Genomic DNA, 110,551 nt, shown 5'->3' on the forward strand with positions numbered 1-110,551 from the left:
GCAACTTTAAATCGTGATAACTTACTGTTTTCAAACATGCTTCTAGCCTATCAGATGATTTCTGATGGTCTAGAGCCATACGAATTTGCCACTTTTCCCCATCTCCTCAATTCACTGTCTGTACAAATGGGAGTCCTTCACTGTGAAACCAAGGAACATATTCGTTCGGGTTGGTTGATATGGGCGTTATTCGATCTCGCCGGAGCAATTCAAAATCGTTCCTGTACTTTTTGAGTGTTGCATCGAATTTCTTCACCGCTTCCCTGCTCTCCCTGGTTTTACTGAAGGAAGGCATTTCTTTACCTGGTGCAATTTTGCCCCAGGCGTATCTATCTGCTCTGAGCTCGGTACACCATTTAAGATGTTCTCTCCAAGCCAACTGAAATCCTTTCTTCTTAAAATGTTCCCAAGCGTTCATGTCTCCAAATTTCACATGAGCGATTTCGTGCCATACAAGCCACTCATAGACCTTTTCCAGCGGGATTTCCCCGTTGTCAAGCCAAGGATGAGAGGACTTCTTAACAAACTGATCCATGTCTATCCTGTTGGCTATGTCAATCAGATACATCATTTCAGAACAATACCCGTCGGGAGTAGGAACATTCAGGACAAGAACCTTCTGTTGTTCTGCCCTACCCCAACACTGTATCCCCTTTTGCCAGGAAAAGACGTGCAACGGCATACCCGCTTCAGTCCTGGTCAAAATATCCAAACGCCGGAAAGTCCCAGGGTCGAGAATCAATTGATTCATGCCATCCCCCAAATCCTTTTATACAGGTCAGCATAAACGGGGGAGTTGCTTTCGTACCATGTAAGGCGCTCCGCCCGGGTGGCATCACCTTCCTCACAACCCATTCCTCCAAGTGCTTCGGGCAATACCATATAGTCACGAGCGCAGAGGGCAGGATTATCTGACCAACCAAAAATTCCAGACCTAGTGTCATAAATATCGTTTTTCCCTCGAGTAACAACCTGTACAGTGGGGATCCCGGAAGTGAAGAGGCTCTCGTCATATTCCAGCTTGAGATAGATATATGCACAGCCAAGGAGTTTGTGGTTTGCTGTCCAGCGGCCTGCTGATGCATCGATGAGCGATTGGCAAACCAAAGGCTGATTACCGGTGAACAGCTCGTAATATGCTTTGCTGCCAAATTCACCAATCAATTTACCGTCCAGATATACTTCATCGAAACCGGCAACAGGATGGCCGGAAAGTATAACTATCAGATGCAAAAACTGATTTTTATCCCCAGCTGATTCAACATAAGCAACTTGACCGGACACACGACATTTCCCGTAGATTAAGCAACCGTGGTCTCGTCATTGACGGTAAGGCTATCGATTATGACACCTTGATAAATATGCTGTGTTCGTATGAAGGATCTGATATCTCCATTCAGATTATTGACTCTTGCGACAGCAAATAAATGAGGGGCATAAATCGCCCCTCACCAGGTCAAACCCACCTCCTCGGCGGCCGCAAAAAATGAATCAAAATCGCCGCGCCGCCGCCATCAAAATCTTTTTGAAATTGCCCCAATTTTCCCATCATCGACAAGCAAATGTAAAGCACTGTAAATCTCATTATTTCAATTCCTAGCTACTTTTATATCACCCCCCCATACCGGTGTGGTTTGAAGGCAATTTGCTCCTTGATTCGTGGATAGGTTAGGGGTAAGATGCCGGACAGACGCGGTTCAAGCATTGAAACCGTGTGTACGTCGGCTTTGTGCTGAGGTCTTGTCTTGCAAAGGGTAGTGCCGTTCATGACCAGAGTTAAGGAGCGTCTCGATAAACTGTTGCTTGACCGGGGCCTGGCACCGTCGCGGGAGCGTGCCCGCGGCTTCATCATGGCCGGACAGGTGGTGGTGAATGACCATGTGGTGGACAAGGCGGGACAACAGGTGGCGGTGGATGCGGATATTCGACTCAAGGGTGACGTTCTTCCGTACGTCAGCAGGGGGGGCTTGAAACTGCAGAAGGCGCTCGACGAGTTCGGCATTGACGTTGCCGGTCTGGTCGTCATCGACGTCGGCGCTTCCACGGGAGGGTTTACCGACTGCCTGCTCCAGCGGGGTGCTGCAAAGGTTTATGCCGTGGATGTGGGATACGGCCAGCTTGCGTGGAAGTTGCGGCAGGACCACCGGGTGGTTAACATGGAGAAGACCAACATCCGCTACCTTACGATGGACAAACTGGCGGAACTGCCCGACTTCGCCGTGATCGATGCCTCTTTCATCTCCCTCGACAAGGTGCTGCCTGCAACCATTGGCCTGCTCAAGGAGGAGGGGGAGCTTGTTGCACTCATCAAACCGCAATTCGAGGTCGGGCGCGGCGAGGTGGGAAAGGGGGGGGTCGTGCGTGATCCGGCCAAACATCGGCACGTCATTTCCGGTGTCCAGACCCTGGCGGAAAGCCTTTCATTGGAAGTGCGAGGCGTGACGGAATCACCGATCCTGGGCCCGAAGGGGAACCGTGAATTTCTCATGTATCTCCGAAAAGCCGGCACATCCTTACGTGATAATGCCTAATCCTGAACTCTTTGCTTGAACAAGAGGGGGAAATGGCATAAGCTTCAACCATTTGATGAGGCGAGGAACTTTGATGGATAATTGTCTGTTCTGCAAGATATCGCGGGGGGAGATACCTGCCCGGAAGGTGTTCGAGGACGAACAGGTTGTGGTCATCGAGGATATCGCACCGGTGGCACCCCATCATCTCCTTATTATTCCCCACAAGCATGTGGTCAATGCCCTTGATCTCGATACTGGGGACAATGCCCTTATCGGGCATGTCTTCCAGGTTGCAGCGCGGATCGCCCGGGAGCGGGGCATTGCCGAACAAGGGTTCCGTATTGTCAATAACAACAACGCCGGAGCCGGCCAGTCCGTTTTTCATATCCATTTCCACCTGCTTGCCGGTCGCAATCTTGGCTGGCCGCCGGGGTAGCTCTTTAAACGGCGTGTCGCCACCATGCCACGAATATCCGGAGAGGAGATTACATGAAACGACTGTTAGCAATGCTCGTGATTATTTCTGCGGTACCCGCCCATGCCGTCACTTACAAGTGGGTGGACAAGAAGGGAACGGTCAGTTTTACCGAAGACCTTGGGAAAGTACCCCCCGAATACCGGAAAAAGGTAGTCATTCTCGATGCCGATGTCCCCACAGGGCCGGAAATAACCGAAATAGACGAGTCCAAGGGGAAACCGGACGCAACGGGAGCGGAGAGTGCCAAGGACCGGACAACGGCTGGAGACAAAAAGGCGATTCTTTTCGGCGGCAAGGATGAGAATGTCTGGCGCAAGGATTTCGGCCGGCTCAAGTCGGACCTGAGGGCAGCAGAGGACCAGGCAGAGCAATTGCGGGGAAGGCTGGCCGATACGAGCAAGATGTCCCGAACCGAATATCTGTCGATCCAGGCATCCTTAAAGAATGTGGAATTGCGGGTACAGGAACTTAAAACGAAGCTCAGCGCTCTCGAAGAAACTGCCAACAAGGCGGGAGTGCCGGCTGGGGCGAGGGAGTAGGGCCTCAATCAGAGTATTGCCGTTCAGCAAAAATCAAAAGCCCGGAACGAAACACGTTCCGGGCTTTTTTGTAGGTAATTGGTGCCGCCGGGGTTGCTTTGTGCATGTTCCGTGGCTGATACGTATCATATCCTGTCAAAGCCTAACTCATCAGGATAGTATTTGTGATGATTGATACATATCATGTTCGGGGTATACGCTCCCCGAAACCCGGTTGACGCAGTTGCGAGACGTCCGACGACACCAATATAGGGTATTGCTCCAGATCTGCCGTATGGCCGCGAGAGTTACTGACCTTTGTTGCATCATTGTCCGGCATGACGCTTCAGGCTTCCTTCAGGCGAGAAGGCGTGCACACTGCGTCAGAATCCGGCGCTAGTATGTTCGTAAATAGTCAGGTACCCCAACAAACTCTTACCTGCACTCCAGAGCAATTTTCAAAGACCATGTGGTACAGTGAAGTCTAGCACCGCATTAGATAATGTCAATGATGCCGGCAAATTTTTTTTGCCATGCTACGGGTGGGTACGACGGACTTCCGTGGGCCCGTCTTACCCGACTCGCTCACCCCGTTTTGAACCGATTTCTTACGGCACTCCGAGCAGTGTCCCGACGCTTCCCGGGAAGAGGAGATCGACGGTCATCATTACGGTCAGCACGATCATGATGACGACGGTAAGCCAGGAGATGCCGTTGAATACGGGGCCATTGGTATAGGTTCCCATGAGGCTGCGGTCATTGACGAGCTTGAGCATGAAGATCAGGACAAAAGGGAGAACCGCGCCGTTGACCACCTGGGAAATGAACATGATCATGATCAGGGGAGCGTTGGGGATGAGAATGGTAAGGGCGCTGAGGATGATGATAATGGTGAAAAGCCAGAAGAACTGGGGCGCCTGGCGAAAATTCTTGTCGATGCCCGATTCCCAGCCAAGCCCTTCGCATATGTAGTAAGCGGTTGAAAGGGGCAGAATGCAGGCGGCAAACAGCGAGGCGTTAAAAAGCCCGAAGGCGAAGAGTGTGGAAGCATGTCTGCCCACAAGCGGTTTCAAGGCGACTGCTGCATCGGCGGCGGTTTCGATCTTGAGCCCTTGTACGTGGATGGTCGAGGCACAGGCGACCACGATGAAGAATGCCACCACGATTGCCATGACGCAGCCGATTATGACATCCAGCCGGGAGAAGCCGTACTGGTCAATGGTTATGCCCTTCTCTACCACGGCCGACTGCTGGTAAAACTGCATCCAGGGAGCAATGGTCGTACCCACCAGACCGATCATGGTCATCAGGTAGGCGCTGTCGGATTTGAATGTCGGCACGAGCGTCGCAGTGAGGATGGTGTTCCACTTCGGACCGGCCATGAAGGCGGCGATGGGATAGGCGATGTAGACCATGCAGGCGACGAGGAATACCTTTTCAACGAATTTGTAGGAGCCCTTTACTACCAGCAGCCATACAAGGACCGCGCTGACCGGCACCGACAGATATTTGCTGATGCCGAAAATTTCCAGGCTGGCGGCTATGCCGGCGAATTCGGAGACCGAGTTTCCCATGTTGGTGATGAGCAGGGCAATCATTACGTAAAACGTCACCTTGACCCCGAAGGATTCACGTATGAGATCCGACAGTCCTTTGCCGGTCACTGCGCCCATTCGGGCGCACATCTCCTGGATTACCACGAGGGCAATGGTTGTCGGCACCATAACCCAGAGGAGGGTATAGCCGAAATGGGCTCCGGCCAGGGAATAGGTGGTTATCCCGCCGGCGTCGTTATCCACGTTGGCGGTGATGATGCCCGGACCGAGGATGGCCAGAAAGAGCAGAATATTCCTCGGATTGACCTTACGGAGCGGTTTGAACAGGCGAAACAGGCTGATTCCGGTAAACATGGCAGGTATCCAGGATTGAATTTGCGATCAGTGGTGACGATACCGTCGACGGCGCAGGGCGTAGGGGAGAAACAGTTCCAGGATGTCGTCCACGGTGACAATCCCCGCGATCTTTTCGCTCTCGTCCAGGACCGGGATGGCAATCAGGTTGTACTTGGCGATGAGCTCCAGGATTTCCTCCGGCTCCGCATCGACTTTCACCGTTTTCAGGTTGATGGTCATGATCTCGGTCACGGGGGTTTCCGGTGGTGTGATGAGCAATTCCTTGAGGCTCACCACGCCAAGCAGGTTCTCATCGCTGTCAACGACGTAGGCATAATAGACCGTTTCGACATCGGCGGCCAAGAGCTTGGTTTGACTCAGCGCATCGCCGACCACGAGATCGGGTGCGATGGTGAGAAATTCGCTGTTCATGAGGCCCCCGGCGGTGTCGTCCTCATGCTCCATCAGTTCCTGGATGTCTCCAGCTTCCTCTTCATCCATAAGACCGAGAAGTTCCTGCGCCTTTTCTTCGGGGAGGTCGCCGAGCACGTCCGCTGCCTCGTCCGGGTCCATTTCTTCCAGAATGTCCGAAGCCTGTTCGCTGTCCAGTTGGGTGATGACCCGGGATCGCAGTTCGGGGTCAAGTTCGTGAATCGCCTCACCAGCAGTCTCCGTGTCGAGGGACGTCAGCACCGTCTGAATCTGCTTCGGAGATATCTGGGATATAATGCCCGCGATATCGGCGGGGTGCATGTCCGCCATCTGTTCCTGTGCCATGGTAAGTGTCAGGCGGGACAGATTCGGCTCAAGGGGCTGGACATATTCCCAGCTGATTTCCTGATGGGACAGTTCCTTGTTGAGGCCGCGCGCAATTTTCTCACCCAGCTTTTCGTACCCCAGGCGGCGGAGCAAGCCCCTGAAGCCGATATCGACGGCAAAGATGCAGAGGAAATTTTTCTGATTTCCCAGTTTCAGGTCATTGACCCGGACGACCTTGGCACCGTTAATATCGACGATCTGTTTGTCGAGAATGTCGCGCCTTACCAGGATTTCACCTTCCCGTGGCTCATAGGGAAGGGGGCCTGATTCGCCCTGTATGGAGATTACGAAGGGGTTGAAGAGAGATATCTCTTTCCAGGGGATGGCCATGGTTGATGTCTGTGATTTGACGAGAAGATGGGATACCTCGGGGAAAACCTCACCCGCGGTCATGACGAGGTCCCACAGTTTGCCGATCTGCTGACCCTGATCACTGATGACGGTATTGTCGAGAACCGCGCTCAGATAGAGTTCGCTTACGACCTCGTTCATGATAACTCCTGAAAAATAAAAAGGTCCTTCCAGGAGGAAGGACCATACGCGATAGAAGGCCTGCTTCCCCCTGGTTGAGTTTCGGCAGTGCACAACGTAGGTTTTCACCAGCTACCTTAGGTAAAGCCTTAAGCCGACAATACCTGGTCTACCCGTTGGCGTCTTTCGACGTTTCCGTGCAGTAGCCTTTGTTTGTGCAAACGCCTCTTCCTAACGAGGAACATGTGCTTTTGGTATAGTCCCGACGTCAGTATTTGTCAACCCTTTGTTCGGTTAAAAAGTTTCAAAGTTTGGGCACTTGCAGCCGCACGCACCGGTCATTGACACCCTACTGTTTTACTGCTAGGTTACATACACTTTTATGGTACAGGGAGAATCCATGCAGTTTCCAGACATCGATCCGGTATTTTTCCATCTCGGTCCGCTGGCATTTCGCTGGTACGGACTCATGTATATCATCGGTTTTCTGTCGGCCTATTTCATCATACGGGCCGAAGCGAAACACGGAGGTGTGCCTCTCACGAAGGATGATGTTTCTGACCTCGTATTCATGGTGGCCCTGGGGATTATTGTTGGGGGGAGAACCGGATACGTGCTGTTTTACAACTTACCCGACTATCTTGCCCATCCCTTGAAAGTGTTTGCCGTCTGGGAAGGGGGAATGTCATTTCATGGCGGTCTGCTCGGAGCCATTCTGGGTGGAGCATTGTTTGTATGGAAGAAGAAACTCAATTTCCTGCAGATGCTCGATATCGGCTTCATGACGGCCCCGATCGGGCTGGGGCTCGGTCGCATCGGCAACTTTATCAACGGCGAACTGTACGGACGCGTGACAACCGTCCCGTGGGGGGTCATCTTTCCCGATCCCCGCGCCGGGGGAGTGCCGCGGCATCCGTCCCAATTGTACGAGGCCTTCCTCGAAGGGCCGGTGATGTACCTTTGCCTCTGGGGAATCGGTCGTCTCAGGCCCCCCGCAGGGACCGTTTTCTGGTCGTTCATAGGGTTGTACGGGCTGTTTCGTTTTACGGTGGAATTTTTCCGGGAACCGGATTATCAGCTGGGCTTTATCGTCGGGAGCCTTTCCATGGGACAACTGCTCAGCCTTCCCATGCTGCTTGCCGGGGGAGGGATGGTCTGGTGGACGGTCCGTCGGGGGTGAAAGCGGATTGGTCAGGAACGCTTACTGCAGGCGTTTCGACATCTCCAGCACATTCCCTCCGTCAATCTTCCGGTACCGGACAGAATCCATGATCGACTTTATGATGAAGACACCACGTCCCCGGTCTTCCAGTTTTTCGAAATCGGGTGGCGGTATGGAGTTGATGTCGAAGCCCTGGCCATTGTCGTAGACCCGTATGGTCAGCTCGCTGTCAGCAATGGTGATCATGATGTGCACCATTTTGTCCGGGTCTTCGGCATTTGCATACTTGATGGCATTTACCATCGCCTCGGTAAGGACGAGGTTTATGTGGTAGGCAAGGGTTTCCCTGTCTCCGCCAAACTTGTCCAGTTCCTTGGCGATGTCCTCGCCAATCCTGCCGATAAGGCTCAGGTACCGCGTCTGGTTCGGTACCTTGATGTCTACCTCGATCGCCCGCTTCTCCATTGCGACCTCGCTTGTCAGAAATTTTCCAGCGCTTCCGCGGTGGAAGGAAATATTTCGAATACCCGGTGCAGTCTGGTCAGCTCGAACATGGATTTAACCTGGGTCTGCAAGGTGGCGAGCTTGAGATTCCCTTGATGGGAAATGGCGTTCTTGAAGCCGGAAACCAGGGCGCCCAGACCGGAACTGTCGATGAACCGCACATCGTGCAGGTCGACGAGGATGTTTTTCTTCCCCTCTTCAAAGAGCCTTTGCATTTCGCTCTTCAGGTCTCCCGAATTGTGGGCGTCCAGCCGTTCTTCCTTGACGTAGATGACAATGACTTCGTTTCTCGTTTCGATGTTCAGATTCATGATGTGCTCCCTGTTGGCCCATGACTTCAGATGCCCGGATTGAATTTCTCATTGAAATCTGATTCTAACCCATAAAGCTGGTTTTCTCGACTTTTATTTGAAGGTTTGGCCCATTTTGCCGGAATCAAAGCACCTTGACGACGACGATAGATATGTCGTCCTGCAGCGTGGTGCTTTTGGCGTACCGCGCAACATCCCGCAAGACCCCTTCCAGGATCTTTTCCGCGGTTTCCCCCTCCATTTTACCGAGAAGATCGCACAGCCTCCCCATGCCATACAGCTCTCCGGCCTCGTTCTGGGCCTCGGTAATACCATCGGTATACATGAGGAGGATGTCGCCCGGCGAAAGCTGGACTTCCTTTTCCTCGAAGTCAACCACCCTGCGGATGCCGAGGATGAGCCCTTCAGCATCCAGTTCCAGGCAGGAGGGGCTGTTCCGGCGAAACAGAAGCGGTTGGTTATGTCCCGCATTGGCATAGGTAAGGCGACGGGTAGCGGTTTCGAATGTCACATAAAACATGGTGATGAAAAGTTCCGCACGACTCAGATCGTCGTGGAGCAGGTCATTCAGGGCAGTGAGGATTTCGCCGGGGCTGTTCTTGGACCGCACCTCGGCACGGAGGACCGTACGGGTCTCCGCCATGATGAGGGCTGCTCCTACGCTATGGCCGGAAACGTCGGCAATGACGATATCGACTGACGCGTTTTTCGGGAAGAAGTCGTAGTAGTCACCCCCCACATGGGCGGCAGGGATACAGCGGCAGGCAAACTGCATGCCTGCAATTTCGGGAGGATTGTCGGGGAGGAGCGACAACTGGATCTGCTTGGCAATCTCCATGTCGCGAAGCACCCGGGCGTTTTCCAGTTGTGCCAGTTCTTTTTCCAGCCGTTCCTTGTCCTTTGCCCGGATTTCCGCGTCGATCCTGATGGCCTGGGCCAGTTGCCCGGCGAGACTGGTGAGGAGCTTGAGAAAGGGTGGCGTGAACTGTCCCACGATGGAACGGGAGAATACGGAAAGAACCCCGAGAGGCGCTTCTCCCTCCCGGGCTATGGGGATATGGGCAAAGGACTTGATCCCATCGCGAGCCAGCAGTTCCCGGGATTCCGGTTTGGCGTTGTTTTCGGTATCGTTGAGAAAGCTTGGCCGGTTCCCCAGGAGGGCGTCACCGAGATAGGTGTTTATATCGGGCAAGGCACTCCGGTCGATGATAGCTGATATGTGCTCTCCCCGGTAACTCTTGACCACCAGCAGATTATGGTCGCTGATGAGCCGGATGATGACCAGGTCGAACTTGAACTCTTTCCGGACCAGATCCACCAGGTCATCCATGATTATCTGCAGGTCGAGGGTGCGGTTCATGATTTCAGATGCCCTCAGCCGGACGAAGAGGTTTTCGCTGCTCTCGTTGAGGTCTGCCCGGACCTTGCTATAGATGTCGTACACCGATTCCATCCTGGAGCCTATGTCTGAGAGGTAGCTCTCCACGATGGCTCCTGCGGCGGCGGCACCCACGGAACCGGCAAGGGTCTTTTCCACGAACCGTTTGAGGTTGGGGAGCTCGAATTCCGACACTCCCCCTTTTTCATCTATTTCCCGGTCCCCCAGATATTCGCTGATGGCGGTGTGGGCCTGATGCTCACCGATGAATTTGGTCATCAGGTTGACGAACTGGATGATGGTGACCGGTTTGGAAAAGCGCTTGGCTTCCCAGGGGGCGTCCTGACGGTGAAGGGTGAAAACATCGACGAACTTGCGGACCTGCTCCTTCTCCCGATCATTCTGCGGCAGGATGATGGAGCAGGCCAGGTAACCGCCTATGTTCAGCAGCAGGCTCCAGAACAGGGCATTTGTCCAGATGTCGAAACCGCTCAGGCCGAACAGCTCGGTCGGCTTGAGGATGCCGATGCCGAAAGGCCCCTCATCCAGAATGCTGCTCTGCCACCAGCCGGACTTTACCAGCGAAGGGAGCAGCAGCGTGTAAAACCAGACAAGAAAGCCGAGAAAGATGCCGGTTATGGCTCCCGCCTTGTTTCCCCTCCGCCAGTAGAGTCCGCCGATAAGGGCCGGTGCGAACTGTATGACGGCGGCAAAGGAAATCAGTCCTATGTTGACCAGCATGTAGGTCTCGCCGACGATCTGCTGGTAGATATAGCCAAGGAAGACCACAAGGAAGATCCCCAGGCGTTTGAGGTTTATGAGCATCATGGGAAACCAGGTTCTCGGCTTGAACCTGACCACGATCGGCATCAGCAGATGGTTGAGAAACATGGTGGAGATCGCCACCGATTCGACCATGACCATGCCGGCAGCTGCCGAAAAGCCGCCGAGGAATGCCATGAGTGCCAGCCACGAGTGGCCGCTTTTCAATGGCAGGGTGAGAACGAAGTAGTCGGCGCCAAGGATGTCGCCGGTATAGAGAATTCCCCCCAGTGCTATGGGCATCACGAACATGTTGATGAGGAACATATAGGCGGGGAACATCCACATTGCCTTCTTGATATGTTCTTCACTGGAGTTTTCGATAACCATGATGTGAAACTGGCGGGGCAGGAGGATGATGGCTCCCATGGAGAGGCAGATCATGGAAAACCAGTTGGAGTAGGATGTCTCCCCCGTATCCCCGAAAGTTACCAGGTGTCCGAGCATCTCTTCTTTGGCCGCCATCCGGGAAAAGATATCGCCAAAACCGTCAAAAAGTCCGTAGGTGACGTAGATTCCGACGCAGATGAACGCCACCAGTTTCAGTATGGACTCGGCAGCAATGGCGGCTACGAGGCCTTCGTGCCGTTCCGACGACACCAGGCGTCGGGCGCCGAAAATGACGCCGAAGATGCTGAAAAAGAGGGCGGCAAAGAAACTCGTGTGGATGGAGAACGGGTAGTTGCCGTGCATGAAGGGGAGCTGAATGTAGGGATAACCGCAGATTATGTCGAAGGTCGATGACACCGCCTTGAGCTGAAGGGCGATATAGGGCATGATGCCGACGATGGCGATGAAGGTGATCAGGGCGCCCAGCCACTGCGACTTTCCGTAGCGGGAACTGATGAAGTCGGCTATTGAGGTGATGTTGTTTTCTTTGCTGATCCTGACGATTTTGCGCAACAGAAACCACCAGGAAAAAGCGGTGAGCGTCGGTCCCAGATAGATGAGGCTGAAATCGAGGCCGGTGGTGGCAGCCCGTCCGACGCTACCGTAATAGGTCCAGGTGGTAAGATAGACAGCGATGGAGAGGACGTAGATATAGGGGTTGGAGATGATACTCCTCCCCAGCATTTTCCGCCTGTCTGCATAGTAGGCAATCGTGACGAGCAACAGCACATAGAGGAGTGCCGCTCCCACGACGAGTTCAATGCTGAGGATCAATGGCGCTCCCCTCTGTCGTCCTCGTCTTCAGGCAATTCAATAGCTTTGGTGTAGAGGTAGATGACAAATATGGAGACCAGCCAGCCGATCTGCAGATAGATGAAGAGCAGGGGGATATGGTATGCCTGATACGGCTTGTTGAAGATGGAAATAAAGGGATGGTTCATCATGATTATCCCGAGTATGAAGAAAATAACCCATGATTCCCGGAGCCGCAGGCGTTTCAGTATCAATAGTCTCAATTTGTGCCACATTCAGAGTAACCCCATACCTTTGAGAACCCCGTCGACTGCATCGATGACGGGGTGAGTGCAGTCAGCGACGATGAGCATTCCTTCGTCCTTCCCCGGTGATTCGAATTCATCCCGTTGCCGATGAAACAGTTCCCATCTCCCGTCCGAAATTTCCCCTTCGTTTCCAGCCCGTGCGTCGAGCCGCATCCGGATTGTCCTTTCGGGGCATTCGGTCCTGAGCATAACGAAGGGGACCTTGTACTGTTCTGCAAGTGCACGGAACGACGAGCGGTCGCTCTTTCTGCTGAAGGTGGCGTCGATGATGACGCTCCGGCCGTTCCGAAGGGACTCTTCGCCTCTGGTCAGCAATGCTGCATAGGTCGCTTCGTTGAACGACTGATTGTATATCCCCGCGCCGTAATCGTCTTTCTGGTGTTCCTGGGGTGGGATGGCGGCAATTTCCTTGCGGACCGCATCCGAACTGGCCGTTTCCACCCCCAGTTCAAAGGCGAACTCCCTGGCCAGGGTGCTTTTCCCGCTTCCCATCAGGCCACAGGTGATGAACAGGGTTGGAGACAGCTTCTGGCGGAGAATGTATCCCCTGGCCAGCCGGAAATAGCGGATCGCCTTTTTCCGTGCCTCCTGTTTTGCTGCGGTCGTGATCTGCTGGTCCAGAAGCCTGAAGCTCTCCACCTTCCCTCTGACGAAGGCGCGGTATACCTTGTAGAAGTCCAGTACCCGCATGGCGCCCTGGTCTCCGGTTGCGCCGGTGTACGCCTCCAGAAAGATGTCGGCGAGGGAGCGCCTCCCGTGGAAGTCCAGTTCCATCAGGAGGAAGGCGATATCCGCCGCGGTGTCGCCGTAACGAAAGCGGCTGTTGAATTCGATGCAGTCGAAGATGCAGACCTTGTCGGTCAGGCAGATGTTTTCCGGATGGATATCGCCGTCACCGTCCCTGATGAATCCTCCTGCGATCCTGTCGGCAAAAAGCTCTCCCTTCTCGATGAGAAACCTGTTAACCCATTCTCTTATCACCAGCAGGTCCTGTTTAGCCAGTGAAATAGTGATGAATTCCTCTGCCTGATGGAAATTTTCCTCCCAGTTGCGCCTTATCGCCTCGATGCTGCCGAAAGCGTCAATCTCTTCACCTCTTTCGGCGTTTTGATGAAATGCGGCAATGGTGAGAGCGATCCTGCGCATATCATCGGCACCGACCTTGTCTTCTCTCAGGAGCCGGTCCAGCATCCGTTCCGCAGGGAGTCGCTTCATTTTAACCGCGTAGTCTATGATTTTCCCTTCACCGTCGAATGTCGCTCCCTCCGCCGACTCGCGAACCTCCACCACTCCCAGGTAGATGTCCGGGCAGAGGCGGCGGTTGAGACGAACCTCCTCGTCACAGTAAAAGCGGCGGCGGTCCAGGGTGGTAAAGTCCAGAAAGCCGAAATCGACCGGTTTCTTTACCTTGTAGACATGGGTGTCGGTTATGAAGAGAAATGAAACATGGGTCTGGAGTAGCTGAACGGTATGTGTCGGTTCAGGATACGCCGAGGTCTTCAGTAGTGCACTGATAACCCATGGTTCCATGTGGACTTCCTTAACTTCATGATTTTACGTTAAAATGTATCACAAGAGACTGCGTGCGCAAGAAGCAACTAAATTGCACCTGATTTGTTTGACGGGTGTAGCGAAGTATGCTAGTTTTTTAAGGTATTGCGAGCAAGCCTGTTTCACTGGTGAAAGTGCCCTTCAACCTGTCTATTGCATCCCGCCTGATTGTTCTTGCCCCCCGTATCCGGGTTGGCATGACTGATAAGGATACTGCCTTGCAGTCTACTGCCGGGGGGAAATTGCGACATAGAAAAACGTAATAATTTCATTGCTTCAAAAGGAATTTATTATGTTTAAAAGTTTCGCCGCAAGAACCATCGGGACGATGGCATTGACCATTGCCGGAATTATTGTTGTCGGCACGGTTCTTTTCTACTCGGTCATCAAGACCGATGTGATAAACGAGACGATACACTATGCCACCAGGTTGGCTGACACTATCATAAAGTCCACCCGATATGCCATGCTCACGTCGGACAGGGTCACCCTGGGCAAGATAATCGACAATATCGGCGAGCAGGAAGGGGTGGAGCATGTGCAGATATTCAATAAAAAGGGGTTGGTCATGTTTTCTTCCCACCACGAAGAGATCAACCGCTTTGTGGACAAGAAGGCGGCTGGCTGCATAGGATGTCATGCCGGACCGATTGCCGCCACCATGATGGGGCGCATGGAGCAGGCCAGACGGTATGTGAATGCGCAGGGGAAAAATGTTCTTGCCATAACGGCGCCGATCTACAATGAGCCGGACTGCTCCAGCGCTCTCTGCCATGTCCATCCCGCCGAACAGAAAGTTCTCGGTACACTGGATATCGGTCTCTTCGAGGAGCCGTTGCAAAAGGGACTGGTGGTCATGCGGGGAAGGTTAATGGCCTTTAGCGCCATTCTCCTGGTTGTGGCTTGTGCTGCAGTTGTTTTAGTACTCAAACCCCTCCTGTCGGATCAGACGAGGGATTCCCGGCCCTTGTGAAGGAGACCGGGCCTGGCGTTTCAACCACGGTTCTTGCGACCCGTTACATACGAAGCTGCTGTTATCTTGTCAGGACGTCACATGAAAAATGCATTACTGGCGACACTCGTTCTTTCCTCGCTGCTGTCTGCCTGCACGGCAGGCCAGATCAGAAATGATGATGTTTCGGCTGTTTCTCCCCACACGACTCTGAATATCAGCGACTCGCGAGCGATGTACATCTTTTCGCTCGCCCGGATCCATGCCCTGGATGGCGATCTGGATGGTGCTCTGGCGCTTATGCTTGCCGCTGCGGAAGCCGACCCGAAGGGGGCTTATCTCCAGACAGCGATCGCAACCGTTTACGCCAAGATGAACCGGTACCAGGAAGCCCTGGATGCCTGCGAAAGAGCCATCACACTCGACCCGAAGAGCGCTGAGCCCCACATTCTGGCCGGCGGCATCCTTGTCGGGATGAAGCGGGACCGGGAGGCGAGTCTCCACTACAAGCAGGCGATCGAAATCGATCCGACCAAGGAGGATGTCTACCTTCAACTGGCTGTCGTGTATGTGAAACTGTTCGAATACGAGGAAGCGGTCAAGACCCTCAAGGACCTTCTCAAGGTGGTTCCCGATTCGCATCTCGGCAATTATTACCTCGGCAAGACCTACGACCAGATGAAGCTCTCGAAAGAGGCGATCGGGTATTACCGGAAGGCAGTCGAACTGAAACCGGATTTCGAGCAGGCCCTCCTCGACCTGGCAATCAGCCAGGAAACCCACGGCCTCTATGGCGACGCCATTGCAGCCTATAAACAGCTGCTTGAGGTAAATCCCCTCAACTACAATGTCATTCACCACCTGATCCAGCTCTATATCCAGCAGCAGCGCCTGGAAGATGCGCTTTCACTTCTCTCTGAAATCAAGCACTCGGGGGTGAGCACCCTCGATGTGCAGCGGAAGATCGGCCTGATCTATCTGGAGCTGGAGCGGTATGACGACGCCATAGCCGAATTCAACGACATTCTCGCTAAGGAGCCGGAGGCGCACCAGGCACGCTTCTACCTCGCTTCCGCCTACGAGGAGATCGAGGAGAATGAAAAGGCGATTGCCGAGTTCGGCAAAATTCCGCGGGATAGCGCCAGCTACGTCGATGCCCAGGTACACATCGCCTATCTCTATAAGGATAATGGTGAACCGGCACGTGGTCTGGAAATTCTTGAAGCACTCATCGCGGCCTATCCGGACAAGGTCGAAGTATACCTCAATCTGGCCGGCTACCATGATTCTCTCGGCAAACCGGAGAAAGGGCTCAAGACGCTTACCGATGTGGAGAGCCGCTTTCCGAGCGATCCCCGCCTGCAGTTTCGCCTCGGTGTTCTCTTCGACAAGGTGGGGAAGAAGGATGAGTCAATCGCCCGGATGAAAAAGGTGCTGACACTGGTGCCCGACGATGCCCAGGCCCTCAACTACCTGGGGTACACCTATGCCGAACTCGGGACCAACCTGGATCAGGCGCTCCAGTACCTGACACGAGCGGTGGCGCTGCGTCCCGATGACGGCTTCATCCTTGACAGCCTGGGATGGGTATACTTCAAGCTCAAGCGTTACGACGATGCCATCGAACAGCTGGAGAAGGCACTGACGCTTGTGGACGACGATGCCACCATCACCGCGCATCTCGCCGACGTCTATTATGCAAGGCATGACATCCGCAAGGCGCTTGCCCTCTACCGCAAGGCTCTCAGGCTGGACCCGGAGCGCCGGGACGTGGCGGACAGGATCAGGAAAATCAAGGCGGAGATCGGCGAAAAATGAACCGCTGCCGGCTCGTCTGCCTGGTACTGCTCGTTTTTTCTCTCGCTGCCTGTAATGAAGGGAAACAGGCAGTTCCCGCCGGTCCGCGGCTTCCAGGCATCCCTGCCTACGGAGATGCCCTGGTGGCGGGCTCCATCGGTGAACCCTCGACCCTTCTCCCTCTGCTGGCCTCCGACAGCGCGTCCCGGGATGTTGCGGGGCAAATCTACAACGGGCTGGTAAGGTACGACAAGAATCTGAAGCTTGAGGGTGATCTGGCCGAGAAATGGGAGATTTCCCGCGATGGTCTTACCATAACCTTTCACCTGCGCAAGGGTGTAACGTGGCATGATGGCCAACCGTTCACTTCCCGTGATGTTCTCTATACCTACCGGGTCACCATAGACCCCAAAACCCCCACAGCCTATGCCGAGAATTTCAAACAGGTGAAACGGGCTGAAGCGCCCGACCCTTATACTTTCAGGGTCACCTATGCAAAGCCTTTCGCTCCTGCCCTGGAGTCGTGGGGGGTCGAGATTCTCCCTGCCCATCTTCTGGAAGGCAAGGATGTCACCAGGAGCGAACTGGCTCGCCAGCCGGTAGGAACCGGCCCGTACCGCTTCAAGGAGTGGATTGCCGGCCAGAAGCTCGTGCTGGAATCCAACCATGACTATTACGAGGGAAGACCGTACATCGATCGCTACGTCTACCGGATCATCCCCGATACTGCCACCATGTACATGGAGCTCAAGGCGGGCGGGCTCGACATGATGGGGCTCACGCCGGTGCAGTACCAGCGGCAGACCACCACGAAGGAATTCCTTTCCCGTTTCAACAAATACCGCTATCCCGCTTCCGCCTATACCTACCTGGGGTACAATCTCCGCCATCCGCTGTTCAGCGACCGACGGGTCAGGCAGGCCATCACGTCGGCCATCAGCAAGGATGAGATCATCCAGGGGGTGCAGTTTGGCATGGGGCAGGTGGCCCACGGTCCCTATAAACCCGGCACGTGGGCCTATAATCCCAACGTGCGTGACTTCACCTACAATCCCGACCGGGCCCGAGCGCTTCTGGCAGAAGCGGGCTGGCGAGACAAGAACGACGACGGCATCCTGGTCAAGGACGGCAAGCCGTTTTCCTTCACCATCCTGACCAACCAGGGGAACGACCAACGTCTGAAAACCGCGCTCATTATCCAGCAGCGCCTGAAGGCGGTTGGCATCGAGGTCAAGATACGGACCATAGAATGGGCCTCCTTCCTCAAGAATTTCATCGACAAGGGTGATTTCCAGGCGATCATTCTCGGCTGGACCATCGGCCAGGACCCGGACCTGTTCGACGTCTGGCATTCCAGCAAGACGGGGCCCCGGGAGCTGAACTTCGTCGGTTACAAAAATGCGGAAGTTGACCGGCTCATCGAACAGGGACGGGGGACCTTCGATCAGGAGGAGCGCAGGCGCTGTTACTACCGTATCCAGGAGATACTGGCGGAGGACCAGCCCTATACGTTCCTCTATGTTCCCGATGCCCTGCCGGTGGTGAGCGCGCGGTTCCGGGGAATCGAACCGGCTCCGGCGGGGATCATGCACAATTTCATCAGGTGGTATGTGCCGAAAGGGGAGCAGGTGTACTGATGCTCTATTATCTCGCCAAACGTCTGCTGCTGATGATCCCGCTTCTCGTCGGCATAACCGTCATCACCTTTACGGTTATCCACCTCGCTCCCGGGGAGCCGGTGGAGATGCAGGTAGCCATGAACCCCAAGGTGTCGGCGGAGGCCCGGGAACGGCTGCGCAAGTTCTATGAACTGGACAAGCCGCTTCACGTGCAGTACGCCAAGTGGGTCTCCCGGTTGGTGCGGCTCGATTTCGGCCGGTCTTTCGCCCCCGACGGCCGTCCCGTCATCACCAAGATCCGGGAGCGGCTGCCGGTAACCATCTCTCTCAATCTTATCGTTCTCATCCTTGAATTCGCCCTCGCCATCCCCATCGGCATCATGGCCGCAACCCATCGCGACGGTCCCCTCGACCGCTGGACCACGGTATTCGTCTTTCTCGGCTTCGCAACGCCGCTCTTCTGGCTCAGTCTCATCCTCATGTATCTGTTCGGCGTCAAGCTCGACTGGCTCCCCATTTCCGGGCTTCACTCTCTCGGATACGAGGCCCACGGCTTCTGGTGGCGGGTTGGAGATATGGCAAAGCATCTCGTCATTCCCCTTGGGGTCGCGACCTTCGGCAGCCTGGCCGGTCTGTCCCGCTATATGCGGACCGGCATGATCGAGGTGCTTGGACAGGATTACATCATGACCGCCCGGGCCAAAGGCCTGCCGGAACGGGTCGTCATCTACCGTCATGCCCTGCGCAACGCGCTCCTGCCTGCCATCACCATTCTTGGCCTGTCGATACCGGCGCTCATCGGTGGCAGTGTCATTTTCGAAAGCATCTTCGCCATTCCCGGCATGGGGAAACTCTTCATGGACGGGGTCATGGCCCGCGATTATCCGCTGGTAATGGGGGTTCTTGTCATCGGTGCCGTGCTGACTCTGCTCGGCAACCTGCTGGCAGACCTGGCCTATGCCATAGCCGATCCCCGCATACGACACGGGCGGGAGCGTGCGTTATGACCCGGCGTGACAGTTACCTGCGGGACGTGGTCTGGCGGCGGTTCCGGGAAAACCGGTTTGCCCTGGCCGGAGGTATGGTGGTGCTTGCCCTGTTCGTACTGTCGATCCTGGCCCCGTTCATAACCCCCTACGAACCGAACTCACTCGATGCCTATCATGTCCTGCTTCCGCCATCATCAGCCCACTGGTTCGGTACCGACGAGGTGGGGCGTGACGTCTTCACCCGCATGCTCTACGGCGCCCAGATATCCCTCAAGGTCGGTTTTGTCGCCGTCGGCATCGCCACCCTCATTGGCACCGTCGTCGGCCTCGTGTCCGGTTATTATGGCGGCTGGCTGGACAGCCTGCTGATGCGGTTCGTCGACATCATGTTCTGCTTCCCGACCTTTTTCCTGATTCTGGCAGTGATAGCCCTTCTGGAGCCCTCCATCTGGTACATCATGCTGATCATCGGCCTTACGGGATGGATGGGGGTAGCCCGGCTGGTGCGGGCCGAGGTCCTTTCCATCAGGGAACGGGACTATGTCCTGGCGGCCCGGGTGATCGGCTGTTCCGATATGCGCATCATCTTTCGCCACATTCTCCCCAACGCCGTGGGGCCGGTTCTGGTGTACGCCACCCTCGGCATCGCCGGCGCCATCCTGACCGAGTCGTCCCTCTCCTTCCTCGGCATCGGCGTTCCGCCTCCTACGCCGAGCTGGGGGAACATTCTGGCATCCGGCAAGGAATTCCTCGAATTCGCCTGGTGGCTTTTCCTCTTTCCCGGTCTCGCCATCATGGTCACCGTTCTCTCCTACTACCTGGTGGGGGAGGGGATTCGGGACGCCATCGATCCCCGGTTCAGCTCTCGTCGGTGAATAATGTGGGTACCATTCGTCACGCACGGATATTTCACGCAAGCAGAGGTAACGCACCATGTCAGCCAGTTATGCGGAACTGAAGATCAATAAAAAGGATTTCGACCAGGAAACCCTGGATGATGCTCTTCGCGTCGATCGTCTCTGCCAGGATCTCCTGCGGGGGTTCTACGATGCACTCCTGGAAGGGGGGGAGTCTCCCGAAGCGGCGACCCGCCTAGCGAACGGAGCCGATTACTATGTCCGTGATTTCGTCGTGGACAACCGGTCGCGCAACGTATTCGACGAGCGTCCAGGCCTTGTTCGCCAGTTTGCCGGTAACTGGTACATCGTGAGCACCATCGAGCCTGATATTGCCCAGCTTGGCCGGTACCTGGAGGGAATTCTCTCCTTTTACCGCTATCTCCATGGCCGCAAGCTCGTTTCCGACCGTTTTCTCCGGCAGGTCGAGCAGGAATGTGGCGATCTGGCCTTCTACGAGCGCCGGATCGAGGAGTTCTGGGCTATCAAGGGGGACGGGTATGTCGCCTGGGAAAAGGGCTGCAGTCTGAAGGAGGATTGACGATGCCGGACCGGTGGGAAACAGTGATAGGGAGGCTTGAGAGTTTTCTGGCAAAGGCGGAAGTTCTCATGGACCGCTATGGGGTGTCCGAACCGCTGGACGAGACTGTTTTCACCCAGTGCCAGGCGTTCCGCTGGGAAGGGAAGGGGGGCGCCGGCCGCCTTGTACCGGTTCGGCACCCCCACCTGCCCGATCTGGACGACCTGGTCGGAGTCGATATTGCCAAAGCGGAACTGGTGCGCAACACCGCCCAGTTCGTCGCTGGCCGGCCTGCCAACAACGTTCTCCTCTGGGGGGAGCGAGGGACCGGCAAATCATCCTGCGTCAAAGGGCTCCTGCGGCTATTTGCCGACCATGGCCTGCGCCTGATCGAGGTGGAGCGGGGAGAACTCCTGAGCCTGCCACGGATATCGGCACTTGTCCGCTGTGTACCCTACCGGTTCATTGTTTTCTGTGACGACCTCTCCTTTGCCGCGGGGGACGCCACGTACCAGGAGTTGAAAACCCTTCTTGATGGCGGAATCGAAGCACGTCCCGGCAATATGCTCATCTATGCCACCTCCAATCGGCGCCACCTGATGCCCGAAACGATGGGGGACAACCTCCGGGAGGAGATCCATCCGGAGGAGGCGGTTTCCGACAAGCTTTCCCTGGCCGACCGGTTCGGCCTCACCCTCAGTTTCCATCCCTTCAGCCAGGATACCTATCTTGCCATCGTTGACCATTACGCCGACAGCCTGGGACTTGACACAAACCGGGATGACCTGCGACGGGAGGCACTCAGGTGGGCGCTCTACAAGGGGCAACGGTCGGGCAGGGCGGCACGCCAGTTCATCGACGACCTGGCGGGAAGGATTGACGCGTGACACAGAAACCGCTTTCAGCAGGGGGTATTCGTTCCGTGAAACCGGTGGAGCCGTGCTCGAGCGTTTCGCCTGAAGGGCCGGAGATTGACAAGCCTCCCTGTTGAGGCCCCAAGACACCCGCGGTCAGCGGGTCCATCGACGAGAATGTTCCCGGGTTCATCCGCTGGCTGGAGACCCTGGTTGGCAGGGTGCCGGTCATCTCCTCCACCCTCCGTTTCCGCGACCGTGCCGGTGCCTGGAAGGCGCGCTGGGGGATCGGCAGGATGTCCTACCTGGTGCCGCCGGGGCTCTACGCCATCGGAACCCCCGGCCCCGCCGATCCGGTGGCGGTTACCGCCAACTACAAGATGAGCTACGACCTGGTGCGGCAAGCCATGGCGGGACGTGATATCTGGCTTCTGGTGCTGGAGACGTATGGCATCAATGTCTGGTGTGCGGCGGGGAAGGGAACCTTCGGTACCGGCGAGCTGGTACGCCGGCTGGAGGCGAGCGGCCTGGCCCGGGTGGTGACGCATCGCACCATTCTCCTGCCGCTCCTTGGGGCGCCAGGTGTCAAGGCACAGGAAGTCAGGCAGCGGACCGGCTTCACCGCCAGGTTCACCACCATCCGGATCGAAGACCTCCCCCTCTACCTCGACAACGGTCAGAAGGCCACCCCGGCCATGGGGGAACTCACCTTTACCGCGGGGGAGCGGCTGGTGCTCGTTCCTGTCGAATTGGTTTCCGCACTCAAGGTTTCACTCCCTATCCTTGCGGTCCTTTACCTTCTGGCGGGTATGGCGTACGGTTTTACAGCTCCGGCTGCTTTTTTCCCTCTCGTGGTCTGGCTTGGGGGTGTGATCGCCGGGGCCGTGGTAACCCCCGTGCTGCTCCCGTGGCTGCCGACGCCAAGCTTTGCGGTTAAAGGGGCACTGGCCGGATTGCTCTTGGCACTGCTCTTTGCCGGCCTTTCCGCTACGGGGAGACGGCTGGAATCGGCGGCGCTTTTTCTTGTCCTGCCGGCGGTGAGCGCCTTTTTCTCCCTTAATTTCACCGGCAGCACCCCCTTTACTTCCCGCTCGGGCGTGAAGAAAGAGATGCGCATTTCCCTGCCGCTCATGGCCGTAGCCGTCCTCGCCGGTGTTGCGGCATGGGTTGCGGGAATGTTAGCTCCCCTCTACCACTAACAGGAGAGGCCCTTTGAAAGGTTTCAGCTATCTGAAAAACGTGGCAACCCTGGAACTTGACCAAGACACCTGTATCGGTTGCGGGATGTGCGCGGTAGTCTGTCCCCACCAGGTGTTTTCTCTCGAAGGAAGAAAGGCAGCTATTCGCGCCTTCGATGCCTGCATGGAGTGCGGTGCCTGTGCCCTCAACTGTCCGGTAAAGGCAATAAACGTGGATGCGGGGGTCGGCTGTGCGGCGGGAATGATCAACGAATGGTTCGACAGTCTTAACCTGCGGCGTCGCAGGGGGGATGGCTGCTGCTGAAACCGCCTCCACTCCAGCCCTTTATGCCGCTCCGGCTGGCAAGCGGCATCTGTCCCACTTTTAATATCCTGAATGAAATTGACTCGGAAGGGAAAAAGTGTTAACAGTGTCTAACTTTAACACCATGGAGGAATGGAAATGAAGAGAATGGGAAGAAACGTAATCAAGTATGGTGCCGTAGTGGTTCTGACAGCCTGGAGCGCTGCGGCAGCGGCATCCGGCGGGGGAGCGGGCATCTCTGCCGATGAAGCGTGGCAGAAGCTGATGGACGGGAATACGCGATATCTTGAAAGCAAAATGACCGGTGTGAAAAACTGTGACCTTGCGGCTCGCGATACGCTCGCCAAGGGGCAAAAACCCTATGCGATCATCGTCTCCTGTTCCGATTCCCGGGTGCCGCCTGAACTGATATTCGACGAGGGGCTCGGCGAAATCTTTGTGGTACGGGTGGCTGGTAACGTTGTGGATCCCATCGTTCTCGGCAGCATCGAATACGCCGCGGAACACCTCGGTTCGCCCCTGGTCGTGGTGCTCGGCCATGAGCGCTGCGGTGCCGTAACCGCGGCCGTCGATGCAAAAGGGAAACCGGAGGGGAATATCGGCGCCATTGTCAAGGAGATTGCGCCTGCGGTGAAAAAGGCGCGGAAGGAAGCCGCAGGCAAGGAGAAAGCGGAACTGGTGGAAACTGCCATCAACGACAACATACGGCTCGTGGCCGCCAATATCCAGAAAAAATCGCCGGTCATCAGGCATATGCTCAAGGAAGGAAAGGTCAAGGTCGTAACCGCCAAGTACGACCTGGATGACGGCAAGGTGACGAAGCTGGAAGCAAAATAGGTTGGTGCCATGTTCGCCACGTTCGACAGGACCTGCTCTTTCCGGAGCGGGTCCTGCTTTTTTCGTTGTATGACGCGGTGTTTCCGGTCAGTGACAGTTTGACTAATGGGGAAACGATGGTAAACAGTTAAGGCAGGTTGTTGCTATTCCATGTATGAGGTGATACCCATGAAAAATGTGACGATGGTGCTCGCTGGTATACTGGTGCTGGCAATGTCTTCAGTCTGTTTTGGTGCCGGCGGGTATGTTGGTGGTGCTGCCGGTGTTTTCATGCCCCAGGACAGCACGGTTACGAACTTCGATGGCACGCGGGGAAACCAGTCGTACGATACGGGGTATGTCCTTACCGCCTTCGGCGGTTATGCGTTCGACAGCGGTCTTCGCCTGGAAGGAGAGCTGGCCTACCGGGAGGCTGAGCTGGACAGGGCTGCCGGTACTTACAGTTATGGTTATTACGGGTATAACGATTCCCTCTGGGCATTCAGCGGCATGGCGAATCTGTTCTTCGACTTGCGTAACAATACGAATGTGACTCCGTACCTGGGAGGGGGGATCGGTTTCGCCACGGTCAGTTTTGATAATGGGTACTACAATCAGTACTACTATGATTCAGAAGAGGAAACCGTTTTCGCCTATCAGGCCGGGGGCGGGGTGTGCATCGATCTCAGCAGGAACGTGGCATTGGATATAGGGTACCGCTATTTCGGTACGGAAAACATCCATTTTGACTTCAGAGAGATTGAACTGGATAGCCACAACGTGACCGTTGGCGTAAAATTCAAATTCTGATATCAGCAGCATTCTTGCAGGCACGAAAAAGCCGGTGCGGTCGCACCGGCTTTTTTTTTGTGCGGGTCAGACCAGCCTCTTCAGTTCTTCGATCAGCTCCCGCAGCACATCATATCCGCTCTGCCAGAAATCCGGGGCCGTCAGGTCAACGCCGGCCGGTCGTACCGTGTCGGCCGGCGACAGGGAACCTCCGCTGGCGAGTATGGTGCGGTAGCAGGGGATGAATGACTCGCCCTGTACCAGGTAGTTGCGGTAGAGGGAGAGCACAAGCAGTTCGGCAAAGGTGTAGGAGTAGCAGTAGAAGCGGGCGTGGATGAAGTGGGAGATGTAGCTCCACCCCCAGCGGTACGGTTCGATCATGGTGACGGCGTCGCCATACAGTTTTCCGTTCTCTTCCCACCAGATATCACCGATGCGGCCGGCGGTCAGAAGGCCCGTGGCGCGCTCCCGGTGAAGCCGCTCCTCGAAGCGGGTCAGGACGTTCTGGCGGAAGGTGGTGGCGATGATGTCCTCGATCTTGGCGCAGAGAAGGGCGATCTTGACCGACGGGTCATTCTCCCGGGCCAGCAGGTAACGGGTCAGGAGCATCTCGCCGAACACCGACGCCGTTTCGGCAAGGGGGAGCGGTGCGTGGTAGTTGACCATGGTCTGCTGCTGGGCGAGGACGAAGTGAATGCCATGTCCCAGTTCGTGGGCCAGGGTCGCCACGTCCCGGAGGTTGCCGGTGAAGTTGAGGAGAACGTAGGGAGACAGGTGGGGGGTCATCCCCATGCAGAAGGCGCCACCCCCCTTGCCGGGGCGGGGGAGGACGTCGATGTGCCGCTCCCGGAAGAACGTGGCGGCGATGTCGCGGAACTCGGTGGAGAAATCGCCGTAGGCAGCCAGCACCAGCTCCTTCGCCTCATCGAAGGAGTAAGTCCTGCCGGTCTCTCCCACCGGCGCATAGATGTCGGTGTTTTTCAGCTGCGGCAGCCCGAGCAGGCGCGCTTTCAGCCGAAAGTATTCCTGGGCCAGCGGGTAGTTGGCCTCGCTGACCGACATGAGACGCTCCACCACCTCCGCCGACAGCTCGTTCCCCAGGTTGGTCGGCTCCATGGGGTAGCGGTAGCTGCGTAACTCCATGTCCTGACCGTGGTCGAGGGCGACATTGTTGAAGACCGCCGCATACACTATCCCGTGCTCGGCGTGACGCTCCAGAAATACGCCGAAGGCACGTTCCCGAACGTCGGGGGACGGATGGTGGAGGAGCCCCAGAAGCTCTTCGCCGGTGTAGTCCCGTTCCTCCCCATCCACCTGGAACCGGAAGGTGAACGATGCGGAAAGCTCGTCGAAGAGGCGGTTGAAGGCCTCGACTCCCGTGAGGTTCTTCTGTTTGAGGAGGCTTTCTTCCCTCTCCGCCAGGGTGTGGGGGCGGAACTTTCGCAGGCTGGCCAGGTAATGGCGGTAGCCGGCAAAGCGGGTGTCTGAGGTCAGGGCAGCGTACCGGTCATCGGGCAGATGGATGAGTTCCAGGTCAAAGAAGAGGAGTTCCCGGCTCATCCGGTTGCCGAATTCGGCCGCCCGTTGGGAGAGGCGCTTGACGGTATCGTCACCCGAGTCGGCGGCGAAAAGGAGATAGGCATAGAGCTGGGGCTTGACGAGGAACTCTTCCAGAGTCTCGTAGGCGGACAGCGCTTCCAGCAGCGCATCGTCGTCGAGGCCGGCTATTTTCCCCTGGTACTGGGTGCGGAAAGCCTCGGCCCGGGTTCTGCCCGTGGCAAAATCGGCGTCAAGTTCGGCTGCTGCGGGACCCGGGTAGAGGCGGGTGGTATCCCAGGTCATGCTGGTGATGTCGGTTGTCATGGGGTCCTTTCAAAAAAATGGGAGCGTCAGTGCGCTCCCGTCAGGTGCCAAGTAATGTATAAAAATCAGTAAAGTTTTTGAATGAAGTTGGCGATGTTTTCGCCGAGGCTTTTGGCCTGGTGGGGGAAGAGCCCGTCGAAGCTCTCAAGCGAAGCGACCCCTTTGTAACCGGTTTCCCGGTCCTCGAATGTCGCAAGCTGTTTGCCGGTCTCGGCGTCGATCAACTGTCCCTTTACCTTCAGATACGTTTTCCCTGCGCCGAAGCCAACCCAGAACCTTGCTGCACGGTTCCCACCGTTGAATTCGGTAAATGACCCCTCGAGTATAATGGCCTTTCCCTGCGGGGTACCATTTTTGAGTATGGTCTTGAAAAGCTTGCGCAGTTTGAGTTCCATTTCGAGACTGTCGGTCACGGTTCTGGCGAGCATCGGTTTCATTGCCTCGAATTTGGGCATCTCTTCGTCGTCGATGTTTGTGAGCTCTGCCCCCTCGAGTTTCAGGTCGCGGATGACGATGGTATCATAGCTGGAAAGTTTCTGCGAGGTGAACACCTCTTCTTCGGTCAGGACATCAGGCTTTGCAAGCGGTTTTTCCTCTGCCAAAACCGGCGCAGCCGCAACAAGAAATGCCATTCCCACCAACAGCCCCATTATCTGCCGTTTCATACGCTCCTCCTCAATAAAAATAGATGCTGGCAAGGATAATCCCATTGCCGGTGCGTGTCAAGGAGCGATGAGGGTGGAAGGCCCCTCAGCCCGATGTCCGAGAATACGGCTGCACAGGGTGTCATGCGGCGTGGAGTACGCCGACCACCGCCTCCCGGATAGTGGCGAGCTTGGCCGGCTTTTTCAGCTGTGATGCCCCGGTGCTTTTGATGAAGGAGAGGTCTTTTGACCGCGTGGTGCCGGTCAGGAAGAGGAAATGTCGGCGGATGGCAGGATCGATGGAGATGGCCTGCCGATAAAACTCGACGTCGTCCATTTCCGGCATCTCCACATCCGAATGATTGCGTCGAAATGCTTCTGGCGCAGACGTGCAAGGGCCTCACTGCCGCTATGGGTGACAACCAGCTTGCCATAGGGCGACATGATGATGGTGAGGAGCCGGGTCATGTCCGGGTCGTCCTCCAGTATCAGTATGCGTTTTTGCCAGAGGGGGGCGAGATTGCGGATGATCTGGAGGTAGTCGTCGTGTTCCGGCTGCTCCAGAAGATAGTCTTCGATTGTCCGGCGATGGTGTTCAATTTCGGCAACCATTCGCTGAAATTCACGGTCCTCACCCGCAGCCCACCCCATCACATAGAGGAACAGCGAATTCCACTCGGAAAATTCGAGGGCGGCGATGAGTTCTATCATCCCTTTCTTGGTAAGGTGCGGGTCGGCGATGCGATGTCGTGCCGTTCTCAGCATGCCCTCCATGTTTTCGCCGGTGACAGTGCCGAACTGCTGCTTGAGTTCTTCCAGGGGAGGACAGGTATCGCTCTCCGCAATGGTATGGAAAAAGTCGCCATGGTCGTTTTCCTGGGCGGCAAGGGTCTTCAGGAAACGGGCAAAATCGTGATCATCGGCGAAAAGCAGGGAGGCGGTGTGGTAGATTGCCGCGATGTCCAGTTCCCGCTCTTCCAGCCAGGTCATGAGTTGGTTCATGTTCCGCTCCTCGTATTCAGGCATAAAAATTAATAATTAAACCATACCAACAAATACGTTATTTGACAAGCATGTATTGCGGAGAAATTTCTGGCGCTGGCTGCAACCCAAACGGGCAGTGGACGGGATAAATGAAATATGATGCTTTCAAAAGAGGGGTTATACGAGGCAAGTGTCGCTTAAAGACCTACAGGTAGAGCATTAACGGTTGCAAATGGCGTAAAAGCTCACCGGTTACGACTTTTGACGAGAATGGGATAGGGATTTACAGGGAGGAGACTGCCGTTTTTGTACTTCAGCCAGGTGAGATGCAGATGGGTGGGAGAACGTTTTTTGGCGGCATTGTAGCCGCTTCTGCCGACGGTGGCGATTACGTCGCCCGGTTTGACAATCGTGCCGATGGTGGCGGCAAGTTGCCGGTTGTGGGCGTAGTAGAGGAGGGAGTCGGTTGACGGATCGTATATCCAGAGGTACTTGCCCCCCCGCAGCCTGCTGCCGGCCTGCCATTCGGCTGCCGTGGCCACGACGATGCCGCCGGTCATGGAGAGCACCGGGACATGGTCGCCGGTCCGGTCGTCCCGTTCATCCTGGTTCCGGTCGCGGATAAAGATATCGAGAGAAGGGTGGGCGGCATGGCGGTTACCGGCAAACCAGTCATAGCCGCGAGGTTCGTAGCCGTGCCGTTTGCCACCCGCGATTGCACGCGGTGTGTAGCCGGCAAGGGGGAAGACCCAGTCGTCAGGGGTGTACTCCTTGCCGCCATGGGCATAATAGTAGTCACGAATGAGGGGGAGGAGTCGCTGCAATTCAGCGGCTGCCGCCGCTTTTCCGGTAAGTCCGTCCCGGACCCGGGTGTTGAGACGGTCGAATTCCGTGCAGGCTACGCAGGATGAGTCGTTGTCGACAATCGCTGACGGGGTGTCGGCGCTGGAACAGAGATTGCCGTGGAGCACGATGAACAGCGCAAGAAGGCAGGCGGAAAACCGGCTGAACAAGGGGGTGTTGGCATGTGGCATGTTTGTATCACTCCGGCCGGTCGGTGGTGTGCACCTGGTAGGGGGAGGTGGTGTAGGCGTGGAATTTCACCGTTCCCCCAAAGTCGAGCAGTGCCAGGAGACGGTCACGGGTCACCGGGTGGGTGACACGAGCGAGCGCTTCGTCGGTGGGGAACCAGCCTGCTTCGGGTGTTTCCTCGCTCGGGCGCGGGACTCCTGCTCCATGACGGGCGATAAAGGTGCAGATGAGGGCGGCGGGTGGGGACAGTTTCGACCAGACGCAGGCAAGGATGGCGGATTCAATCGTGACGCCGGTCTCTTCATGCACCTCCCGGTGAAGGGCGGTAATCAGGTCCTCACCTTCCTCCATCCGTCCCTGGGGGAGCTCCCACCCCCGCTTGCGATGGCGTACGAGGAGCACCTCGCCACTGTCATTGCGCACCAGGCAGCCGACGACTACGATATGTCTCGGATTGTCCATGAATATCCCCGTTAGAGTGATGCATCAATGGTAGCATGGCCGCGACAGGTGTCCACGCGGTCATCGTCGTGATGATTTAGGCAGTCGCCATCCGCGGGCGATTGTGGTAAGGTTACCGGACGGGGAGCGATACAGGATAGAGTGCTCCCTGTCCACCGGGAGGAGATGGCATGAAACAATTGATTGTGAGATGGATCATCAACAGCACGGCGCTCCTTGTCGTAGCCCATCTTGTTTCGGGGGTATCCCTCGACAACTGGATGACCGTCTTTGCCGCCGCCGTCGTTCTCGGGCTTCTGAACGCGTTTCTCCGGCCGATCCTCATCTTTCTCACCCTGCCGGTAACGGTGGTTACCCTCGGTCTCTTCACCCTGGTCATCAACGCTTTTCTCTTCTACCTGGCGTCCCTGCTGGTCAGCGGATTCCATGTCGCCGGCTTCGGACAGGCCTTCATTGCCGCTTTTGTCTTCAGCATCGTCAGCTTCCTGTTAAGCCTCTTCATCGGTTCGAACGACAACAGGTAACGAGGTGTCGGTTCTGGCCAACCCATGGTCGGCTGGAGAGTATCGTGAATGGAAAAGCCTGCGTAAGCAGGCTTTTCCATTGTGAGGCAGGGAGAGATTTGTCTGGCTGTGGGGGACTTCATTTCCGGCAACAGTCGTCGAGGAACTGCTGCAATGCCCCCTCCGGCACGTTCGCCAGAGAGGCTATCCTCCCGAGTCGCGGGAATGCCCAGGTACTCTCACCTTCCGCCAGTAACGTACCGTCGGTTGAATGGATGGTGGAGCGGACGACGGCGCTCCGGTCGTCGCTGCTCATGATTGTCCCTTCCACCCGGATTTCCGTGTTGGTAGGCACCGGCTTCAGGTAGCGGGTCGTCATTTCCCTGGTTACGCCGAGCCGGCCGATGCGGGCAAACAGCGACCATCCCGCCGCCTCGTCCAGCAGCGTGGCGATTATGCCGCCGTGAACCAGTCCTTCGAAACCGCAGTAGGTGTCGGGAATCGTGCAGCTGGTTACACATCCTTCATCCGTGTGGGAAAAGCGGAGCTGAAGTCCCTTTGGATTTCCGCTTGAACAGCCGAAACAGGAGCCGGGCCAGTGTCCCTGGACTTCGTTATTTCCCATGGGAATTCCTCTCTAGAATCATTGGTACTGGATATAGACCGGCTTCGGGTGGAGTTTGAGCACGTCCTGGGGAGTAAGCAGCGGATCCCCCTTCTTCGTATCGTTGTGGTAGAAGAGCTTGAAGCCGGTGTACTGCACCGGTTCGGCAACCACGTAATCCTTGTATGAATCCCGCTTCAGCCAGGGGGCGCCCCAGCCGTCCATGTTCATGACGATCTGCACCTCGGGGCGCAGCACGATGTTACGGGAATTCGTCACGCCGTTGCGGGTAAAACGGTGCACGACGAACACCTTGGGGGGGAGATTGTATTTCTTTACCAAGTCTTTCAGGTAACCGGAGGCATAGTTTATGTCTGCCGCATCATACGTGCCGATCTTGGTCCCCGGTTTCTTCTTGCTCGCAATAAGGTTGAATTCCGGGTCGATCCCAAGGTGCACGTCCGGATTTTTCAGCAGCCATTCGAAGCGGGGGAGTATGGTCCGGATGTCGTCGTGCCCGGTCTGGATGTCGATGAACAGGATGGCGTTCGCCTCTTTGGCCCAACCGTACACCTGGTTTACGATGGCGTCGGGAATGATCATCCGATACTTGCCCGCCTTGCCCGGCTCACCCTGTGCCACGACTGCGATCAGGTGTAGCGCCGGCTGTACCGGGGTAGAGGGGTCCGCTTTCTCCCACCGGGCCGCTTCTTCCTTCAGGCGGCGCAGCATGTCGTCCTTGGGAAATTCTCCCAACGCTCCCATCTTCTTGGAAAGGGGATTGCCGTAGTAGGCAACGATTCGCTTCTGGGGCAGGATCGAGCCGGGGAGAGGCGTCGGGCACTTAACCGGCCAACCGCATTTGCTGGCAAAATCGGGGTCTTCTCCAGCATTGTACTTTATCTTGGGGGCCTTGTGCGCGGCAGAGGTTTGCGCGGCAAATGCTGTCGCTTTGCGGGATGCGGCGGTGTTTTGGGCCTGAACTGCCGAAGGTGTCGGGGTGCTTGCGGTACTTGTTGCCGGAGGCTGCGTGGTGTTTTGGGTTTCGCAGCCGGTCAGGGCAAGCGTAGCAAGTAACAGGGTGATACAGGTCCTGACGAAAGGGGGGGAAAGCTGGTGCTTCACGAAAGACTCCTTGGAGGGAAGGCGTAGCGTCGATAACGGCTCACGTTCCGGACAAAATAAAAACCACAGGAGGCGTCCCCTGTGGTTCACAGGCTTGATATATATACCATTTTCCGGTGGGGCGAGGCAAGGGGGAAAATGCGGCGGAAATCCCTTGCGGGTGGCGGACAACTGGGGCAGAATGTCAGCGCGCCGCCATGAATGGTGGCAATTTAATCCGGGAAGGGGAGTACCGATGAAAATTCTTGCTCTTATTGGCAGCCCGCGCGGCATGCAGGGGAACACGGGGCGACTGCTGGAAGAGGTGTTGGCTGGCGTTCACGCTGAGGGTGGCGAGGTGGAGGTTGTCTCTCTGGCCCAGGCCGGGATGCAACCCTGCGTTGCATGCGATGCCTGCCACAGGACTGGCATCTGTCCCCTGCCGGACGACTATGAATCGATAAAGGAGCAGCTCCTGGGGTGCGATGCCTTCATTCTCGCCAGCCCCAACTACATCTTCAGTGTCACCGCTCAGATGAAAGCGTTCTTCGACCGCTGCAACGGTCTCATTCACTGTATGGCTCTTGACGGCAAGTACACGGCGCTCGTGGAGACCTCGGGGAGTGGCGGTGACGATGAGGTGCTCGCCTACATGGCGCATGTTGCAGGGACCTTGGGAGCGCTGACGGTCGGCAGCGTTGGTTCTCCTCAGGCCGGAGTGCGCACCTTTCCCAACGAGGACGAACTGTATGGAAGGGCGCGGGAACTGGGCAGGGCACTTTGCGCTGCGGTCCGTGAAAAGCGGGAATTCCCCGAACAGGATGCGTTCCGGCAGGCGTTCAGAGCCAGGATGCAGGGGGTGGTAGGGTACATGCAGGAGTACTGGCCCTTTGAGCGGGAGTACTGGCGGAACAAAGGGTAGAATGGGAGTCAGATAGCGGAGTTGAAATCGTTGAGTTCATGGGGGTCGAGTTCCAGCCCACCCTCGGCAACGCCGACACTCTTTATCTCCTGCGTCAGGCGTCTGATCGCTTCCATAGCCGTCATGATCAGCGAACTGGTATGGGGGTCGGGACTCTCCGCATAGGCCTGCTCAAGCGCGTGCAGGGCTGCATCGGCATAGGACCGGGGGTCGGGATAGGAGCCGGGCATTTTTTCTCTCCATTTTTCGTGGCGTTAAAAATGGTTATAGTCAGGGTTAAGATTAATGTCAACCTGTTATTGGGGGGCGGCTGTGCATGGGGTTGCAGCTGCCGACGCTAAGGTGTGAATTATGTTCGAATCGCAGTACAATGACGAGATGGAGGCGGAGGTGCGGCGTCTGGAGGGTAAGCAGCGGGCCATTGCCGCCGGGCATCCCGAATGGGACAACGCCTGTGCGGAGTGCGGATGCGAGCTGCCGGTGAATGCCGTCGTGTGCGGGGAGTGCGGTGCAAAGTGGTAGCCTCTGCGCAGGTGCCCAGAGTTAACGGATAAAAAAAACCCCGCATCGCTTGCGGGGCTTTGTCGTTTATCCAAGTTACGTCCTAGGCGCACTCGCTGTAGCCGCAGACCCGGCAGACCGCGCAGCCCCCTTCGTGCTCCACCACCCCGCCGCATTCCGGGCAGGCGCCCCGCTCCGGTGCCGCCTGTTCCAGGTTGGTGTCGTACCCGCTGGCGACCATGTGGGCCTGGATCGCCTTGGCGACGGCGTCGGCACAGGAGAGGACCCGGTTGTCGCCGAACCCCGACGGGCAGTGGCAGGAGATGCCGAGGAGCTGCTTGACCACCTGACGCGCCTGGACGCCGCTCCGCCAGGCCAGGGAGACCATCCTGCCGATGGCCTCGCTCTGGGAAGCGGCGCACCCTCCTGCCTTCCCCATGGTGGTGAAGAGTTCGAAGAGACCGGTCTTGTCCTCGTTGATGGTGACGTAGAGCGGGCCGCAGCCGGTCTGCATCTGGTAGGTCCACCCCTTGAGGGCCTTGGGGCGGTCCCGCTTGACGGCCGACTTGTCCTCGTGCACGGGGGCTGCCTTCTCTTCCTTCTTGCCGGTGGAGAGAACCTGTTCGTCCCGGGAACCGTCACGGTAGATGGTTACCCCCTTGCAGTCCTTCTGGTAGGCGAGCCGGTAGACTTTTTCCACATCCTCGATGGTGGCGGTATTGGGGAAGTTGACGGTTTTGGAGACGGCGTTGTCGGTGTATTTCTGGAAGGCCGCCTGCATCTCGATGTGCTCTTCCGGGGTGATTTCGTGGGCGGTGACGAATACCCTGCGCACGTCCTCGGGGATTTCCATGATGTCGTGGACGGTGCCGTGTTCGGCGATCCGCTGCATGAGCGCTTCAGAATAGAAGCCCCGCTCTTTGGCCACCTGTTCGAACATCGGGTTGACCTCGACGAGGATGTTCTTGTCCAGCACCTGGCGTACGTAGGAGACCGCGAAGAGCGGTTCGACGCCGGAGGACGTGTTGCCGATGATGGAGATGGTCCCCGTGGGGGCTATGGTGGTGACGGTGGCGTTCCGGATAGGCGCTTCACCCGGCCGGTCATAGCTGGATCCCTTGAAGTTGGGGAAGGCGCCCCGTTTCCTGGCGAGCTCGCGGGAGGCGGCGTGCCCTTCGTCGTTGATGAACTTCATCACCTTCTCCCCGAGGGCGATGGACTGTGGGGAGCCGTAGGGGATGCCAAGGAGGATGAGCATGTCCGCCCACCCCATGACGCCGAGACCGATCTTCCGGTTGGCCCGGGTCATCTCGGAAATCTGGGGGAGGGGGTAATTGTTGACTTCGATGACGTTGTCGAGGAAGTTCACGGCGAGCCGGACGATCTCCCCCAGTCTGTCGTAGTCAACCGCGCCGTTTTTGACCATTTTCCCCAGGTTGATGGAGCCCAGGTTGCACGACTCGTAGGGGAGAAGCGGCTGTTCGCCGCAGGGGTTGGTGGATTCGATGACGCCGATGTGGGGCGTGGGGTTGTCCTTGTTGAGCCGGTCGAGGAAGATGATCCCCGGTTCGCCGTTCTCCCAGGCCTGCTTGACGATGCGGCTGAAGACCTTCCGGGCGTTGAGGCTGCCGGCAGGCTCGTTGCTGCGGGGGTTGAAGATGGTGTAATCGGCATCGTGTTCCACCGCTTCCATGAACGCTTCCGTTATGCCGACGGAGATGTTGAAGTTGTTGAGGTGACGCTGGTCCGCCTTGCACATGATGAAGTCCATGATGTCCGGGTGGTCCACCCGCAGGATTCCCATGTTGGCGCCGCGCCGGGTGCCACCCTGCTTGATGGTCTCGGTGGCGGCATCGAAGACGCGCATGAACGAGATAGGACCGCTGGAGATGCCCGAGGTGGAGCGGACCTGGTCGTTGGCGGGCCGCAGTCGCGAGAAAGAGAAGCCGGTACCGCCACCGGATTTGTGGATCAGGGCGGTATACTTGACCGCGTCGAATATCTCCTCCATGGAGTCCCCCACCGGAAGGACGAAGCAGGCGGAGAGCTGGCCCAGTTCCCGCCCTGCGTTCATGAGGGTGGGGGAGTTGGGAAGAAACTCGAAATTGGTCATCATGGCGTAGAACTTGTCGGCAAGCCCTGCTACGTCGGCTTTCTTGTCAAAGCTGCTGTCAGCCGAGGCAATGGTTTCAGCGACCCGGCGAAACATGTCCACCGGTGTCTCCAGGATTCGTCCTTCCTTGTCCCGTTTCAGATAGCGCTTCTCCAGAACGGTCAGTGCGTTTTTCGTCAATCCTGGAATCGCTCCCTTTGCCTTTGTTTTACCCATGGTTTACGTGTCTCCTTATGCGGGAAATTGGTGCATAGCAGTTGAATATTAAGAGGAACTTAACCCAACATTTTGTGGCACGGTGTGAAATTAACCACAACATATATGGCCTGTCAAGGGATTTAAGATTAATTTCGTAACCTCTTGATAAGATTTCGCAATATTTTGCAACACCGCTCCAGAGCGTGAGATTGCATTTACAATGTGGTTCAATTGTGTTAGAAACGTTGTGTCATTCAGCATGTGATGAGGACTTTCATGACCGATTGCACCAACTGCAAGGATTCGCTGGAGGCCCAGGTTAAGGCGCTCAAAGACCTGATTGAAGTGGCACGGGCTGTCGTTTCGACCCTTGATCTCGATACGGTGCTGCAGGCCATCCTGACGAGCGCCATGCGTTTTTCCGAGACACCCGCCGGTAGTGTGGCCCTTTATGATGATCGGAAGATGGAACTCTCCCTCCATGCCCATGCCGGCCTGTCGGCAAATTTCATCAAGACGGAGCGCTGGGACGTCAACCCGGGGGGGCTTACGCAAAAAGTGCTCTCGGCAGGCGAGATACTCTTCATCGAAGACACCCTCGAGACGCCGTTCTTCAATAATCCCATCGCCCTCAACGAGGGTATCCGATCCCTCATCTGTGTTCCGCTGGTGATCCAGAAACGAACCGTCGGGGTTCTCTATCTCGACGATTTTGTCCCCCGTCAGTTCGACCGGGAGAAGCTCAATCTCCTCTCGGTTCTCTCCTCCTTCGCGGCCATGGCCATCTACAACGCCAAGCTCCACAACCGTACCAAGCTGATGGCCATCACCGATGCGCTGACCGGCCTCCACAACCATCGTTATTTCCAGCAGCAGTTCCCCCAGGAACTGGGGCGGGCCAAGCGCTATCAGAAACCGCTATCCATGATCATGCTCGACGTGGACGATTTCAAGAAATTCAACGACACCTATGGCCATGCCTGCGGTGACCTGGTTCTGGCCGCCATCGGCGAGATCGTAACCATGACCCTGCGCAGGGTCGACTTCGCGTTTCGTTACGGTGGCGAGGAGTTCATCGTGCTGTTGCCGGAAACCAGGCTGGAGAGCGCCATCCAGGTGGCTGAGAGACTGCGTGAGCGTGTCGAACGGGAGACCGTTACGGCGCTCAAGGGGATTGCCAGCCATGGCGTCACCGTCAGTGTCGGCGTGGTCGCCTATCCCGAAAACGGCAGCGGCCGGGACAAGTTGTTCAACAAGGTCGATGCCTTGCTCTACCGGGCAAAGGGAGAAGGAAAGAACCGGGTATACTGTGAGCAGGTGAATGGGGAGGGTGCGAAGGACTGATTCCCCTTTGCGCTTATTGTTAATTTATGGTCTAGTCTAACGTGAGAAGCTATCCATGGAACAGAGTATGAAAGTAATCATCTGCCGGCTGCTGCCGGTTGTTTTCATTCTGGGGTTATTGAATGTAGTGGCAGTTGCCGCCACTCCACCGCGCACCGTCGCCACCCGGACCCCCACGGTCAGTTACCGGAATCAGGTGCTGACCGAAGACGTTACCTGGCGTGGCGAGGTGCTTGTCGAGGGGGGGGTAACCATCGCCCCCCAGTCGACCCTGACCATCGATCCGGGAACCGTCGTCCGGTTCCGCCCTGCTGAAGGCAGCGAGGGGGGAGGAGCTTCACTTCTCGTGCGCGGACGCATTCTGGCCAACGGCAGCATGGAGAGGCCGATACTTTTCACCTCGACGTTCGAGGGGGCATCTGCCGGTGACTGGGACGGTATCGTGCTTCTGGCCACCGAAAAGAAGAACCTGCTGGAGCACTGCCGGGTGGAAGGTGCGGTGACCGGCTGTCAGGTGCTGTTCTCCAGCCTGACCCTGAAGCATGTCCGGTTTACCGCCTGTCGCATCGGGGCCGAGGTCAAGGACAGTTCAGTAGTCATTATAGGCGGCGGAGCGAGCGAATGCACTACGGGGATGGTGCTGAAGGGAAGCGAGATCGACCTTCGGGAGGCCGCTTTTAACGGTAATCGCCGGGGAGTTGTCACGGCAGGAACTTCACTGTTTCTGTCCGGTTCCACGTTTGCCGGCAACGGGGAGGCGGGGCTTGTGGCCGATGATTGCCGTCTCAGGATAAGTGGCTGCAGCTTCGCCGGTAACGGCGTCGGTCTGCGGCTGACCTCCTGTGAAGGCGGGATTGCCGCCAGCAGGATAGAAAAGAACACCGGTGACGGTCTCAGCCTCGACAGGTCCAGGCTGAAAGTCAGCGGCAACGACATTTCCCGTAACGGCCGGGCCGGTCTTCGGGTGGCCGACGGCGGCAGCGTTGCCTGGGGAAACAGTTTCAGCGCCAACGGCGAGTACGATCTCTCCAATGACGGCAGCGACGATTTCACGGCTCTGGGGAACTGGTGGGGCGGAGTTCCGGCTACCGGCGTCGGCAAGCGTATTTTCGGTGGACACCAGGATGGGAGCCGCGGGAAGGTCAGGTACAGCCCCTACCTGTCTGAGAGTGCCACCACCGGTCTTTGACCACTGCGGCAACGGCGGGCACATCCCGAAAGCGGTTGCCAATTGACCCCTGACATGATAGTTTTGCCCTATGTCGGTCTACCTTGACAACGCTGCCACCTCCTTTCCCAAGCCGGATACGGTCTACCAGGCTGTCGATCATGCCCTCCGCGAAATAGGGGTCGGCCCCGGCAGGGGTGGATACCGCCGCGGCCTGGAGGCCGGCCGGCTGATCTTCCGTGCCCGGGAAGCGGTTGCCGCGCTGATCGGAGCCGGCGATTCGGAACGCATCGTCTTTACCCACAGCGCCACCGAATCCCTCAACCTGGCGGTGAGCGGCCTGCTCCGGCCGGGCGAGCACGTCATCACTACCACCATGGAGCACAACTCCCTGGCCAGGCCGCTGCACGTGGCGGAACAGCGGGGGGTAGACGTTACCTGGCTGGAGGCCGACGGGCGTGGCTGCATCGACAGCCGGCAAGTCGCCGATGCCTTGCGTCCCGCCACACGTCTGGTTGCGCTTTCCCACTGCTCCAACGTTACGGGGACCATCCAGCCGCTGGCCGAAATCGGCGCCGTTACAAGGGGGGCCGGCGTATTCCTTCTGGTGGATGCCGCCCAGAGTGCCGGTTCGCTTCCGATTGACGTGGGGGAGATGTCTGTCGATCTTCTGGCGGCACCGGGGCACAAGGGGTTGCTCGGCCCCCAGGGGACCGGATTTCTGTATGTTGCTGCGGGGATCGAGCTGACACCGCTCATGGTGGGGGGGACCGGCGGTCATTCCAGCGGGCTTGATCAGCCGACGGTTATGCCTGAACGACTGGAAAGCGGCACCCTCAACACCCCCGGGATTGCCGGACTGCTGGCAGGCATCGAATTCATCGAATCCATCGGGCGGGCTACCATCCGTTCGGCCGAGACGGCCCTGGTCGACCAGCTCGTCACAGGGCTTGGCACGACTCCCGGTGTCACCCTGTACGGCCCCGCCGAGCCGGAACGCCGGGGGAGTGTCGTCTCTTTTACGGTCGCCGGTCACGATCCATCCCAGATCGGATTCCACCTCGACCGGGATTTCGGCATCAGCGTCAGGGTCGGGCTTCACTGTGCTCCCCTGGCCCACCAGACCATCGGTACCTATCCGGCGGGGACGGTGCGGGTAAGTCCCGGCTGGTTCACCACCGCCCGGGATATCGACCTGTTCCTGCAGGCGCTTCATACCATCGTGAAACGATAAACAAGGGGGAAGTGATGAGAAAGGGAGTGTTGACACTGCTCTGTTTCCTTATGCTGTTAGCCGGGTGTTCGCTGCCGCCGGAACGGCCGGTCACGAAGGACGAACTTTACAAGACCGGCATCTACAATTATTACACCATCAAGGAGTCGCCGGAAAGCGTGCTTGCAGCCCTCAACCGGGAAGGGGAGGTTGTCCTCGAAGCCCAGTACCGGGACCGCCTGATCTATATCAAGATCCTGGCCACCAGCCAGGGGCTGCAGCTTCATTTTGCCGACCGCTGATTTCCTCTGAAGAAAGGTACCGATGAAAAATTTCGTGCTCGACACAAACGTTCTGCTCTACGATCCCCAGGCGCTCTTCAAATTCGAAGAAAACAACATCATCATCCCCATCACCGTCATCGAGGAGATCGACCGGTTCAAGAAAGACATGAACGAGACCGGCCGCAATGCCCGGCAGGTCTCCCGTTATCTCGACGATCTCCGGAAGAAGGGATCCCTCGCCGAAGGGCTTACCCTGGAGAGCGGCGGCACTCTGCGGGTTGAAATCTACGAAGAGCGGGTCATGAAGCGCCTCCCCCCGGAACTGCGGGAAGAGCGGGGGGACAACCGCATACTTGCAGTGGCGGTGGACGTCAAGGAACGCAACGCCGATCTGCCGGTCATCTTCGTCACCAAGGATACCAACCTGCGCATCAAGGCCGATGCGATCGGCCTGGTGGCGGAAGATTACGAATCGGACAAGGTGGCCATCGAGGAGCTCTACCCCGGTTTTGTGGAACTGGATGCGGAGCCCGACCTGATCGACCGTTTTCATGGGCAGGGGTGGGCGGAACTCAACGGCGAGTACCTCCCCAACCAGTTCGTTACCCTGCGGGATGCCTTGAATGCCTCCCATACCGCCATCGGCCGCTACGATGCCGGCCAGCGCCGGCTCGTGCCGCTGCGCAAGGTAGGGCGGGAAGGCATCTGGAGCATCCATCCCCGCAACCGGGAGCAGGCATTTGCCTTGGATGCGCTCCTAGACGACAATGTCAAGCTGGTAACCCTGGTGGGGAAGGCGGGAACCGGCAAGACCCTCCTGGCGATCGCCGCCGGTCTCCAGAAGACCGCGGAGGAAAATGTCTTCAACCGGCTGCTCGTTTCCCGCCCGGTATTCCCCATGGGAAGGGACCTTGGGTTTCTTCCGGGCGACATCGAGGAGAAACTGACCCCCTGGATGCAGCCGATCTTCGATAACGTGGAACTGCTTCTTACGGGACACGAGGGAGAAAAACGCCACAGCAAGGGTTACAAGGAGCTGATGGCCATGGGGCTCATGGAGATCGAGCCTTTGACCTATATCCGGGGGCGCTCCATTCCGAACCAGTTCATGATTGTCGACGAGGCACAGAACCTGACCCCCCACGAGATCAAGACCATCGTCACGCGGGCCGGCGAAGGGACCAAGATCGTCCTGACCGGCGATCCGTACCAGATAGACAACCCGTACGTCGATTCCTCCAGCAACGGCCTTACCTACGTGGTGGAGCGCTTCAAGGAGCAGGCCATTGCGGGGCATGTGACGATGATGAAAGGGGAGAGGTCGGATCTGGCCGAACTCGCCGCCAACCTTCTTTGAGAAACGCGCCTTTTGCCCAATCTCTGCGTTGGGCTGCGTATTTGGTTGTGCGGCGTACCTCCAGTACGCCTCCGCCCAAATTCTCGCCCGCCTTGACCTTGGCCAAAAATCGCGTTTCTTGGAGAGAACGTGTGTCAAATACTTCAAGAGCTGAATTCACAGGGGCGTGTTGAACGCCCCGCATTTTTTTTAACCTTGAACGTTGAACCTTGAACGGAATTTATGCTTCTGCTTGCCTTGGAATCTTCCTGCGATGAGACTGCTGCCGCGGTGGTGCGGGATGGACGGACGGTGCTCTCGTCCGTTGTCGCCTCCCAGATTGCCGTCCATGCCGAATACGGCGGGGTGGTGCCGGAGATCGCATCCCGCCGGCACCTGGAGGCGGTGGTCCCGGTGGTGGAGCAGGCGCTCCGCCAGGCGGGTGTCTGGTTTCCCGACCTGCAGGGGGTAGCAGCGACCCAAGGGCCAGGACTTGCAGGTGCTCTACTGGTAGGACTTTCCACCGCCAAGGCGCTGGCATTCGCCAACCGGCTCCCCCTGGTCGGTGTCAACCACATCGAAGGGCACCTGTTCGCCTCTTTTCTGGAACGGCCGGTTGAGTTTCCCTTTCTCGCGCTCGTGGTTTCCGGCGGTCATTCCCACCTCTATCGGGTGGACGGCTTCGGCCGCTACCTGACCCTCGGGCAGACCATCGACGATGCGGCCGGCGAGGCGTTCGACAAGGTGGCCAAGCTCCTCGGCTTCCCCTATCCTGGTGGCGCGCTCATCGACCGTCTGGCGGTTGATGGTAACCCGGCGGCCGTCAGGTTTCCCCGCCCCCTCCTCCATGACGGTAGCTGCAACTTCAGTTTCAGCGGACTCAAGACGGCGGTTCTGACCCATCTGCAGAAATATCCCCTGAGCGGACCTGAAGACCAGCGGCTTCCCGATATCTGTGCGTCCTTTCAGGCAGCCGTCTGTGATGTACTCGTTGCTAAAACTTCCGCGGCGCTGACGGACTCCGGTTGCAGCAGACTGGTGGTTGCCGGCGGGGTGGCGTGCAACAGCGCCCTGCGGCGGGAGATGGCGCGTCTGGCCGACGCGCGTGGCATAGAGCTGCATATCCCTTCGCCGCCACTCTGTGCGGATAATGCCGCGATGCTGGCCGTACCGGCTGATTACTACCTTGAGCAGGGCATGGAAAGTGAACTGGGGCTCGATGCCCTGGCGGTCTGGCCCCTCGACAGCATAACGGCCCGGCGGACGGCGGAATGACAATGGAGCGGATACGGCCGAAAAAAGCCCTTGGGCAGAATTTCCTTACGGACCGGAACGTTCTGGCCCGCATCGTAGATGCGGTAGAGCTTGCACCGGATGACCATGTGCTCGAAGTCGGTCCGGGGCAGGGAGCGCTGACACGACTCCTGGCCGCCCAAGCCGCCAGCGTGGTGGCCGTGGAGCTGGATCGCCAACTGGTGCCGCTCCTGCGCCGGGAATTTGCCGCCAACGGGACGGTTGAAATCGTGGAAGCGGATATCCTCCGGGCGGACCTTGCCGATCTGCTCCGTACCCGCTGGTCGGGGCACTGGAAGGTTGCCGCCAACCTTCCCTACAACATTTCCACCCCCGTTCTGTTCCAGTTCATGGAGCACCGCCACCTCTTCTCCCGTCTCGTGCTCATGCTCCAGAAAGAGGTGGGAGAGCGTCTTGCCGCTCCCCCTGACTGCAAGGAGTACGGGGTCTTGTCGGTCCTCTGCCAGCTCCATTTTGACATCCGCCGGGAATTTCTCGTCAAACCGGGCTCGTTTTTCCCGGCGCCCAAGGTCGATTCAGTCGTTCTGCGGCTCGTACCGCTTCCCGAACCCCGGGTTGCGGTCAGGGATGAAGCGCTGTTCCGGCGTGTCGTGAAGGCTGCCTTCAGCCAACGGCGCAAGACCCTCTGGAATTGCCTGAAGTCCGCACAGTTCATGGCGGAGGAGAAACAGTTGCGGGACGTTCTCGCCGGTTGCGGTATCGAACCGGGAAGGCGCGGTGAAACCCTTTCCCTGGAAGAGTTCGCCCGTCTTGCGAATGCCGTGGAAGCGGCTGTAGCGCCATGAAAAGGGTGGCATGCGGGCCCCTCTTTGTGATATAAAACTCGCTTGATTACATTCGGGAGGATTCCATGAAAATCTGTGTTTTCGGTGCCGGCTACGTTGGGCTGGTGGCTGCCGCCTGTTTTGCCGAGAGCGGCAATACCGTTGTCGCCGTCGATGTCGACCAGGCCAAGATCGAAGGGCTCAAGCAGGGAATCATCCCTATCTATGAGCCGGGGCTCAAGGAACTGGTGCTCCGCAACCAGGCAGAGGGACGGCTTTCCTTTACCACTGACGTCCCCCTGGCGGTGAAAAGCTCGCTCATCAACTTCATTGCCGTCGGCACTCCGCCGGGGGAGGACGGCTCGGCCGATCTCCAGTACGTCCTGGCCGTGGCCCGCGAGATCGGCCGCAATATGGAAAGCTTCAAGATTGTCGTCGACAAGTCGACGGTGCCGGTGGGGACCGCCGACAAGGTTCGCGCCGCCCTGCAGGAGGAGTTGGACAAGCGGGGGACCTCCCTGGAGTTCGACGTTGTCTCCAATCCCGAATTCCTCAAAGAAGGGGCGGCCATTGAGGACTTCATGAAGCCGGACCGGGTGGTGATCGGCACGGATAACGTCCGGACCGCAGAACTGATGAAGGAGCTCTACGAGCCTTTCATGCGCAAGCATAACCGGCTGATCGTCATGGACATCCGGAGCGCCGAGATGACCAAGTATGCTGCCAACGCCATGCTCGCCACCCGGATTTCCTTCATGAACCAGGTGGCGCTCCTCTGCGAGCGGATGGGTGCCGACGTTGCGGCCGTCCGCGAAGGGATCGGCTCCGATTCTCGTATCGGCTACGACTTTCTCTTTCCCGGTCCCGGCTATGGGGGTTCCTGCTTCCCCAAGGATGTGAAGGCGCTGATCCGGACCGCTGAAGAAAATGACTACGATTTTCTCCTGCTCAAGGCGGTGGAGGAGGTGAACGAGCGGCAGAAGCAGGTCCTTTCCCACAAGGTGCAGCAGACCCTCGGCGATACCTCGAAGGACCGGCCGCTGGCGGGTTGCACCGTGGCCTGCTGGGGGCTTTCGTTCAAGCCGCGGACCGACGACATGCGGGAAGCGCCGGCGATCACCATCATCGAAAACCTGCTTGCACAGGGGGCAACGGTGCGTGCCCACGATCCGGAAGCGCTTGCGGAGGCGAAGAAGCAGTTCGGCGACCGGATCACCTACAGCACCAATCAGTACGATATCCTTGCCGATGCCGATGTCCTGGTGATCATCACCGACTGGAACGAGTACCGCAACCCCGATTTCGACCGAATAAAGGCGGAACTCAAAGAGCCGTTCATTATCGACGGCCGTAATCTCTACAAGCTGAGCCGGATGCGTGATTACGGCTTCCGCTACCTCCCCCTGGGTCGCAACGGCATCGCCGCGGAGGGAAAATAAGCCATGCGTGTTCTCGTCACCGGCGGCGCCGGTTTTATCGGCTCCCATCTCTGCGAGCGGCTTGTGCGGGACGGTCATGACGTTCTCTGTCTCGACAATTTCTTCACCGGGACCAAGCGCAATGTCGCCCATCTCCTGGGGGAGCCGCGATTCGAGCTGATCCGCCATGATATTACCCAGCCGATACTGCTGGAGGTGGACCGGATCTACAACCTGGCCTGTCCGGCTTCGCCGATCCACTACCAGTACAATCCGGTGAAAACCATCAAGACGAGCGTCCTCGGCGCCATCCACATGCTCGGACTGGCAAAGCGGGTGCGGGCCAGGATACTCCAGGCATCCACGTCCGAAGTATACGGCGACCCCCAGGTCCATCCCCAGACCGAGGAGTACTGGGGGAACGTGAACCCCATCGGGCTCCGAAGCTGCTACGACGAGGGGAAGCGGGTGGCCGAGACCCTGATGATGGACTATCACCGCCAGAATGGCGTGGATGTCCGCATCATCCGCATCTTCAATACCTACGGACCGCGGATGGCCGTAAACGACGGACGGGTCGTCTCCAATTTCATCGTCCAGGCCCTCAAGGGTGAGGATTTGACGGTTTACGGCAGGGGGGGGCAGACCCGTTCCTTCTGTTTCGTTGACGACCTGGTGGAGGGGATGGTGCGGATGATGGAGTGCGAAGACTTCGTCGGTCCGGTCAACCTGGGGAACCCGGCCGAAACCACCATCCTGGAGTTCGCCGAACGAATCATCAGTCTAACCGGTTCCCGGTCGAAGATCGTCTTCAAACCCCTCCCTGCAGACGATCCCCAGCAGCGCCAGCCCGACATCAGTCTGGCCGGCAGCCGGCTCGGCTGGAGACCGGCGGTCGATGTGGAGGCGGGGCTTAAGCAGACCATCGACTATTTTGCCGCACTTCTGAAGGGAGCGAAGTCCTGAGCGGGGTCCCCATGCGCAAGCGGATGTATTTCATCCCGGCCGGTGTCATCCTGTTCATCCTTTTCTTCACCGTGTTCGGCGAGCGCGGCCTGCTGCGGATCTACCATCTCTCCAAGGACAAGCAGGAGATGGAAAAGCGGGTGACGGAGCTGAAGGCTGAGAATGACCGCCTCCGGCGGGAGATCGAAGCCTTGCAGTCGGACCGCCGCTATCTGGAAAGCATTGCCCGGCGTGACTTCGGGCTGGTCCGGCCGAACGAGGTCATCTACCAGTTCCCGAGCCAGGAAAAAGCCGATCCGAGCAAAGCGACACCTCCGCCGACTAACAGCGCCCCGGTGGCGATGCCACCATCGGCAACAACGAAGCGTTAACCACAGAGGACGCGGAGGAGACGGCTTTCGGTTTCCTCTGTGCCCCTTTGTGGCGAAAGCTTTGTGGTCATAACGTCTTCAATCACGTACGACAAAATGGTGAGCCTATGAATGACAAACGACAGTTCTGTGCCATATGTGCCTGGCGGGAGAACTGTGCCAAGAAATTCTGCGTTCCCGACGGCGGGGCACGTTGTCCCGACTTCACCCGTGACATATCCCTGCGGGGGGAAAGCGATACGGCAGAACAGACGAAGCAGGAGGAATGATGCGAAATGTAGTGCGTGAGCTGGTTGGAAAGGTGCTGGGGGAGTGCATGGCAGATGGTACGCTCCAGTCCGGACAGCTGCCGGCGATAGTCATAGAAACCCCTGCACACGCCGAGCATGGCGACTTTGCCACCAACGTGGCTATGCAGCTGGCAAAGGGGGAGAGGAAAGCTCCGCGTGCTGTGGCGGAAATTCTGGTGCCTCGTCTGGCTACGGCCGACATCTTCGGCCGGGTTGAGATTGCCGGGCCCGGTTTCATCAATTTTCATCTCAAGGACGATGCCTGGCGCCAGACTCTTTTGCCGCTTGCCGCGGCCGGTAGCGAGTACGGCAAGAGCAGAAGCGGCGTGGGCAAAAAGGTTCAGGTTGAGTTCGTCAGTGCCAATCCGACCGGTCCCCTTCATATTGGCCACGGTCGGGGTGCGGCCATCGGCGATACCCTCTGCCGGCTGCTTGCCGCCACCGGCTGGGATGTGACCCGCGAGTTCTATTACAACGACGCGGGACAGCAGATCAGCAACCTCGCGCTCTCGGTGCAGGCCCGCTGTCTCGGGATCGAGCCCGATGACCCGCGCTGGCCCGCCGACGGGTACCAGGGTGATTACATACGGGATGTGGCTCGCTCCTATCTCGCTCGGGAAACGGTGGATGCAGACGACCAGCACGTTACCGCGGTCGGCGACCCGCAAGACCTGGATGCCATCCGTCGCTTTGCCGTTGCCTGCCTGCGGCGTGAGCAGGATCAGGACTTGACGGCCTTCGACGTCCATTTCGACGTCTATTCGCTGGAGTCTGAACTCTATTCGACGGGGAAGGTCGAGGGGGTGGTCAAGCGGCTTGTCGCCAAAGGGCACACCTACGAACAGGACGGCGCACTCTGGCTCCGCACCACCGACTTCGGCGACGACAAGGACCGGGTGATGCGCAAGGCCGATGGCGGCTATACCTACTTCGTGCCCGACGTCGCCTACCACCTGGGGAAATGGGAACGGGGGTTTGGCCGGGTCATCAACGAGCAGGGGGCCGACCATCACAGCACCATCACCCGGGTCCGGGCCGGCCTTCAGGCGCTGGACGCGGGGATCCCCCAAGGGTGGCCGGAGTACGTGCTCCACCAGATGGTTACAGTCATGCGGGGTGGCGAGGAGGTCAAGATATCCAAGCGTGCGGGGAGTTATGTCACCCTGCGCGACCTCATCGACGAGGTGGGGCGTGACGCAACCCGTTATTTCTTCGTTATGCGCAAACCCGACTCCCAGCTGGTTTTCGATATCGACCTGGCTAAGCAGCAAACTCTCGACAACCCTGTATACTATGTACAGTACGCCCATGCCCGGATATGCAGCATTTTCGAGAATGCAGCCGAGAAGGGTTATCCTTCGCCCGAAGCGGAGAAGGTTGACCTGTCCCGTCTCTCCACTGCCGAAGAGATGGCGATTATCAAGCTTCTCGACCAATTTCCGGAAACGGTGGAGGGAAGTGCCCAGAATTTCGAACCCCACCGCATAACCTACTATCTCCAGGAACTGGCCGGCCAGTTCCATACGTTCTATAACAAGAACCGGGTGATTACCGAAGACCGTGAGTTGACCATCGCCCGTCTGTTCCTCCTCCACTGCATCCGGCAGACGCTTCGTAACGCACTTACCATCCTCGGCATATCTGCCCCGGAAAAAATGTAGACAGGCGGCTGTCGTATGGTTCTGGATTACAGGGAACGGAAGCCGGTCAGCAAAAACCGGCCGCGCAAGCAACCATTGAACGTTTTCGCCGTTCTTATCACCCTGGCGATCACGGTTTCCTTCGGTGCGGGACTGGCGACCGGATGGCTGGTGTTCCGTCCAAAACGGTCCCAGCTTGCAGTAGCTCAGCAACAAGCGGTTCCCGGCCAACCGGGGCAACCGGCGACCGATGCTCAGACCCAGCCTCCAGTTCCGGTTGCACAAAAGACGGGGGAGCCGCCCCTTACCTTTTACGAAACCCTTCCCAAGGGGAGCAGGGCCGTCATTGGAAGCGGACTCAATCCCCACACTCCGGGACCTTCATTGACCGCCAATCCGGTCATTCCGCCTCCGCCGGTGCCTGCCGCCCAATCACGGCCGGCAGCCGTGCTCCCGTCTGCGTCGCCTCCGGCCAAGGCGCCGTCTGCCGTCAAGCCCCAGGACACCAGGGATAAAGAAGAGCCTCCCAAGCCGGCCGCCGTGACAAAAACACCCTCTGCCCCTCCACCTGGCGGGAACAAGCCCGCCCAGTCCAGGGAGACCTTCTCGGTCCAGGTGGCGTCCCACAAGGATCGCAAGGAAGCTGAGGCGGTCCGGGACCGCCTGGTTGCGCGGGGGATGCCGGCATACATAGTCGAGTCGCACCTGCAGGACAAGGGGGTCTGGTACCGGGTCCGTGTCGGACGCGGTCTGGAGCAGTCCGCGGCCAATGAACTTGCAACAAAAGCCGGCAAAGGGGCCATGACCATCCCGGAATAACTCTGGCCGCTTCGCTCCGGGACAAGTCACACAAAAAAATGTCAACGGTGGAACTTTTCGGTTGACAGTGCGTGAATGGGTATGGTACAAATCTAACTTCAATTGACGCGGGGTGGAGCAGTCTGGTAGCTCGTCGGGCTCATAACCCGAAGGTCACAGGTTCAAATCCTGTCCCCGCAACCAATATTGCCAAGGGGTTACGCTGATTGCGTGACCCCTTTTTCATTATCCTGTCGTGACAAGTGTCGGGACTTGGTATCAATAAGCCATGTAACCATACGATTACACATAGCTATTGGTAATGTGTGATTTCATGTATTTTACTGCCACTGATTACACTCTTAGACATCCTGCCAATATCCAATCCTAATCCTATATAAAAGATACTTCTGAAGGTTCTTCCTAGCCTTGGGAGGTCCATATCTTCCAAGGCCCGCTAATCCGATCCCACCTGCTGAAACTTTCTTAGAACGTGACCATGATGGTTTGATATGGTATGTTTTTTTATGCGGCTACGTACTGATCGTAGAGTCATCAAGGCTTTGCCTTGTTCGGTCTCTCACGATCATTTTGAAAAGACTAAAATGATCATTCGAGATCCGAGTCATAGAAACCCGAAGGTAACACTGTCCCCCAACCAAATTTAGAGGGGTTAGCTGGCAAGCTAACCCCTTTTTACGTCCTTTTTTGTATTGTGAAGTCTTATATTGATGCAATTTAGGGTATGTTTTTTATGAGGTATGGTATTCTGTTTGTCAGAACAAGTCGATGTCCAACTTTATCGTGAAATGAATAGCCATGACTAAATTTTTGAACTTTCCGATACAAAAACAGATGATTATATTGGCCGTTCTGCTGACGCTCCCCGCGTTGGGTATAATCGTCTATTCGGGGTTCAAGCAACGAGCTGATGCTTACGATGATGCAACAGTTGAGTCGCAAAAGCTTGCCGACAGTTTGGCAACTCGGCAGGAAAGCCTTACAAATGAAGCTAAACTGTTGTGCATGTTATTAGCAGATCTTCCCGAAGTAAAAAACCGTAACATTGATAAAACACAATCTATTCTTGCTAATATCCACAAAGAAAATCCAAAATATATCAACATACTGCTTGCAGACGCTACGGGTTATGTCTGGGCATCTGCAGTTCCAGTAAATAAATCGGATGCAATAAATGATAGGCGCTATTTTATAAATGCTCAGAGAACACTACGGTTTTCGTCAGGTGAGTATGCTATTGGCAAGGCAACTAAAAAACCTACCATACATATGGCTTATCCTCTTGTGGAGAATAATGAATTCAAAGGGGTTGTTGTTGTCGGTTTTGATCTTGATGCTATGCGCTCCATCTTGGAACGTGCTCGATTGTCTCAAGATGCGAACTATGTTCTTGTTGACCATAAGGGGATTATCGTAAACAGAGGAAAAGACTCCGCCTTACTCATAGGAAAGCCCCTGCCTCTCGAAGCCTTGAAGAAAATGGAGGAAGGTCCTGATACGGAGAGCTTTGTGTTTGTGCGCCGTGACGGAGATAAACGGATCTCTACATATCGGAAATTGTGGTTGCCGGGAGAAGAGCGTCCGTATATGTATGTGAGAGCGGGAATATCACAGAAGGATGCTTTAGCTAAGGCAAACAGAACGTTAATCATCAATCTGTCAACATTGTTGTCTTTCGTCTTACTTGCATTCGGTTTGGCGTTCGTCATTGGCAAGCACTCGATCATTGATCGAATCACGTTATTGCAACGTGCCTCCCAACGGCTGGCTAGTGGTGATCTCGACTTCAAGGTCTCCGACCATATATCAGGAGGAGAACTGGGGAGCCTAGGTCAGGCATTTGATACAATGGCACACCAGGTTGCTTTGCGAGAAAAGGCACTGCAAGGAAGCCAAAAATTCTTGAGCACCATTATCGAAAATGAACCGGAATGCGTAAAGCTGATTGCGCCAGACGATACCATTCTCATGATGAACAGGGCAGGACTTGACATGTTTCAATTGGAGTCTATAGATCAGATTAAAGGCAAAACGCTCTATTCGTTTATCGACCCTGACTATCTGGAAGTTTATAAAACTGCGCACAAAGATGTTTTCAATGACAACAACAGACGTTTTGAATTTAAAATTACAGGAGCAAAAGGCCGTCAAATTTGGCTTGAAGCTCATGCTGTTCCACTTAAAAACGATAGCGGAGACGTCGTTTCTCTACTCGGTATTACACTTAACATCACCGAGCGCAAAGAGTTGGATCGCTGTAAAGATGAAATGATATCAGCTGTGAGTCATGATATGCGTACACCGTTGGCAGCAATGCTCGGTTATCTACAGTTTGTAATGGAAAACCCAGTAGATGAAGAGCAGATGAGAGATTATCTCGGTATTATGTATAAGGAAGGGAATCGTCTCAATGACTTGATCAGTGGTTTTCTCGACATGCAACGTTTTAAAGCCAAACGGAATACCTATAACTTTAAATCCATTGATATCAGACCAATAGTGGTTGAAACAGCCGCACTTTTTGCAAGCCCGTCTGCTAAACATCACATTGTTGCGGATTTGCCCTCTCACTTACCGCTGGTATTAGGCGACGAGCTATTGCTACACCAAGCATTCAACAACCTACTTTCAAATGCCATAAAATATTCACCTGACGGTGGTGAGGTCAACCTTGGTGCAAAATTGGAAGAGGATAGCGTTACTCTATGGGTAAAGGACGAAGGGATAGGAATTCAACCGGAATTACGGGATAAGATCTTCGACATATTTTATCGGGTAGACAATAAAGCCAGCCGTCGGGCAAACGGAACAGGCCTTGGGTTAGCGCTCGTCAAGGAAATTGTTACTGCACTTAGTGGACGAGTTTGGGTCGAGAGTGAACTTGGGAAGGGGAGTACTTTTTATATCACGTTACCAGTTGCGAAGAAAACTAATCATAGCGAATATGGTGGCGTTGATAATAGCACAGACGATGTAATGCGCGTAACATGAGGCAATGCTTATCTGGCAAGGTTTAGCAGATGGTAAAACAGACCCGAAAATGGTCTGCATTAAGATTATAATACGACGGGTTAGTTTAATAGGCTAACCTGTTTTTTTGCGTGGCAGCAAGTTGCGTTTCGGGCAAGCAATGACAGATGGGATGAGAGTGCTCTCATGGGGGAGGTACATTCCGGTCGAGTTTGCATGGTCCATCCTTGCACGCCTCGCGATTTTTGGGCAGAAATCTCCTGATTCGGGCGAAACACCAGTAGGCAGACCGGGCCAGGAGACGCACGCCGGGGAGAGCGACCAGAGCACCAACCAGCCCGTACCAGCTGGAGGCTGGAAAGGCTTGCCAGATCGCCCGGAATGCGTCCACTCCACGGTAGACACGTCCCGCCATGTCGATGGCGTGCATTTCGTGCATGAACGCATCCAGCGTGATACCGTAAGGTGTCGGATCGAACGTCGGCGCACTGATGTCCACGAACTGGAGGCGACCGGCGTGTCCCCTGTTCTGATAGACCTTCATCTCTGCTGCACAGACAGAACAGGAGCCATCGAAAAAAATCTGCAGAGGAAAAGAGGGTGGGGACGCCCACATTTTATCCATGGCCTCCTCCTTAGGAGCGATATAACAGGAACAAACGACAGATACATGAAGTTTGCCCGGAAATTTCCCCTTGTCGAGCGCATTCCCCCTTCAGCAGGCCGGTTCTTGAATGCGACTTCCTGGCATTATGCATAGTGCACCTTGACTGACTATGCTATGCCTGCATAATGGGTAAATTATATTATGCCCCGCATGACAGTTGTATGAAGCGCTATGCATGGTTTATACTGGTTGGGCTTGAGGAACGTGCATGTGTCCGGAACCACGTCGTAAGGGTTCTGCATCCGTGTGTTACCATGGAATGGTCAGGATGAAGGTCGCCTATGGAATCCGGCAGAAGAACCTGTGAAGAATTGTGTGCCGAAATTGAATCTCTTCGAGTTCGCCTGGAAGAAGCGGAACATGCTTTGCGCGGTGCACGGGAAAAGAATGAAGGTGCCATCGCGGGCGAAGCGGTCTACCGTGCCATCGGCGAATCGATCGACTACGGTGTCTGGGTCTGCGCCCCCGACGGCCGTAATACTTACGCCAGCGAAAGTTTTCTCGCGCTGGTGGGGATGACGCAGGAACAGTGCTCCAGTTTCGGGTGGGGTGACGTGCTGCACCCCGATGACGCCGAAAAGACTGTGGCGGCATGGAAGGAATGCGTGCGCACCGGCGGTACGTGGGATATGGAACATCGCTACCGCGGTGTGGACGGAGAGTACCATGACATTCTTGCACGGGGTGTGGCTGTAAAGGATGAACGGGGAAAAGTCCTCTGCTGGGCAGGCATCAACTTGGACATCAGCAGTTTCAAGCACGTTCAGAAGGAGCTGCTCAAGAGCAACCTGCGGCTCGACCTGCTCTCCAGGACGGCGCGGCGGCTGCTGGAAAGCGAGGCGCCGCAGGCGATCGTCGAGTCTCTCTGTCAAGAGGTCATGACGTTTCTGGAGTGTGACGCGTTTTTCAATTTCCTGGCCGATGATGCCCGGCAGTGTCTGCACCTCAATGCCTGCGCCGGCATCCCGGAAGAGTCGCGGGCCGGGATCGAATGGCTCGACTACGGGGTAGCCGTCTGTGGCTGCGCTGCCCGCGACGCTTGCAGGATAGTGGCAGAAGATATCCAGCAGACGGCCGACCCCCGAACGGAGTTGGTGAAATCCTTCGGTATTCGTGCTTATGCCTGTCATCCTTTGATGGCCCAGGGGCGAGTACTCGGGACACTCTCCTTTGGCACGCGCTGCAGGGACAGTTTCTCGGACGACGACCTTGCGCTTATGCGGGCCGTGGCCGATCTGGTCGCCATCGCCATGGAGCGGAAGCGGACGACTGCCGAAATCGAACGTCTCGCGACGTTCCCCCAACTGAATCCGAACCCGGTTATCGAACTGGACATGGCGGGCCGGGTGACCTTCTGTAACCGTGCCGCCCAGGAAATCGTCGACAGCATCGGTGGCGGTGACGTGGACGTGCTTCTCCCGCGGGATATGAAGGAGATCCTGGCGTCGATCGACACGGGTGGTGAGGTCCACCAGTGGATTCGGGAACAGGAGATCGACAATCTGGCCTATCAGGTGAACGTGTACCATGCCTCCCAGTTCCAGGCGGTTCGCTTGTACATCAACGATATCACCGCCCTGAAGCTGACCCAGGAAAGGTTGGTGCGTACCAACGAGGAGCTGGAGAAGCGAGTTGCGTCACGGACTGCTGACCTGATACAAACCATCGAACGCATCCAGCAGGAAAGTGCCGAACGGTTGAAAGCAGAAAACGAGCTCCGCCAGAGCAAGCAACGTTATATCCTGGCTGTTCAGGGGGCTAACGACGGCATCTGGGACTGGGATATCGAACATGACAGCGCTTTTATTTCGCCCCGTTGGAAGAGTATGCTCGGCTATGGCGACAATGAACTCACGGATATTGTCAGGGAGTGGAAGGAACTGATACATCCCGACGATTTCCAGCGTTCCATCGATACGGTCAATGCCTATCTGGCCGGTAACACAAAGGACTACCAGCAGGAATACCGGCTTCGCCACAAGGACGGCAGTTACCGCTGGATACTGACCCGCGGCACCTGTGTCCGTGGTGCCGAAGGGAAGCCGACCCGGATGGCCGGCTCCCACACCGACATAACCGAGCGCAAGGCCGATGAAGAACGTCTTAACCGGCTCAACCGTATCCATGCGGTTCTCAGCGGAACCGGCCTCGCCATAGTGCGCGCCACGGATCAGGATACCCTGTTCCGCGACACCTGCCGGATTGCAGTCGAGAACGGCAAATTTCTTCTCGCCTGGGTCAGTTTGCTGGATGTCGCAACGGGAGATGTTGCTGTCGTTGCATTTCATGGGCCTGCCGGTTATCTGGATGGCATCCGGATCACTGCCAGGGACGAACCGGAGGGACAGGGGCCGACCGGAACCGTCATACGGGAAGGGAAGAGCTGCATCTGCAACGACTTCGCGCATGATCCCCGCACCGCTCCCTGGCACGACTGGGCACGTACCCACGGTGTCAAGGCCAGTGCCGCGACCCCCATCAGGCTTGAGGGTGCAGTCATCGGCGCCCTGACCCTCTATTCCGTCGAGAGGGATTTCTTCGATATCGACATGATCAAACTGCTTGAGCAGATGTCGGCGAACGTCTCTTTTGCGCTCGATAACCTCAACATGACGGCCCGCCGGCGGGAGGCGGAAACGTCTCTGCAAAACGAGACCCTGGAGCGCCTCCGGGCCATCGAAGAGCTGCGCGCCAAGGAACGTATCATGATACAGCAGGGACGACAGGCGGCCATGGGAGAGATGATCGGCAATATCGCCCACCAGTGGCGGCAGCCGCTCAATACCCTTGCCCTTATCATCCAGCAGATGAAATATTATTACGAACTTGGTGAATTCAATAAGCAATTTCTGGAGGACAGCACCCAGAAGTCAATGACGCTGATCAAGCACATGTCGCATACGATAGAGGATTTCAGGGATTTCTTCAAACCGGACAAGGAAAAGAGTCCCTTCCGCATCAATAATGCGATCAATCAATCCGTTGCGCTTATCGATGCCAATTTCAAGTCCCAGTTCATCGGCCTGGAGGTGGACACTTCCGGCGATCCGGTCGTCAACGGCTATTCAAACGAGTTTTCCCAGGCCATCCTGAATATCCTGGTCAACGCCAGAGACGTCCTTCTGGAGCGGTCGGTCGCCAATGGCCAGGTCCGGATAACGTCGCGGATGGAAGACGGCAATATTGTCGTCGCCATCTCCGACAATGGCGGCGGCATCCCTGAAGATATCATGGAGAAGATCTTCGATCCCTACTTCACCACCAAGGGGCCGGACAAGGGGACCGGGATCGGGCTGTACATGGCGAAAACCATTATCGAACGGAACATGGGGGGGAGACTGACCGCTTTCAATGCCCAGGGAGGTGCAATGTTCAGGATTGAGGTCCACCATGGGGACAACTGATTCGCCCGGGCACGACATATCCCTGCTCTATGTGGAAGATGAACATGATGCACGGGAAATGCTCAGCAGGATCATCGGCCACCACTATCCGGATGTGCGGATATTTGTCGCCGAGAACGGTGAAGAGGGGCTCGAATCGTTCAGGCGGAATCGGCCGGAAATCGTCATTACCGATATCAATATGCCAATTACCGACGGTATCCGGATGGCCACGGAAATCAAATCGCTGGTTCCCTCCACCGAGATCATCGCCCTGACGGCATATACCAACCCTCAACACCTGTTGCAAGCCATCGAGATCGGCATCAGCCATTACATCCTGAAGCCCATCGACATTGATCAGATTTTCAGGGTCATAGACAAGGCCCTCGCCCTGATCCGCTCGGAGCGGGCGATTACCCGGCAAAACGAGGTTATCAGGAATCTCAACGAAGAGCTTGTAAAAAAGGCGGCGGAGCTTGAAAGGGTGAACCGGGAGCTTGAGTCGTTCAATTACACCGTCGCCCATGACCTGCGCTCCCCCATGGCCGCCATAAGCGGCTACTCCCAGGTGCTGCTCGACCTGTATGCCTCAAACCTGGATAGCGCCGGCAAAGACTATCTGCAGGTGATTAACCGGGAAATCCTCCGCATGAGCAACCTCACCGGTGCCCTGCTCAAATTCTCCGTTCACTCGCGTAAGCGGGTGGTAAAGAAATGGACCGATCTCAGCGCCATGGTCACCGAAATTACGGACAACCTGCGTGCACGGGAACCTGGGCGACGGGTTGATTTTCGCATCGCCACGGGGATCAAGGGGTACGGTGATCCGGACCTCTTGCGGATAGTGCTGGAAAATCTGCTCGGAAACGCCTGGAAGTATTCCGTTAAAAAGGATGATGTCCGTATCGAGTTCGGTACGATCAATAAAGAAGAGGACTTGGTCTATTTTGTCCGCGACAACGGGCATGGGTTCGCACCGCAGGATGCGGAAAAACTTTTTGTCCCCTTTCAGCGTCTGCAGCATGACAACGAAATCGAAGGGCTGGGCATCGGCCTGTCCACGGTGTACCGGATTATCCAGCGCCATGGCGGCAGGGCCTGGGCCGAAGGTGAAACAGGCAAGGGAGCGGTGTTCTTCTTCACTCTCTGAACCCGGAGATTAGGTGATTCTTTCTTGATTTTACCGGTCGGGGCCGGTAGAATCTCCAGCAGCATACCATATAGATAGACGACAATACTAAACTGCCCGCAAGGGCAGGACGGAAAGCCTACAGGGTCTCACCGAGACAGCCGGGTCGCCGAAATATCGAATTTCGATACGAGGCCCCGGCATTTTTTTGTTCTTATCCCGGGGCGGAAAGGACACGTTATGGTGACCGAGTCGGGAGATGTAAGTTGTTCGCCACAGGTACTGGCACCGGTGAGCGGTGTGCCGGTCGTTCGCACTGTTATTGCCCTTGCGGCGGTCGTTTCATCACTGATGTTCGTCATTCCCGCATTTGGCGCGGAGCAGCCCGGTGACTGCCAGTCGTTTATTGACGGCGTCGAGGCATACAAGCAGAAGGATTTCGTTACGTCACAGGGAAAGTTGAAAGCTGTCATGGAGAACTATCCCGACAGCCCCCTCAGGGACGTGGTTCTTTTCTGGCTGGCCCGTTCCTACTACAACAACGGTAATCAGAGGGAAGCGGCGCGCAACATGTCCACCTTTGCCAGGGAATATCCTGACAGCCCGCTGCTTGCACTGGTGGAAGACGACCTGAAAGAGCTCGTGACCCGCTACGAGAAAGGGGAACTTCTGCCAGCTCTGGCCGGGAAAACCATCCCCGCCGGCGGCTGACAACGGAGAGCGGACCTCTCGGCGGGGTGCTGCTTTCGAAAGATGCTCTTTACGCTTTAAGGCGAGGTTCAAGTGTGGTAATACTTATTCCCATCAAACGAGAAACCGCTGTCAGGGAATAACCATGTATTGGGAGCACTTCGGATTTACCGAGCCACCGTTTGCCCTTACGCCGAACCCCGATTTCCTCTTTCTGAGTACCCATCATCAGGAGGCATTCGCCCATCTCCTGTTTGCCATCGACACCCGCGCCGGTTTCATCGAACTTTCGGGGGAGGTGGGGACCGGCAAGACGACCATAATCCGGACGATCCTGAACCAGCTCGACCCGGAAACCCACCGGACCGCACTCATCTTCAACCCGACCATATCCCCCCTCGGTCTCCACCAGGAGATCAACCGCGAATACGGCCTTCCCTGCACGAGCAGTGATGTCCGCGAACTGCATATATCGCTCAATGAATTCCTCCTCGAACAGAACCGCGCCGGCCGCACCGTCGTCCTTGTCATCGACGAGGCCCAGAATCTTTCCACCGACGTGCTCGAACAGGTACGGCTCATTTCCAACCTGGAAACCGAGCGCGACAAGCTGATCCAGATCGTGCTCGTTGGGCAGCCCGAGCTGCAAACCATTCTTGCCCGCCAGGACCTCCGGCAGCTCAACCAGCGGATCACGGTCCGTTATCACCTGAAACCGATGGAGTTCGACGACGTCCATGACTATATCCGCCACCGGGTAAAGATTGCCGCGGGGGGTGGGGAGCCGGTCTCCTTTGCGCCCGGTGCGGTCAGAAGGATAGCGCGGTTTTCAGGAGGACTTCCCCGGTTGGTTAACGCAGTCTGTGACCGGGCGCTGCTCCTGGCGTACACGATGGAGACCAGAGACATTTCCCCTGCTATGGCTGCCCGGTCGATCCGCGACGTTGGCAGGGAGGAAAGGCGCCCTGCGTTCCGGGTCAGCCGCGTCATGTATGCCGTATTCGTCGTGCTTCTGCTGACAGCGGCCGGGATGGCGCTTCTTGTCCAAAGCACCGTCGCGACGCGGGAGCGGACGGTGAAACTTGCCATCACACCGGCTGAACGCCCCGTTGCCGTTCAGGAGGAGGTGGTCGACGGGGTAAAGGTACTCCAGCAGCTCCTCAAGGGGACTGGTCATTACAACGGTGCCCTGACCGGCACTTTCGACAGTGCGACGGAGAGTGCAGTCCGCGACTTTCAGAAGGCGGAACGGTTGAAGGTCGACGGCAAACCGGGGGGTAAAACCCTGGCACGTCTCTACCAACTCGCCGGGGGAACCTTTACGTCCGTTTCTTCAGCTGTCCGGGAACGGGGAATAGAGGGCGCGGGAGTGGGGGGGGCACCGGGGTCGACGGATGCGAGGCGGTCGCCATGAGCATGATACTCGATGCATTGCGCAAGATGGAGCAGGATCGCCGGATGCGGCGCCAGGCTGGGTCGGCCCTTCGACCGGAGGTGCTCAGTTACCGGGGCCGTTCGTCCAAATCCCCCCGGCTGCCTGTTGTTCCCCTGTTCATCGGCATCCTCCTCGTTGCAGCCGGGGCCGGCGTTGGGCTGTGGGTCAGCAGCCGCGAAAAACCAGCTCCCTTGCATCCAGCCGTTCAGGACACCCAGGCTGTCAAGGTCCCGGAGGTCCTGCCCCCCGTCAGACCCGCACAACCGCCAGCCCCACAGCCCCTTCCGCCACTGCCGACCCCTGCCACTGCGACTCCGCCTCCGGTGCCGGTCAGGAAGGGCCCTGTCGCAGCACCCCTTCCCCGCACCGTGGAACCGGCAGGTACTGCCGGCATCACTATCTCGGGAATAGCATGGCAGGATGAAAGGGAATTGAGGCGGGCGGTTGTCAACGGGGCGCTGGTCGGGGAAGGTGCCGACGTGGGGGGAGCCCGTGTCGTTGAGATCAAGGAGAATCGTGTCAGGTTTTCGCGAGGCGGCCAGGTATTTGACGTCCTGTACTCTTCGGCCTTCCCGCGTCAGTGACGGTATGGACGCCATTCTAACGCCGGTTCATTTTCCTGAAAGGAGCGAAATATGAAATATCCAGGGAGAACGTCGGGGCATCTCACGGCCATGGTCCTGGCATGCCTGCTTGCAGGGTGTGCCGGTGATGGCAGTCTGCTGGCCGAAAAGATTAAAGTCGGTGAGAGTGCGGTCGTTGCCGCGCGGGAGAGTTCCGCGTCGGTCAGCGCCGCAGCCGAATTGAAGAGTGCGGAGGAAAAACTCACTGCGGCACGGGCGGCAGAGGTCGAGAAGGAGTATGACGCGGGAGTCAGGCTGGCCGAAGAAGCACAGGTTGACGCCGACTATGCCCGGGCGAGGGCGACTGCGTCCAAAGCCAGAAAAACGGCAGAGGAGTTGCGCGCAAACGTAAAGGCCCTGAAAAAGGAAGTCGAGTCGATGCCACTGCAGTAGGGTGTAGCGGCACGTTGCAGGAATGTGGCGACATTGATCGCAAGAATGTTTGGACACGTCATTCATTATTCAAGGGGGTAACCCATGACCAGATTTGCGTCGGCACTGGGAAGAGGAGCGGGTAGCATCATGCTAATGAGTCTGCTGGCGGCGTGTGGTCCGTCTCCGTCGGACATGATGGCCAGGGACCGGCTGGAACAGGCGCGTACCGCATATAACGCGGCAAAGGGAAATCAGGATGTTCAGGTGTATGCTCCCGTCCCCCTGATCGAGGCGGAAAAGGCCATGGCGCTGGCGGAACGGGCCAAGGACCCGGCCGATATTTCCCATCTGTCGTACCTTGCCGAAAAGCGTTCACTCATAGCCGTTGCCATTGCCGAGGGGAAAGTGGCCGAGAACGATGCCCAGCTTCTCAATCGGGAGAGTTCGGAGATTCTTCTGATGAAGCGGGAGCGGGAGACGAAGATTGCCAGGAGCCGTGCCGATGCGACGGCGGCGGAACTGGAGAAGATACGGCTGGAATCCGAAATGAAAACGCGTGAACTCGACATGATGAAACGGGAGGCGGAGAAGGCCAGGCTGCTGGCAGATGCTAAGATCCGTGAATCCCAGCAGCTGCTGAAGGAGATGACCGAACTCAAGGCCCGGCAGACCGAACGGGGGATCGTTCTGACTATTGGAGATGTGCTCTTTGCTACCGGCAAGGCCGACATCACGAGCGGCGCCAAGCGCAGCATGGACAAGCTGGCAGAATTCCTCAAGGCTCAACCGACCCGCAATGTTGTGATTGAGGGGTATACCGACAGTGTGGGGAGCGACAGCTATAACCTTGACCTTTCAAAAATGCGTGCCGAATCTGCCAGAAACGAGCTCGTTGAGAGGGGGATAGCGGCTGAGCGGATTACGACCCGGGGGTTTGGCAAAAGGGACCCGGTGGCCAGCAACGATACTCCGGAAGGACGTAAATTGAACAGACGGGTGGAAGTGATCATTCTGAACGAAGTGGCAAAACCGGAAGGGCAAGCCCCCTGAAGGCCTTTTTCAACCCCCTGTCTTAATGAAACTGCTTGACACCTTTCCGCTCAGGATGTCAGAATTCGTAGCATATATCACATTTGACCAGATGATTGATGAGACTTTATTGTTTATGAAAGAACAGCACCTTTCAGAGATTAACCCGCTACACATGGTTGGCGGAAGCGCTTCGAAGAGTTGTCCCGGTCAACGCTCCCGCTTTGTAAAACGAATGAAATGGCAGGCGGGGGTAGCGGCATTCATTATGTTCTCCCTCCCCGTTGTCCTGCTTCCCCGGAGGGTTGCCGTAAAATTCGGCGAACTGACCGGCATTCTTTTTTTTCACCTGTTCCGTCGCGAAAGAATCAGGTCAATCGAGAACATCAAGGATTCTCTCTCCTATTTCGAACGCAAGGGGGGATTGAATTCCGCCCATGGTTCGCCCTACGCGATTGCCCGACAGACGTTCGCCCATTACGGAAAATCCATGGTCGAAGTCCTCAAGCTTTATTACGGCTTTGGGGGAGAGCTCATCGACAATGTCGAAATCCGGGGGCTTGAGCATTACCGTAAAGCCTGTGATCGGAACAAGGGGATCATCTTCATTACCGGTCATTGTGGAAACTGGGAGTTGATGGCTCTGGCATTCGGGGCTCGCCACGCACCCGTTTCGGTCGTCGCGAAGCGTCAGAGCAACCAGTTTTTCAATTCGGCGGTAGAGAAGCTGCGCAGTAACTTCCGCAACGGTGTAATCTATGCCGATGGCGCAGCACGCAAGGTTTTCTACGAGTTGAGAGAAAAGCGCATTGTGGGGATTCTGCTGGACAAGGTGGTAAAGCCCCAGGAAGGCGCTATGGTCGATTTTCTGGGGAGACCGGCCTGGACACCGACCATGCCGGCCATCATAGCTGAAAAGACCGGCGTTCCCCTTGTTCCCATATTCATCCATCGGGAAGGTGGCAGGCATGTCATCACCATATCCCCCGAGGTACAGCTTGCAAAGGACGACACCGGAAAGACGGATCCCGTGGCGGTTACGCAAGAGCTGACACACTACATTGAACATTACATACAGATGCATCCCAGCGAATGGATGTGGATGTACAAGCGCTGGAAAAATGTGTGAAGGTGCGAATCACCAGAATAGAGGTATGCTTGAAAGTGTCCATCCGCACATGCCGGATGTGGCACTTTCTGCTTTCAGGCCGGATAAGATGAAAGTGCACGACGCTTTCGAGGAGGTTGCAATGACTCGCTATCCCATGATGTTCCGTTTCTTGCTGCTTGCCCTGCTGCTCTGCGCTGTTTCTTCCCTGGCCGGCAATGCCGTGGCTGCCGCCACCGATACGGAATGGCCGCGAACGTACAGCGACCAGGGGATGAGCGTCACCGTTTATCAACCCCAGCCTGAATCCTTGGAAGGAACCCTGCTGAAAAGCCGTGCGGCCATTTCGGTCATACCCAAAGGGAAAACGGACCCGGTTTTCGGTGCAGTCTGGCTTGAGTCCAAAATTGCCATCGACCGGGACGAGCGGGTCGTCCAGGTTCTCAGTACCGACGTGCCGCGGGTACGCTTCGCGGACGTCACCTCGGAACAGCAGGAATATTTCAGCAGATTCCTCGAACATGAACTCAATACGGCACATCTTTCCATGAACTATGACCAGCTTCTCGCCAGCCTCAGTATCGCCCAGAAGGAGCGCAGGGAGGCGGAGGGGCTGAACACGGCTCCGCCAAAAATCATATTCGAGACGACCCCGTCAATACTCGTGTCCATCGACGGCGAACCCCGTTTCCGCGAAGTCGGGGGTACGAAGCTGAAGCGGGTTGTCAATACCCCCTTCTTCATCGTCCTCGATACATCGACAGGGACCTGCTGGCTGAACGGCGGCATCAGATGGTTTGCCGCACGTGACATACGGGGACCCTGGCAGCAGAACCCGTCACCTCCCAAAGAGGTAACCGGCGCGCTCTCGGCCGAACTGGACACCGTAAAGGCAAACATCCCCAAACGGGAAAACCCGGCCGACCAACGGATACCCAAGATCATCGTTGCCACCGAGCCGACGGAACTGATTGTCTTCGACGGCGAACCGAAGTTTTCCCCCCTTACCGGCAGTGAGCTTCTTTATGTAGTCAACACGGAAGACGACGTCTTCATGGAGATGACACGTCAGCAGTACTATGTGGTCCTTGCCGGCCGGTGGTACCGGAGCGGCTCGCTTAAAGGACCGTGGGAATTTGTCCGTCCCGACCGTCTTCCGGAGGCATTCGCCAGAATACCCGAGTCGTCGGAGAAGGGTAAAGTGCTCCCCTTTGTGGCTGGCACGCGCCAGGCGCAGGAGGCCTCCATGGATGCCCTTATCCCGCAGACTGCTGCCATCAAGCGTAACGAGGCCAGGTTGAACGTCGTGTACGATGGCGAACCCAGGTTCGAGCCGGTTCCCAAAACGACCATGGAACAGGCGGTCAATACGCCGGAAACAGTACTCAGGATTGGCGACAGATATTACTGTTGTCACCAGGCGGTCTGGTACGTGGCTGGTTCACCTGAAGGTCCGTGGGTGGTTGCCGACTATGTCCCCGCCGAGGTACAGACCATTCCCCCCGAAAGTCCTGCGTATAACGTGAAGTACGTCCGGATCTACGACGCCACTCCCGATGTGGTGTACCTCGGTTATACCCCTTCCTACCTGGGGTGTTATCCCTATTACGGTTCGGTCGTCTACGGCACTGGCTATTCATACCCGTCCTATTTTGGCCCCGCATACTACTACCCGCGCCCCTTCACCTGGGGGTTCCACGTGAACTTCAACCCCTGGACCGGCTGGAGCTACGGCATGAGCTGGAGCGTCGGCTGGCTGGATTTCAGTCTCGGCTTCGGTTACTACGGCGGCTGGTGGGGACCGGGGGGGTATGTCTGGCGCCCCAACCATCACTACATCTCCCGGCCGGTCAATATCTACCGGCCGGTAGGCATGACTACCGGAACCAGGGGCGCTGGCACGCGGTTTGTCGACGGCAACCGGCCGCTCCGGAACACCACGAACATTTACCGTCGTGGCGATAACGCCAGGTTGCTGGCTGATGGCGGTGCCTGGAGCAGGGTGGGGCGGCAGACTTCCGTTGCCCCGAGAACCTCCCCGAGGGGGCAGGTGAACAATGTCTTCACCGACAGGGACGGAAATGTCATGCGCCGCAGCAGGGACGGCAGCTGGCAGCGGCGGGAGCAGGGGGCGTGGAGGCCTGCGGAGAGAAAAACGGGTGCAACGGGTGACGTGCGGCCGGCAATGAACCGTGGCAATGGGACCACGCTCGATAGCGATTACGAAGGACGCAGGAGAGGGGTCGAGCGGGCGCAGAGTTATCGTCCTCCCCAGAGTTACCAGCGCTCCCAGGATTATCGATCCCCGTCTCCCCGGGGGTACCAGCGGCCGGCCGACGGCTATTCCCGCCCTTCTGGGGGAACTGTTGCTCCCCCTCGTGGTGGCGGTGGTTACTCCCGTCCTTCAGGGGGGGGCGCTTCCCGTGGAGGGGGCCATGTTCTGCCGTCCGGTGGAGGGCGGAGCCGGTAAAGCGTCAAGAGAAGTAGTCGGGTGGGCGCGAGCTCTCCGGTCGTAATCGTGAATCATGCTATCCGCCGAACCACGGAAAGGGCTGGGACAGATGCGAGTGCTTGCGGGAGACATCGGCGGAACATCAGCGCGGCTTGCCTGTTTCGCTGTGCATGACGGGAAGATGGAACCACTCGCAGAGCGCTGGTACAAAAGCCGTGAGCAAGGCAGTCCCGTTGAGGTTGTCCGGAGCTTCATGCAAGAGTCCGGAATGGTGGTTGATCGGGCCTGTTTCGGTGTTGCCGGACCCGTAAGGCAGGGAACGGTGCTGACGCCGAACCTGCCGTGGGTCGTCAAGGGGGATGAGCTGGCAAGGTGTCTGGGGCTTCCCGCGGTGACGGTCATCAACGACCTGGAGGCGAATGCCCACGGCATAAACCTCCTGGGTGACGAGGATTTTGCGATTCTCAATCCGGGTGTCTCCAGTCCGGGAGGCACCATTGCCGTCATTTCGGCAGGTACCGGGTTGGGGGTCGCCTTTGCGTACTGGGACGGAGCCGGTCATCGTCCCCTTCCCAGCGAAGGCGGGCACGCCGATTTTGCTCCCCGGAACGAACTGGAGGCGGAACTTCTCCTTCATCTCCGTACCGAACATGGCCGGGTCAGCTGCGAACGGGTGGTTTCCGGGCCCGGGCTCCGGAATATCTACCGCTTTCTCCGTGATGGCAAGCATGTTCCGGAGAGTCCGGAGGTCGCTGCCGAAATGCTCGCCGATGACCCTTCCCGTGCCATATCCCGGGCCGCCCTTGAGGGGCGCTGTGAACTCTGTGCCCGGTCCCTTGACCTCTTCGTCTCCCTTTACGGGGCCGAAGCGGGGAATGTGGCGCTCCGTTACCTTGCTACCGGCGGAGTTTACGTGGGGGGGGGGATCGCCCCCAAGATCATCGACAAGCTCAGGGAGCCCCACTTCATGATGGCCTTCACCGCCAAGGGGAGGCTCAGCCCTCTGCTGGAAACAATTCCGGTGCGAGTCATTCTCAACGAACGGACCGCTCTCCTTGGTGCAGCGCGCTGTGCCATCCTGGAGAAGGAAGTGTGCGGCCAGGAATACCGAATCTGACGGCCCCCGGGAGGCAATGCAAAGGTGTGCTCCCTTTTTTCTTGACACCAGGGGGGAACTGTTTTATAAACTTTGGTTCCTGAGGTAGAACATACTGACCTCTTTGGCCATTCCAGGGAGGTTTTTCATACTCAAAGCTTGGCGGTGTAGCTCAGCTGGTTAGAGCATACGGCTCATATCCGTAGTGTCCGGGGTTCAAGTCCCTGCACCGCCACCATTCCAACCCCTCTTTACGAAAGAGGGGTTTTTTTATGTCCGTAATTTGCTAGTATAGCGTGGATATCGGGAACTCCCTTCGGAGGGAAGTGTGCAGCGTCAGGCTTTGGAGACAATAACGGAATACGGGATGTTCGCAGCCGGGGACCGGGTCGTGGTGGCCGTATCGGGCGGGGCCGATTCCGTGGCGCTCCTTGATTTTCTCGTCAATCTCCGGGAAATGGGGCTCTCTCTCGTGATTGCCCATCTCAACCATCAGCTCAGGGGGGAGGAGTCCGATGGGGATGAGGCGTTCGTCGTCCGCCTGGCGGCCGACTACGGCCTTTCCGTCGAGACCCTCCGGGTGGACGTGCGTGAGTTTGCTACGCGGCAGAGACTTTCCCTGGAAGAGGCGGGGAGGGTGGCACGCTATGACTTCTTCGACGAAGTTGCCGCACGGCACGATGCGCGATGCATTGCGCTGGCCCACCATGCCGACGACCAGGCTGAAACGGTGATGTTGCGTCTGCTGCGGGGGGCGGGAGGAAGCGGCCTTGCCGCCATGCTTCCCCGTTCGGCAGACGGCAGATATGTGCGGCCTTTCCTGCGAGTGACACGCCGGGAAATAGAGGCATACCTGGCCGCACGCAATCTCTCCTTCCGTACCGACAGCAGCAACACCGATACGAGCTTTCTGCGCAATCGGATTCGTCATGAACTGCTGCCGTTTCTCGCTGGCTATAATGGGAACATTGCGGCGCGCCTGGTGGCGACTGCAGAGTCATTGGCCGCCGACGAGGAGTTGCTTGAGCAGGTTGTTGCCGCTGCGTTCGATCGACTCGGCAGTTTCGAGCGAACTGGAACCAGACTGCTCGTGAAGGTTCTGACAACCGAATCGCGAGGGCTGAGGTATCGTCTTTACCGTCATGCCCTTCGTCTGGTTAAGGGCGACTTGGCCCGGATCGGTTCACTCCACCTGCAGTCCATCGACCGCCTCGTACATGACGCCGGTTCCGGCGCAAGCCTCAGCCTGCCAGGGGGATGCCGGGTGACGAAGAGTTACGGCCATCTCGTGTTCACCGCGGGAGGCAGTGGTGAGCACCCCATGGACTGGGAAGTGCCGGTGGAGGGACCGGGCCGCTATCCCCTTCCCGGCGGCAGCGTTCTGGTAGTGGAGCCGGCTGACTCTCCCGCCGGCCTGCGGATGACATCGCCGACCGTTACCTTTCTGGACGGGGAACAGGCCCCTTTCCCCTGGCTGGTACGTAACTTTCGTGCGGGCGACCGGTTCGTCCCCCTTGGCATGACGGGGCATAAAAAGGTCAAGAACCTCCTGATCGACTGCAAGGTTCCCCGCGATCGAAGGTGGCGTATTCCCCTGGTATTCAGCTCGTCCCATCTTGTCTGGGTGGCCGGCGTGCGAGCTGCTGCAGAAGCGCGTCTGACGGCGCCTACAGCGGATGTGCTGAAAGTTGAAATTCTCGGTCTGGATCCCTTAAAGGGCTTGTAAAGCAGGGGCTCTTATGGTACTTTTCTTCGTTAAAACGCGTTTGTAAAAGCCGTTACGGACTACCCACGCTGCCGGTCACGACTCCGCAGCTTAACCGACTCAAGAGGAGGCACCTTGAACCAGTTTTATAAAAACCTCGCACTCTGGCTCGTCATCAGTCTCATGATGATACTTCTCTTCAACCTCTTCAACAAACCGAAGCCGACCCAGGAAAAGCTCGCCTTCAGCGATTTCATTGCGGCGGTGGACACGGGCAAGATCAACGCGGTTACCATCCAGGGTAACGAGGTCTACGGCAAGTATACGGACGGCAAGGATTTTCGCACCTACAAACCTTCTGATGCCATGCTCTCCGAGGCGCTCCTGGAGAAGAAGGTCGCCATAAACGCCAAGCCGGAAGAAGAAAAGTTTTCCTGGTTCTCCATCTTCATCTCCTGGTTCCCGCTCCTCTTCCTGGTGGGAATATGGATTTTCTTCATGCGCCAGATGCAGGTGGGTGGCGGCAAGGCCATGTCCTTCGGTAAAAGCCGGGCCAAGCTCCTTACCGAAGCCCAAGGGAAGATCACCTTCGAGGATGTGGCCGGGATCGAGGAAGCGAAGGAGGAACTGGAAGAGATCATCTCCTTCCTCAAGGACCCGAAGAAGTTCACAAAACTTGGTGGGCGCATCCCCAAAGGTGTGCTCCTCATGGGACCTCCGGGTACGGGGAAGACCCTTCTGGCGCGCGCCATCGCCGGCGAGGCGGGGGTGCCGTTCTTCTCCATCTCCGGTTCCGACTTCGTGGAGATGTTCGTCGGTGTCGGTGCGAGCCGGGTCCGTGACCTCTTTGTCCAGGGGAAAAAGAGCGCTCCCTGCATCATCTTCATCGACGAGATCGATGCCGTCGGCCGTCATCGCGGCGCCGGTCTCGGCGGAGGTCACGACGAGCGGGAGCAGACCCTGAACCAGCTTCTGGTCGAGATGGACGGTTTTGAGTCCAACGAGGGGGTCATCCTGATCGCAGCCACCAACCGTCCCGACGTCCTTGACCCGGCGCTGCTCCGTCCCGGCCGTTTCGACCGCCAGGTAGTGGTTCCCCGTCCCGACGTGAAAGGGCGCGAAATGATTCTCAAGGTTCATGCCAAGAAGGTTCCGCTTTCACCCAACGTCGATCTGGGGGTCGTTGCCCGGGGCACTCCCGGCTTTTCCGGCGCCGATCTCTCCAACGTGGTGAACGAGGCGGCGCTTCTCGCCGCCCGGAAGAACAAAAACGTGGTGGAGATGATCGACTTCGACGATGCCAAGGACAAGGTCCTTATGGGTGTTGAGCGGCGGAGCATGGTAATATCCGACGAGGAGAAGAAGAACACCGCTTATCACGAAGCGGGGCACACCCTAGTGGCGAAGCTGATTCCCGGCACCGACCCGGTGCACAAGGTTTCCATCATCCCTCGCGGTCGGGCGCTCGGCGTCACCATGCAGCTTCCCATCGAGGACAAGCACAGCTATACCAAGGAGTCGCTTCTTGACCGGATAGCCGTCCTCATGGGGGGACGGGCTGCCGAGGAGATAATCTTCAACAGCATGACCACCGGCGCCGGCAACGACATCGAGCGGGCTACCGAAATTGCCCGGAAGATGGTCTGCGAGTGGGGGATGAGCGAGAAGCTCGGCCCCGTGACCTTCGGCAAGAAGGACGAGCAGATATTCCTCGGCCGGGAGATGGCGACCCAGAAGAATTTCAGCGAGGCGACGGCGGTGGAGATCGACGGCGAGATCCGGCGGATCGTGGAGCAGAATTACAGTCGTGTCATCCAGTTGCTTAGCGCCAATGTCGATGTACTCCACCAGCTGTCCAAAGAACTCATCGAGAAGGAAAACCTTACGGGGGATGAAGTGGATGCCATCATCAAGGGGGCTGCCACCGGTCAGCAAGGGGAGGTCGCACCATCCTGACCGGTTGTCGTTGCAATTCCCCGCAGTCGTTGAGCTGGACGATCGGCCGCCGTACCGTAGATCTGGCAGTGCGCCCCTGTATCATGGGAATACTCAATGTCACCCCCGATTCCTTCTCCGACGGAAACAGATTCTTTTCCCCGGATAAGGCAGTTGAACGCGCATTGGCCATGGAAGCGGACGGTGCGGACATCATCGACATCGGAGGCGAAAGTACCCGTCCCGATGCGCCGCCGGTTTCCACGGAGGAGGAGTTGCGGCGGGTCGTTCCGGTCGTGGAGCGTCTCGCCGGTCGTCTGCGGGTGCCCCTGTCCATCGACACCACCAAGGCCGTGGTGGCTGAAGCTGCCCTGTCTGCCGGCGCCGAGATCGTCAACGACATAAGCGCCATGACCTTCGATTCCCGGATGCCAGAGGTCGTCGCTGCAACCGGTGCGGGGATTGTGCTCCAGCACACCCGGGGGACTCCCGTCGAGATGCAGAAGGACACCCGTTATGGTGATCTTGTCGGCGACATAAAGATGTTTCTGGAGGAGGCAATGTTGAAGGCCGACCGGGCCGGCATTCCCCCTGAAAGGATTGTCGTCGATCCCGGCATCGGTTTTGGCAAGGATTGGGGGGGGAACCTGGAGATCCTCCGCCGTCTGGATGAATTTTCCTCCCTTGGTCGGCCGATTCTGGTCGGGACTTCACGCAAGGCATTCATAGGCAAGGTGCTGGAGCGGAGCGTGGATGAGCGTGTTTTCGGCACGGCCGCAACGGTGGCCCTGGCGCTGGCCGCGGGCGCTTCCATCTTCCGGGTTCACGATGTCAGGGAGATGCGTGATGTTGCGGATATGAGCCGGGCCATTCTACAGGGAACCAGGTGACGCGTTGGGTACCTGGCAACCAATCCTCATCCGCCTGCGATGGTAGGCCCTTTTATCCGGTCAGGTGACAGCGATGGTCGCTTCTCTTCACAACTGGCAATGGCTTGTCGACCTGCTGGACATCCTGCTGCTGGCCTACGTCATCTACCGCCTGATGCTCCTGGTGAAGGGTTCGATGGCGGCACGTGTCATGTTCGGCCTGATCGTGCTGCTTGCCTGCCACAGCCTGTTTCAACTGACCGGTTTTCAGACCGTCAACTGGCTCCTCGACAATCTCCTCGGTTCCATCGTTCTTGTCCTCGTCATCATTTTTCAGCATGACATCCGTCGAGCCCTTGTTGCCCTGAGTCGTAGCCGGTATGGCAAGGAACGGGACAGCGAAGCGACCTCCGCACTGATAGAGGAACTGGTCATGGCGGCAGAAGGTCTGGCCGGCAAGAAGATAGGCGCCCTCATGGTCATTGAGCGGGGAATGTCCCTCGACACCTACATGGCGGTCGGAACGGAGATCGATGCCAAGGTGACGAGCGAAATCATCTCTTCCATTTTCCTCCCCTATTCGCCGATTCATGACGGAGCCGTCATCATCCAGCGGGGAAAGCTGACCAGGGCCGGTTGCTTCCTTCCCCTCACTCAGAATCCCGATGTGAACAAGGCCCTGGGAACCAGGCACCGTGCTGCCATCGGACTTACCGAAATTGCCGATGCGGTGGTGATCGTGGTTTCCGAGGAAACCGGCAGGATTTCAGTGGCGGTTGGCGGAAAAATTACCCGTGACCTTGAAAGCGAAACCCTTCGCAGGGTACTGAGCCGGCTTCTGGAAGCACGGTGGCTCACATGAAGATTCCCGCCTGGCTGCAAGAAAATATGGGAATCAGGATCATGTCACTGATCCTGGCGGTTTTTCTCTGGTCCTACGTGACCGGCGGAGGGGAAACGGAGCGTAGTTTCGTTGCCCGGGTAGAGACGACGCATCTCCCTGACGGCCTGCTCGTGTCGGGTACACCGGTGGAGCGGGTGGAGCTTCGGCTGGCCGGCCCCCGCCTGCTCCTGACAAAAATTTCGGCTGCGGGTCAGCTGACGATTCCCCTCAACCTGACGGGAGTGCAGGAGGGGGTTGTCACCTTTGCCGCGCTTGATACGAAGTTGCCGTTACCTGCGGGTGTTCGGGTTACCCGTATCTACCCTTCAACCGTTGAACTGCATCTGGTTAGGAACGATGGGATGATGACACCTTCAGCCCGTGGCGAGAGGTAGGCGCAGGAAGGTTCCATACCAAGCAGAGCCCCAGATATCAAACCGGCTTGTCCGGGACAGGAGTGCAGCATGAAGAAACTTTTCGGAACCGACGGCGTGCGCGGCGTGGCGAACGTCTACCCCATGACCAGCGAGATGGCCATGCAGATCGGCCGGGCTGCGGCCTATATTTTCAAGAACGGACGTCAGCGGCACCGCATTGTCATCGGCAAGGATACCCGCCTTTCAGGATACATGCTCGAAAACGCCCTGGTGGCGGGCATCTGTTCCATGGGGGTCGATGTGCTCATCGTCGGGCCTCTCCCCACGCCCGGCATCGCCAATATCACCTCCTCTATGCGTGCCGATGCGGGGGTGGTCATTTCCGCCTCCCACAATGCATTCCAGGACAATGGCATCAAGTTTTTTTCCCGCGACGGCTTCAAGCTCCCCGATGAAATGGAACTGAAGATTGAGGAACTCATTTTTTCCAAGAAAATCGATTCCCTTCGTCCCACCGCCACCGAGGTCGGCAAGGCCTACCGCATCGATGACGCAGCGGGCCGTTATGTGGTTTTTCTCAAGAACACCTTTCCCAAGGAGCTGGACCTGACCGGGTTAAAGATTGTTCTCGATTGCGCCAACGGCGCTGCGTACAAGGTGGCACCGGCGGTCTTCGAGGAGCTGGGGGCAGAAGTGGTCACCATCGGCGTGAAGCCGAACGGCACCAACATCAATGCCGGCTGCGGCTCCCTCCATCCGGAGGTGATCAGCGAGGCGGTCAAGGAACACCGTGCCGACCTGGGAATCGCCCTGGACGGTGACGCTGACCGGGTTATTTTCGTGGACGAATTCGGTAACGAGGTGGACGGGGACCACATCATGGCCATCTGCGCCACCGATATGATCAAGCAGAAAAAACTGCGGAAGAACACCCTGGTCGCCACGGTGATGAGCAACATGGGTCTCGATATCGCCGTCAAGAAGGCGGGGGGGAAGATCGTCAAGACCGCCGTCGGCGACCGCTACGTGGTTGAGGAGATGCGGAAGGGGGGGTACAACCTGGGGGGCGAGCAGTCGGGGCACATGATATTCCTCGACCACAATACCACGGGCGACGGCGTACTCTCCGCCCTGCAGGTGCTGGCGATCATGCGCAGGACCGGCAAGACCCTGGCGGAACTGGCGGAGGTCATGATCCCTCTGCCCCAGGTGCTGGTGAACGTCAGGGTTCGGGAACGAACCGATATCATGACCATCCCCGAGGTAGCCGCCCTGATCCGGGGGATAGAGGAGAAGGTGCAGGGGGAGGGGCGGGTACTTATCCGCTACTCAGGGACGGAACCGCTGCTCAGGATTATGCTGGAGGGGCAGGACAAGTACCAGATTACCACCTGGGCCAAGGAGATCGCGGACCTTGTGGAGAGCAAGATCGGAGGTAAGTGAGCATGGCCAAGCTGGGGGTCAATATCGACCATGTGGCGACTATCCGCCAGGCAAGGGGTGGCATGGAGCCCGATCCGGTGGCTGCAGCAGCCATTGCAGAACTGGCCGGTGCCGATGGTATCACGATCCATCTGCGTGAGGACCGCCGCCATATCCAGGACCGGGATCTGAAAATTCTGCGGCAGACTGTCAGGACCAGGCTTAACCTGGAGATGGCAGCCACTGCGGAAATGGTGGCCATAGCCTGTACCCAGAAGCCCGAGATGTGTACTCTCGTGCCGGAGAAGCGCCAGGAGTTGACCACGGAAGGGGGGCTGGACGTCCGCATCCACCAGGAAAGCCTGGCCGATGTGGTCGAAAAGCTTCAAGAGGGGGGAATGCTCGTCAGTCTCTTCATCGATCCCGACCCTGACCAGGTCAAGGCCGCCAGCAAGATAGGAGCCGATTACATCGAGATTCATACCGGGGCCTTTGCCGATGCACGGGGCTTCCGCAAGCAGGATGCGGAGTTGCGCAAGATCGAGAACGCAATCAAGCTTGCCGCCAAGCTCGGGCTCGGCGTCAATGCGGGGCATGGCCTCAACTACAGCAACATCAAGATGGTGGCATCCCTCGGCGGTATCGAGGAGTTCAACATCGGGCACTCCATCATTTCCCGGGCGGTGCTGGTCGGGCTCGACCGGGCGGTGCGGGAAATGGTGGATCTGGTAAAATATGCCTGACGGGGCGACATGATCTTCGGGAATGGTATCGACATTGTGGCCATCAGCCGCTTCGAGCGTTTTGTGGAGGAGAACAATCTTCCGCTCCTGGAGCGGCTGTTTACCCTTCACGAACGCGATTACTGTGCCGCCCGCAAGCGGAGCGCCCAGCACTACGCCCTGCGTTTTGCCGCCAAGGAGGCCTTTTTAAAGGCTCTCGGCACGGGGCTCCGGGACGGCATCTGCTGGCATGACGTGGAGGTGGTCAACGATCCCCTCGGAAAACCCGACTTGCGGCTTTCCGGCCGTGCCCGTGAGCTGTTCGAGAAGCGCGGTCTGCGGCACATTTTCCTGTCCCTGTCCCATGACGGAGACGTGGCTGCCGCATCCGTGATCCTGGAGGGTGAATGAAGGTCGTAACCGGGACAACCATGCAGGAAATCGACCGGCGTACCATTGAGGAGTTCGGGGTGCCGGGACTTGCCCTGATGGAGAATGCGGGGACCGGTTGCGTGGCGGCCATTACGGAGCTATGTGACAGCACGGGGCGGGCCGTTGTGGTGGCGGGCAAGGGGAATAACGGTGGCGACGGCTTTGTCGTTGCCCGTCTCCTGCGCGAGAATGGGTGGCAGGTTGCGACCTTTGTCATTGCCCGCAAGGAGGAGATCGGGGGGGACGCACGCGTCAATCTGGAACGTCTGGGAGATGGTGCGGTAACCTTCTGTTCCGAGCCCGGCATGCTCGGTCATTATGTGGCGGCACTGCGGGAGGCGGACGTCATTGTCGATGCCCTCCTCGGCACCGGGCTCAGGAGCGAGGTGACGGGAGTGTATGCAGAGGCCATCTCTCTGGTCAATGCCGCCGGTCCGCCGGTGCTGGCGGTGGACATTCCGTCGGGGATCGATGCGGCCACCGGCAAGGTGCTGGGAACTGCGGTGCGGGCCGATCTGACGGTGACCTTCGCTTTGGCCAAGTGCGGACATGTTATGTATCCTGGGGTTACGTTTACCGGCAGTCTGAAGGTTGTGGACATCGGCATTCCTGGTGAGGTAACCGATGCCGCGCCCGGCCTTGAATTCCTCGAAGCCGATGCGATCCGGCCGCTGCTGCGCAAGCGTGAGCGTACCTCCCACAAGGGGAGTTTCGGCCATTGCCTTATCATCGCAGGCTCTACCGGCAAGACAGGCGCGGCGGCCATGGCGGCCAACAGTGCGGTGCGAAGCGGTGCCGGACTGGTGACCCTGGCGGTTCCGGCCAGTCTCAGTCCCATTCTGGAGGCCAAAACAACCGAAGCCATGACGCTTCCCCTCCCCGATGGCGACCTCGGGTACCTCGTTAATGCTGACCAGGCTTTCATCGATAATGCCCTGGAAGGAAAAAATGCAGTTGCGGTAGGGCCGGGGCTTTCGCTCCACCCTGAAACCGTCCAGCTGGTGCGTCGGCTGGTTTCAACCGTTTCCCTGCCTCTGGTGCTTGATGCCGATGGGTTGAACGCTGTCGCGGGTGAGCCGGAGGTCCTCCTCCACAAAAAATCACCAGCCCTCATTCTTACCCCCCATCCGGGAGAGATGGCGCGACTGGCCGGCTGTTCGGTGACCGACGTGGAGCGTGGCCGGACAACCGCAGCCCGTGAGTTTGCTGAATACCACGGGGTTTATGTTATTCTCAAAGGAGCGCGTACCATCATCGCTGCTCCGGACGGGCGGCTGGCCATCAATGGGAGCGGCAACCCCGGCATGGCATCAGGGGGGATGGGCGATGTCCTTGCCGGCATTCTGGTGGCCCTTCTCGCTCAGGGTTATGAACCGTTTACCGCCTGCCGTATCGGGGTATTCCTCCATGGCCATGCGGCCGACATGGTGGCGGCTGAGATGGGTGAGATCGGCATGGCTGCCGTGGATGTCCAGGAGCGGCTTCCCTATGCCTGTAACCAATTGATACAATGAATGGAGAGGATACTATGCTGACTGTTGCCGATGTAATGACCAAAGAGGTGATAACTGTAACGAAGGAAACATCCATACGGGAACTGGCGGAACTGTTTGCCCGGAACCGGATCAGTACCGCACCGGTGGTCGACGCAGCCGGCGATCTTATCGGAGTGGTCACTGAAAGTGATCTGATCGAGCAGGACAAGAACCTTCATATCCCGACGGTCATTTCTCTCTTCGATTGGGTGCTCTATGTTGAAAGCGAGAAAAAATTCGAGCGGCAACTGCAGAAAATGACCGGTCAGACCGTGGGGGACATATACCTGGAGGACGTTGTGACGGTGACACCTGCCACCCCCTTGAGCACCGTCGCCGACCTTATGAGCAGCCGAAAGCTCCATGCCCTGCCCGTGGTGCAGGGGAAAAAGGTGGTCGGTATGGTGGCCCGCATCGACCTGATCCGCACCATGACTGGCCAGGAGTGACGGTGCTCGAGGTAGTCACTCGCAGTGCGCTGGAAACCTCGGCCCTGGGGCGGCGGCTCGGTGAACTTCTCGAGCCAGGTGATTTCATTGCCTTGACAGGTGATCTTGGGACGGGTAAAACCGAGTTTGCCAAGGGGGTTGCCGTAGGCGCAGGGGTGGATGGGGCGATTCCCATTACCAGCCCGACGTTTACCCTTCTCAATATGTATCCTGGACGTTTGCCGTTCTACCATTTCGATCTTTACCGGCTTGTCGGCGGGGATGATATTCTGGAACTCGGTTTTGACGAGTATTTTTATGGCGGCGGCGCCTGCCTGGTGGAATGGGCAGAACGATTGCAGGGGGAGATGCCCGGCGACCGCCTGTCCATCACCTTCAGTCACGGGGGAGATGAGTGCCGGCATCTGCTTTTCGAGCCCCATGGCCAGCGCTATGAGGAACTCGTGGAAGGGCTTTTTCCCGGGAACCGGAAAAAATGTTTTGACCCGTTGCAGGATTCCTGCTAATAAAAGCATTCCAACCGTTTACCCTCTTGCCTTAATGGGTGAGACAAGGTTTTAATCAAAGGAGGATAGCTCAGATGGCTCTGGTGGTTCAAAAATACGGCGGCACGTCGATGGGGTCGATTGATCGGATCCGTAATGTGGCCAAGAGGGTCGCCAAAACCTATGATGCAGGCAATGACATGGTAGTTGTCGTGTCGGCCATGTCCGGCGAAACCAACAAACTGGTGGCCCTTGCCAACGATATCTGCGAGTTTCCCGACAATCGCGAATACGATGTCCTTGTGGCATCGGGCGAACAGGTTTCCATTGCACTTCTCTCCATCTGCTTGAAATCTATGGGGTACAAGGCTAAATCCTATCACGGCTGGCAGGTTCCGGTCATAACCGACAGCGCTTTCAGCAAGGCGCGTATTGAAGAGATCCCCGACACCAACATGCGCGCTGACCTCAAGGATGGCACCATCGTCGTTGTTGCCGGATTCCAGGGAATAGATCGGGCGGGAAACGTCACCACCCTCGGCAGAGGGGGGTCCGATACATCGGCGGTTGCCCTGGCGGCTGCCCTGAAGGCAGATGTCTGCGAGATATTTACCGACGTGGACGGAGTCTATACCACCGATCCCAACATATGCACCGATGCCCGCAAGGTCGACAAGGTTTCCTATGATGAGATGCTGGAACTGGCCAGCCTGGGGGCGAAGGTCCTCCAGATCCGCTCGGTGGAATTCGCCAAGAAATACAATGTGGACGTGCATGTCCGCTCCAGCTTCAATGATAATCAGGGTACCATGGTTACCAAGGAGGATAAGGAAATGGAAGCAGTACTCGTGTCAGGCATCGCCTACGATAAGAACGAAACCAAGATTGCCGTGATGAACGTTCCCGACAAGCCGGGGATCGCCGCCAAGATTCTCTCCCCCCTGTCTGATGCCAACATCTCCGTTGACATGATCGTGCAGAACGTGAGTGAATCCGGTCATACCGATTTCACCTTCACCGTGACCAAGGCGGATTTCAAGAAGGCACTCGCCATTACCAAGGAGACCGCCAAGGAAATAGCGGCCAAGGATGTGGTGACCGATGAGAATATCTCCAAGATTTCCATCGTCGGGGTCGGTATGCGGAGCCACGCCGGCGTGGCGACCAAGATGTTTCAGACGCTGGCCAAGGAGGGAATCAACATCCAGATGATCTCCACTTCAGAAATCAAGGTCTCGGTGGTGATCGACGCCAAGTACACCGAGCTTGCGGTACGGGTGCTGCACGATGCCTTCGGCATGTCGGGGAAGGATGTGAAGGGGGAATAGGCCTTTCACGCTCGTTCTGTTCAATAGTCTCAAACGGGAGGCACAGAGATACTCGAGTCAAATCCTGACCGACGTTGTGCTCTGTGCCTCTTGTTGTAGGAGTAAAAATCCATCGGGTATAGGGTGAATGCATGAGCCTGGTAAAATTGTACGATACGACACTGCGGGACGGAACGCAGGGGGAAGATATCTCGTTTCTGGTGGAAGACAAGATCCGCATTGCCCACAAGCTGGACGAGGTTGGCATCAACTACATCGAGGGGGGATGGCCGGGGAGCAATCCCAAGGACATTGCCTTTTTCAAGGAGATAAAAAAGGAGAAGCTCTCCCAGGCGAAAATTGCAGCTTTTGGTTCAACTCGGCGGGCCAAGATAACGCCTGATAAGGACCAGAACATCCGGACCCTGATCCAGGCGGAACCCGATGCCATAACCATCTTCGGCAAGACCTGGGATTTCCACGTGAGGGAGGCGTTGCGCATTCCGCTGGAAGAGAACCTGGAGCTCATCTTCGACTCCCTGGAATACCTGAAGTCCCGGGCACCGGAAGTCTTTTACGATGCCGAGCATTTCTTCGACGGCTACAAGGCCAATCCGGAGTACGCCATCAAAACCCTCAAGGCGGCCGAGCAGGCCAAGGCCGACTGTATCATTCTCTGCGATACCAACGGCGGCACCATGCCCTTCGAGCTTGCCCAGATCATCAAGGACGTGAAGAAGCATATCAAGACCCCCCTCGGCATCCATACCCACAATGATTCTGAGTGCGCTGTCGCCAATTCCCTCCATGCCGTTGAACAGGGGATCGTGCACGTGCAGGGGACCATCAACGGTTTCGGCGAGCGGTGCGGCAACGCCAATCTCTGCTCCATCATTCCTGCCCTCAGGCTGAAGATGGGTAAAGAGTGTATCAGCGCCGAGCAACTCCGCAAGCTGCGTGACCTGTCGCGTTTCGTCTATGAACTGGCCAATCTTTCTCCCGACAAGCATCAGCCCTACGTGGGTAATTCCGCCTTCGCCCACAAGGGAGGTGTTCATGTCAGTGCCATCCAGCGCCACGCCGAGACCTATGAGCACCTGCGTCCTGAGCTGGTGGGGAATACCACGAGAGTTCTCATCTCCGATCTCTCGGGGCGTGCGAACATACTTGCCAAGGCCGAGGAGTTCAATATCAACCTCGACAGCAAGGATCCCGTCACCCTCGACATACTCGACAATATCAAGGATATGGAGAACCGGGGGTACCAGTTCGAGGGGGCCGAGGCTTCCTTCGAACTGCTCATGAAACGCGCCCTCGGAACCCACCGCAAGTTTTTCTCGGTCATCGGCTTCCGGGTCATTGACGAGAAGCGCCATGAGGATCAGAAGCCCCTGTCGGAAGCCACGATCATGGTAAAGGTTGGGGGGAAGGTGGAGCATACCGCGGCTGAAGGGAACGGGCCGGTGAATGCCCTGGACAACGCTATCCGAAAGGCCCTGGAGAAGTTCTATCCGCGGCTCAAGGAGGTCAAGCTTCTTGACTATAAGGTTCGTGTGCTTCCTGCCGGTCAGGGCACCGCGTCAGCCATCCGGGTGCTTATCGAGTCGGGCGACAAGGAAAGCCGCTGGGGCACTGTCGGCGTTTCTGACAACATAATCGATGCATCCTACCAGGCACTCATCGACAGCATCGAGTACAAACTGCACAAGGGCGAGGAGGGGGAGGCCGGCAAAAAGTGACACGGCGGAGCGAATGCTTCGTCCTTTGGTTGCTTGCAGCCTCACTCTGCATAATGTACCTGCACAAGGGCCACGGTGTTCCCCGGAATGGGGATTCCGTGGCCTTTGTGCATCGTACCAGCGCCCAGTTCACCATCCGTCTGGCTGGCCTTGTACCGAAGCCGGGGGTATATCGGTTTTCAGAAGGGACCACGATCGCGGATGTCATAAATATGACGATGCCCGGTTCGCTCTCTGACCAGGAAGTCGAATGTCTTTGTGCCCGCGAAGTTGTTGGTGGGGATATGGTGACGGTTTCTTCAGGCAAGAACCAACATGCTGAAATATCACTAAATATGATGAACGCACGGGAGCGGATGCTGCTCGGGATTCCGTTAAACCCCGATCTGATGGATGGTGCGGACTGGGAGGCACTACCGGGGATAGGGCCGGAGCTGGCGGAAGATATAATTGCGGAGCGTCATAATAATGGCGAATTTGGCACGATTGACGGTCTGTTAAGGGTACCCGGAATCGGAGAAAAACGTGTCGAGACACTCAGGCGTTATTTTTAAGTATGCATAACGACTTGAAATAAAACAAAAAAATGGGGATGTGCAAAACAGTTGCACACAATATTTTATTCAGTAGCCACGTTGGCACATATGATGAAATACCCTCCGGTACTTGTGATTGAAGAAATTTTCCATGTGGGGGTGACCATCATGAATTGTCCTAAGTGTAAAGGTCGTATGTTTGCAGAGAAGTTTTATGATTTCGTCCGGTCGTTCGATGCATGGAAATGCACCTGTTGCGGCGAAGTGCTGGATCCCACCATTCTTGCCAACAGGGCCAGGAATCATAACCTTTACCTGGGATAATCATCTGAACATACTCGATGCAGAAAAGAGAGGGAAGCGGGCTTCCCTCTCTTTTTTTGTGTCTGTGCTGATGAGGGCGGTGGTCTCTGCTTGTCGTGCCATGTGGATGAGGTACACTTAGAAAATTCGGGAACGGAGAGATTATCTATGGCAACCGATGTTGAACTGCGTGACATCAGGCAGTTCACCGACAATCTACTGGCGTGGGTCCGGGGTAAAGGCAAAATAGTTATTGTCGTCCACGACAATCCTGATCCAGATTGCCTGGCATCAGCCATGGCGTTGCGCCATCTGTTCGTCATGAAGCTGAATAAAGAGACGGTGATTACCTTTTCGGGGATGATAGGCCGAAGTGAAAACCTTGCCATGGCAAAGGAACTCCAGATTCCCCTCACTCCTCTCGGCATAACCGATCTGTCTGATTTTCAGGTAGTATGCATGCTCGACACCCAACCCGGGACGGGGAACAACTCCCTTCCGCCGGGCACCCGCGTGGATGTCGTCATCGACCATCACCCCCTGAGGGAAGCGACGAGGCAGTGTCGCTGGGTCGATGTGCGTGAGGAGTACGGGGTAACCGCCACCATCCTGTATGAATATCTGCAGGTACAAGACGTGCCCATCGGGACGAAGCTGGCGACGGCGCTCTTCTATGCCATTAAATCCGAAACCCAGGACCTGGGGCGAGACACGAATCTTCCGGACCGGGAGGCGTACCATCGGCTCTTCCCCCTGACCAACAAACGGCTTCTCAATTCGATAACCCATCCAAAACAGCCGTTCGAATATTTCGTGACGGTCAGTAGGGCGCTGGCCAATACGTCAATTTACGGTAACGTGCTCGTTTCACGGCTCGGAGCGGTGGCCTTCCCCGAACTTGTTGCCGAAATGGCCGATTTCCTGCTTCGTCTCGAGGATATCGAGATGGTTCTAACCATGGGGATGTACAACAATGACATGATTATCTCCATGCGGAGCAATCGGCACGACATGAATGCCGGCGACGTGCTCAGGCAACTGGTTACCGGAGTTGGTGCTGCTGGCGGACATGGTATGATGGCCGGCGGCAAGGTGGAAATTGCTTCCCCGACTCCAGCTGACGTAGAAGAAATGGAAAACCTCATGACCGAGCGGTTTCTTGCCGAACTGGGCGCGGCCTCCCTGCCGGTTCGTCATCTGATTGCGTGAAGCGGTTGACAAGGAATGGACAATCCGGCTATAACTGCCTGACACTACGACACAGGGAGATCTATGCGACACGATGGAAGAGGGGCTGAGAACCTCAGGGAGATACGCATTACGCGGCAGTTTCTCAAGCATGCAGAAGGAGCGGTTCTCGTTGAATTCGGCGATACAAGGGTCATCTGTACCGCTTCAGTCGAGGAAAGTGTTCCTCCTTTTCTGCGGGGGAAAGGGAGTGGGTGGGTGACGGCAGAATATGCCATGCTGCCGCGGGCTACCCACACCCGCTCGTCGCGGGAGGCGGCTAAGGGGAAAATAGGTGGGCGCACCCATGAGATTCAGCGCTTGATAGGTCGGTCCTTGAGGGCCGTCACCGATTTGACGCTACTCGGAGAGCGGAGCATTCTTATCGATTGTGATGTCATTCAGGCCGACGGTGGCACCCGCACCGCTTCCATCACCGGTGCCTATGTGGCACTCGTTGATGCAGTTACCTGGTTGATGGATAAAGGTGCGTTGTCCCGGTTACCCCTCAAGGAAGCGGTGGCGGCGGTGAGCGTCGGGATCGTTTCGGGGGTTCCCGTCCTTGACCTGGACTACCATGAAGATTCCTCCGCCGAGGTGGACATGAATATTGTCATGACCTCATCGGACCGTTTCGTTGAAGTGCAGGGGACGGCGGAAGGCACGCCGTTCACTGTTGCCGAAATGGATGCCATGCGCAATCTGGCTCAGAAAGGGATCAGGCAGTTGTTTGCAATCCAGAACGAGGTTCTCGGTCGATGAATGAGCTTCTCGTCGCGACGGGCAACCGTGGCAAGTTGCGTGAGCTTGAGGCGCTGCTCCACGATATAGTTGCGCGGCTCTACTCTCTTGCGGATTTTCCCGAAATTCCTTCAGTGGTGGAAGATGGTGTGAGTTTTGCGGAAAATGCCGTGAAGAAGGCACAAAACGCGGCTCTGTTAACCGGCAAGCCGGCTCTGGCAGACGATTCAGGGCTGGTGGTGGAAGCTCTCGACGGGCGGCCGGGAGTGTATTCTGCACGCTTTGCCGGTCATGATGCGGACGACGTCGCGAATAATGCCAGGCTGCTGCGGGAACTTGAAGGTGTGCCGAGGGAGGCGCGCAGAGCAGCCTTTCACTGTGTTATTGCACTCTGCCAGCCAGAAGGAGAGTGTCGCACGTTTACCGGAGAATTATCGGGGGTTATTCTGGATGCGCCCCGGGGGGAGGGTGGGTTCGGATACGATCCGTTGTTTCTCGTTCCTGAGTATGGCCGCACCCTTGCCGAGCTGCCATTGGAGCTGAAAAACCGTATCAGCCATCGAGGGCGGGCGCTCAGGGAACTGAAAACCTATCTGCAGGGATGCGGGCCGTGAGTCGTTCCTCTGTCGCGCTCTGCGGAGATATATTGGCGATAAAAATACCTTGCATGATTTTGGTCGGCATGATATAAAATCATTTTTCTCGGGGTGTAGCGCAGCCGGGCTAGCGCACCTGCCTTGGGAGCAGGGGGTCGGAGGTTCGAATCCTCTCACCCCGACCAAAACTCTGCGCCTGTAGCTCAGCCGGATAGAGCAACGGCCTTCTAAGCCGTAGGTCAGAGGTTCGAATCCTCTCAGGCGTGCCAAAACCCAGTATGGTGGCTATGGTGAAGCGGTTAACACAAACGACTGTGACTCGTTCATACGTGGGTTCGAATCCCACTAGCCACCCCATTTAAACACCAGGCCCCGCGCAAGCGGGGCTTATTCGTATATGTTGCAGTTTCTGGCGAGAGTGGCGGAACTGGCAGACGCACTGGACTTAGGATCCAGCACCGAAAGGTGTAGGGGTTCAAATCCCCTCTCTCGCACCATATCGTCAGTTCCCCCCGGCAGTACTTCATACGGGCAGAAGCCCTGTTCTTTGCAATCGGCCAAATCCAACCCGAATATAGAGTGAGGTTTTTGACATGCAGATCAACGTGGAAGCTCTCAGCAAGGTAAAGAAGAAAATCAGTTTTGAAATTCCTGCCGACCGTGTGACAGCGGAAATCGAGAAAGCCTATGATCAGATCCGTAAACAGGTGGCCATCAAGGGTTTTCGTAAGGGTAAAGTGCCCCAGGCAATGCTGGAAAAGCATTACAGCGACAGGATGGCAGACGATGTGCTGAAGAACCTGGTCAACGATACCTATTTCAGCACTCTCAAGGAGCACAAGATTTACCCTGTCTCCCACCCTGTCATTGACAGCGACGAGCTTAAAAAAGGGCAAGCGTTCACGTATTCCGCGACCGTCGAGGTCTTTCCCGAAATCGAAGTGAAGGATTACGCCGGTCTTGCCGTAAAGAAAGAAAAATACGTGAGGGATGAGGCGGTCATTGAAAAGCGTCTTGGCGAAATGCGTGAAGGGATGGCGCAACTGGAACCGGTAGAGGGACGACCGGCGGCTCAGGGGGATTTCGTCACCATCGATTTCAAGGGGTTTCTCAACGGCGTACCTTTTGCCGGCGGTGAGGCCACTGACCACGTCCTGGAACTCGGTTCGGGTCGTTTCATTCCCGGCTTCGAGGAACAGCTGATGGGCATGGAGGTGGCTGCGGAAAAGGACATCGTGGTGACCTTTCCTGCGGAGTACGGCAGCGAAGAACTGGCCGGCAAGGAAGTGACCTTTACCGTCAAACTAAAGGAAATAAAAGTTAAGGAACTCCCCCCCCTCGACGATGAATTCGCCAAGCAGTTTGGTGAATTCGAGACGTTGGCGGATTTGAAAGCGAAACTGACGGAAATGCACGATCTGCGTGAGAAGGACAGGATCGACGCTGACCTGCGGGATCGGGTGGTAAAGGCGCTCATCGAGAAGAACGACATTGAAGTGCCTGAGACAATGGTGGAACGGCAACTTGACATGATGCTGGAAAGCACCAAGCGGCGCCTTGCGAACCAGAAACTCTCACTGGCTATAATGGGCCTTGATGACGAGAGTTACAAGGTCCAGTTCAAGAGTGTCGCCGAACAGCAGGTAAAAGGCTCCCTGCTGCTGGATGCGCTGTCCGGGCAGGAGAAGATCACTGTCGGCGAGGCCGACGTGGAAGCACGACTGAAAAAGATCGCCGAGGAGAATGGGCAACCTTTCGAGCGAATCAACGCGTATTACAAGCAGAACCAACAGGCACTGGATGGACTCGTGTCGCAGGTTAAGGAAGATCGGGTGGTTGAATTCCTGCTGGACAAGGCGACCGTCACCGAAGTTGATAAGGGCGAAATCTAACGAGCAGGAGGGAAAATGCTGGTACCCATTGTAGTTGAACAGACCGGACGGGGCGAGCGTTCTTACGATATCTATTCGCGATTGTTGAAGGACCGGATTGTATTTCTTGGCGGTCAGATCGACGACAATCTGTCAAATCTCATCATTGCCCAGCTCCTTTTCCTCGAGGCGGAAGATCCTGACAAAGACATCCATCTCTACATCAATTCTCCCGGAGGGATAGTTACGTCGGGAATGGCAATATACGACACCATGCAGTACATCAAAGCCCCTGTTTCCACGATTTGTGTCGGCCAGGCCGCGTCCATGGCGGCTCTTCTCCTTGCTGGCGGGGAAAAGGGAAAGCGTTTCAGCCTTAACCACTCCCGTATCATGATCCATCAGCCTCTCGGGGGCTTTCAGGGGCAGGCTACCGACATACACATCCATGCCCAGGAAATTCTCCGCATGAAAAAGACGCTGAACCAGATACTGGCCTCCCACAGTGGACAGTCGCTGGAGAAGGTGGAAGCGGACACGGAGCGTGATTATTTTATGTCTGGAGAAGATGCCCGTAACTATGGTATTATTGACTCGATAATTGCACGAAATACCTTTACGGGAGGCTCCCGGTGAGCAGAAGAGACGATAGATCCGATAACCTGATCTGTTCTTTTTGCGGTAAAAGCCAGGACGAGGTCAAGAAGCTGATTGCCGGGCCGACGGTCTACATCTGCGATGAATGTATAGAACTCTGTAACGATATCATTGCCGAGGAGACCAAGCTCGAAGAGGCGATGGGGCCGGACGTCAGGAAGCTTCCCAAGCCTCAGGAGATAAAGGAAGTCCTCGACGAGTACGTTATCGGACAGGAACGGGCCAAGAAAATCCTCGCCGTCGCTGTCTACAACCATTACAAACGCATTGAAGCGATGGGCAAGCCGGGTGACGTGGAGATGCACAAGAGCAATATCCTCCTCCTTGGACCCACAGGCTCCGGTAAAACCCTTCTGGCACAGACCCTGGCGCGTATACTCAAGGTCCCGTTCGCCATGGCGGATGCCACCAACCTCACCGAAGCCGGTTACGTCGGGGAGGATGTCGAAAACATCATTCTCAACCTTCTTCAGGCTGCTGATTACGATGTGGAGCGCGCCCAGAAGGGAATTATCTATATCGACGAGATCGACAAGATTGCCCGCAAGTCCGATTCCCCTTCCATAACCCGCGATGTCTCCGGTGAGGGGGTCCAGCAGGCGCTTCTGAAAATCATCGAGGGAACTGTCGCGAGCGTTCCTCCCAAAGGTGGACGCAAGCACCCCCAGCAGGAATTTCTCAAGGTGGATACGACCAATATCCTTTTTATCTGCGGCGGGGCATTTGCCGGTCTTGACAACATAATCCAGCAGCGGATCGGGGTAAAAACCCTCGGTTTTGGCGCCGATGTTAAGAAGAAGGTCGAGAAGCGGGCCGGCGAATTGTTGACCGAATCGACGCCGGAAGATCTGCTCAGGTTTGGTTTCATTCCCGAATTTATCGGGCGGTTGCCGGTCCTTGCCACGTTAAGTGAACTGGGCGAGGACGCCATGGTGCAGATTCTGAAAGAGCCGAAAAATGCATTGGTGAAGCAGTACCAGAAACTCTTCGAGATGGAGCACGTAAAGCTGAAATTCACTGACGGATCGCTGATCGCCATCGCCCGGGAGGCTCTGAAGCGGAAGACAGGGGCGCGCGGCCTCCGCTCCATACTGGAAAATGCCATGCTCGACATCATGTACGAGATACCTTCCCAGTCCATGGTGAAAGAGGTTGTCATCAACGATGACGTGATCTATAACAGGGAAAAACCGATAATTGTCTATGAAAACGTGGCGGAGTCCGCTTGATGACAGGATTGAACATGGAATCGACGAGCAGTAACAAGAGAGGGAATCCGGCAAGATTCCCTCTCTTGCCGTTAAGAGATATAGTTGTCTTTCCCGCCATGGTGGTGCCACTCTTTGTCGGCAGGGAAAAGTCTATCCAGGCACTGCAGGCGGCCATGGATAACGGGAAGCTGATTTTTCTCGCAACCCAGAAAAACGCTCAGACCGAAGAGCCGACCGCCGATGATATCTATGCCGCCGGCACGGTGTGCCAGATACTCCAATTGCTGAGATTGCCCGATGGAACGGTGAAAGTCCTGATAGAAGGGAAGCGGCGGGGGAACATTGTTGGCTTTGAGTCTGCAGCAGACTACTTTGTTGTGAAAGTGGTCGAGATTGCGGAAAAAATCGACCCGAAATCCGAGACCCAGGCACTCGTCAGGGGCGTCACTGCAGCTTTCGAGAACTACGCCAAGCTTGCCAAGTCAATTCCGGCCGAGATCGTGACAACTCTGACAGGTAATAGTGAGCCGGGGCAACTGGCGGACGGCCTTGTCCCCCATCTCAATCTCAAGCTTGCCGACAGGCAGGAGCTTCTTGCCACGCGAAATGTGGCACGGCGGCTTGAAAAACTGTTTGCATTCATGGAATCGGAAATAGAGATACTCCAGATCGAGAAAAAAATCCGGACCCGGGTCAAGAAGCAGATGGAGAAATCCCAGCGTGAGTACTATCTGAATGAGCAGATGCGTGCCATCCAGAAAGAACTGGGAGCCAAAGACGAGTTCAAACAGGAAATCAACGAACTCGAACAGAAGATTGAAAAGCTGAAGCTGTCCGACGAGGCAAGGAAGAAGGCGAAGGCCGAGCTCAAAAAACTCAGACTCATGTCCCCCATGTCTGCAGAGGCAGCTGTCGTCAGAAATTACGTTGACTGGCTGGTCACCCTCCCCTGGGGAAATTACGTCGATGAGAAAGATGACATACGGCTCGCGGAGAAAATTCTCGATGCGGACCACTGTGGTCTGGAGAAGGTAAAGGAGCGCATTCTCGAATATCTTTCAGTCAACTCCCTGGTCAAGAAGATTCGGGGGCCGATCCTTTGCCTGGTGGGCCCTCCGGGGGTCGGGAAAACATCACTGGCCCGCTCGATCGCCACGGCGACTGGCCGCGACTTCGTCAAAATGTCACTCGGCGGGGTTCGCGACGAGGCGGAAATCAGGGGACACAGACGCACGTACGTGGGGGCGATGCCGGGAAGGATCATCCAGAACCTGAAAAAAGTGGGGAGCAATAATCCCGTTTTTCTTCTGGACGAAATTGACAAGATGAGCTCCGACTTCCGTGGTGACCCTGCGTCTGCGATGCTGGAGGTGCTCGATCCCGAACAGAATGCCACGTTCAGCGACCATTTTCTTGAAGTCGAGTATGATCTTTCCCGTGTCATGTTCGTCACTACGGCAAATTCTCTCCATACCGTTCCCCGGCCGCTTCTGGACAGGCTAGAAGTCATCAGGATCGAAGGCTATACGGAGAATGAAAAACTGCAGATCGTACGCCAGCATCTGTTGCAGAAGCAGCTCGCCGTGCACGGACTGCAGTCTGGAGCTGTTGCCGTAACAGACAGGGCAATCGTGGAGGTGATCCGTCACTACACCCGTGAGGCGGGAGTGCGCAACCTTGAACGGGAAATTGCCTCCATATGCCGTAAAATTGCCCACAGCATGGTCAAGGGTTCTCGACGGAAATTCACCATACAACCGAAGCAGGTTCGCGATTATTTGGGTGTGCCGCGTTTCAGGCATGGCATTGCGGAGGAGCGTGATGCCGTTGGGCTTGTCACCGGGCTGGCCTGGACCGAAGTTGGCGGGGAATTGCTTGTTATCGAGGTGGCGGTGTTGCCGGGCAAGGGAAAACTGACCATAACGGGCAAGCTGGGTGGCGTCATGCAGGAGTCAGCTCAGGCTGCCATGACGTATGTCCGTTCGCGGGCACAGGCCCTTGGGTTGGAGCGGGAGTTCTATCAGAACGTGGATATTCATATCCACGTCCCCGAGGGGGCCATCCCCAAAGATGGCCCTTCGGCAGGCATCGCCATGGCCACAGCCCTTACATCGGCTTTGACCGGCAGGCCGGTACGTCGGGATATTGCCATGACTGGGGAGATAACCCTGCGGGGGAGGGTACTTCCCATAGGTGGTTTGAAGGAAAAAATTCTGGCAGCAAAACGGGGACTGATCAAAACGGTCCTGATCCCCATGGACAATGCAAAGGATTTGGCGGAAATACCCCAGGACATTACATCCGGCATTACCATTCATCCTGTCTTTCACATGGATGAGGTCCTGACGCTGTCGCTTACGGGCGAGCCGCTTGTTTCACTGCCGCCGGTTGTCCTGGCTGACCACCCCGCGGTAGACGATCCGGTGACGGCACACTGAATGCTGACAACAAGGAAAAAAATCTTGACACTGCCGGCTCGGCTCTGCTATAAATCACTTTCTCTGTAGCGCGGGATCATAAAAGCGGTCACATCAGCTTATGTACCAGCTACGCTTATTGGGGTCGTAGTTAAGATGGTTATAACGCCGGCCTGTCACGCCGGAGGCCGCGGGTTCGAGCCCCGTCGACCCCGCCATCTATCCGGGCGAATAGCTCAGCTGGGAGAGCGCCAGCCTTACAAGCTGGATGTCACAGGTTCGATCCCTGTTTCGCCCACCATTGATATACGCGGTTTCGGTTCTACCGCGACAATTTATACCACTGGGGTCGTAGTTAAGTTGGTTATAACGCCGGCCTGTCACGCCGGAGGCCGCGGGTTCGAGCCCCGTCGACCCCGCCAGTCCCTAAGGGCCATGATCAATCATGGCCCTTTTTTTATTTCGTTTACCCGCAATGTCCCGCCAGTCTTCCCTTTCCCTTGACTAAGCGGACGTAAATCGTTTATCCTTGCAAAAAATATGTAGTTAGGGGACGTTATGGCTTTTTGCCGTCTGATTATGCTGTCAATTTGTCTGGCTTGTTCCTGTCTCAACGTAGCCTCTGCCAATGAACTGGAAAATGTAGCCGTAACCGTCAACGGAGAGAAGCTGTCGGTGGCTGAGTTATCCCAGGAGGTACAGAAGATCGTCCCCATGGAAACCAGTTTTCATGGCGGAATGTCAGCAGAAAAAATCAAGAGTATTCAAGCAAGGGCCCTTGCCATCCTCGTGGAGAAAGAGCTTCAGTATCAGGACGCCCTGGCAAAAGGTTTAAAGCCGGATGATAAAGCCTTGGATGCCGAGTTCAATCGTGTTGTTGCGCGTTTCAACAACCGGAGCGAATTCGACAAGGCGATTAAGAAAGCGGGTTTTTCCGAGAAATTGCTCAGGCGGTTCATCGCCAGGGACCTGCTTTCGGAAAAAATACGGAAACAGGAGGTCGACGACAGGGTCGGCATATCCGAAGCAGCAATACGAGAGTATTACGAAACAAACAAGAGCAGATACATGAAGCCTGAGGAGTACCGGGCAAGCACCATTCTGGTCAAAGTAGACCCGGCGTCCACTGCAGAGGAACGTGCAAAGCTCAGGGAGCGCGCAGAGACTTTGTTGAAAAAGGTTCAGGATGGTGCCGATTTCGGACAGCTTGCCTATGACAATTCGGATGACATGTCCCGGATCAAGGGTGGGGATATGGGGTTTTTTCACACGGGAAGGACGGTGCCGGAGTTTGAAGAAGCGGTGAAAAAACTCAAGATCGGTGAAGTAAGCGGCGTAATAGAGTCGATGTATGGATATCACCTCATCAAGCTCACTGAAAAAAAAGAACCGCGTCAACTCCCCTACGAAGAAGTGAAAGATAAAATCCGTACGCAGCAGATCGAGAAGCAGAAAAAGCAGTTGTTCGACGCGTGGATGGCTGGCTTGAGAGCAAAGGCGAAAATCGTCTATCCCGGAAAAGGATAGACCGGTGAATGCCTTTGTCGTCATCCCGACCTATAACGAGCGGGAAAACATCGAACAACTGATCGGCGAAGTGCTGGCTCAAGATGCCGGCATTCACGTTCTTGTCGTCGATGACAATTCACCCGATGGGACGGGAGAGGTTGTGGACAGGCTTGCCGCAACCTCAGACAGGGTTCATGTCCTCCATAGGGCGGGCAAACTTGGCCTTGGCTCGGCATATCGGGAAGGGTTCCGGTTGGCACTCGAAAAAGGAGCGGACTACGTTGTTGAGATGGATGCGGATTTTTCCCATGACCCGGCAACCCTGCCGCTTTTTTTTGCCCGGATGGAAACGCATGATCTTGTCATTGGTTCCCGCTACCTCAACGGCGTGAGCGTTGTCAACTGGCCACTCAGACGGCTCATGCTCAGCTATTTTGCGAGCGTCTACACCCGTGCGATAACAGGTCTCACGATTTCCGACTGTACGAGTGGCTTCAAATGCTTCAAACGCAACGTACTGGAGGCGATCGACCTGTCACAGATAAAGTCTGACGGCTATTCATTCCAGATAGAGATGAATTATCGCTGTGTCGAGATGGGGTTTCGTGTCGGTGAAATTCCCATCATATTTATCGACAGGCATGCAGGTTCATCCAAGATGTCAAAGAAGATAGTGCGGGAAGCGGTTCTCATGGTCTGGAAGCTTAAACTGGGCTCTCTGTTCAACAGGTTTCTGCCGACGGGGAGGGCATCGTGAGTGGTGACATCTGGTCTGTTTTCTGTGTAATTGGCTTCTGGGGATGGATTCTTGCCACCATTGGTTTCATAATCAAGGCATTTCCCGCAGTCGGCGTTTTCCGTCGCGAGATGGCTCTCCTTTGGGGGGTAAGCGTAGTATTATTCTACTCCCTGTGGATAGTAAGCATGGTGCACGCATGAGGAGAGTATATCTGTTGGTGAAACTGTCGATCTGCTCGCTGGCCCTTTTACTTGCTGCCTGCGCTACCGCTGAACCCCTCGCCTGGCGTGATGCTGCCATTAATCTTGCCTGGCCTCCTCCCCCCAATCCCCCCAGAATCAGTTTTTTGCGTGACGTAAAGGGGCCGGACGATGTCATCCCGGAAAAGGGCAACATTGCCCGCTTCATGGAGTTCGTAACCGGTGACGATACGACGAAAACTGCGCTTAATACGCCCTACGGAGTGGCCAGTAACGGGAACTCGGTCATTTATGTGACCGATATCGCAGCGGGTATTGTCCATCGCTACGACCTGGCGAAGCGGACCGTCGACTACATATTACAGGCCGGCGAGGAACCACTCATTCGACCAGGTGGGGTGGCTGTCGACCGGGACGGTAATGTGTATATTTCCGACGCCGGAAACGCCAAGGTATTCAAGTTCGATAAGAATGGCACGTTCATCCATGAATTGGCCGGTCAGTTCCAGCGTCCGGCGGGAATTGCAATCAACAGTCGCGGCGAGAAATTTGTCGTTGATGTGTTGGCACATAAATTGAAAGTTTTTGATGTTCACGATACTTTTGTCCGGGATTTTCCACAGGACGACACGCGAGAACAGCTCAATCTTCCTTCTAATGTTGCAATTGACCGAAAAGACGATGTTTATGTGACCGATTCCATGAATTTCATGGTCAAGGTTTTCAGCCATTCAGGCAGCTATAAATACAGTATCGGTGAAATAGGGGATGCGCCCGGTTCTTTCGCGAGGCCAAAAGGAGTTGCCGTTGACCGTGACAACCATGTTTACATCGTTGACGCGAGTCACGGCAATTTCCAGATTTTCAATCAGGACGGAAAACTTCTGCTCTTCGTGGGGAGGAACGGCACAGGCCCCGGCGAATTTTCCCTGCCCAGTGGTATCTTCATCGATGCGAGCGGACGTATCTTTGTAGCCGATACGTATAATCACCGCATTCAGATTTTTCAGTACATATCAGAAGGTGGCCCACAATGAGACGTACTACGTTCATGTTTATACTTCTTTGCCTCGTTTCCGGTGCGGGTGTCGGTCCGGTTGCAGCCGCAGGTCCCAAATTCCGCGACGGAGGCAACAAACATAATCTTTCCTCGCTGGACAGCAATACCGGCGTGACGTACAAGGCTAAACCCGGAGATCCATTGCAGCGGGACACACAGGTTTGCATCTTTTGCCACACCCCCCACAATGCGTCTCCCCAGGGAGCTCTCTGGAACCGCAAGGACACAACATCCGTATTCGGGATATACACCTCCAGCACCCTCGTTATCAGGCGTGCCGGTGTACCGGCCAGTTATGGCGAGCCCAATGGTTCCTCCCGCCTCTGCCTCAGCTGTCATGATGGCATCACCGCGGACTTGAACGTTCTTGGGAATGTGTATGCCGGAGGACCGATCGATTTTCCGACAGGAAAAGGGAAAATATCCGGAGTCGCAGCGTTCGATGCGAAGAAAATCAGCCTTGGGCACCATCCGGTGTCGTTTGTGTATGACACGGCCGTGGTTGTAGCGATACAGAGCGGTGGTAAAAGTACCCAGGGATACAAACTGCCGCCGCCGAATGATCCCGTCAAGTTGCAGAAATTGCAGAACAAGGAGTGGATGCAGTGCACGACCTGCCACGATCCCCATCAAAACCAGACCGCCGAAACCGCATACCCTGCGGGTTCACCAGCTGCGGGGAGAAAGATTGCGCCGTTCTGGGTTCTGGGCACATCGGGTAATGCCAGTACAGACCACGACACCGTCTGCCTGAAGTGTCACAACATAACAAAATACGGCAATTTGTCGACGGCTTGGCCATGGCCCTAACTAACTTCCTCAAGGAACGCGTGATCATGCTCAAACTAGCCACTATTATCTGCCTGTTTCTCCTGGGGTCGACAGTCCCGCTTCTGGCAGCCGGGCAGAATGCCAGACCCCATATTGACCGAAACAGCCTTCCCTATGGATGCGGGACATGCCATGTCGGATTCGATTTCAATTCGGGGGGTGGCTCGGAAGGGTGTGTCAGCTGTCATGGCAAGTCACGTCCGCCTCGGGAGTTCGTGGATTCAAATGCGGTCTTGCGCGATCTGGAGAGTGAATTCAAAAAGAGATATCGTCATCCGACATTTGATGTCCGTGGAGTACACAAGGCTAATGAAGTCCTGCCCGAGCAGAATCCCCGTGCCTCTCGCCATGCCGACTGCGTAGATTGCCACAATCCGCACCTTACGACACAGACAAATGTGTTCGCCGGCATCAAGGGAAAGAGAGTGGGTAACAGTGTCACGGAGATCGTTAATGAATACGACCTCTGCTATCTCTGCCACGGGGACAGTCTCAATCTGCCGGGACGGGCAACCAACAAGCGAGCCGAGTTCTCCGTGAATAACCCCTCATTCCATCCCGTGGAAGGTGAGGGGAAGAACCTTGCCGTGATAAGCCTGCTCAAGCCGTATCGTGAGAAAAAAACCGATCCCGGCGATGTGTCGGTAATCAGTTGCCGTGATTGCCACGGGAGTGAATCGTCGACCTCTCCGCGAGGACCGCACGGATCAGCCAATCAGTACATACTGGTGGAAAACTTCTCCACGAGGGACAGGGAACCGGAGAGCGCGACGGCGTATGCACTCTGTTATCGTTGCCACAACCGTACCAGCATACTGGGGGATGAAAGTTTCCGTTTCCATTCACAGCACATCAAAGGGAAGGTGACGGTCGGGATGAACAACGGGACCTCCTGCTATACCTGCCATAACTCCCATGGCAGTGTTGATGCCAAATATCTGATACGGTTCAATCGCGACATCGTTTCGGCCAGTTCATCAGGCCTGTTGAAGTTTACGGAAAAGGGGACCAGTGCCTTTCGGGGTGAGTGTTATCTTACCTGTCATGGTGTTGACCACAACCCGAAGAGCTACTGAGAAATGTCTGTCTGGAGGAGCACTATGCAACCTATGCAACTGATCGTCACTGCCGGTTTCATGGTGTTTGCATTGTCTGCTGCCGTGTCCGGGAGTGAAGAGATTGGGTCTCCAAAGGGAAAAGTTTCTCCCCATGGGGAGGATGCCGATTGTTCCGTCTGTCACGTTGCTTCGGAGGCGGACCTCAGGAGCTGGTTTACCTTTCCTTCTACCAAGAAAAAGTTCAAGGCAGACTACAACACCCTTTGCCGTCAGTGTCATGGTGTTGATTTTGGGCATGGCGTCGGTAAAAAACCGGCACTGAATCGCGGGGGATTGCCGCTTGACGCGCAGGGAGCCATCGCCTGCGCCATTACCTGTCATAACATGCATATCAAGAGCGAAGACGCGACGCAAAACAGATACCACTTACGCACATCGCGGGAAAATCTCTGTTTTTCCTGTCACGATAAATAACTATTCACAATTTTCCATTATTTTTAAGTGGGTTGACAGAAAAACCACGGGTACCAGCTCGTGGTTTTTATATTTAACTTTTGTCATGGTTGTGGTAAAATTGCACACTTATGGCTATCTATACCTGTAAACTGGGGTCAGTTGACGGAAAGATCATCGTCAAGGAACTTGAGGCCACAAACCGGGAATATTTGCGGCAAAGCCTCGAAGATCAGGGTTTTTTTGTCTTTGAGCTGAAAAAAAAATCGTTTCAGTTTTTGTGGGACAAGGGCATTGCGCGTAAAAAGGTTGATAACCGCGAACTTCTCTCATTCAATCAGGAACTGCTCGTCCTCATAAAATCGGGAATGCCGATCATACAGGCGCTCGATGTCGTTCTCGAGCGTGGCGGCAAGGGAAAGCTTCAGGAGATTCTCCATGAAGTCAGGGAAGACATCAAGGGGGGGGCTTCGCTGTCCGATGCCTTCGAAAAGCATCCCCGGGCGTTTTCACACCTGTATATCGCTTCAATTCGTGCCGGTGAACGAACCGGCGACCTTCCCCTGACAATTCGGCGCTATGTGGCGTTTCTGAAAAGGATGGAAGGGTTCCGGAAGAAGGTTGTTTCCGCACTCATATATCCTTCAATCCTGCTGACTCTCGCCACGGTGGTCGTTACTGTGTTGCTGGTCTACGTAGTCCCCATTTTCAGCCAGATTTTTGCGGATGTCGGCTCGCAGCTTCCCTTGCCGACCCGATTGCTCATCGCTTTCACCGTTGTGTTGAAGACCTATTTGCCGCTGATAGTCGCTGCAGCGGTCATTGCCGGTTATTTTGCACGCCGCTGGATGCGGACGACAGCCGGAAGATATACGGTCGATCGGGTGCTGTTGCGCATCCCCTTTCTCGGCCCGCTGATGGCCCAGTATGCTGTTGCTGGTTTTACCCGTACATTGGGGACGATCCTGGGGAGCGGTATACCGATAGTCGAGTCACTCAAGATGGCGGTGGGGACCCTGAACAACAAGGTCCTTGAACGCAAGCTCCTGCAGGCTGTTGTCCGGGTGGAAGAAGGAACGACACTGGTAACGGCGCTGGAGGGCGTAAAACTGATGCCCCCCCTTGCTCTCCGGATGCTCGGCGTCGGCGAGACGACGGGAGCGCTGGAGGAGATGCTCGCCGACATATCCGAGTACTTCGAGGAAGAGATCGACCGGCAGCTCCATGTCCTTACCACTGCAATAGAACCTGCTATACTCATTGTAACTGGCCTTATCATCGGGGTTATCATTATCACCCTCTACCTGCCGGTCTTCAAAATCGGCGCAGCCGTCGGATAACGGATCGGTTCATGGGCGAATTTTTCAAACAGAAAAGAATCGGCGACATCCTGGTGGAGAAGGGGGATTTGACCTCTGATCAGCAGATGTACGCTGCTGATCGCCAGAAAAACAGCAGTTCGCGATTTGGTGAAATCTGTGTCCAGGACGGGCTCGTTACCGAAGAGGCGGTCACGCGGGCACTTGCGGATCAGTTCGGCATGGAATATGTCGACCTGTCGGGGTTCAAGATGGACGAGACTATCCTGAACGCCCTCATCCCCGACAGCATCTATCGTTACCATTTCGTCCCTCTGGAGTTGAGAGACGACGCGCTCGTGGTGGCCATTGCCGACCCGACCGACGTCGTGAAGCTCGACGAACTGGAAATGTTTCTGAACCAGCCTCTCGTCATGAAACTGGCGACGGAGTCGTTGATCGAGCAGGTGCTCAAGCGGGGTGAAGGGACGAGCCGGGTCCTCAAAGAGGTTTCCGAGGACTTCATGCTGCAGCTTGTCACGGAAACCGACAAAGGGGAAGAGGTCCTGTCGGTTGAGAAGATTTCCACCGACACCAGCCCCATCATCAAGCTGGTCAATTCCACCGTTCTTGATGCCCTTAACAAGCGTGCGAGCGATATCCACATCGAGACCGCCCAGGAAGGTGTCATCATCAAATACCGGGTCGACGGTGTCCTCTACAAGGCTACCGACCCCATAGACAACCACTTTCAGGGGCCTATCATCTCCCGACTGAAGGTCATGAGCGAGCTGGACATATCAGAACGGCGTATTCCGCAAGACGGGCGGTTCAAGGTGAGGATCAATGGCAAGTCCATCGATTTCCGGGTTTCCATCATGCCGAGCGCCTTTGGAGAGGATGCGGTCATCCGTATCCTGGACAAGGAGAGCATCGCCTCCGACCTTAAGGGGCTCACCCTCGACACCCTCGGGATGGCCCAGCGTGAAATCAAGCGGTTCCGCAAGATGATCCGGGAGCCTTACGGGATGGTGCTGGTAACCGGACCGACCGGATCGGGGAAGACGACCACTCTTTATGCAGCTTTGACAGAAATCCATACGGGAGAGGAAAAAATCGTCACGATTGAAGACCCTGTGGAATATCTCCTGCGTGGCATCGTCCAGATTCCGGTCAACGAGAAAAAAGGGCTCACCTTCGCCCGGGGACTCCGTTCCATCCTGCGGCACGATCCCGACAAGATCATGGTCGGTGAGATCCGGGACCCGGAGACGGCGCAGATTGCGGTCCAATCGGCCCTCACCGGTCACCTGGTGTTCACCACGGTGCATGCCAACAACGCCTTCGACGTGCTGGGACGCTTCATCCACATGGGGATCGATCCCTACAATTTCGTCTCCTGTCTCAACTGTGTCATGGCCCAGCGTCTGGTGCGGAAAATCTGTACGAAGTGCAAGTACCCCGTTTCCGTTTCAGACGAGGCCCTGCGGGAATCGGGGATAGATCCTGACCAGTGCCGCAATGTGACCTTTTACGATGCCAAGGGGTGCGACGACTGTAATCATACCGGCTATCGTGGCCGGGCGGCAATCGTCGAACTGCTGGATCTCAATGACGACATCCGTGAACTGATCATCAGCAAGGCGCCGACCGCACAACTGAAAAGGGCTGCCAGTGAAGCGGGGACGATTTTCTTGCGGGAATCTGCGGTCGAGAAGGTCCTTGCCGGTGAGACGACTCTGCGGGAGATCAACCGTGTCACCTTTGTGGAGTAACCATGTTTTTTGCCCGTAGAGCCATCGGATTGGACCTCTGCCAGGAAGGCGCCAGGCTTGTGCTGGTCAGTGGCAAGCAAAGCCAGCCTCAGCTCGATGAGTTTCGCATCGCAGCCTTCCCCGCTGAAACGGTGAAGATCTCCATCCGTGAACCGAACATTATTAATCAGGGGGCCTTCGTCGCGACGATCCGGGAAAATTACCTGCAACTTCTTACCGGCATCAAAAAAGTTGCCGTGTCACTCCCCGACGCGGCCGGCCGGATTGTTCTGGTCGACCTGGAGACAAGGTTCAAGAACAAGAAGGAGGGGGCGGATATCATCCGCTGGAAGCTGAAAAAGAGTTTCCCCTTCAACGTGAATGACATGCACCTTGACTATCAGGTGATCCAGGAAAAGGAGACCGGCGAGGTGGAGGTGCTGGTTTTCCTGATTGCCCGGCAGGTGATAGCCCAGTATGAAGAGCTGTTGGGAGAGGCGGGGCTGGAACCGAACCGGATCGACTTCACGACGTTCAACCTTTACCGCCTCTTCGCTCCCCGGCTGGAACTTGTTGAAAACGTCGCGTTTGTTGCTTCTTATGGCGGGACGTTCAGTATTCTCGTGTTTTCCGGCGGGACTCTGACGTTTTACCGTTCCAAGGAGCTGCCCGGAGGGGGGGGGGATTCCGCCCGCCTTTTCAGGGAAATCAACAGTTCGTTCCTGGTTTTCCAAGACAAGCACCCCGGCCACGAGATCGAAGAAGTATACTGTCTCTGCGCCCGCGAGGATGCGGATGCGCTGACCGCGGTGGTGGGCGAGGCGACAGGCCGCGATCCTCTGCTGCTCGATGCTGACCGCTCCATTACCCGGCGATCCGGCCTGGCCGGCGATCATGCCGTTACGCACCTGCTGAATGCGGCCATCGGTGCCGCGACAAGGAACCTCTGATGCGTTTCGACATCAATCTTGCCACAAAGCAGTACATCAATACGCGCCATCTCAACCTGGTCGTGGCTGTGGCTGTCGTGCTGCTGGGGGGGATGCTCGTGTCGAACCTGGCAGCCTTTACCAGTGCCTCCTCCGAGATCGGGCGACTGACTGCCGACCTTTCGGGGCATGCCCCGAAAGATGCGAAAAATGTGTCTCCCCAGGAATATCAGGCGCTCTTGGGCAAGATCGGCTTCGCAAATACCATAATCGCCCGTAAGTCCTATGACTGGCTCGCACTCCTTGACCAGCTCGAGGGAGTTGTTCCCGATGGGGTGTCCCTTTCCTCGCTGGATCCCGACCCCAAGGGAGGCGACCTGAAAATTACGGGCGTTGCCCTCAATTTCAAGGCATTGCGCACCTTTGTCGAGCAGCTGGAATCTTCCAGCTACTTCAAAGAAGTGTATCTGGTGAGTCAGGCGGAGAACAAGGTTTCCGTGTCGCAGAAAGGAACCACCTTCTCCATTACATGCAAGGTTCCGGTCAAATGAACGGCAAATTCCTCTGGGACATCGTCAGGTCGCGGCCAAAATCCCTGGCAGTGGTGCTTCTGCTTGTTCTGCTCAATGGCGGACTGTTTTTCTTCAGTTCATACCACCAGCAGCCTCGGCTGCTGGAACTCCGTCAGCAGTGGGCCGAAAAGCGGCGGGCCGGCGGAGTGCGCGATGCAGCGGCCATTTTCCGGCAGGGGACCAGCGACCTTGCTACCTGGCACGCCAGGATTGCCCCCAAGAAGGATTTCGCCCGGTTGATCGGAACCCTTTTCGACACGGCTGCCAGTAATTCCCTCAAGGTCGGCGGCGTCAGCTACAAACCGGTGCCGGTAAAGGAAGACAACCTTCTTGCCTTTACCATCAGTTTTGGTGTCTCCGGCAAGTATGCCGCGGTGAAAAGCTTCATCGCCGACCTGATGCATACCAGGGAGATCGTGACCCTGGACAACGTCTCCCTTGCCAGCACCAAACTGACCGAAGAATCAGTTGACATGAAGGTCCAGCTCACGGCCTATTTCAAGGCGGAGGGACCATGAACCGTCAGAAACTGGCCCTTGCCATCCTTCTCGGCGTCTTCGCCTGCTCGCTGATTTTCAGTTATTTTCGGATGCCACGGCAACGGACCGTGGAAAAGCTGACCTATACACAGGGTTTACGGGCGGAAGCAAAACGGCCGGCGGGGGCCGCGAAGCAGGATGACACGAAGCTCCATCTCGAGATGCTTGACCGTGAACAGACGCGCTTTTCCGGTTTCCGCCGGAACATTTTCAAACCCCTGTTCCGCGAGGAAGTGAACGTGCCGGCGGGCTTGCCCTCGCGTCCGCCGGTCATCCCCCTTCCGCCGCCACCGCCACCGCAGCCTGCTCCGCCCCCCCAGGCAGAGGAGCCTTCGCCCCTTCAGCAGGATATGGCGCGGTTTACGTTCCTCGGTTTCATGAAAAAGGACGCCCTCAAGATCATTTTCCTCGCCAAGGACAAGGATATTTTTCTTGTCAAGAAGGGTGATAAACTTGCAGGCAGGTACGAGGTTACCAATATTACCGACGAGGCGCTGACCATCCAGGTGGAGGGTGATGGCGGTGAAATAATCATACCGCTCACGGAGAACCGGGCGCTCGCTGCTCCCCGCAAGTAAGTTTGCCGGCCCGTTGGAGTGAGTCCCCAGGCTGGAAGTTCAAGGAGATCCTTCGCATGCAATCGTTACGGAATATATTCCTGTTGTGCTGCCTTTTGTTACTGGTGGGTGGATGCGCCGCCGGTCGTTCCGCCTTCAACAAGGGGGAAGACCTGGAGCAGCAGGGTAAACTTGATGAGGCGGTCCTCAAATACGCCGAAGCCGCCACGGCGAATCCGTCCGTTGCGGAATACCGGGTGCGTTTTCTGAAGGCTGGTGTGGAGGCTGCGAAGAAGCATCAGAAGAGCGGTGACGCATTTCTGGAAGCGAAGAATTACGATGAAGCCCTTCGCGAGTACCAGACTGCTTTTACCCTTGACCCATCACTGGAAATTGCCCGTCAGCAGGCCGAGCATGTCATGAAACTGCGCAGTTCCCTGGTCTATTTCAGGGAAGGGGAGGAACTGGAAAAGGGGCACAAGCTACGTGAGGCGCTCCGTTCCTACCAGAAGGCGGCTGACCTCGATTCCGGCAACAAGGAGGCGCGGGATGCCGTGGAGCGGCTGGTCAAGGCCCGGCGCCCCAAGATGGACGGTTTCGAACTCAATCTCAAGTCCAACAAACCGATCACCCTCAAGTTCAAGGATGCCAAGATCAAAGAGGTCTTCACCATCCTGTCCCAGCTTTCCGGGATCAATTTCATTTTCGATGAAGGGGTCAAGGACCAGAACGTCAGTGTCTTCCTGGAAAACGCCTCGTTTCCCCAGACCCTTGATATCCTCCTGAGCATCAACAAGCTGAGCAAGAAGGTCCTCAACGAAACGACCATCATCGTCTACCCCCGGTCGCCGGAAAAGGTAAAGCAGTACGAAGAGCTGATGGTGCAGACCTTCTACCTCAACAAGCTGGAGGCGAAAAAGGCGGTCAACCTGATCCGCACCATGCTCCAGGTCAAGAAAATCTACGTGAACGAGGAACTGAACGCCCTGGTCCTCCGGGATACCGCCGATGTGATCGAGGTGGCGCGCAAGATCATCGAGGCCAACGACGTCCCCGATGGGGAGGTGGTGCTCGAAGTGGAAGTGGTGGAGATCGCCAAGAACAAGGCGGACACTTTCGGCTTGGCGTTGAGCAAGTACAATGTCAGTCTCAACACCCTTGCTCCGGATAAGACAAACTGGCTTTCCGATACGTTCACACCGGCAACCACCACCACTATCATTCCAACAGGATCTACGACAGCGCCAACGGCACAGTCGACTGCAAATAACTTGCTCAATGTCTTTAACTGGCGCGGTTTCGGCGGTTTCATTACCGTGCCGAACGCCACCTTCAACTTTGGCAAGTCCCTGGCCAACGGCGAGTCCTTGGCCAATCCCAAGCTTCGGGTCAAGAACCGGGAAAAGGCCAAGTTCAACGTCGGCACCCGGGTGCCGATTACCACGACGTCATCCCCCACGGGGGGCGGGGTCTCCGTCAACGTCCAGTACGTGGATGTGGGGGTGAAGCTGAACGCCGAGCCGACCATCCAGCTGAACAACGACGTCAGCATCAAGCTGAGCCTGGAGGTAAGCTCCATCCTCTCCCGCGATAAAGTGGGAGATAGTACATCACTTACCACCGTGGTCACCATCGGTACCCGCAACCTGGACACGGTCCTGAACCTCAAGGATGGGGAGACCAGCATCATCGGCGGCCTCATCCAGGACAACAAAAGTACCAGCAAGAAGAAGATCTGGCTCCTGGGTGATATCCCCATTCTCGGCTCGCTGTTGAGCAGCACCGACGATACCAACGACAAGACGGAACTGGTGCTCGCCATAACCCCCCGACTCGTGCGGGGCGTAACCATTCCTGATGCGGATGTCTCCTCGTTCTGGTCGGGCAGGGAAGACGATCCGGTGGCGGCCAAGCTCTACTCGTCATTCCAGGATACCGAAACGGAGGCTTCCCCTGGAGCGGCGCAACCCGCCGGAGCGCAAATGCCAAAAGGCGGGGCAGCCCCAGCGCCGGGCAAGCCCATGTTACCTGTACCGGCACCCCCTGCTGCGCAGACAATGCCGGCGACTCCTCCGAACGTGCCGGCTGCCGCTCCCGAACCGCCGCAACGGGTCATGCTGAATCTCCTCGCCCCGCCGACGGTCAAAGTTAACGACCAGTTCCGGGTCGAGATCAAGGTGTCCGATGCGAAGAATCTTTACAACTCGCCGTTTACCCTGGTATACGACCCGCTCTTCCTCGATTTCGTCGGCATTGAAGAGGGCCCCTTCCTGAAAAGCGATGGCAAGCCGACCCTGTTCAAGACCAGTCTGGACGCTAACGGCGGAAAGGTGGCCGTGACGCTGGGGCGGGTAGGTGACGTGCCGGGTGTCACCGGTGCGGGGACCATCGCCACCGCCATCTTCAAGGCAAAGAACCAGGGTCCGGCAAGCCTAGGTTTCATCGATGCCAATTTCGTGGCAGCCGGCGGGAAACCCCTTGAAACCCTCCCCTACAATACGGCGGTGGAGGTACAATAGCTGGCGCTACCATGAAGATACCGCGACTGGACAGCCGGGGCCTGAGCCTCATCGAACTGGTGGTGACCGTTTCGATTCTCGCCATACTTGCCGCAATCGTTCTGCCGTCGGCACAGATGACCAGCAAGAGATTGAAGGAACTGGAACTGCGGCGCGAGCTGCGTACCGTCAGGACCGCCCTGGACGAGTTCAAAAAAGCCTACGACAAGGCGGTCGACGAGAAGAAAATTGTTGCGTCCCTGAACAAGTCCGGTTATCCGGAGACGCTGGAGCAGATGGTTGAGGGGTACGATTTCGGCGGGGCGATCAATTACAAGAAGAAATTTCTCCGCAGGATTCCGGTCGACCCGTTCAATCCGCCGAAACCCGGCGAGAAGCCCGAATGGGGACTCCGTTCCTATGCGGATCAGCCGGACTCCACAAGCTGGGGCGGGGAGGACGTGTACGATATCTATTCCCTCAGCGAAGAGACGGCAATCGACGGGACTCACTACAAGGACTGGTAACACCATGGCAAAACGGTTACTGACACGACAGCACGGTTTCACGCTCATCGAACTGATGATCGTCATGACCATAATCGGCATCCTTGCCGCCATTGCCGTACCCAATTACCAGGTGGGACTGCTCAAGGCGAGGGAGGCGGTTCTCAGTGAAAACCTCTACAACTTCCGCAATACCATCGAGCAGTTCAATGCCGACCAGGGCAAGTTCCCCGATTCACTCCAGGAGATGGTGGACAAGAAGTATTTCCGCTCCCTGCCGATAGACCCTTTCACCAAGAAAAGCGATACCTGGGTGACGGTCGCACCACCGGCTCCCACCGACGGCAGCGAAGCGAAAGGCTCCATTTACGATGTGCACAGCGGCTCCAATCTGGTAGGGACAAATGGTGTTCCGTACAATGAATGGTAATCGCATCGAAGCGGTCTGTTTGTCCGTTCCGATGCCATGCGATGCTGACATGTTTTACGAGGATTAGTAATGATTCAACTGCATAACGTGTTCCTGTCCTATCAGAAGGAAGTTACCGCCCTGCATGGCATCAACCTTCATGTCCCGCGCGGAGAGTTCGTTTTCCTCACCGGCCCGTCCGGCGCCGGGAAGTCGACGCTCCTGAGGCTCCTCTATGCGGCGCTTTCTCCCACACGCGGCCAGGTCGTGATCGACGGCCAGAACGTGACCCGCATGACGCGATCCCAGATCCCCTATCTGCGCCGCTCCATCGGGGTGGTGTTCCAGGATTTCAAGCTCCTTCCCAACCGCACGGTGCTGGAGAATGTCGCCATTACCCTTGAGGTGCTCGGCTGGAGCAAGCAGGACATCAACAAGAAGGTGTTCCACATTCTCAAACAGATGGGGCTGGAGCATAAAATCAACGCGACTCCTCTCAGGCTGTCCGGTGGTGAACAGCAGCGGGTGGCCCTGGCACGGGCGCTGGTGAACGACCCGAAAATCCTGCTGGCCGACGAGCCGACCGGCAATCTGGACGAGGAGAACAAAGACCTCATCCTGAACATCTTCAGGGACGCGAATATACGGGGGACCACGGTGGTCGTAGCAACCCATGATCGGCGGCTAATTGAACACTCCCACAAGCGGGTTGTCACCCTTGAAAAGGGGAAGATCGTGGAGGGTCCCGATGTCACGCAATAAACAGGCAAAGCGGCCCAAGCTCGCCAACGAGGGATTCACCGGCAGACTCAGATTCTTCGTCGGCAGGGCGCTTCTCAATATCCGCCAGAATGCCTTCGTCAATATCGTCACCATCGGAACGATAACCCTGGCCATCCTCATCATCTCTCTCTTCATGCTCGTGTTCGTTAACCTGGAAGGGGTGGCGAACGACTGGAGCAAACGGGTACAGGTTACTGCCTACTTCGAACAGGAACTTGCCCCAGAGGAGCTTGCCACACTGAAATCCCGGGTCCTGGCCATTCCGGGAACGGACCGGGTTACCTATGTCAGCAAGGAGGAAGCGTTCAAACGGTTTCGCGAGCGGCTGAAAGGACAGGAGCTCCTTCTGGAAGGCATCACCACCGATGTCCTCCCCTCGTCGGTCGAAATCAGCCTGAAAAGCGCCAGTAGGAACAGTGATGCCGTTGCGGTGTACGTTGACCGGCTCAAGAAGGTGCCCGGCGTAACCGAAGTGCAGCACGGAGAGGAGTGGGTGCGGCGCTATACGACCTTCATGAATTTCCTGCGGCTGGCCGGGCTGCTGCTCGGCAGTTTTCTGGTTCTCGCCGTGATATTCATCGTGTCCAACACGATCAAGCTGACTATCTATTCCCGCAAGGAGGAACTGGAGATCCTCAGTCTCGTCGGCGCGACGCGCTTCTTCATAAAGGCGCCGTTCCTTATCGAAGGAATCCTGCAGGGAGCGTCCGGTGCCGGACTGGCCCTTATCATCCTGACAGGATGTTATTACGCCTTTCTTCACAATGCCGGCAATTTCCTGTCGTTCAATCCGGCTGCCGCAGGGTTGGCCTTCCTGCCGCCGGTTTACAGTGTGGGGCTGTTCGTCAGCGGGGTACTGCTCGGTTTCATCGGCAGCGCCACTTCCCTTAAGCGGTTTGTCAGCGTTTGATCATGATCCGGATCTTCTTCCTGACAGCATGTGCCTGCTTCATCTGTGCAGCGCCGCTCCATGCCGATGTCCGTGATGATTTGCAGGGGGTGGCAAAGCAGATCAAGGAAAAAAAACTTCTCCTGAAAAAGACCAGGAAGGTTGAAACCCAGGTCAGTTCCGAGTTGACCCAGATTGAGAAAAACCTGCACGAAAAGGAGAATAACCTTGTCTCCCTCGGGCGGGAACTCAGGGGTGTCGAAACGGTGCTTGGCCGTACCCAGCGCGAGATAGAGGAGGTCAAGGGGGAGGCGGAACGAAAGCGGGACCAGATCCGTCGCCGCCTGGTTGCCCTCTACAAGACCGGCGAGATGGGGAGCGCCCGGATGTTTTTCGGTGCGGAATCCCTGCCCCAGATGGTCGAGGGACAGCGCTACATGCAGGCCGTTTTGGGGCGGGACAGGCAGCTGTTTGCCGAGTATAACCAGAAAATAGACCAGTTGAGACTTCTCAAGGTACGTCTCGAAGGGGACGTTGCCCGAAAGGAGAAGATCAAGGCGTCCATCGAGGTGAAGAAGCACGAGATCGAGGAGGAGAAGCAGAAGAAAGCGGCCTTTCTGACACAGGTCCGGGAGGAAAAAAAGTCTTACCAGACGTCGATCAAGCAACTGGAAGCCAATGCGCGGCGCCTCCAGTCCATGGTGGAAAGGCTTGAAGCACGCAGTAGAAAAAGCTATACTGCCAAAAAAGATAAATCGGGAGTCGGCAGCGGCCCCCCCCTTCCGCTTATACCGGACAAGGGGTTCGGCGCCCAGAAGGGGCGGCTCAGCATGCCGGTCCGGGGTGAGGTTGTCGGAAGGTACGGCAGGCACAAGCATCCCGAATTCAATTCCTTTACGGTCAGCAACGGCGTATCCATCGCGGCGCCGGCGGGAACCGACATCCACGCGGTGTTCGACGGCCAGGTTATCTTTGCCGACTATTTCAAGGGATATGGCAACATGGTGATCGTCGATCACGGGGGCGGTTTTTTCAGCCTCTATGCCCACACTTCCCGCATCATGAAAAGGGTGGGAACGACCGTTACGCGTAACGAGGTCCTGGCCAGCGTCGGGGATGTGGATTCCTCGCGGGGCTCGATGCTCTACTTCGAAATTCGTTATCAGGGTAAGCCGATCGATCCGACCCCCTGGATACGCTAAGCACCATAAGAATATGGGGAGGCATGATGTCAGTTCGTAACAAGGGGAAAAAAGTGGCCCTGTTGGTTGCCGCGGTAACGGTGCTGGCGGTTTTTATCGGTACGGGTGCCCAGCGCCGGTGCTCGGCCCAGGGCGCTAACGATTACGAGTCTATCGAACTCTTTACCGACGTGCTCGCCATCGTCAAGAAGAGCTACGTGGAAGAGGTGGACACGAAAAAGATCATCTACGGCGCGATCAACGGCATGCTCACGTCTCTCGATCCCCACAGTTCCTTCATGCCTCCCGAGATGTACAAGGAGATGAAGATCGAGACCAAGGGCTCCTTCGGCGGGCTGGGGATCGAGATAACCATCAAGGACGGTCTCCTGACGGTAATTTCCCCCATCGAGGACACTCCCGCCTTCAAGGCCGGTATCAAGGCGGGCGACCAGATTCTCAAGATCGACGACAAGTTCACCAAGGACATGACCATCATGGATGCGGTCAAGCGGATGCGTGGTCCCAAGGGGACCAAGGTTGTCCTGACCATCTTCCGCGAGGGGCTGGACAAGCCGAAAGAGTTTCCGCTGGTCCGTGATGTCATCCAGGTGAAGAGCGTCAAGTACAAGACCCTGGACGACGGTTTCGGGTATGTCCGGGTGGCCCAGTTCCAGGAAAAGACCGACGAGGACCTGGCAAAGGCGCTCAATACCCTGCGGCAGGACAACGGCGGCAGCCTCCGCGGGCTGGTTCTCGATCTGCGCAACGATCCCGGCGGACTGCTCGATCAGGCGGTACGGGTCGCGGAGCATTTCATCGACGAGGGGCAGTTGATCGTCTATACCGAGGGCCGGGAGAAGGAATCCAAGATGCGGTTCAACTCCCGGAAAGGGACCAAGGAGCCGTCCTACCCGATAGTGGTCCTCATCAACAGCGGCAGCGCCAGCGCCTCCGAAATCGTGGCGGGTGCTCTCCAGGATCACAAGCGTGCGGTTATCATGGGCACCCAGAGTTTCGGCAAGGGGTCGGTGCAGACCATCATCCCGCTTTCTGATAATTCCGGCCTGCGCCTTACCACTGCCCGTTATTACACCCCCAGCGGGCGTTCGATCCAGGCCAAGGGGATCACTCCCGATATCACGGTGGAGCGGCTGGACCTTCCCGCAACTGAGAAGAAGGAAGGGGCGCACCTTCGGGAGAAGGATCTGGAAAACCACTTTGAGACGGCTGACGGGAAGGATGTTCCCGCCGAGAAGAAAGAGGAGAAACTCCCTGCATATAAATCTGATGAACAGGTAAAGGGCGATTACCAGATTCTCCGTGCCCTCGACCTCCTGAAGGGATGGGAGATTTTCAAGAAGGTCAGCAAAGCGCCGTAAGTTGCGAATACCACCACGGGAACGGGAGAGGATACCCGCTCGTTCCCGTGGTGGAAATGAGGCTTTGGCTGAAATTTTGCCGCAGATACAGATTTTTAGCTTTAACTTGGCGTTTTGTTGTAGTATACAAGGACGTTGCAGGTGAAAGTAGCTTCTAACGTGGATTGGATGAGACCCGCATGGCAAGAACAAAAAGCGACAGTAAGGCAACTGAACCCGTAAAGCTCGATGTTCGCGCATTCGGCGGGTTGTCCATCTACTACAAGGGTGCTCCGATCACCATCCTCTGGGAAAGCCAGAAGGCCCGCCTCCTGTTTTGCTATCTGCTGGTGACCTATGACCAGTGGGTTCATCGTGACAAGCTTATCGAAGTGCTCTGGCCCGGTTGCGACGTCAAGGCTGGCGCGAACAACTTCAAGACCACCGTCAGTCGTCTCAGGAAATCCTTCAGCGGCCCCCAAACCATCAACCCCGTCATTACCCAGGGTGAGGCGGTGCGGCTTGACGTCAACGTGATCTCTCTCGATGCGAGCCTGTTCCGTTACAATGCCACCAATGGCATCAAGTTCCAGGCCCGGGGTGACAACAAGGCCGCCCGCGAATTCCTGGAGGCTGCCCAGGACCTGTACACGGGCGATTTTCTCCCCGAAGAGCCGTTCAATCCTTTCATCAGCGCTGCCAGGAGCGAATTGCACCAGTTCTACGTGTCGGTAATTACCTCCCTGGAAAAGGTATATCACCAGGAGCAGAATTCCGATGCCATGGAAGCGCTCCTCATGCTCAAGAATTCGTTGACACTCCACCACGTCTGACCTGTCACCCGCAAAGAGAAGGAGTCACGATCCGCCATGACCCGGTTCGGCTGCAATGCCGGGCCGGGTCTTCGTGTATCCGCCGCACAAAATTTTCCTTTACCTTCGTTGTGAAATAATTCTAAACTGGGCGGGCTGAACAAAAGAAAGGGAGGATACGTACATGAGTCTGCGGAATATGTTCCGGTTGCTGGCAATAGGTGCGGTCATCAGTCTGGCAGGGTGTGGCGGGGGAGGGGGGAGCAGCAGCGGAGGGACGACTCCGCCTCCGGTGACCACGTTCACCATTACAGCGTCAGCAGGTGCCGGTGGCAGTATAGATCCGGTTGGCACGACAACCGTGACGAGCGGTGCCAGTCAGTCCTACATCATTAAAGTCAATGCTGGATACACCATCCAAAGTGTCTTAGTCGATGGTGTTTCGGTTGGAGCGGTATCCAATTACACGTTTAGCAATATCACCGCCAACCATACCATTTCCGCCAGTTTCAGTACGTCAGTACCTCCGCCAGCATCTACGTTCACCATTGTGGCCTCAGCAGGCACGGGTGGCAGTATATCCCCGGCCGGGACGACAACTCTGACAAGCGGTGCCAGTCAGACTTACACCATCACGGCCGCTACGGGATATGTCATTCAGAGCGTTTTGGTTGATGGAGTTTCGGTTGGTGCGGTGCCTACGTACACTTTCAGCAATGTTACCGCTTTCCACACCATTGCCGCGAGTTTTACTCCCAATCCTTATACCGTAACGCTGACTGCGTCGAAGAATATTGCACTGAACAATAACAGTGACAGTGTCAATTTGACAGCAACCGTCTCCCCGGCGGTTCCCAACGGTACTGTCGTTACATTTACGGCGCCCAGCGGGACGACTATCAGTACTGTTACCCCCACGTCAGGAAATGTCGCAACGGCCGTGGCCAGGTCAACGACGCATGCTTCTGTCACCTTTACCGCTTCCGTTGCGGGTGCAAACGGGAGCACGATTGTAAAGTTCATTCCCCAGCCGGCGAGTGCCGACGTATTCATCGCCCTCGACAGTGCACGAACACTGGACTCTTTGGAATTGAAATTTGTGAATGACGCAGGAGCTACCTACACGAGCGCCACCAGTTTGAATCAACTGCTGGCAGATACCGGTTCCCTCCTTACGGCGGGTCCTGGACTCGCAGACCCGGCCAATACGATCACGATTGGTGTCGTAAGCGCTGCAGGATTTACTACGGTCGCAAACACCCCGATAATCCAACTGACGTACAGTGGCATAACGTCGGGCATTCCCGGCTTCCGGGTCGGTTCAGTTGTCGGTGCATCGACATTCCCGAGTGTCCCGCTTGTGCTGTCCGCATCCAATTTTGTGGTAACCGTTACCTATAAGGACAGCGGCGGCAACCCTCTCTAGTGAGCTGATGCGTTACTTGAAAGGCCGGGTCGTTGCCCGGCCTTTTTCAGTGGAGGCTTTTGTCTGGATAGTGTCATTACTGAGGGGTGGTTTATTAGCTTCAAAGAGGGGGAAGGCGACAGGAAACCCTTCTCCTGAGCGGCAAAGTTTTTGTGATATCCGGCAAAAAAAGTATTGACTCCCGAGAGCTGTTTTGTTATAAAAAAAAGCTCGTTGAGCGGGAATAACTCAGTGGTAGAGTGCGACCTTGCCAAGGTCGAAGTCGCGGGTTCGAATCCCGTTTCCCGCTCCAAAATAGCTAAGTAGTTTCAGTAGGATGCAGCTGAAACTTTAAAACTGTCCCCGG

General features: G+C 56.6%; 105 protein-coding genes, 10 tRNA genes, 1 other RNA gene and 2 riboswitches. Of the genes, 95 read left to right on the plus strand and 21 right to left on the minus strand.

Going from position 1 to position 110,551, the window contains the following annotated elements; genetic code table 11:
• Positions 1–106: 106 nt before the first annotated feature.
• Positions 107–751, minus strand: a complete 645-nt coding sequence (locus KI810_RS14875) for a hypothetical protein (RefSeq protein WP_214176358.1) — start codon at positions 749–751, stop codon at positions 107–109.
• Positions 748–1,284, minus strand: a complete 537-nt coding sequence (locus KI810_RS14880; protein WP_214176359.1) for a hypothetical protein — start codon at positions 1,282–1,284, stop codon at positions 748–750. Before KI810_RS14880 ends, KI810_RS14875 begins: the two co-directional genes overlap by 4 nt.
• Positions 1,285–1,289: 5 nt before the next feature.
• On the opposite strand from KI810_RS14880, the gene KI810_RS17690 reads away from it, so the two are divergent.
• The 4 genes from KI810_RS17690 (at position 1,290) to KI810_RS14895 (ending at position 3,530) form a co-directional block, all read left to right on the plus strand.
• Complete coding sequence (locus tag KI810_RS17690) at positions 1,290–1,427, plus strand: DUF7713 domain-containing protein (RefSeq protein ID WP_425513905.1); 138 nt, start codon at positions 1,290–1,292, stop codon at positions 1,425–1,427.
• Between the two features lie 339 nt (positions 1,428–1,766).
• Positions 1,767–2,531 (plus strand): TlyA family RNA methyltransferase, encoded by a 765-nt coding sequence (locus KI810_RS14885; protein WP_214176360.1) that lies wholly within the window; start codon positions 1,767–1,769, stop codon positions 2,529–2,531.
• Positions 2,532–2,604: 73 nt separating this feature from the next.
• Entirely contained in the window at positions 2,605–2,949 is a 345-nt protein-coding gene (locus KI810_RS14890) for a histidine triad nucleotide-binding protein (RefSeq protein WP_214176361.1), read from the plus strand.
• Positions 2,950–3,002: 53 nt separating this feature from the next.
• Positions 3,003–3,530: a DUF4124 domain-containing protein gene (locus KI810_RS14895; protein WP_214176362.1), complete on the plus strand. Its 528-nt coding sequence runs from the start codon at positions 3,003–3,005 to the stop codon at positions 3,528–3,530.
• A 254-nt stretch (positions 3,531–3,784) separates the two neighbouring features.
• Here KI810_RS14895 and ssrS read toward each other — a convergent pair.
• From ssrS to KI810_RS14910, 3 genes are all read right to left on the minus strand, one after another.
• Positions 3,785–3,965, minus strand: a non-coding RNA gene (gene ssrS / locus KI810_RS14900) — 6S RNA.
• A gap of 152 nt (positions 3,966–4,117) precedes the next feature.
• Positions 4,118–5,419 (minus strand): Nramp family divalent metal transporter, encoded by a 1,302-nt coding sequence (locus tag KI810_RS14905; protein WP_214176363.1) that lies wholly within the window; start codon positions 5,417–5,419, stop codon positions 4,118–4,120.
• Positions 5,420–5,446: 27 nt separating this feature from the next.
• On the minus strand, positions 5,447–6,712 hold the full coding sequence (locus KI810_RS14910) for a magnesium transporter (RefSeq protein WP_214176364.1): 1,266 nt from the start codon (positions 6,710–6,712) through the stop codon (positions 5,447–5,449).
• Positions 6,713–6,772: 60 nt separating this feature from the next.
• Positions 6,773–6,937: riboswitch (M-box (ykoK) riboswitch) on the minus strand.
• Between the two features lie 154 nt (positions 6,938–7,091).
• Between KI810_RS14910 and lgt the strand changes: the two genes are divergently transcribed.
• On the plus strand, positions 7,092–7,871 hold the full coding sequence (gene lgt, locus KI810_RS14915; protein ID WP_214176365.1) for a prolipoprotein diacylglyceryl transferase: 780 nt from the start codon (positions 7,092–7,094) through the stop codon (positions 7,869–7,871).
• 21 nt (positions 7,872–7,892) lie between these two features.
• Here lgt and KI810_RS14920 read toward each other — a convergent pair whose 3' ends face one another.
• From KI810_RS14920 to KI810_RS14940, 5 genes are all read right to left on the minus strand, one after another.
• Positions 7,893–8,318, minus strand: coding sequence for an ATP-binding protein (locus KI810_RS14920; RefSeq protein WP_214176366.1), 426 nt, complete (start codon positions 8,316–8,318; stop codon positions 7,893–7,895).
• A gap of 14 nt (positions 8,319–8,332) precedes the next feature.
• A complete protein-coding gene (locus tag KI810_RS14925; protein ID WP_214176367.1) occupies positions 8,333–8,668 on the minus strand; it encodes an STAS domain-containing protein in 336 nt (111 codons plus the stop codon).
• A 124-nt stretch (positions 8,669–8,792) separates the two neighbouring features.
• Complete coding sequence (locus KI810_RS14930; protein WP_343213515.1) at positions 8,793–12,029, minus strand: SpoIIE family protein phosphatase; 3,237 nt, start codon at positions 12,027–12,029, stop codon at positions 8,793–8,795.
• The gene (locus tag KI810_RS14935; RefSeq protein ID WP_214176368.1) at positions 12,029–12,286 is read right to left on the minus strand and encodes a hypothetical protein; all 258 of its coding nucleotides are present in this window, start codon (positions 12,284–12,286) and stop codon (positions 12,029–12,031) included. Before KI810_RS14935 ends, KI810_RS14930 begins: the two co-directional genes overlap by 1 nt.
• Complete coding sequence (locus KI810_RS14940) at positions 12,287–13,849, minus strand: bifunctional aminoglycoside phosphotransferase/ATP-binding protein (protein ID WP_214176369.1); 1,563 nt, start codon at positions 13,847–13,849, stop codon at positions 12,287–12,289.
• Positions 13,850–14,162: 313 nt separating this feature from the next.
• Between KI810_RS14940 and KI810_RS14945 the strand changes: the two genes are divergently transcribed.
• From KI810_RS14945 to KI810_RS14995, 11 genes are all read left to right on the plus strand, one after another.
• Positions 14,163–14,843, plus strand: a complete 681-nt coding sequence (locus tag KI810_RS14945) for a HAMP domain-containing protein (protein ID WP_214176370.1) — start codon at positions 14,163–14,165, stop codon at positions 14,841–14,843.
• An 81-nt stretch (positions 14,844–14,924) separates the two neighbouring features.
• Positions 14,925–16,640 (plus strand): tetratricopeptide repeat protein, encoded by a 1,716-nt coding sequence (locus KI810_RS14950; protein ID WP_214176371.1) that lies wholly within the window; start codon positions 14,925–14,927, stop codon positions 16,638–16,640.
• Positions 16,637–18,256, plus strand: coding sequence for a peptide-binding protein (locus KI810_RS14955; protein WP_214176372.1), 1,620 nt, complete (start codon positions 16,637–16,639; stop codon positions 18,254–18,256). The genes KI810_RS14950 and KI810_RS14955 overlap by 4 nt, the downstream gene beginning before the upstream one ends.
• Positions 18,256–19,245 carry an ABC transporter permease gene (locus KI810_RS14960; protein WP_214176373.1) on the plus strand — a complete coding sequence of 330 codons (990 nt, stop codon included), beginning with the start codon at positions 18,256–18,258 and terminating at the stop codon, positions 19,243–19,245. Before KI810_RS14955 ends, KI810_RS14960 begins: the two co-directional genes overlap by 1 nt.
• Complete coding sequence (gene opp4C / locus KI810_RS14965) at positions 19,242–20,102, plus strand: oligopeptide ABC transporter permease (protein ID WP_214176374.1); 861 nt, start codon at positions 19,242–19,244, stop codon at positions 20,100–20,102. The genes KI810_RS14960 and opp4C overlap by 4 nt, the downstream gene beginning before the upstream one ends.
• Positions 20,103–20,160: 58 nt before the next feature.
• Complete coding sequence (locus KI810_RS14970) at positions 20,161–20,664, plus strand: hypothetical protein (protein ID WP_214176375.1); 504 nt, start codon at positions 20,161–20,163, stop codon at positions 20,662–20,664.
• Positions 20,665–20,666: 2 nt separating this feature from the next.
• Complete coding sequence (locus KI810_RS14975; protein WP_214176376.1) at positions 20,667–21,530, plus strand: ATP-binding protein; 864 nt, start codon at positions 20,667–20,669, stop codon at positions 21,528–21,530.
• Complete coding sequence (gene hgcA, locus KI810_RS14980) at positions 21,527–22,696, plus strand: mercury methylation corrinoid protein HgcA (protein ID WP_250697414.1); 1,170 nt, start codon at positions 21,527–21,529, stop codon at positions 22,694–22,696. Before KI810_RS14975 ends, hgcA begins: the two co-directional genes overlap by 4 nt.
• Before the next feature lie 13 nt (positions 22,697–22,709).
• Complete coding sequence (hgcB, locus tag KI810_RS14985; protein WP_214176378.1) at positions 22,710–23,000, plus strand: mercury methylation ferredoxin HgcB; 291 nt, start codon at positions 22,710–22,712, stop codon at positions 22,998–23,000.
• A gap of 147 nt (positions 23,001–23,147) precedes the next feature.
• Complete coding sequence (locus tag KI810_RS14990) at positions 23,148–23,837, plus strand: carbonic anhydrase (RefSeq protein WP_246525718.1); 690 nt, start codon at positions 23,148–23,150, stop codon at positions 23,835–23,837.
• Positions 23,838–24,005: 168 nt separating this feature from the next.
• On the plus strand, positions 24,006–24,626 hold the full coding sequence (locus tag KI810_RS14995; RefSeq protein WP_214176380.1) for an outer membrane protein: 621 nt from the start codon (positions 24,006–24,008) through the stop codon (positions 24,624–24,626).
• 66 nt (positions 24,627–24,692) lie between these two features.
• Here KI810_RS14995 and KI810_RS15000 read toward each other — a convergent pair whose 3' ends face one another.
• The 6 genes from KI810_RS15000 to KI810_RS15025 form a co-directional block, all read right to left on the minus strand.
• Positions 24,693–26,468 (minus strand): M3 family oligoendopeptidase, encoded by a 1,776-nt coding sequence (locus KI810_RS15000; RefSeq protein ID WP_214176381.1) that lies wholly within the window; start codon positions 26,466–26,468, stop codon positions 24,693–24,695.
• A 65-nt stretch (positions 26,469–26,533) separates the two neighbouring features.
• Positions 26,534–27,133, minus strand: coding sequence for a DUF4410 domain-containing protein (locus tag KI810_RS15005; RefSeq protein WP_214176382.1), 600 nt, complete (start codon positions 27,131–27,133; stop codon positions 26,534–26,536).
• A gap of 121 nt (positions 27,134–27,254) precedes the next feature.
• Positions 27,255–27,449 carry a hypothetical protein gene (locus tag KI810_RS15010; protein ID WP_214176383.1) on the minus strand — a complete coding sequence of 65 codons (195 nt, stop codon included), beginning with the start codon at positions 27,447–27,449 and terminating at the stop codon, positions 27,255–27,257.
• Complete coding sequence (locus tag KI810_RS15015) at positions 27,377–28,114, minus strand: response regulator (protein WP_214176384.1); 738 nt, start codon at positions 28,112–28,114, stop codon at positions 27,377–27,379. The genes KI810_RS15010 and KI810_RS15015 overlap by 73 nt, the downstream gene beginning before the upstream one ends.
• Before the next feature lie 227 nt (positions 28,115–28,341).
• Entirely contained in the window at positions 28,342–29,130 is a 789-nt protein-coding gene (locus KI810_RS15020; RefSeq protein ID WP_214176385.1) for a M23 family metallopeptidase, read from the minus strand.
• 7 nt (positions 29,131–29,137) lie between these two features.
• Complete coding sequence (locus tag KI810_RS15025) at positions 29,138–29,590, minus strand: NUDIX hydrolase (protein WP_214176386.1); 453 nt, start codon at positions 29,588–29,590, stop codon at positions 29,138–29,140.
• Positions 29,591–29,760: 170 nt separating this feature from the next.
• Between KI810_RS15025 and KI810_RS15030 the strand changes: the two genes are divergently transcribed.
• Complete coding sequence (locus KI810_RS15030; protein ID WP_214176387.1) at positions 29,761–30,114, plus strand: phage holin family protein; 354 nt, start codon at positions 29,761–29,763, stop codon at positions 30,112–30,114.
• A gap of 118 nt (positions 30,115–30,232) precedes the next feature.
• Here KI810_RS15030 and KI810_RS15035 read toward each other — a convergent pair whose 3' ends face one another.
• A complete protein-coding gene (locus KI810_RS15035) occupies positions 30,233–30,718 on the minus strand; it encodes a PaaI family thioesterase (protein WP_214176388.1) in 486 nt (161 codons plus the stop codon).
• Positions 30,719–30,736: 18 nt separating this feature from the next.
• On the minus strand, positions 30,737–31,822 hold the full coding sequence (locus KI810_RS15040) for a hypothetical protein (protein WP_214176389.1): 1,086 nt from the start codon (positions 31,820–31,822) through the stop codon (positions 30,737–30,739).
• 235 nt (positions 31,823–32,057) lie between these two features.
• Here KI810_RS15040 and KI810_RS15045 point away from each other — a divergent pair, with 235 nt between their 5' ends.
• Positions 32,058–32,723: a flavodoxin family protein gene (locus tag KI810_RS15045; protein ID WP_214176390.1), complete on the plus strand. Its 666-nt coding sequence runs from the start codon at positions 32,058–32,060 to the stop codon at positions 32,721–32,723.
• Between the two features lie 8 nt (positions 32,724–32,731).
• On the opposite strand, the gene KI810_RS15050 is transcribed toward KI810_RS15045, so the two are convergent.
• Positions 32,732–32,953 (minus strand): hypothetical protein, encoded by a 222-nt coding sequence (locus KI810_RS15050; protein ID WP_214176391.1) that lies wholly within the window; start codon positions 32,951–32,953, stop codon positions 32,732–32,734.
• Between the two features lie 121 nt (positions 32,954–33,074).
• Here KI810_RS15050 and KI810_RS15055 point away from each other — a divergent pair, with 121 nt between their 5' ends.
• Positions 33,075–33,245, plus strand: coding sequence for a hypothetical protein (locus KI810_RS15055; RefSeq protein ID WP_214176392.1), 171 nt, complete (start codon positions 33,075–33,077; stop codon positions 33,243–33,245).
• Between the two features lie 82 nt (positions 33,246–33,327).
• On the opposite strand, the gene KI810_RS15060 is transcribed toward KI810_RS15055, so the two are convergent.
• Positions 33,328–35,553 carry a vitamin B12-dependent ribonucleotide reductase gene (locus KI810_RS15060; RefSeq protein WP_214176393.1) on the minus strand — a complete coding sequence of 742 codons (2,226 nt, stop codon included), beginning with the start codon at positions 35,551–35,553 and terminating at the stop codon, positions 33,328–33,330.
• Positions 35,554–35,811: 258 nt separating this feature from the next.
• On the opposite strand from KI810_RS15060, the gene KI810_RS15065 reads away from it, so the two are divergent.
• From KI810_RS15065 to KI810_RS15135, 15 genes are all read left to right on the plus strand, one after another.
• Entirely contained in the window at positions 35,812–36,879 is a 1,068-nt protein-coding gene (locus KI810_RS15065) for a sensor domain-containing diguanylate cyclase (RefSeq protein WP_214176394.1), read from the plus strand.
• A gap of 67 nt (positions 36,880–36,946) precedes the next feature.
• Positions 36,947–38,068, plus strand: coding sequence for a right-handed parallel beta-helix repeat-containing protein (locus tag KI810_RS15070; protein ID WP_214176395.1), 1,122 nt, complete (start codon positions 36,947–36,949; stop codon positions 38,066–38,068).
• Between the two features lie 70 nt (positions 38,069–38,138).
• Positions 38,139–39,281 (plus strand): aminotransferase class V-fold PLP-dependent enzyme, encoded by a 1,143-nt coding sequence (locus KI810_RS15075; RefSeq protein WP_214176396.1) that lies wholly within the window; start codon positions 38,139–38,141, stop codon positions 39,279–39,281.
• Between the two features lie 14 nt (positions 39,282–39,295).
• Positions 39,296–39,562 (plus strand): hypothetical protein, encoded by a 267-nt coding sequence (locus tag KI810_RS15080; RefSeq protein WP_214176397.1) that lies wholly within the window; start codon positions 39,296–39,298, stop codon positions 39,560–39,562.
• Between the two features lie 22 nt (positions 39,563–39,584).
• On the plus strand, positions 39,585–40,901 hold the full coding sequence (locus KI810_RS15085; RefSeq protein WP_214176398.1) for a PhoH family protein: 1,317 nt from the start codon (positions 39,585–39,587) through the stop codon (positions 40,899–40,901).
• Positions 40,902–41,123: 222 nt separating this feature from the next.
• Positions 41,124–42,155: a tRNA (adenosine(37)-N6)-threonylcarbamoyltransferase complex transferase subunit TsaD gene (gene tsaD / locus KI810_RS15090; protein ID WP_214176399.1), complete on the plus strand. Its 1,032-nt coding sequence runs from the start codon at positions 41,124–41,126 to the stop codon at positions 42,153–42,155.
• The gene (gene rsmA, locus KI810_RS15095) at positions 42,152–42,979 is read left to right on the plus strand and encodes a 16S rRNA (adenine(1518)-N(6)/adenine(1519)-N(6))-dimethyltransferase RsmA (protein ID WP_214176400.1); all 828 of its coding nucleotides are present in this window, start codon (positions 42,152–42,154) and stop codon (positions 42,977–42,979) included. The genes tsaD and rsmA overlap by 4 nt, the downstream gene beginning before the upstream one ends.
• A gap of 65 nt (positions 42,980–43,044) precedes the next feature.
• Positions 43,045–44,397, plus strand: a complete 1,353-nt coding sequence (locus KI810_RS15100) for a UDP-glucose dehydrogenase family protein (RefSeq protein WP_214176401.1) — start codon at positions 43,045–43,047, stop codon at positions 44,395–44,397.
• 3 nt (positions 44,398–44,400) lie between these two features.
• Complete coding sequence (locus KI810_RS15105; RefSeq protein WP_214176402.1) at positions 44,401–45,342, plus strand: UDP-glucuronic acid decarboxylase family protein; 942 nt, start codon at positions 44,401–44,403, stop codon at positions 45,340–45,342.
• 11 nt (positions 45,343–45,353) lie between these two features.
• Complete coding sequence (locus KI810_RS15110) at positions 45,354–45,713, plus strand: FtsB family cell division protein (RefSeq protein WP_214176403.1); 360 nt, start codon at positions 45,354–45,356, stop codon at positions 45,711–45,713.
• Positions 45,714–45,820: 107 nt separating this feature from the next.
• Complete coding sequence (locus KI810_RS15115; protein WP_214176404.1) at positions 45,821–45,982, plus strand: hypothetical protein; 162 nt, start codon at positions 45,821–45,823, stop codon at positions 45,980–45,982.
• Positions 45,982–47,664, plus strand: coding sequence for an arginine--tRNA ligase (gene argS / locus KI810_RS15120; RefSeq protein WP_214176457.1), 1,683 nt, complete (start codon positions 45,982–45,984; stop codon positions 47,662–47,664). Before KI810_RS15115 ends, argS begins: the two co-directional genes overlap by 1 nt.
• Positions 47,665–47,679: 15 nt before the next feature.
• A complete protein-coding gene (locus KI810_RS15125) occupies positions 47,680–48,462 on the plus strand; it encodes an SPOR domain-containing protein (RefSeq protein WP_214176405.1) in 783 nt (260 codons plus the stop codon).
• Positions 48,463–48,568: 106 nt separating this feature from the next.
• Positions 48,569–48,645, plus strand: a tRNA-Met gene (locus KI810_RS15130).
• Between the two features lie 615 nt (positions 48,646–49,260).
• Positions 49,261–51,453 carry a sensor histidine kinase gene (locus KI810_RS15135; protein WP_214176406.1) on the plus strand — a complete coding sequence of 731 codons (2,193 nt, stop codon included), beginning with the start codon at positions 49,261–49,263 and terminating at the stop codon, positions 51,451–51,453.
• Between the two features lie 163 nt (positions 51,454–51,616).
• On the opposite strand, the gene KI810_RS15140 is transcribed toward KI810_RS15135, so the two are convergent.
• On the minus strand, positions 51,617–52,057 hold the full coding sequence (locus KI810_RS15140) for a thiol-disulfide oxidoreductase DCC family protein (RefSeq protein WP_246525720.1): 441 nt from the start codon (positions 52,055–52,057) through the stop codon (positions 51,617–51,619).
• 407 nt (positions 52,058–52,464) lie between these two features.
• On the opposite strand from KI810_RS15140, the gene KI810_RS15145 reads away from it, so the two are divergent.
• From KI810_RS15145 to KI810_RS15445, 61 genes are all read left to right on the plus strand, one after another.
• Positions 52,465–55,503, plus strand: coding sequence for a PAS domain-containing protein (locus KI810_RS15145; RefSeq protein ID WP_214176407.1), 3,039 nt, complete (start codon positions 52,465–52,467; stop codon positions 55,501–55,503).
• Positions 55,490–56,635 carry a sensor histidine kinase gene (locus KI810_RS15150; protein WP_214176408.1) on the plus strand — a complete coding sequence of 382 codons (1,146 nt, stop codon included), beginning with the start codon at positions 55,490–55,492 and terminating at the stop codon, positions 56,633–56,635. The genes KI810_RS15145 and KI810_RS15150 overlap by 14 nt, the downstream gene beginning before the upstream one ends.
• A gap of 76 nt (positions 56,636–56,711) precedes the next feature.
• Positions 56,712–56,788, plus strand: a riboswitch (cyclic di-GMP riboswitch).
• 66 nt (positions 56,789–56,854) lie between these two features.
• Positions 56,855–57,325 (plus strand): tetratricopeptide repeat protein, encoded by a 471-nt coding sequence (locus KI810_RS15155; RefSeq protein ID WP_214176409.1) that lies wholly within the window; start codon positions 56,855–56,857, stop codon positions 57,323–57,325.
• A gap of 124 nt (positions 57,326–57,449) precedes the next feature.
• Positions 57,450–58,718 carry an ExeA family protein gene (locus KI810_RS15160; protein ID WP_214176410.1) on the plus strand — a complete coding sequence of 423 codons (1,269 nt, stop codon included), beginning with the start codon at positions 57,450–57,452 and terminating at the stop codon, positions 58,716–58,718.
• Positions 58,715–59,323 (plus strand): hypothetical protein, encoded by a 609-nt coding sequence (locus KI810_RS15165; protein ID WP_214176411.1) that lies wholly within the window; start codon positions 58,715–58,717, stop codon positions 59,321–59,323. The genes KI810_RS15160 and KI810_RS15165 overlap by 4 nt, the downstream gene beginning before the upstream one ends.
• Before the next feature lie 51 nt (positions 59,324–59,374).
• Positions 59,375–59,755 (plus strand): DUF4398 domain-containing protein, encoded by a 381-nt coding sequence (locus tag KI810_RS15170; RefSeq protein ID WP_214176412.1) that lies wholly within the window; start codon positions 59,375–59,377, stop codon positions 59,753–59,755.
• A gap of 84 nt (positions 59,756–59,839) precedes the next feature.
• Positions 59,840–60,787, plus strand: a complete 948-nt coding sequence (locus tag KI810_RS15175) for an OmpA family protein (RefSeq protein WP_214176413.1) — start codon at positions 59,840–59,842, stop codon at positions 60,785–60,787.
• A gap of 214 nt (positions 60,788–61,001) precedes the next feature.
• Entirely contained in the window at positions 61,002–61,895 is an 894-nt protein-coding gene (locus tag KI810_RS15180; protein ID WP_214176414.1) for a lysophospholipid acyltransferase family protein, read from the plus strand.
• Positions 61,896–62,016: 121 nt separating this feature from the next.
• On the plus strand, positions 62,017–64,344 hold the full coding sequence (locus KI810_RS15185) for a hypothetical protein (protein WP_214176415.1): 2,328 nt from the start codon (positions 62,017–62,019) through the stop codon (positions 64,342–64,344).
• Between the two features lie 91 nt (positions 64,345–64,435).
• On the plus strand, positions 64,436–65,443 hold the full coding sequence (glk, locus tag KI810_RS15190; RefSeq protein ID WP_214176416.1) for a glucokinase: 1,008 nt from the start codon (positions 64,436–64,438) through the stop codon (positions 65,441–65,443).
• Positions 65,444–65,583: 140 nt separating this feature from the next.
• A tRNA-Met gene (locus KI810_RS15195) sits at positions 65,584–65,660 on the plus strand.
• Positions 65,661–65,789: 129 nt separating this feature from the next.
• Positions 65,790–67,148, plus strand: a complete 1,359-nt coding sequence (gene tilS / locus KI810_RS15200) for a tRNA lysidine(34) synthetase TilS (protein ID WP_214176417.1) — start codon at positions 65,790–65,792, stop codon at positions 67,146–67,148.
• 114 nt (positions 67,149–67,262) lie between these two features.
• Complete coding sequence (ftsH, locus tag KI810_RS15205; RefSeq protein ID WP_214176418.1) at positions 67,263–69,083, plus strand: ATP-dependent zinc metalloprotease FtsH; 1,821 nt, start codon at positions 67,263–67,265, stop codon at positions 69,081–69,083.
• A gap of 83 nt (positions 69,084–69,166) precedes the next feature.
• Positions 69,167–69,952: a dihydropteroate synthase gene (folP, locus tag KI810_RS15210; RefSeq protein ID WP_214176419.1), complete on the plus strand. Its 786-nt coding sequence runs from the start codon at positions 69,167–69,169 to the stop codon at positions 69,950–69,952.
• A 73-nt stretch (positions 69,953–70,025) separates the two neighbouring features.
• A complete protein-coding gene (cdaA, locus tag KI810_RS15215) occupies positions 70,026–70,793 on the plus strand; it encodes a diadenylate cyclase CdaA (protein WP_214176420.1) in 768 nt (255 codons plus the stop codon).
• Positions 70,790–71,209, plus strand: a complete 420-nt coding sequence (locus KI810_RS15220; RefSeq protein ID WP_214176421.1) for a CdaR family protein — start codon at positions 70,790–70,792, stop codon at positions 71,207–71,209. The genes cdaA and KI810_RS15220 overlap by 4 nt, the downstream gene beginning before the upstream one ends.
• Positions 71,210–71,278: 69 nt before the next feature.
• Entirely contained in the window at positions 71,279–72,634 is a 1,356-nt protein-coding gene (gene glmM, locus KI810_RS15225; RefSeq protein WP_214176422.1) for a phosphoglucosamine mutase, read from the plus strand.
• Between the two features lie 2 nt (positions 72,635–72,636).
• Positions 72,637–73,356, plus strand: a complete 720-nt coding sequence (locus tag KI810_RS15230) for a pyridoxine 5'-phosphate synthase (protein ID WP_214176423.1) — start codon at positions 72,637–72,639, stop codon at positions 73,354–73,356.
• 9 nt (positions 73,357–73,365) lie between these two features.
• A complete protein-coding gene (locus KI810_RS15235) occupies positions 73,366–73,746 on the plus strand; it encodes a holo-[acyl-carrier-protein] synthase (protein ID WP_214176424.1) in 381 nt (126 codons plus the stop codon).
• Positions 73,743–75,281 (plus strand): NAD(P)H-hydrate dehydratase, encoded by a 1,539-nt coding sequence (locus KI810_RS15240; protein WP_214176425.1) that lies wholly within the window; start codon positions 73,743–73,745, stop codon positions 75,279–75,281. The genes KI810_RS15235 and KI810_RS15240 overlap by 4 nt, the downstream gene beginning before the upstream one ends.
• Before the next feature lie 14 nt (positions 75,282–75,295).
• A complete protein-coding gene (locus KI810_RS15245; RefSeq protein WP_214176426.1) occupies positions 75,296–75,751 on the plus strand; it encodes a CBS domain-containing protein in 456 nt (151 codons plus the stop codon).
• A gap of 2 nt (positions 75,752–75,753) precedes the next feature.
• Positions 75,754–76,257 (plus strand): tRNA (adenosine(37)-N6)-threonylcarbamoyltransferase complex ATPase subunit type 1 TsaE, encoded by a 504-nt coding sequence (tsaE, locus tag KI810_RS15250; protein WP_214176427.1) that lies wholly within the window; start codon positions 75,754–75,756, stop codon positions 76,255–76,257.
• A gap of 74 nt (positions 76,258–76,331) precedes the next feature.
• On the plus strand, positions 76,332–77,564 hold the full coding sequence (locus tag KI810_RS15255) for an aspartate kinase (RefSeq protein WP_214176428.1): 1,233 nt from the start codon (positions 76,332–76,334) through the stop codon (positions 77,562–77,564).
• A gap of 131 nt (positions 77,565–77,695) precedes the next feature.
• Complete coding sequence (cimA, locus tag KI810_RS15260; RefSeq protein WP_214176429.1) at positions 77,696–79,282, plus strand: citramalate synthase; 1,587 nt, start codon at positions 77,696–77,698, stop codon at positions 79,280–79,282.
• A 98-nt stretch (positions 79,283–79,380) separates the two neighbouring features.
• Positions 79,381–79,836 (plus strand): helix-hairpin-helix domain-containing protein, encoded by a 456-nt coding sequence (locus tag KI810_RS17625; RefSeq protein WP_214176430.1) that lies wholly within the window; start codon positions 79,381–79,383, stop codon positions 79,834–79,836.
• Positions 79,837–80,289: 453 nt separating this feature from the next.
• On the plus strand, positions 80,290–81,330 hold the full coding sequence (locus KI810_RS15270) for a DHH family phosphoesterase (RefSeq protein WP_214176431.1): 1,041 nt from the start codon (positions 80,290–80,292) through the stop codon (positions 81,328–81,330).
• 63 nt (positions 81,331–81,393) lie between these two features.
• Positions 81,394–82,110, plus strand: a complete 717-nt coding sequence (gene rph / locus KI810_RS15275; RefSeq protein WP_214176432.1) for a ribonuclease PH — start codon at positions 81,394–81,396, stop codon at positions 82,108–82,110.
• The gene (locus KI810_RS15280; protein ID WP_214176433.1) at positions 82,107–82,703 is read left to right on the plus strand and encodes an XTP/dITP diphosphatase; all 597 of its coding nucleotides are present in this window, start codon (positions 82,107–82,109) and stop codon (positions 82,701–82,703) included. The genes rph and KI810_RS15280 overlap by 4 nt, the downstream gene beginning before the upstream one ends.
• An 89-nt stretch (positions 82,704–82,792) precedes the next feature.
• Positions 82,793–82,870 (plus strand) — tRNA-Pro (locus tag KI810_RS15285).
• Positions 82,871–82,877: 7 nt separating this feature from the next.
• Positions 82,878–82,954: transfer RNA gene (locus tag KI810_RS15290), tRNA-Arg, on the plus strand.
• A 12-nt stretch (positions 82,955–82,966) separates the two neighbouring features.
• A tRNA-His gene (locus KI810_RS15295) sits at positions 82,967–83,042 on the plus strand.
• Between the two features lie 55 nt (positions 83,043–83,097).
• Positions 83,098–83,182 (plus strand) — tRNA-Leu (locus tag KI810_RS15300).
• Between the two features lie 96 nt (positions 83,183–83,278).
• Positions 83,279–84,577 (plus strand): trigger factor, encoded by a 1,299-nt coding sequence (gene tig, locus KI810_RS15305; protein ID WP_214176434.1) that lies wholly within the window; start codon positions 83,279–83,281, stop codon positions 84,575–84,577.
• Positions 84,578–84,592: 15 nt separating this feature from the next.
• The gene (gene clpP / locus KI810_RS15310) at positions 84,593–85,192 is read left to right on the plus strand and encodes an ATP-dependent Clp endopeptidase proteolytic subunit ClpP (protein ID WP_214176435.1); all 600 of its coding nucleotides are present in this window, start codon (positions 84,593–84,595) and stop codon (positions 85,190–85,192) included.
• Positions 85,189–86,442: an ATP-dependent Clp protease ATP-binding subunit ClpX gene (gene clpX, locus KI810_RS15315; RefSeq protein WP_214176436.1), complete on the plus strand. Its 1,254-nt coding sequence runs from the start codon at positions 85,189–85,191 to the stop codon at positions 86,440–86,442. The genes clpP and clpX overlap by 4 nt, the downstream gene beginning before the upstream one ends.
• Complete coding sequence (gene lon / locus KI810_RS15320) at positions 86,442–88,862, plus strand: endopeptidase La (RefSeq protein WP_246525721.1); 2,421 nt, start codon at positions 86,442–86,444, stop codon at positions 88,860–88,862. The genes clpX and lon overlap by 1 nt, the downstream gene beginning before the upstream one ends.
• 120 nt (positions 88,863–88,982) lie before the next feature.
• A tRNA-Asp gene (locus KI810_RS15325) sits at positions 88,983–89,059 on the plus strand.
• 7 nt (positions 89,060–89,066) lie between these two features.
• Positions 89,067–89,142 (plus strand) — tRNA-Val (locus KI810_RS15330).
• Positions 89,143–89,186: 44 nt separating this feature from the next.
• Positions 89,187–89,263, plus strand: a tRNA-Asp gene (locus KI810_RS15335).
• Positions 89,264–89,399: 136 nt separating this feature from the next.
• Complete coding sequence (locus KI810_RS15340; RefSeq protein WP_214176437.1) at positions 89,400–90,368, plus strand: peptidylprolyl isomerase; 969 nt, start codon at positions 89,400–89,402, stop codon at positions 90,366–90,368.
• A 4-nt stretch (positions 90,369–90,372) separates the two neighbouring features.
• A complete protein-coding gene (locus tag KI810_RS15345; RefSeq protein ID WP_214176438.1) occupies positions 90,373–91,107 on the plus strand; it encodes a polyprenol monophosphomannose synthase in 735 nt (244 codons plus the stop codon).
• Positions 91,108–91,306: 199 nt separating this feature from the next.
• A complete protein-coding gene (locus tag KI810_RS15350) occupies positions 91,307–92,326 on the plus strand; it encodes a 6-bladed beta-propeller (RefSeq protein WP_343213517.1) in 1,020 nt (339 codons plus the stop codon).
• Positions 92,327–92,340: 14 nt separating this feature from the next.
• Positions 92,341–93,159, plus strand: a complete 819-nt coding sequence (locus tag KI810_RS15355) for a cytochrome C (protein ID WP_246525724.1) — start codon at positions 92,341–92,343, stop codon at positions 93,157–93,159.
• A 26-nt stretch (positions 93,160–93,185) separates the two neighbouring features.
• Positions 93,186–94,256: a cytochrome c3 family protein gene (locus KI810_RS15360; RefSeq protein WP_214176441.1), complete on the plus strand. Its 1,071-nt coding sequence runs from the start codon at positions 93,186–93,188 to the stop codon at positions 94,254–94,256.
• Positions 94,257–94,280: 24 nt separating this feature from the next.
• A complete protein-coding gene (locus tag KI810_RS15365; RefSeq protein ID WP_214176442.1) occupies positions 94,281–94,712 on the plus strand; it encodes a cytochrome C in 432 nt (143 codons plus the stop codon).
• Positions 94,713–94,822: 110 nt separating this feature from the next.
• Entirely contained in the window at positions 94,823–96,031 is a 1,209-nt protein-coding gene (locus tag KI810_RS15370; RefSeq protein ID WP_214176443.1) for a type II secretion system F family protein, read from the plus strand.
• Between the two features lie 11 nt (positions 96,032–96,042).
• Entirely contained in the window at positions 96,043–97,764 is a 1,722-nt protein-coding gene (locus KI810_RS15375; RefSeq protein ID WP_214176444.1) for a GspE/PulE family protein, read from the plus strand.
• A gap of 2 nt (positions 97,765–97,766) precedes the next feature.
• The gene (gene pilM, locus KI810_RS15380) at positions 97,767–98,693 is read left to right on the plus strand and encodes a type IV pilus biogenesis protein PilM (RefSeq protein WP_214176445.1); all 927 of its coding nucleotides are present in this window, start codon (positions 97,767–97,769) and stop codon (positions 98,691–98,693) included.
• Positions 98,693–99,223 carry a PilN domain-containing protein gene (locus tag KI810_RS15385; protein WP_214176446.1) on the plus strand — a complete coding sequence of 177 codons (531 nt, stop codon included), beginning with the start codon at positions 98,693–98,695 and terminating at the stop codon, positions 99,221–99,223. The genes pilM and KI810_RS15385 overlap by 1 nt, the downstream gene beginning before the upstream one ends.
• A complete protein-coding gene (gene pilO / locus KI810_RS15390) occupies positions 99,220–99,762 on the plus strand; it encodes a type 4a pilus biogenesis protein PilO (protein WP_214176447.1) in 543 nt (180 codons plus the stop codon). Before KI810_RS15385 ends, pilO begins: the two co-directional genes overlap by 4 nt.
• Complete coding sequence (locus KI810_RS15395) at positions 99,759–100,361, plus strand: hypothetical protein (RefSeq protein ID WP_214176448.1); 603 nt, start codon at positions 99,759–99,761, stop codon at positions 100,359–100,361. The genes pilO and KI810_RS15395 overlap by 4 nt, the downstream gene beginning before the upstream one ends.
• A 56-nt stretch (positions 100,362–100,417) precedes the next feature.
• Positions 100,418–102,859, plus strand: coding sequence for a cohesin domain-containing protein (locus tag KI810_RS15400; protein WP_214176449.1), 2,442 nt, complete (start codon positions 100,418–100,420; stop codon positions 102,857–102,859).
• 11 nt (positions 102,860–102,870) lie between these two features.
• Positions 102,871–103,365 carry a type II secretion system protein gene (locus KI810_RS15405; RefSeq protein ID WP_214176450.1) on the plus strand — a complete coding sequence of 165 codons (495 nt, stop codon included), beginning with the start codon at positions 102,871–102,873 and terminating at the stop codon, positions 103,363–103,365.
• Positions 103,366–103,369: 4 nt separating this feature from the next.
• Positions 103,370–103,774 carry a type IV pilin protein gene (locus KI810_RS15410; protein ID WP_281412621.1) on the plus strand — a complete coding sequence of 135 codons (405 nt, stop codon included), beginning with the start codon at positions 103,370–103,372 and terminating at the stop codon, positions 103,772–103,774.
• 69 nt (positions 103,775–103,843) lie between these two features.
• Complete coding sequence (ftsE, locus tag KI810_RS15415) at positions 103,844–104,515, plus strand: cell division ATP-binding protein FtsE (protein ID WP_214176451.1); 672 nt, start codon at positions 103,844–103,846, stop codon at positions 104,513–104,515.
• On the plus strand, positions 104,502–105,446 hold the full coding sequence (gene ftsX, locus KI810_RS15420; protein WP_214176452.1) for a permease-like cell division protein FtsX: 945 nt from the start codon (positions 104,502–104,504) through the stop codon (positions 105,444–105,446). Before ftsE ends, ftsX begins: the two co-directional genes overlap by 14 nt.
• A gap of 2 nt (positions 105,447–105,448) precedes the next feature.
• A complete protein-coding gene (locus KI810_RS15425; RefSeq protein ID WP_214176453.1) occupies positions 105,449–106,627 on the plus strand; it encodes a murein hydrolase activator EnvC family protein in 1,179 nt (392 codons plus the stop codon).
• A 26-nt stretch (positions 106,628–106,653) separates the two neighbouring features.
• The gene (locus tag KI810_RS15430; RefSeq protein WP_214176461.1) at positions 106,654–107,988 is read left to right on the plus strand and encodes a S41 family peptidase; all 1,335 of its coding nucleotides are present in this window, start codon (positions 106,654–106,656) and stop codon (positions 107,986–107,988) included.
• 179 nt (positions 107,989–108,167) lie between these two features.
• Complete coding sequence (locus KI810_RS15435; RefSeq protein ID WP_214176454.1) at positions 108,168–108,800, plus strand: AfsR/SARP family transcriptional regulator; 633 nt, start codon at positions 108,168–108,170, stop codon at positions 108,798–108,800.
• A gap of 163 nt (positions 108,801–108,963) precedes the next feature.
• Entirely contained in the window at positions 108,964–110,205 is a 1,242-nt protein-coding gene (locus tag KI810_RS15440; protein ID WP_214176455.1) for a hypothetical protein, read from the plus strand.
• Between the two features lie 217 nt (positions 110,206–110,422).
• Positions 110,423–110,497 (plus strand) — tRNA-Gly (locus KI810_RS15445).
• Positions 110,498–110,551: the final 54 nt, after the last annotated feature.

The organism is Geomobilimonas luticola (genome assembly GCF_018476905.1).
Lineage (GTDB): Bacteria > Desulfobacterota > Desulfuromonadia > Geobacterales > Geobacteraceae > Geomobilimonas > Geomobilimonas luticola.

Coding starts and splice junctions, on each gene's coding strand:
- KI810_RS14875 (WP_214176358.1), bottom strand. CDS start 751: ATGAATCAATTGATTCTCGACCCTGGGACTTTCCGGCGTTTGGATATT.
- KI810_RS14885 (WP_214176360.1), top strand. CDS start 1,767: ATGACCAGAGTTAAGGAGCGTCTCGATAAACTGTTGCTTGACCGGGGC.
- KI810_RS14890 (WP_214176361.1), top strand. CDS start 2,605: ATGGATAATTGTCTGTTCTGCAAGATATCGCGGGGGGAGATACCTGCC.
- KI810_RS14895 (WP_214176362.1), top strand. CDS start 3,003: ATGAAACGACTGTTAGCAATGCTCGTGATTATTTCTGCGGTACCCGCC.
- KI810_RS14905 (WP_214176363.1), bottom strand. CDS start 5,419: ATGTTTACCGGAATCAGCCTGTTTCGCCTGTTCAAACCGCTCCGTAAG.
- KI810_RS14910 (WP_214176364.1), bottom strand. CDS start 6,712: ATGAACGAGGTCGTAAGCGAACTCTATCTGAGCGCGGTTCTCGACAAT.
- lgt (WP_214176365.1), top strand. CDS start 7,092: ATGCAGTTTCCAGACATCGATCCGGTATTTTTCCATCTCGGTCCGCTG.
- KI810_RS14920 (WP_214176366.1), bottom strand. CDS start 8,318: ATGGAGAAGCGGGCGATCGAGGTAGACATCAAGGTACCGAACCAGACG.
- KI810_RS14925 (WP_214176367.1), bottom strand. CDS start 8,668: ATGAATCTGAACATCGAAACGAGAAACGAAGTCATTGTCATCTACGTC.
- KI810_RS14935 (WP_214176368.1), bottom strand. CDS start 12,286: ATGTGGCACAAATTGAGACTATTGATACTGAAACGCCTGCGGCTCCGG.
- KI810_RS14940 (WP_214176369.1), bottom strand. CDS start 13,849: ATGGAACCATGGGTTATCAGTGCACTACTGAAGACCTCGGCGTATCCT.
- KI810_RS14945 (WP_214176370.1), top strand. CDS start 14,163: ATGTTTAAAAGTTTCGCCGCAAGAACCATCGGGACGATGGCATTGACC.
- KI810_RS14950 (WP_214176371.1), top strand. CDS start 14,925: ATGAAAAATGCATTACTGGCGACACTCGTTCTTTCCTCGCTGCTGTCT.
- KI810_RS14955 (WP_214176372.1), top strand. CDS start 16,637: ATGAACCGCTGCCGGCTCGTCTGCCTGGTACTGCTCGTTTTTTCTCTC.
- KI810_RS14960 (WP_214176373.1), top strand. CDS start 18,256: ATGCTCTATTATCTCGCCAAACGTCTGCTGCTGATGATCCCGCTTCTC.
- opp4C (WP_214176374.1), top strand. CDS start 19,242: ATGACCCGGCGTGACAGTTACCTGCGGGACGTGGTCTGGCGGCGGTTC.
- KI810_RS14970 (WP_214176375.1), top strand. CDS start 20,161: ATGTCAGCCAGTTATGCGGAACTGAAGATCAATAAAAAGGATTTCGAC.
- KI810_RS14975 (WP_214176376.1), top strand. CDS start 20,667: ATGCCGGACCGGTGGGAAACAGTGATAGGGAGGCTTGAGAGTTTTCTG.
- KI810_RS14990 (WP_246525718.1), top strand. CDS start 23,148: ATGGGAAGAAACGTAATCAAGTATGGTGCCGTAGTGGTTCTGACAGCC.
- KI810_RS14995 (WP_214176380.1), top strand. CDS start 24,006: ATGAAAAATGTGACGATGGTGCTCGCTGGTATACTGGTGCTGGCAATG.
- KI810_RS15000 (WP_214176381.1), bottom strand. CDS start 26,468: ATGACAACCGACATCACCAGCATGACCTGGGATACCACCCGCCTCTAC.
- KI810_RS15005 (WP_214176382.1), bottom strand. CDS start 27,133: ATGAAACGGCAGATAATGGGGCTGTTGGTGGGAATGGCATTTCTTGTT.
- KI810_RS15010 (WP_214176383.1), bottom strand. CDS start 27,449: ATGGACGACGTCGAGTTTTATCGGCAGGCCATCTCCATCGATCCTGCC.
- KI810_RS15015 (WP_214176384.1), bottom strand. CDS start 28,114: ATGAACCAACTCATGACCTGGCTGGAAGAGCGGGAACTGGACATCGCG.
- KI810_RS15020 (WP_214176385.1), bottom strand. CDS start 29,130: ATGCCACATGCCAACACCCCCTTGTTCAGCCGGTTTTCCGCCTGCCTT.
- KI810_RS15025 (WP_214176386.1), bottom strand. CDS start 29,590: ATGGACAATCCGAGACATATCGTAGTCGTCGGCTGCCTGGTGCGCAAT.
- KI810_RS15030 (WP_214176387.1), top strand. CDS start 29,761: ATGAAACAATTGATTGTGAGATGGATCATCAACAGCACGGCGCTCCTT.
- KI810_RS15035 (WP_214176388.1), bottom strand. CDS start 30,718: ATGGGAAATAACGAAGTCCAGGGACACTGGCCCGGCTCCTGTTTCGGC.
- KI810_RS15045 (WP_214176390.1), top strand. CDS start 32,058: ATGAAAATTCTTGCTCTTATTGGCAGCCCGCGCGGCATGCAGGGGAAC.
- KI810_RS15050 (WP_214176391.1), bottom strand. CDS start 32,953: ATGCCCGGCTCCTATCCCGACCCCCGGTCCTATGCCGATGCAGCCCTG.
- KI810_RS15055 (WP_214176392.1), top strand. CDS start 33,075: ATGTTCGAATCGCAGTACAATGACGAGATGGAGGCGGAGGTGCGGCGT.
- KI810_RS15060 (WP_214176393.1), bottom strand. CDS start 35,553: ATGGGTAAAACAAAGGCAAAGGGAGCGATTCCAGGATTGACGAAAAAC.
- KI810_RS15065 (WP_214176394.1), top strand. CDS start 35,812: ATGACCGATTGCACCAACTGCAAGGATTCGCTGGAGGCCCAGGTTAAG.
- KI810_RS15070 (WP_214176395.1), top strand. CDS start 36,947: ATGAAAGTAATCATCTGCCGGCTGCTGCCGGTTGTTTTCATTCTGGGG.
- KI810_RS15075 (WP_214176396.1), top strand. CDS start 38,139: ATGTCGGTCTACCTTGACAACGCTGCCACCTCCTTTCCCAAGCCGGAT.
- KI810_RS15080 (WP_214176397.1), top strand. CDS start 39,296: ATGAGAAAGGGAGTGTTGACACTGCTCTGTTTCCTTATGCTGTTAGCC.
- KI810_RS15085 (WP_214176398.1), top strand. CDS start 39,585: ATGAAAAATTTCGTGCTCGACACAAACGTTCTGCTCTACGATCCCCAG.
- tsaD (WP_214176399.1), top strand. CDS start 41,124: ATGCTTCTGCTTGCCTTGGAATCTTCCTGCGATGAGACTGCTGCCGCG.
- rsmA (WP_214176400.1), top strand. CDS start 42,152: ATGACAATGGAGCGGATACGGCCGAAAAAAGCCCTTGGGCAGAATTTC.
- KI810_RS15100 (WP_214176401.1), top strand. CDS start 43,045: ATGAAAATCTGTGTTTTCGGTGCCGGCTACGTTGGGCTGGTGGCTGCC.
- KI810_RS15105 (WP_214176402.1), top strand. CDS start 44,401: ATGCGTGTTCTCGTCACCGGCGGCGCCGGTTTTATCGGCTCCCATCTC.
- KI810_RS15110 (WP_214176403.1), top strand. CDS start 45,354: ATGCGCAAGCGGATGTATTTCATCCCGGCCGGTGTCATCCTGTTCATC.
- KI810_RS15115 (WP_214176404.1), top strand. CDS start 45,821: ATGAATGACAAACGACAGTTCTGTGCCATATGTGCCTGGCGGGAGAAC.
- argS (WP_214176457.1), top strand. CDS start 45,982: ATGCGAAATGTAGTGCGTGAGCTGGTTGGAAAGGTGCTGGGGGAGTGC.
- KI810_RS15125 (WP_214176405.1), top strand. CDS start 47,680: ATGGTTCTGGATTACAGGGAACGGAAGCCGGTCAGCAAAAACCGGCCG.
- KI810_RS15135 (WP_214176406.1), top strand. CDS start 49,261: ATGACTAAATTTTTGAACTTTCCGATACAAAAACAGATGATTATATTG.
- KI810_RS15140 (WP_246525720.1), bottom strand. CDS start 52,057: ATGGATAAAATGTGGGCGTCCCCACCCTCTTTTCCTCTGCAGATTTTT.
- KI810_RS15150 (WP_214176408.1), top strand. CDS start 55,490: ATGGGGACAACTGATTCGCCCGGGCACGACATATCCCTGCTCTATGTG.
- KI810_RS15155 (WP_214176409.1), top strand. CDS start 56,855: ATGGTGACCGAGTCGGGAGATGTAAGTTGTTCGCCACAGGTACTGGCA.
- KI810_RS15160 (WP_214176410.1), top strand. CDS start 57,450: ATGTATTGGGAGCACTTCGGATTTACCGAGCCACCGTTTGCCCTTACG.
- KI810_RS15165 (WP_214176411.1), top strand. CDS start 58,715: ATGAGCATGATACTCGATGCATTGCGCAAGATGGAGCAGGATCGCCGG.
- KI810_RS15170 (WP_214176412.1), top strand. CDS start 59,375: ATGAAATATCCAGGGAGAACGTCGGGGCATCTCACGGCCATGGTCCTG.
- KI810_RS15175 (WP_214176413.1), top strand. CDS start 59,840: ATGACCAGATTTGCGTCGGCACTGGGAAGAGGAGCGGGTAGCATCATG.
- KI810_RS15180 (WP_214176414.1), top strand. CDS start 61,002: ATGAAATGGCAGGCGGGGGTAGCGGCATTCATTATGTTCTCCCTCCCC.
- KI810_RS15185 (WP_214176415.1), top strand. CDS start 62,017: ATGACTCGCTATCCCATGATGTTCCGTTTCTTGCTGCTTGCCCTGCTG.
- glk (WP_214176416.1), top strand. CDS start 64,436: ATGCGAGTGCTTGCGGGAGACATCGGCGGAACATCAGCGCGGCTTGCC.
- tilS (WP_214176417.1), top strand. CDS start 65,790: ATGTTCGCAGCCGGGGACCGGGTCGTGGTGGCCGTATCGGGCGGGGCC.
- folP (WP_214176419.1), top strand. CDS start 69,167: ATGGGAATACTCAATGTCACCCCCGATTCCTTCTCCGACGGAAACAGA.
- cdaA (WP_214176420.1), top strand. CDS start 70,026: ATGGTCGCTTCTCTTCACAACTGGCAATGGCTTGTCGACCTGCTGGAC.
- KI810_RS15220 (WP_214176421.1), top strand. CDS start 70,790: ATGAAGATTCCCGCCTGGCTGCAAGAAAATATGGGAATCAGGATCATG.
- glmM (WP_214176422.1), top strand. CDS start 71,279: ATGAAGAAACTTTTCGGAACCGACGGCGTGCGCGGCGTGGCGAACGTC.
- KI810_RS15230 (WP_214176423.1), top strand. CDS start 72,637: ATGGCCAAGCTGGGGGTCAATATCGACCATGTGGCGACTATCCGCCAG.
- KI810_RS15235 (WP_214176424.1), top strand. CDS start 73,366: ATGATCTTCGGGAATGGTATCGACATTGTGGCCATCAGCCGCTTCGAG.
- KI810_RS15240 (WP_214176425.1), top strand. CDS start 73,743: ATGAAGGTCGTAACCGGGACAACCATGCAGGAAATCGACCGGCGTACC.
- KI810_RS15245 (WP_214176426.1), top strand. CDS start 75,296: ATGCTGACTGTTGCCGATGTAATGACCAAAGAGGTGATAACTGTAACG.
- KI810_RS15255 (WP_214176428.1), top strand. CDS start 76,332: ATGGCTCTGGTGGTTCAAAAATACGGCGGCACGTCGATGGGGTCGATT.
- cimA (WP_214176429.1), top strand. CDS start 77,696: ATGAGCCTGGTAAAATTGTACGATACGACACTGCGGGACGGAACGCAG.
- KI810_RS15270 (WP_214176431.1), top strand. CDS start 80,290: ATGGCAACCGATGTTGAACTGCGTGACATCAGGCAGTTCACCGACAAT.
- rph (WP_214176432.1), top strand. CDS start 81,394: ATGCGACACGATGGAAGAGGGGCTGAGAACCTCAGGGAGATACGCATT.
- KI810_RS15280 (WP_214176433.1), top strand. CDS start 82,107: ATGAATGAGCTTCTCGTCGCGACGGGCAACCGTGGCAAGTTGCGTGAG.
- tig (WP_214176434.1), top strand. CDS start 83,279: ATGCAGATCAACGTGGAAGCTCTCAGCAAGGTAAAGAAGAAAATCAGT.
- clpP (WP_214176435.1), top strand. CDS start 84,593: ATGCTGGTACCCATTGTAGTTGAACAGACCGGACGGGGCGAGCGTTCT.
- lon (WP_246525721.1), top strand. CDS start 86,442: ATGACAGGATTGAACATGGAATCGACGAGCAGTAACAAGAGAGGGAAT.
- KI810_RS15340 (WP_214176437.1), top strand. CDS start 89,400: ATGGCTTTTTGCCGTCTGATTATGCTGTCAATTTGTCTGGCTTGTTCC.
- KI810_RS15355 (WP_246525724.1), top strand. CDS start 92,341: ATGTTTATACTTCTTTGCCTCGTTTCCGGTGCGGGTGTCGGTCCGGTT.
- KI810_RS15360 (WP_214176441.1), top strand. CDS start 93,186: ATGCTCAAACTAGCCACTATTATCTGCCTGTTTCTCCTGGGGTCGACA.
- KI810_RS15365 (WP_214176442.1), top strand. CDS start 94,281: ATGCAACCTATGCAACTGATCGTCACTGCCGGTTTCATGGTGTTTGCA.
- KI810_RS15370 (WP_214176443.1), top strand. CDS start 94,823: ATGGCTATCTATACCTGTAAACTGGGGTCAGTTGACGGAAAGATCATC.
- KI810_RS15375 (WP_214176444.1), top strand. CDS start 96,043: ATGGGCGAATTTTTCAAACAGAAAAGAATCGGCGACATCCTGGTGGAG.
- pilM (WP_214176445.1), top strand. CDS start 97,767: ATGTTTTTTGCCCGTAGAGCCATCGGATTGGACCTCTGCCAGGAAGGC.
- KI810_RS15385 (WP_214176446.1), top strand. CDS start 98,693: ATGCGTTTCGACATCAATCTTGCCACAAAGCAGTACATCAATACGCGC.
- pilO (WP_214176447.1), top strand. CDS start 99,220: ATGAACGGCAAATTCCTCTGGGACATCGTCAGGTCGCGGCCAAAATCC.
- KI810_RS15395 (WP_214176448.1), top strand. CDS start 99,759: ATGAACCGTCAGAAACTGGCCCTTGCCATCCTTCTCGGCGTCTTCGCC.
- KI810_RS15400 (WP_214176449.1), top strand. CDS start 100,418: ATGCAATCGTTACGGAATATATTCCTGTTGTGCTGCCTTTTGTTACTG.
- KI810_RS15405 (WP_214176450.1), top strand. CDS start 102,871: ATGAAGATACCGCGACTGGACAGCCGGGGCCTGAGCCTCATCGAACTG.
- KI810_RS15410 (WP_281412621.1), top strand. CDS start 103,370: ATGGCAAAACGGTTACTGACACGACAGCACGGTTTCACGCTCATCGAA.
- ftsE (WP_214176451.1), top strand. CDS start 103,844: ATGATTCAACTGCATAACGTGTTCCTGTCCTATCAGAAGGAAGTTACC.
- ftsX (WP_214176452.1), top strand. CDS start 104,502: ATGTCACGCAATAAACAGGCAAAGCGGCCCAAGCTCGCCAACGAGGGA.
- KI810_RS15425 (WP_214176453.1), top strand. CDS start 105,449: ATGATCCGGATCTTCTTCCTGACAGCATGTGCCTGCTTCATCTGTGCA.
- KI810_RS15430 (WP_214176461.1), top strand. CDS start 106,654: ATGTCAGTTCGTAACAAGGGGAAAAAAGTGGCCCTGTTGGTTGCCGCG.
- KI810_RS15435 (WP_214176454.1), top strand. CDS start 108,168: ATGGCAAGAACAAAAAGCGACAGTAAGGCAACTGAACCCGTAAAGCTC.
- KI810_RS15440 (WP_214176455.1), top strand. CDS start 108,964: ATGAGTCTGCGGAATATGTTCCGGTTGCTGGCAATAGGTGCGGTCATC.